Raw genomic sequence first — 110,530 nt, forward strand, 5'->3', positions numbered from 1 at the left:
CACCTGGCCCGCATGGAACTCCGCACCGCCCTCGACGTCTGGCTCCAGCGCATCCCCACCTTCACCCTCGCCGACCCCGACGCCGTCACCTGGGCGACGGGCCAGGTCCGCGGCCCCCGCACCCTCCCGCTCCGCATCACCTGACCCTCGCCCCTTCCCCTTGGCCGCCCCCGGCCCTCCGCATTCCGCCCCCCCTGGCCCTCCGCTTCTCGCCGCCCCTGGCCTTCTTCGCCGCCCCCGGCCACCGCCAGGGACGGCACGGCCGGTCAGCCCACTTCGGCCGTCACCAGGAACAGCAGGGCCGAGGCCAGGAAGGGGCGGGAGCGCAGGTCGTCGAACCACTCCTCGGCGCCGGGTTCGAGATATCCGGCGCCGACGGCCCTGACCAGGTTGCGGCGCAGGCCGAGGACCTGGTCGGCGGTGGCCAGGTCGCGGAAGACCGGCGCGACCGTCACCACCGACCGCACCGTGAGGCCCGCCTCCTCGCACAACCGGGCCAGGCTGCGGCCTAGCGTGCCGTGTCGGATCATCTCGGTGGAGATGAACCGGGCCAGCGTCCGGCCGACGTCCGGGCGTTGGGAGTCGATGAGCATGCCCTCCCAGTCGGGCTCGGCCATGACGATCCGCGCCCCGGGACGCGCCACCCGGCGGAACTCCGTCAGCACCCGCGCCGGGTCGTCCACGTGCTGCAGGACCCGGTCGGTACGGGCCCGGTCGATGCTCCCGTCCGCGACCGGCAGCTCGTGCACGTCTCCGGAACGCACCTCGACCTGGGGCCGTCCGGCCAGACGGGCGCCCGCCTCGGCGACCATCGCCGGGTTGCGGTCGAGGCCGATCACCCGTCCGGCGGGGGCGACGGCGTCGGCCATGGCCGCGAGGTCGGTCCCGGGGCCGCAGCCGAGGTCGAGCACGGTCTGCCCGGGCCGCAGGTCCAGCAGTTCGAGCACCTGCCGCTTGTAGCCCCTGCCGACGTCGGTGGAGGCGACGTGGTCGAGGTAGGCGATCGGGTCAGGACGGGAGGCGGGATCAATGTCGATCATGATCCCACCCAACCAGACGAGTTCGCAGATCCCAGGGACACCATGTGAAGGTTCCGCGCACCCGAACCCCGACCGCGCATTGCAGCCGGGGCAAGCGGCCCAGACGCGGGTGGAGGGCCCGGCCAGGCACAGGCGGACGGCCCGGCCGGGCGTGGGTGGAGAGGGGGTCAAGTACGGCGGAGGCGCCACAAGGAGGTGATCTCGGTGGCGCGGGCCGCGTGCAGGGGGTCGGTCTGGTCGGAGGCGCGTGGGTGTCGTGGTCGGGTGTGGAGCTGGTCCACGACCTGTAGGCCCGCGCTCGTGAAGGCGGACAGCAGGTCGGCACGGGTCCGTAATCCCAGCCGTTCGGCCAGGTCCGACAGGATCAGCCAGCCCTCGCCCTCCGGTGTCAGGTGCTCGCCGAGGCCGTCGAGGAAGCCGCGGAGCATGCGGCTCCCGGGGTCGTAGACCGCGTGGTCGAGGGGCGAGACGGGCTTGGCCGGGAGCCAGGGCGGGTTGCAGACGACGAGCGGCGCGCGTCCGGACGGGAAGAGGTCGGCGTCCAGGACGTGGACCCGCCCGGACAGCCCCAGCCGTCGCAGGTTGTCGCGGGCGCAGGCCACGGCGCGCGGGTCGCGGTCGGTGGCCACGACGCGCTCGACGCCTCTGCGGGCGAGGACCGCGGCGAGCACGCCCGTCCCGGTGCCGATGTCGAACGCCCCCGCGCGCGAGACCAGCGGGGCGGCGGCCACCAGGTCGACGTATTCGCCGCGCACCGGTGAGAAGACGCCGTAGTGGGGGTGGATGCGGTCGTTCAGGGCGGGCACCTCGACGCCGCGCCTGCGCCATTCGTACGCCCCGACGATGCCCAGCAGCTCGCGCAGCGAGACGACCGAAGCCTCCGTCGCGGGCCCGTAGACCTGCGCGCAGGCGTCCCGCACGTCAGGGGCGCGCCGCAGGGGCACGCTGTGGTCCGGGTCGAGCGGCACCAGCAACCGGCCCAGCGTGACGGCCCGCTGGGAGCGGGCCCGCCGGTACTGGTGGAAGTCCTGCGCAAGCGAAGACGCGAGCGCGGGCGCGGACGCGGGCGGGTGAGCGGACGCGAGAGCCGGTGGAGAGGCGAATCCAGGCGCCGGCGGGGACGCGGACGCGGGCGCCAGTGAGGGGACGGACGCAGAGCCCGGCGGGGAGCCCGACGGGCGCGAGGGTGAGGCGGCGGACGCGGGCGCCATTGGGGAGGCGGACGCGGGGGCCGAGGGGGCGGGTGAGGGAGCGTGGGAAGGGTGGGGTGAACGGGTGGGGTTGGGTGGGTGGCGGTCGGCGCGGCGGGCCATGGCGCGCAGCAGCCGGCGTGCGGCGTGGAAGTCTCCGCGCCACAGCAGCGCGGTGCCCTCGCAGGCCAGCCGGTACGCCGTGGCCGCGGCCAGGCGCTCGTCGGCGATCACCACGCGCGCGGGCGGCGGCGAGCCGTTCTCGGAACGCCAGCGGGCCGACCGGGCCTCGCCGTCTTCGGTCCAGCGGATCTCGAGCACTCAGGGCTCCTCATGATCGAACCAGTGATGGCCATGAGAAGCACTTCGACGCGGAGAGGGTCAGCCTGTGGCGGCCCCCCGCGAGGAAGTGCGCGCCGGGGCGTCGCCGAGAACCATGCCGGGCGGTGGGAACGACATGATCAACCTCCTCGCGGTGCTGGAAACGTCCTCATCCTAGCTTCACGGGCGGGCGTCGAGCGCTGTCAGGGTCCTCCTGACCGCGTTTCGAGGACAGATCCGGTCAGGCCGGAATACGGTGGGCCGTTGACGATCAGCCAACGCCCGCAAGCCCTACGGAGTCTCTCCCATGCGTACCGCAGCGGCAGTCCTCTCCTTCGTGCTCGCCCTCGCCCTTCTCCCCGTCCAACCGGTGACAGCCGCTGTCGCGGCCACCGCCGCGACCACCGCCGCCGCCCAGACCGCCGCCTCGGCGCTGCCGGGCGGCAAGTCCACCTTCGTCGTCTCGCAGGGCCATCTCCAGGCCGCCTCCCGGCAGAACTGGGTGCGCCTGGGCACCTACCGCTTCGCCGCGAACGGCACGGTGAGCGCCGCCCTGTACCTGTGGTGGCAACGTTTCCCCAAGGCCAGGCAGCGCACCGGCACCGTGCCCGACCCGAGCTGCACCACCAAGGCCGGCGGCGTCGCGTCGCGTCCGCGCGGCTGCGAGGTGCTCACCGCGGGCGGCTACACGGGCGGCCCGAGCGAGACCCGCACGGGGACGTACACGTTGGCGGGCAACGTGCTCACCATCCGGTGGAAGATCGCCCAGACCTGGACCGAGCAGTGGTACGTGCGCACCTCGCCCGACGGCAAGCTGGCCCGCCTCGACCTCAAGGGCAGCAGCCTGGCCACGCACGGCTACGGCTACGGCAGCAACGCCGCGATCGGCACCCGGCGCGCGATGAGCTCGGTGCGGGCCTTCCCCGGCTCGCTCAGGCAGGACCTGACGAGCTGGGCGAGCGGCACGCTGGTCAGGTCGGCGAACCAGCCGTTCGGCCACTCCTCCTTCCGCGCCTGCAAGTCGACCACCTCGTGCCTGACCTACCTGCAGCCGTCGTCGCGGGGGGCGTGCCAGAAGTCGGGCGGCTGCCCCAAGTACGGCGGCGGCACGCGGGCCAACGTCAGCTCGATCCAGTACTACCTGACGACGATCTCCAAGTCCGACCGCCGTGACACGCTGTGGCACTGGTGCACGTGCCTGGCGATGGAGCGCGGCGAGTTCTGCTACACGGGCAACTCCCACGTCAAGCCGCTGATGCAGATCATCGACGACACGGGGGCCTTCCGCGGCTGGGTCGGGGTGGAGGCGTCGTTCTCGACCGGTTCGCGGGCGACGGACATGCTGGCGGTGCTGCGCATCTCCGACTTCCGCTGACCGCCGGGTCAGGAGCCGGAGCGCAGGTCCTCGGCGGCCTCCTGATAGGCGCGGGCGGCCCGGTCGAAGTAGTCGTAGAGCACGTCGAGGTGCTCGGCCGGGTAGCCCGCGAGGATGTCGCCGATCTTCTGCCGCACGGGGGCCATGACCGCGTCGAGCTCGGCGGGCTTGCCGACCGGCTCGACGATCACCTTGCGGCGGTCGTCGGGGGCGGGGACACGGCGGACGTACCCGGCCTGCTCCAGCCGGTCGATCAGCCGGGTGGTCGGGCCAGTGGTCAGGCCGGTGCGGACGCCGAGCTCGCCGGGGGTCATCGGGCCGGCCAGTTCGAGGATGTTCAGGGCGTACAGGTCGGTGGCGCCCAGGCCGCAGGCTTTGGCGCCGGCGTGGCCGTGCAGCATGACCGCGCTCAGGTAGCGGCGGTAGCGCCGGCCGGCGTCGGACGGGTCGGGGGTGTTCGGCACGCGGTCCTCACTTCCTGTCCTCCTTCTTGGAGAAGATAAATCCCCCAAGAAGTAACTTCTTCTGCGAAGTTACCACGCGGGAGACGCGCAGGCGTCCCAGCGCGAGCAGGACGAGGGTCGTGAGCACCACGGCGGTGAGCAGGACGGCCAGGTTCAGCGGGGTGCGCAGGAAACCCAGCGCCACGATCAGCGTGGTCGCGCCGCCGGGCGGATGGGAGCTGTCGGTGGCCAGCATGCCCAGCGTCGTGCAGGACAGCGCGATGACGACGGCGAGCACCCGGCGCCCGTCGATGTGCCCCAGGTCGGGCGCGGTGCGCGTCAGCCCGGTGACGGTGAGCGCCAGGTAGCCGCCGGCGGCGCTGATGGCGTGCCCGGCGACGGTACGGCGCGGAGCGGCGGCCGGCGCCCCCGGCGCGGTGAGCACCAGGTAGATCGTCGGCCCCAGGGAGGGGAAGACGAACGGCTGGTGGGCCAGCCAGGCGACCAGGGCGGGCACGCTGATGCACACCGCGGCCCTCCAGGCGACCGCGCACGCCACGGCGACCCGCGCCCTGACCGCCCCCCGCTCCCGGACCCGGCCCCCGGCCGCTCCCTCCGCGCCTTCGGCCCCTTCCGCGGCGGCTCCGGCGCTCATCGGGGCAGCGCGCCACCGCGGGAGCGGTAGACGATGTACGGCCTGACCAGGTACGCGACGGGCGCGGCGAAGGCGTGGACGAGACGGCTGAACGGCCACAGCGCGAACAGGGCCAGGCCGAGCAGCGTGTGCGCCTGGAACACGAACGGCGCCGAGGCCATGGCGCCGACGTCCGGTTCCAGTTCGAGCAGGCTGCGGAACCACACCGACACGCCGAGCCGGTAGTCGTAGTGGCCGGACGGGCCGAGCAGGGTGGCGATCAGCCCGGCGAGCAGCACGGTGGCCAGCACCGGGTACAGGACGCGGTCGGAGCGGCCGGTGGCCCGCCGCACGGCCCGTACGCTCAGCCGCCGCCACAGCAGCACGCCGAGCCCGACCACGGTGGCCAGCCCGGCCAGCCCGCCGACGACCAGGGCGTTGAGCTGGTACATGGGCTCGGTCACGTGCACGGCCTCGGTGAACCGCTCGGGGACGAGCAGGCCGACGAGGTGACCGGCGATCACGAACAGCAGCCCGAAGTGGAACAGCGGCCCGCCCACCCGCAGCAGGCGGCTCTCGTGGAGCTGGCTGGAGCGGGTGGTCAGCCCGAACCGGTCGTAGCGGTAGCGCCAGACCGCCCCGGCGACGAACAACACCAGGACGACGTACGGCAGAACACCCCACAGGGCGATGTTGAGATGCCTCATCGGCGGACTCCTCCGGGAACCTCGGGCAGGGCGGTACGGCCGACGCGTTCGGCGGGCGGGCCGAGCGCCGTCCGCTCGTCCACGGTCCGGCGGTCGGCGGACGTGGCGCGGGGCAACGTCAGCCGCACGGCCTCCACGACGGCGGCGTAGCGGCTGCGGCGGGCGGTCAGGCCGGCGTGCAGCAGGTCGAGGCCGGGCCGGTGGTCGCGCAGCAGCCGGCCGCCGGGGCCGGGCACGCGGGCGGCGAACTCCAGCATCACCGGCAGGAAGTCGGGCAGCTCGCCGGTGCCGGGCCGCCAGCCGTGGGCGCGGTAGAGCGTCTTGAGCTCCAGCAGGGACTCGCCGCGCCGACGGGTGTCGCCGTCGCCGTAGTAGGTCATGTGGAGCGTGCGCCGGCCGCTGCGGTCGAACGTGGACACGTACGCGGCGCCGGCGTCGAGCGCGGGCAGGGCCGCCGCCTCGGCGCAGAAGCCGCGCAGGCGCTCGGCGGCGGCGCCGCCCGCCGCGCCGAGCGCGTCGCGGACCAGGCCGAGGCGGGCGGGCCAGTCCTCGCCCGGGTAGCTCAGGAGCAGGGACGCGGCCTGGTGGATCAGGCGGGAGCCGTGCCGGTTCACTCGCCCGCCTCGTCCCTGGACGGGAACAGGCCGTCGGGCGTGCCCTTGCCGTCCCAGTTGAGCAGGTTGACCCGGCCGCGCAGCCCGTCGTCCCTGGTGACCGGGGCGCTGTGGAAGCTCTCGGCGAGCATGCCGGGGCCGCCGGGGGCGTCGAGACTGCAGCCGGCGTCCCCGGCGTGGTCGGAGGTGACGTAGGCGGTGGGGATGACGTACCGCTCGTCGTACTTGGCCAGGGCGAGCAGGCGGTACATGCGTTCCAGGTCGGCGGCCGACAGGCCGGTCCCGGCGGCGATGCCGGGGTCCGGCTCGTCGCCGAGGTTGCGGGCCCGCATGTGCGCGCGCATGGCGGCCAGGCGGTGCAGCGCGGCCTCCACCGGGACCGGGTCGCCCGCGGTGAACAGCTCGGCGAGGTAGCCGACCGGGATGCGCAGCGAGTCGATGGCGCCGAACAGGTTGCCCACGTCCTCGCCGTCGTGCCCGGTCTCGGCCAGCGCGTCCACGATGGGCGACAGCGGCGGGACGTACCAGACCATGGGCATGGTGCGGTACTCCGGATGCAGGGGCAGCGCGATGCGGAACTCGGTGATGAGCCGGTACACGGGCGAGCGGCGGGCCGCCTCCAGCCAGTCGTGCGGGATGCCCGCCGCCTCGGCGGCGGCGACCACCTCGGGGTCGGCGGGGTCGAGGAAGCAGTCGAGCTGCGCCGGGTACAGGTCACGCTCGTCCGGGACGGCGGCGGCCGCGCCGATGCGGTCGGCGTCGTAGAGCATGACCCCGAGGTAGCGCAGGCGGCCGACGCACGTCTCGGAGCAGACCGTCGGCTCCCCCGCCTCGATGCGCGGGTAGCAGAACGTGCACTTCTCGGCCTTGCCGGTCTGGTGGTTGAAGTACACCTTCTTGTACGGGCAGCCGGACACGCACATGCGCCACCCCCGGCACCGGTCCTGGTCGACCAGGACGATGCCGTCCTCCATGCGCTTGTACATCGCCCCCGACGGGCAGGCGGCCACGCAGGAGGGGTTGAGGCAGTGCTCGCAGATGCGCGGCAGGTGGAACATGAACGCCCGCTCGTAGTCCAGGCGCACGGTGTCGCTCACCTTGCGCAGGACGACGTCGGCGGCGAGCTGTTCCGGGCCGCCGCCGAGGTCGTCGTCCCAGTTCGGACCCCAGGTGACGGCGGTCGGCCGCCCGTCGATCAGCGAGCGGGGCGGCGCGGTCGGCACGTCGTCCCCGAGCGGCGCGCTGGTGAGGTTGTCGTAGTCGTAGGTCCACGGCTCGTAGTAGTCGTCCAGGCCGGGGAACTCGGGGTTGGCGAAGAGGGTGGCCAGGCGGCGCAGCCGGCCGCCGGCGCGGGGCACCAGGCGGCCGTGGCGCAGCCGCCAGCCGCCCCGCCACCGCTCCTGGTCCTGCCAGCCCCGCGGGTAGCCCTGGCCGGGGCGGGTCTCGACGTTGTTGAACCAGACGTACTCGGTGCCGGGCCGGTTGGTCCACGTCTGCTTGCAGGTCACCGAGCAGGTGTGACAGCCGATGCATTTGTCCAGGTTCATCACCATGGCGATCTGGGCCATCGGTCGCATCAGTAACGCACCTCCTGATCCCGGCGGCGGATGACGGTCACCGCGTCGCGCTGGTTGCCGGTGGGGCCGTAGTAGTTGGGGGCGAAGGAGAGCTGGCCGTACCCGCCGATCAGGTGGGTCGGCTTGACCAGGAGCTTGGTGAGCGCGTTGTGCACGCCGCCGCGCCGGCCGGTGGCCTGCGACTTGGGCACGTTCACCAGCCGCTCCTGGACGTGGTACATGAACACGGTGCCGGGCGGCATGCGGTGGGACACGACGGCGCGGGCCACCACGACGCCGTTGACGTTGACGGCCTCGATCCAGTCGTTGTCGGCCACGCCGATCGCGGCGGCGTCCTCGACGCTGATCCAGATGACCGGGCCGCCCCTGGCCAGCGTCTGCATGAGCAGGTTCTCCTGGTACTCGGAGTGGATCGACCACTTGGAGTGCGGCGTGAGGTAGCGCACGTGCACCGCCTTGCCGCCGTCGGGGGCGGCCGGCAGGCTCTCCCCCAGCGCGTCGAGGTCGAGCGGCGGCCGGTAGACGGGCAGCTGCTCGCCCAGCTCGGCCATCCAGTCGTGGTCGAGGTAGAAGTGCTGGCGGCCGGTGAGCGTGTGCCAGGGTTTGCGGTGCTCGGTGTTGATGGTGAACGGCGCGTAGCGGCGGTCGTGCCCCTCCGCGCCCGACCACTCGAAGCTGGCCCCGGCGGGCACCGGCCGGTCCTGGGTGTCGGAGAACACCGTGCGGTGCCCGGCGACCGACGCGCCCAGCTCCGACAGCCCCGAGCCGGGCCCGCAGCGCTCGGCGAGCCGGTCGAAGCCCTCGGCGGCGATCCTGCCGTTGGTGGTGCCCGACAGCGCCAGGATCGCCTCGCACAGCTTGACGTCGCTGTCCAGCAGCGGACGGCCCTCGGCCGGGCCGCCGGCGACAGTGCCGCAGCGCGCGGCGAGCCAGGCCGACTCGGGGCCGGGCCGCACGGTGACGCCCTTGACGGTCATGCCCTGCCGCTCGGCCAGCGGGCCGAAGGCGGCCAGCTGGTCGGCGATCGCGGTGTAGTCCCGCTCGACCAGCGTCACCGCGGGCATGGTGCGGCCGGGTTCGGGCGTCGCGCCGCTCTCGCGCCAGTCGGGGACGCCGCCGCCGGGCTGGGCGATCTCGCCGGGCGTGTCGTGCTGGAGCGCGGTGGCCACCAGGTCGTGGGCGACGTCGAGGCGGCCGGCGGCCAGCTCGCTCAGCTTGCGGGCCAGCGAGTGGAAGATGTCGAAGTCGGTGCGGGCCCGCCAGGGCGGGTTGATCGCCGGGGTGAAGGCGTGCACGAACGGGTGCAGGTCGGTGCTGGACAGGTCGTGCTTCTCGTACCAGGTGGCGGCGGGCAGCACCAGGTCGGCGAAGAGCGTCGTGGAGGTCATCCGGAAGTCGAGGGCGAGCAGCAGGTCGAGCTTGCCGCGCGGCGCCTCCCGCCAGGTGACCTGCCGGGGCCGGTCGGGCGGCGGCGCCTCCTCGGCGGTGGCGTTGTCGGGTGCGCCCAGCAGGTGGCGCAGGAAGTACTCGTTGCCCTTGGCCGAGGAGCCGATCAGGTTGGCCCGCCAGACGGTGAGCACCCGCGGCCAGTTCTCCGGCGCGTCCGGGTCCTCGCAGGCGAACGCCAGCCGCCCGGACTCCACCTCGCCGGCGACCCAGCGGGCCGGGTCGGCGCCGCTGTCGTGGAGGCGGCGGCCCAGGTCGAGCGGGTTGGCGGCGAAGGTGGGGTAGCTCGGCATCCAGCCCAGCCGGGCCGACTGCGCCACCAGGTCGAGGGTGTGCCGCCCGGCGAACCGGCGGGGCCCGGCGGGGCTGGACAACGTTCCGGCCGAGAACCGTTCGTAGCGCCACTGGCCGGTGTGCAGGTACCAGTACGGCGTGCCGGCCATCTGGCGGGACGGGCGCACCCAGTCGGCCGCGGTGGACAGCTGCTGCCAGCCGGCCAGCGGCCGGACCTTCTCCTGGCCCACGTAATGGGCCCAGCCGCCGCCGTTGACGCCCTGGCAGCCGGTGAGCAGCAGCAGCGTCAGGAAGGAGCGGTAGATGGTGTCGGAGTGGAACCAGTGGTTGGTGCCCGCGCCCATCATGATCATGGCTCGGCCGCCGGTGCGCTCGGCGGTGGCGGCGAACTCCCGGGCGATCCTGATCGCCTGCGCGGCGGGGGTGGAGGTGATGCGTTCCTGCCAGGCGGGCGTGCCCGGGGCGTCGGGGTCGTCGTAGCCGGTGGGCCACTGGCCGGGCAGGCCGGGGCGGGCGACGCCGTACTGGGCCATGAGCAGGTCGAAGACGGTGGTGACGAGCCGGTCGCCGACCCGCCGGACCGGCACGCCCCTGCGGACGACGCCCGGCTCGTCGAAGCGCGGCAGGACCACCTCGGCGCCCTCGCAGCCGGGCGCGTGCAGGGTGAGCAGCGGGTCGAGGTCGCCGAGGTCGAGGTTCCAGCGTCCCTGCTCGGCGCTCCACCGGTCGCCCAGCGTGCCGTTGGGCGCGACCGGGCGGTCCGTCGCGGCATCGAGGATCATCGGCCGCCAGCGGGCCGCCTCCTCCTGGCCGCCCAGGTCCGCCGAGGTCAGGAACTTGCCGGGACGCAGGCCGCCGTCGTCGTGCTCCGCCAGGTGCACCAGGAAGGGCAGGTCGGTGAAGCGCTTGACGTAGCCGGTGAAGTGCGGGGCCTGCCGTTCCGCGAAGAACTCGCGCAGGATGACGTGCCCCATGGCGACGGCGAGCGCGCCGTCGGTGCCGGGATGGGGGTGCAGCCACTCGTCGGCGAACTTGGTGGCGTCGGAGTAGTCGGGCGAGACCACGATCACCTTCTGGCCCCGGTAGCGGGCCTCGGTGACCCAGTGGGCGTCGGGCGTGCGGGTGACCGGGACGTTGGACCCCCACAGCACGAGGTAGGCCGCGTCCCACCAGTCGCCCGACTCCGGCACGTCGGTCTGGTCGCCGAACACCTGCGGCGAGGCCACGGGCAGGTCGGCGTACCAGTCGTAGAAGGACAACATCGGCGCGCCGATCAGCGACATGAACCGGGCGCCCACCGCGTGCGAGGCCATCGACATGGCCGGGATCGGCGAGAACCCGGCGACCCGGTCGGGTCCGTACGTCATGAGCGTGTGGACGTGGGCCGCCGCGGCGATCTCCAGCGCCTCGTCCCACTCGATGCGGACCAGGCCGCCCTGGCCGCGCGCCGACTGGTAGCGGTGGCGTTTGCGGGGATCGGTGGTGATCTCGGCCCAGGCCGCGACCGGGTCGCCCAGGCGCGCCCTGGCCTCCCGGTACAGCTCCACCAGCACGCCGCGGGCGTGCGGGTAACGCACCCGGGTGGGCGAGTAGGTGTACCAGGAGAAGGCGGCGCCGCGGGGGCAGCCGCGCGGTTCGTACTCGGGACGGTCGGGGCCGACGCTGGGGTAGTCGGTCTGCTGGGTCTCCCAGGTGATCAGGCCGTCCTTGACGTAGACCTTCCAGGAGCACGAGCCGGTGCAGTTGACCCCGTGAGTGGAACGCACCACTTTGTCGTGCGCCCACCGGCGTCGGTACGGGGAGTCGTTGACCTTGTCCTCGCCGCGGTACACCGCCCGCCGGTCGGGCGTGGTGTCGGCGCGCAGCAGCAGGGTGCCCGCCGCCAGCAACCGTGCGGCCGCCGTGTCGGCGGCGCGTTCGGCTCGTGTCAGATGCATGCGTATTCCACCAGGCACGACGCATAACCCCCTTATGTGGAAATGAGGCTTTTTGGTTTCCCGTGCTGGTCCAGCCGGGATGCGTGCCTTGTCGCGCCCCCGGACACTGGCGAATCGACTGAAAGTGATGTGTGCAGTCAGACGACTGTTTCTAGCATGCGACAGTGTCCATATGGAATCTGTTAGTTCTCCGGGAAGGTTTCATCGCCCCCGAAAACACAATTAGGTCTATCGACCGAAATTTCGCGAAATAAGGTGAAATAGCGGCTGATGTCGGCGGATCAGGCGCTCAGGAGTCGGTCGCCTCGGTCAGCCGCCGCAACACGTGGACGAGCGTCCTGCGGTCGTCCGGGGCCAGCTTCTCCAGCGCCTGGCCGATGCGCTGCCGCCGCGCGGCGCGCAGCCGCTCCAGCACCTCCCGGCCGGCCGGGGTCGTGCTGATGCGGATCTCCCGGCGGCTGTGGGCGGCCGGGGCCCTGCTCAGCAGGCCGGCGGTGTCCAGGCGGTCGACGACCCGGCCGGCCGCCGACAGCGACATGTCCAGGCGGTCGGCCAGGGAGCGGAGGTTCATCGGGCCGTGCCGGTCGACCGCCAGCAACACCCGCAGCCGGGGCACCGACAGGTCACCCAGCGCGGCCATGGCGTCGAGCGTCGCCTCCACCAGCACCAGGGACGCCTCCTCGATGTGCCATGCCGAGTCGTCCATGCCCGCGCCTTCGAGCGATGTCGTGGAGCGGCCATGGAAAACCGAAGCCGCTGGTCCGACATTTTTCCACATAACGGGCCACCTATTCATCACTCCGCCGACGACCAAAAGGAAAGTCCTAGCAGGCGGCCCGCCCTCGACGCCCCCCCCCCTGCCGGTGCGAGCTCGGACGACGTCGCCGTCCGGCGGAGCGACGGTGTTCACTACCCATTACAGTGGATTTCATCTGAGGTTTTCAAATGGTGATGAATTGCAGCCCTCAGGGCCGCCGTCCCGGCTCGTCCACCACCGCGGTGCCGAGCTGGGCCGTCCAGGTGACCGGGGTGCCGGCGGGCACGTCGGCACCGCCTCCCGTCCACGTGAAGGTCCGGTCGGTCACGCTGACGCCGTACGTGCCCAGGAAGCGGTAGTCGCCGGGGCTGAGGATGAGGTCATAGCGGGCCCAGTCGCCGGTGTAGCTGAAGGCGACGCCGCGCCGCCCGCCGGCGTCGACCGCGTCGGGGGTGACCTGCACTCCCTCGATGGCCGACAGGGCGCGGAACAGCGCGGCCCGTACCCGCGGGGGCAGCGCCTGCTCGCCCATCAACTGGTAGATCGCCTGGAAGAGCCGCTCGTTCATGGGAGGCGGCGGATCACCGGCCGACTCATCGAGCGGGCGCAGGGCGGCGATGAGCCGGTCGGTCACGGTCCGCGGGGTGACGGGCTCCGCGGCCAGGTCGGCGGCGCCGATGCCCGGGTGGGTGTACTGGACGAGGAGCTTGCCCTTGTCGTCGTACCAGGCGATCTTCTTGCCGTCGACGCTCGTCCACACCTCCGAGGTGATCCGCCTGCTCGTGTCGACCCCGTACCCGCCGTAGGCGCCGGGGGCGGCGTCGAGCTCTTTGACGTAGAGCCATTGGTCGCCGCGGGCGCCCGGGCCTGGGGCGTCCTCCGCCGCACCGGCGGCCCATTCGCTCAGCTGTTGCACGCTCGCCACCGGCGTGGCGCCGGGCTCACGGATCGCGGCCCAGCCGAGGCCCGCCAGGACGGTCAGGACGGCCGCCGTCGCGAGCCGCCACACCGGACGCGCGGGGCGCGGGCGGGGCGTCGTGGTCCGCACCGGCGTCCGTACCGCGGTCAGCAGCCTGGCCCGGGCCGCGTCCTCCGCCTGCGGCGTCATCTCCGGGACGGGGCGGCGCACTCGCCTCACCGCGTTCAGGTCGTCCATCAGTTCTCCTCCTCCGCGGGAAGCACGGCCTTGATCTTCTTGCGCGCGCGATGCATGCGGGAGCGCGCCGTTCCCGCCGGGATGCCCAGGGCCTGCGCGGCCTCCTCCAGGCTCATGTCCTCCCACGCGACGAGCAGCAGGACGTCGCGGTCGCGGGGCGACAGCGCCGCCAGCGCCGCGAGCAGGCGGCGCTCCTCGCCCTGGGCCGCGACGCGCCGGGTGACGACGTCCCCGAGCGGCTCGGGCAGCGGCTCCGCCCCGGTACGGCTCAGCGCCCGCAGGAGCCGCTCCTCGTCGCGCCGGTGCCGGGCGATCAGCCTGGTGGCGATGCCGTACAGCCAGGGCCTGGCCAGGCGGGCGTCGGGATCGTAGGAGCCGCGGCGGCGGAAGGCGGCCAGGAACGTCTCCGCCACGATGTCGTCGGCGGCCTGCGTGCCGAGCCGGCGCGCGACGTAGAGGTGGATCTGCCGGGCGTGGCGGTCGAACAGCGCGGCGAACTGTTCGGGGTCGTCCCGGGAGCGGAGGATCACCTCCGCGTCGTCCTGCTCCGAGAGGTTCTGCAGGGTCACATCGTTCCTTCCACGAGGACGGCGGTCACCTCGCTGTCTCCCGCAGGCCGCATCATCGTTCACGGCGGGGGCGGGAAGGCCGCGGGGGCCGTCCGTGGAAGGTCAGGGGATGCGGGCCACGGCTCCGTAGTTGCCGGACGAGGCGGGGGCGTCCGCGCAGGTGAGGTCGCCGTCGGCGGGACGCCACTCGGGCACCCACACCAGGCCCGGCTCCAGCAGGTCGAGACCGTCCAGCAGGTCCGCGACCTCGGCGCGGGTGCGCACGTTGAGGCCGGGCAGCGTCATGGCGAGCATGCCGCGCACGGCCGGGGCCAGCTCCCCCGGCACGCCGTCGAAGGTGATGTGCAGCAGCCCGAGGAAGCTGCCCTCGGGGACGGCGTGACGCAGCCGCTTGACGACGGTACGGGCGCACTCGTCGTCGAGGCTGTGGGCCGACAGCAGCAGCACGGCGATCGGCCGGTCCCAGTCGAGGAACGTCTGCACCACCGGGTCGCCGAGCATCTCGTCCATCTCGCGCACGTCGCCGTCGACCACCCGCACCAGGTCGCAGAAGGGCTCGATGGTGGCCTGGGCCAGCGTCAGGGCCATCGGGTCGCTCTCGACGTACACGACGCGGACGTCCGGGCCGGGCGAGGTCAGGCGGGCCACCTCGTGCAGGCGGCTGCCGCCCGAAGGGCCGTTCGGCACCCCGCTCCCCACGATCATGAACTGGTCCACGCCTTCGACAGCGGCCAAATGACGGATCACCCGCGACAGGTATTCAAGAACGGCACGGGCCGCGGTGGTGGCGACGGGAGTTACTTGATCGAAATGGCGAACCAGGTCTCTGTCGGCGAGGAAGTTGTTCTTCCCGCCCGCGGCGGCGTCAAGTATCCGCGTGATCCTGGCGTGCGCCGTGCCAAGCCTGGCCAAGTTGCGGACAGCACGCTGGCGCATGAGCGTTGCCCCTTTCCCCTCGCCGCCACCCTCTTGCGGTAGGCGATCTTTGGACTTCACTCGTGACTCAGACCATATGTTCCAACAATTCCAGTTAATGACAATGGGGCAGACCGGTTATTTCGGGAAATGTTTGTTACCAGAACTTCCGGGCGAGATCATCAGGCCGCCGTCCGCGCGTAGGATCGGCGGATCGACGGGGAGGTGGCCGTGGCGGAGGAGCATGCCGCACCGCTGGCCGGGATGCGGGTCGTGGAGCTGTCCAGCTTCGTCGCCGCGCCGCTCGGCGGGATGACGCTGGCCCAGCTCGGGGCGGAGGTCGTCCGGGTCGATCCGGTCGGCGGCGGGCCCGACGCGCGGCGCTGGCCGCTCGCGCCGTCCGGCCGCAGCCTCTACTGGGCGGGGCTGAACAAGGGCAAGCGCTCGGTCACCGTCGACCTGCGGTCGGCCCGGGGGCGCGCGCTGGTGGCCGACCTGGCCGTCGCCGCGGGCACGGTGCTCACCAACGCGCCGCCCCGGGCCGGGCTGTCGTACGAGGAGCTGGCCGGGCGCCGTCCCGATCTGGTGTACGCGCGGCTGCTCGGCCACCGCGACGGCCGTCCCGCCGTGGACTACACGGTCAACGCCGAGCTGGGCCTGCCGTACGTGACCGGCCCCGCCGACCACGACGGCCCGGTGAACCACGTGCTGCCGGCCTGGGACGTCGCCTGCGGGCTGTACCTGGCCGTGGGCCTGCTCGCGGCCGACCGCCACCGGGCCGCGACCGGCCGGGGACGCCGCCTCGACGTGGCCCTGCACGACGTCGCCCTGGCGACCATGGGCAACCTGGGCCTCCTGGCCGAGGCCCAGCTCCGCGGCGCCGGCCGTCCGCGCGTCGGCAACGACCTCTACGGCGACTTCGGCCGCGACTTCGCCACCGCCGACGGGCGGCGGCTCATGGTCCTGGTGCTCACCGAACGCCACTGGCGCGACCTGGTCGCGGCCACCGGGCTGTCGCGCGTGGTGTCGGCGCTGGAGGAGGCGCTGCCCGCCGACTTCCGCTCCGAGTCCGACCGCTACGCCCACCGGGAGGCGCTGGGCGGGCTGCTCGCGCCGTGGTTCGCCGCGCGTACGGCGGACGAGGCCGAGGAGGCGCTGAAGGGCACGTCGGTGCTCCGGTCGCGGTACCGGACGCTGGAGGAGCTGGCCGCCGGCGGGGCGGCGGCGCTGCGCGCCGAGCCGCTGATGGCCCCGCTCGACCAGCCGGGCGTCGGCCCCCACCTGGCCCCGGGCGGCCCGCTGCTCATGGACGGCCGCCAGGTCCCGCCGTCGCCCGCGCCGGAGCTGGGCGAGCACACCGAGGAGGTGCTGGGCGAGCTCCTGTCCCTGTCCCCGGCACAGGTGGCCGGCCTGCGCGCGGAGGGCGTGGTCGACTGACGGCAGTTTGAACATGCCCGAAACAAGGGTTACGGGCATGAAATGAGAAGTCGCGGGAGCGCTCCCAACAGACTGGAATGGCCCGCCGAGCTGGACTTATCCAAACATGATGCAAGTTTCACACAAAAAGCGCCGAGCGGAACACCTTTCCTCCTAACTCTCCACCGGGTCTTGACATCGCAGGCAGGCTCTCTGCGGTCACTTTTCTCCTGAATCGTTCCACTAGATGCCTTATGGGCGATGAACTGGACTTTCAGGCGAACTCTACTGTTAGTCAGCATGCCCGCAAGTTCCGGTTGGTCCGTTATCAGGTATTACGGTGGTCGTCGCCGGGACAGGTGACATACTGCGTCGGGCGCTCCTGTCACCCTTCCATGACGCCCTACGAGGATCGGTAGTGAACCATCCCGACCCCCTGCTCGACGCCCCGCGCCCCTGGGCCGCCCACATCTGGTGGATCGCCCTGGCCGTCGGCGCGGCCGGCTTCGCCTTCGTCTGGCTGGCCACCCCGCACGCCCGCGAGATCGACGCCGCCTGGCAGCTCGCCGCCAAGCTGCTCGCCTTCGCCTGCCTGTGCTGCGCGATCGCGTTCTTCCCGTGGGTGTCGCAGCGCCTGCACTGGTTGTTGTACGTGCCGTTCGTGTTCCTGACCGGCTACCTCATCCCGAGGATCAGCTGGTTCTACTACGGCGACGGCGCGCGGGCCCGGGGCGACGACTTCTACACGCATCTGTACCTGCTGCTCTACCCGGGGATCGTGCTGACGGTCGCCGCCGCGTACCGGATCGGGGGCGGCTCGCCGGGCCGCTGCCTGAAGATCATGGCCAGCGGGGTGCTGATCGTGTTCTCGGGCTTCCTCGACGTGATGTGGCAGGTGGTCAACCCGGTCGAGATCCCCGACCGGATCGACGCCCCGCACATCAACCTGTTCACCGGCGGGCCGATCCCGTTCTGGGGGGCGGTCGTGTTCACGTTGGCGCACGTCCCGGTCGTCGCCGGGATCAACCTGCTGCCCCTGGACCGCTGGATCGGGCGCCTGACCGGGGCCGGCACCGACACGGACGCCACCCGGAGGAGGTGACCCCTTGCCGAACAGGCCGGCCGTCGACGTCTCCGTGGCGGCACCCGCGTACAACGAGGCGGACAACATCGCGGCGGCGGTGACGGAATGGCGGGAGTACCTGGAGCGCCACCCGGGGGTGGCCACGTGGGAGATCGTCGTGTGCGACGACGGCAGCTCCGACGCGACCGGGCGCATCCTGCGCGAGCTGCGGCAGGACTGCCCGCAGCTCGTCGTCGTCGCCTTCGCGCGCAACCGGGGCGCGGGGGCCGCCATCGCCGCGGCCGTCGCGCGCACCCGGCTGGACTGGGTGGTGCTGCTCGACTCCGACGGCCAGTTCCCGATCGCCAACCTCGACGCGTTCCTGGAGCGCATCGGGGACGGCGGCGGGCCCGCCTTCTCGGGGGCGCGGGTCAGGAAGGCCGACAGCCTGCCGTACCGGTGGGGGTCGGCGGCCAGCGGCGCGGTCAGCAACCTGCTGCACCGCACCCGCTACCGCGACTTCAACTCGATCTTCAAGGTGGTGCGCGGCCCGCTGTTCAGGGCGCTGCCGCTGGAGTCGGCGGGGATGAACTGCTCCACCGAGATCACCGCCCGGGTGGCCGAGCTGGGGCACGTGTGGGAGGAGCTGCCGATCGAGCACCGGGAGCGGGGCGGCGGCAGCCGGGGCTGGCGGTTCTGGCGGGGGGCCCGCGACCGGGCGCTGTTCGTCGGCTACCTCGGGCTGCGCCGCTGGTTGCTGCGCCGGGGCGTGCTGCGGGCGCCGCTCGCGCCGTTCCAGCAGGGCCGCTCCTCGCTGGAGGAGGTGCGATGAGGACGGTGTCGGTGGCCCTGTTCGGCGGCGGGCGCGGCGGCGCCGGCATCGCCCGCGCGCTGCTGCGCACCCCGGGGACGAGCCTGTCGCTGCTGGTCAACGGGTACGACAACGGCCTGTCCACGGGCGCGCTGCGCCGCTGGCTGCCGGGCATGCTGGGCCCGTCCGACTTCCGCAAGAACCTGCTGCTGCACCTCGACCCCGGCGACCCGCGCCACACGCTGCTGGAACGCCGGCTCCCGCCCGGCACCACCCCGGCCGGCCTGGACGAGCTGATCGACGACGTCGCCGCGGCGGGCCCGGCGGGGGCGGCGCGGGAGCTGCGGGTCGTCGCGGACCGCCTGGCCGCCCGGCCCGGCGGGCTCGACCTGGCCGACTGCGCGCTGGGCAACCTGGTGTTCGCCGGGGCGTACCTGCGGCTGGGCGAGGACTTCAACGCGGCCGTACGGGCCTGCGCAAGCACGTTCGGCTCGCCGGTGCGGCTGCTGAACGTGACCGGCGGCGAGAACGCGTTCCTCGTCGCGCTCAAGCAGGACGGCCGGGTGCTGGCCGACGAGGCCGACATCGTCGCGCCGCAGGACGGCGTGGCCATCACCGGGCTGTTCCTGCTGCCCGAGCCGCTGTCGGCGGCCGACCGGGCCGCGCTGGCGGGCCACCCGGCCGAGCGGGTGCGCGAGCTGCTGGCACGGCGGTCCGCCGAGGTCACGCCGAACCCGGAGGCGCTGCGGGCGCTGGGCGGGGCCGACCTGATCGTGTACGGCCCCGGCACCCCCCACTCCTCGCTGCTGCCCAGCTACCTGACCCCGGGCCTGGCCGAGGCCGTGTCCGGGAGCCGGGCCGCGGCCAGGGTGTTCGTCGTGAACGTCGGCGGCGACCACGACGTCCAGGGGCTGACGGCCACCGACCTGGTGGACCGCACGCTGGCCTACCTGGACGACCCGGGCAACGAGCGGGCCACGATCACGCACGTGCTCAGCGGCCGGGGCGCGGGCGCTCCCGCCGTGCCGGCCCGCGTGCTGAAGGGGGGTTCGTGGGCGGGGGCGCGCTGGATCAGCGCCGACCTGGAGGACCCGGCCCGGCCCGGCGCCCACCGCGGCCCGCGGACGGCCGAGGCGCTGCTCGCGGTGCTCGGCGAGGCGCCGCTGGCGCGGGCCGGGTGAGCCGGATGCTGCCCTGGACGGTCTGGCTGTGCGACCTCGACGGCACGCTGGTGGACTCGGCCCCGGCGCACGAGGCCGCCTTCCGCCACGCCCTGGCCGAGCACGCGCCCGGCGCGCTGGAGAGCTTCCGCTACGCCGACCACGCGGGTGCGAGCACCGCCGCGGTGGCCGCCCGGCTGACCGGCGACCCGGCGGCGGCCGGCCGGCTGGCGCGGCGGGCCGGGTCGCCTACCTGGTCACGGGCGGCAGCCAGGCCTCGGTGGAGCGGGTGCTGGCCGCGTGCCCGCTGCCGGTGCGCGACGTGCTGACCGCCGACGACGTGCCGGCGAGCAAGCCCGACGCGAGGTTCTACGCCGCGGCCTGCCGCCGCTGGGGCGTGCGCCCGGCCGCGGCCGTCGCGCTGGAGGACAGCGCGCACGGCGTGGCCTCGGCCGTCGGCGCCGGGCTGGCGACGCTGCACGTGCACACCGCCGACCCCGCGCCCGGCGCGGTCGCGGCCCCTGACCTGGACCACATCGTGTCCCTGCTGGAGAGGTGATCGGCGACGTGGATGAACGGCGGGTGTGCGCGGTGATCCCGGCCGCCGGACGCGGGACGCGGCTCGGCCACGACCTCCCGAAGATCATGATCAGCCTGGCCGACGGCGTCACCGTGTGGGACGTCCTGCACCGGCGGCTGCGCCCGGCGGCCGGGCACGTGCACGTCGTGGTGTCCCCGGCGGGCGCGGGCCCGTTCGGCGAGCTGGTGGCGGGGACGCCCGGGGTGTCGGTGAGCGTTCAGCAGCGGCCGACCGGGATGGGCGAGGCGATCTTCGGCGCGGCCGGGCACTGGGCCGGGTACGAGACGATCCTCGTGGTCTGGGGCGACCAGGCGAACCTGTCGGCGCGGACCGTGCGCCGGGTCGTCGCGGCCCATCCGGGCGAGGGGCTGACCCTGCCGCTGGTGCCGATGGACGACCCGTACGTGGAGTACGAGCTGGCCGGGAACGAGCTCGTGCGGGTGCGGCAGTCGCGCGAGGGCGAGGAGTGCCGGCCGGGCGGGCTCAGCGACATCGGGGTGTTCTGCCTGGCCACCGCGGGCCTGCCGGAGGCGTGGGAGCGGTACGCGGCGGGCGCGGCGCGCGGCGCGGCCACCGGCGAGGTGAACTTCCTGCCGTTCCTGGCGCATCTGTCGCGGGCCGAGGGCCGGCCGGTGACGGTCGTGCCGGTGACCGACCCGGCCGAGGCGCGCGGCGTCAACACCGCCGACGACCTGGAGTTCGCCCGGCGGGCGTACGCGCGGTGCAGGGGCTGAGGGGCCGCGCGGCGGGCCTGGTCCGGGGGCACCGGTGGGCGGCGGGCCCGACGCTGGTGAGCACGGCGGCCAGCGGCATCGCGGCGGCCACCACGCTGGTCGTCGCGCGCGGGGCGGGGGCGAGCGCGTTCGGCCGGTTCACGGTGGTGTTGTCGATCGCGCTGATCGTCACCGTGGTCATGCTGACGAGCCTGCACTACGTCGTGCTCCAGGAACTGCCGAGGGCCGCGCCGGGCGAGCGTCCGGCGCTGGTCACGACGGCGCTGGCGGCGACGCTGGCGATGAGCGCCGGGCTGGCCGCGCTGGGCCTGCTGGCTGCCCCGCTGCTCACGCGCGCACTGAACGTGGACGTCCCCGCGCTGGCCCACGGGCTGGCGCTGGCGGTGTCGATGACGGTCAACCAGCTCGCGGACGGGTTCCTGCGCGGGCTCGGCCGGTTCGCCCTGGTGGCCCGGCTCAAGCTGGCGGTCGCGGTCGCCTACCTGGGCGCCGCCTGCTTCTGCCTGCTGGTGCTGGGGATCAGGGACGCCGAGCCGTACCTGGTCGCGCTGATCGTGACGAACGCGGCGTTCGCGGTGGTGGCGACCGCGGGGGCCGGGGTGCGGCTCCGGGCGTTCTCGGCGCGGCTGGCCCGCTCGCTCTACCGGCACGGCGCGTACGTGACGGCCGTCGCCGCGCTGACCGGCCTGCTGTTCGGCGTGGACGTGCTCTACCTCAACCACTGGGCGGCCCCGGCCGACGTCGGCGTGTACGCGGTCTACAACGGCTTCCCCAAACGGCTGCTCGGCGTGGTGTTCACCGACGGCGTGCTGCTGGTGCTGCTGCCCGCGATGGCGACCGCCGACAAACCGGTGCTGATGCGGCGGATCGCCCGGCTGGCCCCGGCCGTGGCGGGGGTGACGGCGGTCTTCTCCTTCGCCGCGAGCACGGTGTTCTTCCTGCTGATGGGCGGCGGGTACCCGTACTCGACCGGGCTGATGACGCTGTCGGCGCTGGGCATCGGGGCGCACACGGCGTTCAACCTGTACTCGGTGGCGCTGTCCATGGACGGGGTGCGCGGCGCCCGCGTGCTGATCGGCTGCCTGCTCGCGAGTGCGCCGGTCGCGCTCGCCGTGCCGGCCTGGTGCGTCCGGTGGCACGGGGTGGCCGGCGGGCTGGCCGGGTTCGCGCTGGTCAACCTCCTCCTGCTGGCCGTCGTGGCCGTGACGGCCGCGCGCGTCTACCTCAAGGACCTGTCATGAGAATCGCCTGCGTCGTCAACCAGTTCCCGCCCAACGTCACGGCGGGGCTCGGCCGCTACGTCGAGCTGATCACCCCCTGGCTCGCCCGCGACCACGAGCTCACCGTCCACACGCTCAACGTCGGCGGCCTGCCCGTGGACGAGCGCGTGGACGGCGTCACCGTGCACCGGCCGCGCGTCCGGCTGCCCGGCGCCCGGCGGCGGCTCAACCGCACCCGCCGCGCCGAGTTCCTGCTGCTGGCCGCGCAGGTCGTGGTCAGCGACTGGCGGTACGTGCGGCGGCTGCGCCGCGGCGGGCGGCCGGACCTGGTCGCGGTGCACGACTCGACGAACTTCCTGGCCGTCCTGCTCTGCCACCACCTGCTGCGGCTGCCGGTGGTCCTGCACGTGCACACCACCGAGTACGGCGTGGCGGCGCAGCGCAGCATCCGCGACCCGCTGAACCTGTTCGCGGCGCTGGAACGCCGTCTGGCCCGGATCTCGCGGCGGGTGGTGGTGGCCACGCCCGAGGTGCGCGAGCAGCTTCTCGCCGCGGGGTGGCGGCGTACGCCCATCGACGTGGTGCCGCTCGGCGGCACGTACGAGCGGGTCGTCGCCGATCCGGCCTTCGACCGGGACGCGCTGCGGCGGGGCGCGGCGGCGCTGCGGCGGCGGCTGGGGCTGTCCGAGCGGGACAGGGTGCTGCTGTTCGTCGGCAGGATCGAACGCCAGAAGGGTGTCTACCAGCTGCTGGAGGCGATGCGCGCGGCGTCGGCCGCGGTGCCGGGGCTGCGGCTGCTGATCGTCGGCGAGGGGGACGACGTGGGCGTCCGGCGCATCGTGGCCGCGACCGGGCTGCGCGGGCGGGTGCTCACCTCGGGCCGGTTCGTCACGGGCCGCGAGCTGCTGGAGTACTACGAGCTGGCCGACGCCTGCGTCTTCCCCTCACTGTTCGAGCCGTTCGGGCTGGTCGCGACCGAGGCGATGGCGCTGGGACGGGCGACGGTCCTGGGCGACGGCTTCTCGCGGATCTTCCTCGGGGACGACCCGGCACGGCCCGCGGCGCGGTTCGTCCGGGCCGCCGAGCCGGCCGACATCGCGCGCGGGATCATCGACGTCATGACGGACGAGGCGCTGCGGCGGTCGCTGGGCGAGCGCGGCGAGCGGTTCGTCCGCGAGAGCCTGAGCTGGGAGCGCGCGGCGGCGGCGACGGCCGCGGTCTACCGGGCGGCGCTCAAGCCGCCCGCCTCCTGAGGGTCAGGCCGGGCCGCCCCGCAGGACGCGCAGGGAGCCGACGGCCAGGCCGGTGACCAGCACCACGTGGACGGCCAGGTGCACGGCCATGAAGTAGGCGGTGAAGGCCGGGCCGCGCTGCCGGTGGACGAACCGCAGCAGCTCCGGATCGGCCACCACGAACCACCCGACCAGCACGACGGGCACCGCGAACAGCGCCGGCGCGAACAGGCCGAGCGGCAGGCAGGCCAGCGCCAGCGCGCAGGCGAGGATCCCGGCCCGGCTGTTGGCGTTCTCCGGCTTGGCCGCGCCCCGCCTGGCCGTGGCCAGCGCGAGCGGGATGAGCGGCAGCGCCCGCCGCCACTGCTCCGACAGCACGGGCAGGAACCGGTGGCCCTCGTCGTGCCGGCCGGCGACGGCGTCGGTCAGCACGATCCGGGTGTGGACGGCCAGGCGGCTGCTGTACTCGACGTCCTCGCAGTCGCGCAGGCTCTCGTCGAGCCGGCCGGCCCGGGTCAGCGCCTCGCGGCGGATGGCGGCCAGGGCGAACACGACGCTGTTGACCTCGCCCAGGTGCCGGCGCCGCCAGTGGACCTGGTGCAGCAGCCGGTACCACTCGACCGGGCCGTCGTCGATCAGCGGCTCGGTGTCGTAGACGCCGTGCACGCAGCCGACGCCCGGATCGGCCTCCAGGATCGCGAGGGCGCCCGCGACCGCGTCGGGCCGCAGCGCCACGTCGCTGTCCAGGAAGAAGATCACCTCGCCGGTCGTGTGCTCGACGCCGGCGTTCCTGGCCGCCGACACGCCACGGTTGACGGGCAGGCGCACGACCCGGCAGCCCAGCTCCTCGGCGATGGCCGCCGAGCCGTCGGAGCCGGCGTCGTCGACGACCACGATCTCGTCGGGCAGGCGGGTCTGGACCAGCACCGACTCCAGGCACAGGCGCAGGGTCCTGGCCGCGTTGTAGCACGGCACGATCAGCGAGACCGTCGTCACGAGCGTTGCCCTCCGGCGAGTTCCCCGGTCGCGGTCACCACGGCCCGCGGCCCTGCTCCATGATCCCGCACGGACCCCCGCCTCAGCCAGTCAGGATCCCGCCGAGCACGTCGTCCAGGGTGACGACGCCGAGCACCCGCCCGGACTCGTCGGTGACGGCGGCGAGCTGGGCGCGGCGGGCGCGCATGACGGCCAGCACCTGGGCCAGGGTGGCGGTGGCGGGCACCTGCGGCAGGGCGCGCACAGGTAGCGGCTCGCGGGCGCCGTGGCCGTTCAGCGCGTCCAGGACGTGCAGGTAGCCGCGCAGCTCGGCGGGGTCGGCGCCGTGCACGGGGAAGCGGGAGTGGCCGTGGCGGCCGGCGTACCGTTGCAGGCCCGCGCTGTCGATGGTCTCGGGCACGCTGACGACCTCGCTCATCGGCACCATCACCGAGCCGACCGGGCGGGCGTGCAGGGCGAGGGTGGCGATCAGGCGGTCGCGTTCGTCCTGGCGGAGCAGGCGGTGGCGGCGCGACTCCTCGATGAGCACGGGCAGCTCGCCGGAGGTGTAGACCGTACGGACCTCCTCGGCGGACGGGACGCGCAGCAGCCGCAGCACCACCCCCGCCATGGCCTTGACCAGCGTCAGCACCGGCCGGGTCGCCCTGGCCAGCACGAACAGCGGCGGCACCAGCCACAGCGCGGCCACGTCGGGCGCCGACAGCGCCAGGTTCTTCGGCACCATCTCGCCGATGATCACGTGCGCGGCGACCACCAGCAGCAGGGCCAGCGCGAAGGCGATCGGATGGACCAGCCGCTCGGGCAGCCCCGCGCCGGCCAGCAGCGGCCCGACCGCCCCGGCCACCACCGGCTCCCCGGCCGCGCCGAGCACGAGCGAGGCCAGCGTCACGCCCAGCTGCGCCGCCGCCAGCATGGTGGGGACGGCGTTCATGGCGGCGAGCACGGCCTGCGCCCGCCGCGACCCCTCGCGCGCCCGCGGCTCGATCAGGGTGCGGCGGGCGGAGATGAGCGCGAACTCCGCGCCCACGAAGAAGCCGTTCACGGCCAGCAGCAGCACGATGACCAGCCCTTGGGCGAGGCTCACCGGCGCTCCCCCGCCCGGTCCGGGGCGGTCAGCGTGACCTGCTCGATCCGGCGTCCCCGCATGGTCTCCACCCGCAGGACCCACCCGCGCACCGCCACCTCGTCGCCCGGGTCCGGGATGCGGCCGAGCGCGGCCAGCACCAGCCCGGCGAGCGTCTCGTAGGGGCCCTGCGGCATGCGGAAGCCGGTGCGCTCCTCGACCTCGTCGGCGCGCAGCAGGGCCGGCAGGCCCACGGAGGCGCCCGGCGCGAGCAGCACGGGCGAGGGCTCGTCGGACTGCTCCTCGGGCAGGTCGTACTCGTCGGCGATGTCGCCGATCAGCTCCTCCACCAGGTCCTCGACGGTGACGACGCCGGCCAGGCCGCCGTACTCGTCGATCACGACGGCCATCTCGGCGCGGGCGGAGGCCAGGCGCTCCTGCACGACCTCCAGCCGCAGCGTCTCGGGCACCTGGAGGGCGGGCCTGGCGATCGCGGCCACCGGGGTCGTGTCGCGTTCGGACGGGGGCACCGCGCAGGCGCCGGGGACGCTGGCGATGCCGAGGATGTCGTCGCGTTCCGCGCCGCAGACCGGGATGCGCAGGTGGCGGCGGCTCCTGGCCAGCTTGAGGAACTCGGTGACGCTGGTGGTGCCGGGGACGGTCACGCAGTCGGTACGCGGTGTCATGGCCTCGGCCGCGGTCTTGCCGCCGAAGCGCAGCGCCCGCTGGAGCATGGCGGCGGTACTGGGCTGGAGCACGCCGGCCTCGGCCGACAGGCGCACCAGGAGGCCCAGTTCCTCGGGCGAGCGGGCGGAGGCCAGCTCCTCCTGCGGCTCGGCGCCGAGCCATCGGACGATCGCGTCGGCCACCGCGTTGCACAGCCGGATCAGCGGCCCGAACGCCGCCGAGAACGCCCGCTGCGGCGGCGTCGCCAGCCGGGCCACCGCGAGCGGCCTGGACAGGGCGGCGTTCTTGGGCACCAGCTCGCCCAGCACCATCTGCGCCACGGTGGACAGCGCGATCGCCAGCACCACCGGCACGACCGGGACGCCACCGAGCAGCGGGTCGAGCAGGTCGGCGATGGCCGGCTCGGCCACGACGCCGAGCAGCAGCGAGGTGACGGTGATGCCGAGCTGGGCGCCCGACAGGTGGAACGACAGCCGTTGCACCGCGGCCTCGACGCCCTGGGCGCCCCGGTCGCCGTCCTCGGCGAGCTGGCGGACCTGGCCGCGTTCGACGGTGACGAGGGAGAACTCGGCCGCGACGAAGATGCCGTTGGCCAGGATCAGGGCCAGGGCCGCGAGCAGGTAGACGGCGTCGAGGAGCACGTCAGCCCGGGCCCTCGGGTAACGCTCCGGGCAGGGCCGCGGGCGGGCGCGGAAGGTCCGCGGCGGGCCGTCGGCCGTACTCAGACTCCACGGGCGAAAGCTAGCATCCGGCTCGGGCGTGCGGAAGTCATGACGAACCGCCAGTGATCAGACGTTGCCCAGCACGCGCGTCACCTGGATCTCCAGCACCACCCTGGACGGGTTGGGCCGGGGCGGCTTGTAGCGGGCGGTGTACCGGCGTTCGGCGTCGGCGACCTGCTCGGGCTCGGTGCGCACCACGGCCCGCCCCTCCAGGGTGGACCAGCGGCGGCCGTCGACCTGGCACAGCGACACCGCGGCGCCGTCCGCGCCGATCAGCCGGGCCTTGTGGGAGGAGCCGGAGGTGATCACGCGGGCGGTCGCGGTGTCCAGGTCGAGGGTCGCGCCGACGGGCACGACGTGCGGCGGGCCGCCGTCGCGGGCGGTGGCGAGCGTGCACAGGTGCCGCTCCTGCCAGAACGCGGCGAACGCCTCGCCCAGCTCGGCCAGGTCCACGATCCTCCTCGGGCTGTCGGGCGCCTCGTCGGGCTTCCGGGCGAGCGACATCGTATATCGCCCGGTGAAGGGGGCGGCTCAGGAGGGCGGGCCCTGGCGGGCGTGCGAGGTGTAGATCCCGACCTCGTCGGGACGGATCAGGCCGTCCTGGATGGCGCAGATGAGCAGTTTCTCCTTGGTCGGCGCGGGCCGGCCGGCCGCCGCATACTTGACCCTGGCCCGGTCGATGTACTGGCGCACGGTGCGTTCCTTGATGCCCATGCGGGCCGCGACCGACGCCTTCGACATCGACTGGAACCAGAACAGCAGCGCCGCCCGCTCCTTGTCCGACAGCTGGGGACGGTGGGGGCCCTCGTCCGTGGCGATGGCCTGGGCCATGGGCAGCGTCACGGACGGCCGGTCGGCGGCCACCTCCATGATCGTCTCCAGGCAGGACTCCCGGGTGGCGCGCCCCTTGCCGATGAACGCCGACGCGCCCGCGTCCAGCACCGCCCGGACGATCTCGGGCTCCTCGTGCTCGGAGAAGACGATCACCCGCTGGCCGCCCGCGCACAGGCCGCCCACCCGGTCGGCGACCATCGTGCCGTTGAGGTTGAGGTCGAGCAGCAGCACGTCGGCGGCCACGCCGCGGACCGACTCGATCGTGGGCCCCTGGGCGACCAGCTCGACGCCGCTGCCCGGCCCGAACCAGGAGCGCACGCCGTCAACGACCACCTGGTGGTCCTCGACCAGGGCGACCGTCACGGGCGCTGCCAGATGCTGTTGACCCATACCTCCCCTCCCTGGCGCTGGTAGGTGACCACGACCCCGCTGGGCTCGCGCACCGGGGTGGGGCTGACCGGCAGGTCGTCGTTGTCGGCGACGACGGCCACGCTCACCATGGCCGACATCGCCGACACGGTGACCCTGGCCCGCGAGCGGGCGCCGTCCAGCGCCAGGACGGGCGCCCTGAGCAGATCCTCCCGCACGCCCTCGGGCAGCGCGGGCAGGTTCTCGCCGAACGGCGGCGCGGTCACCAGCACCTGGCGCCGCTCGGCCGCGTCGATGCGCTCGCGCAGCGCGGCCACCAGCGCGTCCGGGACGTCCTCGCGCTCGGTGATCAGGCGGCGCAGCCGCATGGCGCCGGCCGTGCAGTCCTCGCGGACGCGCGGGTCGCCGGGGTCGGCGCCGTCGGCCAGCTGCTGGAGCAGCGACTCGGCCACGTCCCTGATGGCGGCGTACCTGCGGATGCGGTCGGCGTGGATGCTCCTGGCCGACTCCCGCCAGGCGTCGTCGGCGGCGAGCCTGCGGGCCAGCAGCACGGCGTCCTCGGCGCGGGCGCGCAGCAGGGCGCAGCCGGCCGTGTAGCCGAGCTGCATGGTGACGCCGCCGACGATGACCACCAGGTACTTCGCGACCGAGACCCGGTCGAGCGCCCCGGCCACGGCCATCGCGGCCAGCATGACGGCGGCGTTGACGGCCAGGAAGGCGCCCAGCTCCGCCCGCCAGCGCGGCCGGTTCCAGGCCAGCATGACGCCCAGCCAGCCGACCGACCCCCATCCCCAGTCGCTGATGCCGAGCAGGTCCTGCGGGCGGCAGGCCACGATCACCGCGACGTCGGCGGCCAGCGCCGCGACCGCCAGGCCGAGGATGCGGTCGGGGCCGCGCGAGGTGCGCGCGAGCGACAGGCCCGCGATCACACCGACCGCCGTGTAGACGACCCAGGCGGCCGCGGCGAGCAGCGGCCAGCGGAAGGAGCTCCAGCCGGTGACGGTGACGGTGAGGTCGTAGCCGGTGTGCCAGAAGCCGGCGATGACGGCCGCGCCGAGCGCGGTGTAGCGGGCGTAGCGCTGGGCGACCTGCTCGATGTCGTCGGTCACGGCCGCCACCACATGCTCACCCGCGTGCCGGTGTCGCCGGAGGAGATCCGGGCGCCGCCGCCGCGCAGCTCGTTCATCGTGTCGAGGATCGAGCCGCGCACGCCGAACCGGTCGGGCGGCAGGCGGTCCTGGTCGAAGCCGTGGCCCTTGTCGGCGACCTCCACCCGGACCTCGCCGTCGTGCCCGCTGGAGACCAGGACGGCCTCGGCCACGCCGGCGTGCAGCGCGACGTTGGCCAGGGCCTCGGTGACGGCGCGGGCGAAGTGCTCGGCGACGTCGCCGGGGACGGTCTGCGGGATCAGGCGGCGGCGCACGTCCAGGCCGGGCACGCGGCCGGCCACCTCGTCGAGCAGGGCGTCCAGGGCGATGAGGGCGGTCTCGGGGCGTGGCCGGTCGCGCAGCTTCTCCAGCGCGGCCAGGTCGGTGCCCACCTGGGAGCGCAGGGTGGGCGACGGCTCGTCGTAGGTGCCGAGGCCGACCATGGTCAGGGTGTGCAGGGCGGTCTCGTGGATGCTGGCGACCTGGCGCAGCTCGTCCTCGCGGCGCAGGCGTTCGACCATGAGGGCGATCTCGGCCCGCGCGCTCTCGCGCAGGAACGCGTCGGCGGAGGCGGCCGAGCGGCGCAGCAGCGTCATCAGCATCACGATCGCCAGCAGCTGGACGAGGTGGATGCCCAGCGTGCCGGCCACGTCCTGGGACGGCGCCGCGAGCCGCACCCCCGCCAGGTACGCCCCCGCCACGGCCAGCCCGGCCGGCACGGCGATCCGGGGCCGCCAGGTCACCCCGATGACGACGATCGTCATGGTGACCAGCCCCGCGATCCAGCTCGACCCGGCGTCGAACGCCCGGACGGGCACGAGGTGGCGCTGGGCCAGGCAGGCCGCCACGGTGGTCGCCGCGTCACCGGCCACCAGCCAGTGCGGCAGCGGCTCCTCGCGGCGCAGCCGGCGCAGGTACAGCCCGGTCCACACCAGACCGGCCGCCAGCGCGGGCGCCAGCCAGGCGGCCGAGACCGGCGGGACCGCGCCGAGGCCGGCCGCGACCACCGACACCAGGCCGACGGCCCCGCGCGCGCCCGCGGCGGTACGCGCGACGGCCTTGTCGAGCTGCCGGGTCGCGGAGTCGTACCTCGTGTCGTGTCTCGGGTCGGGCCTCTTGCCGAGACCCGTGGAGCCGGGGAGAGCCATGTGCGATCCGCCCGCGAAGAGGGCACAGGACGGGTCTCACAATATCGACTTCGAACAGGCTTGTTCCCGTCATGACGGTCGGCTGTTTCCATGGCTCTTCCTCGGGGGGCCGGCGGCTCTCCGGTGCGCGTGCGCCGCCCTGCCTCACTGTGGGTCGCGCGGGCCCTGGGCGGCATGACGGCTGATCGGCCGTCGTGCCGCCACGACGGCCGATCAGCCGTCAGTCGCATTCCAGGCAAGAGGGATGTACTGGACGCGTGTCGTCGCGCGCGACGGGAGGGACGATCATGACTGTTTTCTCGATCTCGATTCTGCTCGGCTGCCTCTCGGTGATGGCGGTCCGCGGCCGCCGGGGGGACTGGCCGCCCGGCATGCCGGCGACGCGGCCCCGGCTGGTGACCGCGGGCGGCACGTACGACGGCTCGCACGGCCACCCCTCCGACGCCTACGTCGTCCAGGAGCGGCTGATCGCGCTGGCCGACGGGCAGGGCGGCACGGAGGTCGCGCACACGGCGGCCGCGCTGGCCCTGGGCGCCGTGGTCGCCGCCCGCCCGCAGCACTCCGCCCGGCGGGAGGAGGACATGGACGAGTGCGCCCAGTCCGCCCATCGGGCCGTGCGGCGGGCCGCGTTGCGCACGCCGTCCAGACCGGCGCTGGTCACGACGATGGACCTGCTGGTGCTCGTCCCCGGGGAGACGCCGTGCCTGCGGTTCGTCCACGTGGGCAACGGCGCGATCTGGCACTGCGCCAAGGGCGGCAAGCCGCGCCGGCTCACCACGTCGCACTCCTTCGACGACGGCCCGCTGCTGCGCGGGATCGGGCTGGCCTCCACGCTGAACCCCGAGGTCGGCACCGTGCCGCTGCGGCCGGGTGACCGCGTGGCGGTGGTCACCGACGGCGTGCTCAAGGCGCTGGGCGAGCACCGGCTGACCGAGCTGCTCGCCGTCGGCCCGTCCCCGGCCGCCTGCCTGGACCGGCTGTACGACGAGGTGGCCGCCGCGGCGCCCAAGGACGACGCCACGATGGTGGTCGCCGACTTCGTCACCGCCTGACCTCCGGCCGCCTGTGGAACGTGCCACCCGACACGAAGGCGGGGGCCGGGTGGCACGGGAGGCGCACCGGGGCGTCAGGCCAGGCGCTGGAAGAGGCCGTACACGAACAGCGCACGGCGGGGCGTGCCCTCGCAGGCGAAGTCGACCGCCCAGTGGTGCGGGGCCGATCCCTCGCCCTGGAAGCTCACCGGGAAGCTCGCGCCGACGTCGGCCACGACGCATCCCCACGGGGTCAGGTCGGCGGCCGACAGCCGCCGGTCGCCGCCGGGCCGCACGAACCACAGGTTCCACAGCTCGCCGCCGGGGCCGGTCAGCGCCTCGAACTCCAGCTCCGGCCAGGACGGCAGCCGCCAGCGGGCCACGTCGCAGGTCAGGCTGCCGAACGGGGTCGCGCCCGTGTACGCGGGCGGGCCGAGCGCCATCCGCAGCGCGGCCCGGCCCTTGGGCGCCACCGGGGAGTGGGCCAGCCGGGTCCAGTGGGTGTGCGCGGCGCGCAGCTCGGCGCGGGAGGCGTCCAGGTCGGCCAGCGCCTGTTCCACGCGTCGCGGGTTGAGGTCGCGCATGCGGTGCATCAGGGCCAGCTCGAACTGGCGTACGCCGAATCGCATGGCCCCCAGCCTGCCAGGCGTCGTGACCTGCGTATGCTCCCCGTCATGAACAAACGGGGGCAGATCACCCTCCGCGAGCTGCTCGCCTTCGACGAGGGCGGCGTCCTGCGGCTGCTGCTCGCGCCGTCGGGGCAGGACGTGCACGTGTCCGGGATGATCATCGGCGACGAGGGGCCCGCCCGCTCGTACGCCGGCCGGATCGTGCTCGCGGCCGGGCTGTTCCACTCCACCGGCGCGGCCACCGCCTCCATCCGCGAGGCGGCGCGGCGCGGCGCCGCGGCGGTGGTCGTGCGGGCGGGCGAGGACCTGGCCGACGACGCGCTCGACGCGGCCGAGCAGGTCGGCATCGCCCTGCTGGCCCGTGCCGAATGGGCCGACTGGGACGACGTGGCGACCCTGCTGCGCTCGGCCGCCGCCTACGGCGAGGCGGGACGCGGCGACCGGATGGCCGAGGCCACGGCGGGCGGCGGGCTGGCCGCGCTGGCGTCGGTGGTCGCCGAGTTCACCGGCGGCTCGATCACCATCGAGGACACCCAGTTCCGCGTGCTGGCGCACTCGGCCACCGGGCCGGAGGCCGACGAGCTGCGCCGCTCCACCATCCTGGGCGGCCGGGTGCCCGACTGGCGGGTGGACGAGCTGCGGCGCAGCGGCCTGCTGCGCACCCTGTGGTCCTCCGGCGAGGTGATCCACCGGCCCGCCGACGGCGACACCCCGGAGCGGCTGATCATCGCCATCCGGAGCGGGCGGGAGATGCTGGGCTCGATCTGGGCCGCCGCCGACGGCCGCCGCCTGTCGCCCAACGCGGCCAGCGCGCTGAGCCGGGCCGCGGAGGTGGCGGTGCCGTACCTGGTGCAGCACCGGCTGCGGGAGAGCGGCGCGCGGCTGCGCGAGGAGCACGCGCTGCGCGGGCTGCTGGGCGGCGAGGGCGACATGAGCACCCACGCCTGGACGCTGGGCCTGCCGCCCGACCTGCGCTGCGCCGTGGTGATCGCCGAGACCGGCCCCGACGCGGCGGGCGAGGGCGCGGCGGCCCGGGGCCCGGCCGGCGAGCGGGTGCTGGAGGTGCTCGCGCTGCACGCCGCCTCCTACCGGACCGGGGTGCGGGTGCTGCGGGAGACCGGGCGGGTGCTGGCCCTGGTGCCGGTGCGCGGCGGCGACGAGCGGGACGTGCTCGGGCTGGCCCGCGAGCTGGACGGGCTGGCCGCCTCGACGCCGGGCGCCGCCGCGGTGCTGGTGGGGGCGGGGTCGGTGGCCGCCTCGCCGCTGGTCGCGGCGGGCTCTCGGGAGGAGGCCGACCTGGTCGTACGGGTCCTGCGCGCCCGCGACGCGGGCCCCCGCCACGCCCTGGCGGCCGACCTCGGCCCCGCCCTGGACGTGCTGCGCGTCCTGGACGCCGTCCGCCCGGTGTGGGAACGCGGCAGCGGCCCGGTGTACGACCTGGTCCACGCCGACCTGGCGGCGGGCGGCGAGCTGGTGCGCTCGATCGCCGCCTACCTCGACGCCGCCGGGGACGTCGGCCGCGCCGCCCGCCGGCTGGTCCTGCACCCGAACACCCTGCGCTACCGGCTGCGCCGGGTCCGCGAGCGCTTCGGCGTCGACCTCGACGACCCCGACACCCGGCTGCTGCTCACCCTCGCCGTCCGCCTGGCCGCCTGACCTGGGGCTCCGGATTTTCCTTGGCCGGGTGGACAAAGCCGTAGGCGGGCTTTGTCCACCCGGCTGAAGACTTGGCCTGCGGTCATGGCCGAATCTCGTCTGGCCCCCTCCGAAACTCCCTCTTTCCCGATGCATCCAGGAGCCTTGGACGTGATCCAGAGCAGTGCCACGCTCGCGCCCGCCCCTGCCCGCGGCACCACCGCCGAACGCGCCGCCCACGTGCTGCGCCACGCCGTACGCGCCGGTGCGCTCGGCCCCGGCGAGCCGGTCGCCGGCTTCGTCGACACCGCCGGCGTGCGGGACTCGGTCAGGGCGTTGCACGAGGCGTTCGGCGAGGTTCCGGACGTGCTGCACACCTTCGCCGCCAAAGCCGCGTCCCTGATCCCCGTCCTGCGGCTGCTCGCCGCCTCGGGCATGGGGTGCGAGGTCGCCAGCCCCGGCGAGCTGCGGATCGCGCTGGACGCCGGGTTCGCGCCGGGCACGATCGTCTTCGACTCCCCCGCCAAGACCCGCGAGGAGCTGCGCCAGGCCCTCTCGCTGGGCATCGCGGTCAACGCCGACAGCCTGGACGAGCTGCGCCGCATCGACGAGCTGCGCGCGCCGGACTCCTCCTCGGTGCTGGGACTGCGGGTGAACCCGCAGGTCGGCACCGGCACGATCGGCGCGATGAGCACCGCGACCGCCACCTCCAAGTTCGGCGTCGCGCTGCGCGACCCGGGGGCCCGCGAGGCCGTCTTCCGCGCCTTCGCCGAACGGCCCTGGCTGACCCGGCTGCACGCGCACGTCGGCTCCCAGGGCTGCCCGCTGGAGCTGATCGCGGCGGGCATCGCCGAGACCTACCGGCTGGCCGAGGAGATCAACGCGACGCTCGGGGTCCGGCAGATCACCAGCATCGACATCGGCGGCGGCCTGCCGGTGAACTTCGACGGCGACGAGGTGGCCCCCACCTACGCCGACTACGTCGCCACGCTGCGCGCGGCCGTCCCCGGGCTGTTCGACGGCCGGTACGCGCTGGTCACCGAGTTCGGCCGGTCGCTGCTGGCCAAGAACGGCTTCGTCGCGGCGCTGGTGGAGTACACCAAGGACGCGGGCGGGCGGCGGGTGGCGATCACCCACGCGGGCGCGCAGGTCGCCACCCGCACGGTGCTCATGCCGGACGCCTGGCCGCTGCGGGTCGGCGCGTACGGCCCGGCGGGCGACCCCAAGGACGGCCCCCTGCTCGCCCAGGACGTCGCGGGCCCGTGCTGCTTCGCCGGTGACGTGGTCGCGCACGCCAGGGAGCTGCCGGAGCTGGCCGAGGGCGACATCGTCGTGCTGCACGACACCGGCGCCTACTACTTCTCCACCCCGTGGGCCTACAACAGCCTGCCCTATCCGGCGGTGCACGGCTTCACCGTCACGGCGGACGGCGACGTCCGGCTGAGCGAGGTGCGCCCGGCGCAGACCCTGGACGAGATCGCCGCGGCCAGCGGGCTGGCGCAGGCCGACGCGCTGACCGGCCTCCTGGCGGCCATCGCCTGACGCCCGCCGTCCCAACTATGGCGGTATGTCCTGGTTTGTGCGGATTGTTTTCGCGGGTGAGGGTATGTCTACCAGCGAGTATGGAGTTCTCGCTCCATTTCGGGGGAACCTTCCGGGCCGTTGCCCGGGAGGCGCGACAGGCGGCTCTCCGCCTTGAGGGCCGCCGGATCCGGGGGAACCCACATGCGCAAGACGCTCACCGGCCTGGGGATGGCATTCTGCTTGGCGCTGGCCCCGGCCGCCACCGCTGTGGCGGACACGCCCGTCGTCCAGAGCCAGGCGACGCCGAGCCCGCAACCGACCGAGACCAGATACGACGAGGGCGGCGGCAACGGCGGGCTGTGGGGCCTGCTGGGGCTGCTCGGACTGCTGGGACTCGCGGGCCTGCGCAAGGGCCGCAACCCGGTGGGGACGGCTGAGCACATGACCACCCGTCCCACAGGCACCACAGGTACCACCGGGACCACCGGCACCACGACAGGGACCACGACGGGGACCACCGCCAACCCCAGCCGTCCGCAGCGTCCGTAGGAAGGACGCGGGCGGTGCCCGGCGACGCTCCGGCGCGCCGGGCACCGCGCTGCCCGCCCCCCGGACGCAGCCGGTGCGGTGAGCCTCAGGCGGGGCAGGTGGCGATGACGGCGGTGGCGTCCAGTTCCGCCGAGAGCGTGGCCCGCGCCGGGAGCCCCGCGGCCACGGCGGCCCGGACGGTGGCCGCGGCCTGCCGTTCGCTGGTCTCCACCAGCAGGTGCCCGCCCGGCGCGAGCCAGCCGGACGCCCCCGCGATCACCCGCCGCACCACGTCGAGCCCGTCGCCGCCGCCGTCGAGCGCCGTCAGCGGCTCGTGCAGGCGGGCCTCGGGCGGCAGCAGGCCGACCGACTCGGTGGGCACGTAGGGCGGGCTGGCGATCAGGATGCCGACGCGGCCGCGTAGCGAGCCGGGGAGGGCGTCGTACAGGTCGCCCTGGTGGACGTGGCCGCCGGGCAGGTTGAGCCGGGCGCAGCGCACGGCGGCGGGGTCGAGGTCGGCCGCGTGCACCTCGGTCTCCTCCCCCAGCGCCGCCGCGACCGCGGCGCCCATCGCGCCCGAGCCGCAGCACAGGTCGAGGACGACGGGCGGACGGCCGGCCCGGCGGGCCAGCGCGACGGCCTGACGGATGAGGAACTCGGTGCGCGGACGCGGCACGAACACGCCGGGCTCGACGGCGATGCGCAGACCGCAGAACCGCGCCCAGCCCAGGACGTGCTCAAGAGGCAGACCGCCGGCCCGCCGCTCGACCATCGCGGCCAGCTCGGCGGGGGTACGGGCGGTGGAGACCAGCAACTCGGCCTCGTCCTCGGCGAAGACGCAGCCGGCGGCGCGCAGCCGGGCGACGACGGCGGACACGGGGATCGAAGAGGGGGACATGGGGAGCCTTTCGGGATGCCGATGGGCGCTCCCCGCGGTCACCCGACCCCGGCGGGCCGGACGAGTGCCGGAAGGGAGCCCCAGCCTGACGAAGCGGGAATGGGTCTCACCTCCTACGGACGATCTCGGCCAGAGAACCGTCACAGTACCAGAGCCGATCCGGCCCGACGCGGGCGGCCACCGGGGATCTCCCCCGGTCACGCGCCCGCCGCCATGCGGATGATCATGTAGTAAAATGTCCGGGAGCTCGGCCGCGGAGATCGTCCCGGCGAGCACGAGGCGGCCCGCGGGAGCCGCGCGAGAGATCCCGCCGATCACACGACACAGACGAAGCGCACACCACTACGGTGTGCGCTTTTTGTCGTGCCAGAAAGCCGGACCGCAGTGAGAGGAACCAGGCACGCATGCCGCACCACGACGACGACAACAAGATCAGCCTGCCCAGGCAGTTCGCCCGCACCCGGCGGTTCACCCTGGGCGCCCCCTCGGCCTTCACCGTCTCGGCGGACGGCTCAATCGTGCTGTTCCTGCGCAGCCGCGCCGGCGACGACCCGGTCACCTGCCTCTGGGCCCTGGACGCCGCCTCCGGCGAGGAGCGGCTGCTCGCCGACCCCGCCGCGCTGACCGGCGGCGGCACCCAGGGGATCGGCTCCTACGCCACGGACGACGCGGCCGGCCTGGCGGTGTTCACCCTGGCGGGCGCGCTGTGGGCGGTGGACGTCCCGACCGGCGCGGCCCGTACGCTCCCGGCGCTCGGCACGGCCCGCGACCCGCGGCCCGACCCGGCCGGGCGGCTGGTCGCCTACCTCTCCGGCGGCGCGCTGCGGGTGATCGGCGCGGACGGCGCCGGCGACCGCGCCGTGGCCGAGCCCGACGGGCCGGACGTGCGGTTCGGCGTCGCCGAGTACGCCGCGTCCGCCTCGATAGGCCGCTCCCGCGGCTACTGGTGGTCCCCCGACGGCGCCCGCCTGCTGACGGCCCGGGTGGACGAGGCCCGCGTCGCGCTCTGGCACGTGGGCGACCCCGCCGAGCCCGCGCGTCCGCCCCGGGCCGTGCGCTACCCGGCGGCCGGCACCGCCAACGCCGACGTCACCCTCTGGATCGCCGGGGTGGACGGCGGGGTGGACGGCGGGGTGGACGGCGGGGTGGACGGCGGGCGCGTCGAGGTCGCCTGGGACCGGGCCGCCTTCGAGTACGTGACGGCCGCCGGCTGGGACGCCCACGGCCCGTACCTCTCGGTGCAGAGCAGGGACCAGCGGACGGTCCGGGTGCTGGCCGCCGACCCGGACTCCGGCCGCACGCGGCTGCTGGCCGAGCAGCACGATCCGTACTGGGTGCAGCTCGTCCCGGGCACGCCCGCCCGTACGGGTTCCGGCCGCCTGGTCGCCCACGCCGACCTGGACGGCACGCGGCGGCTCACCGTCGGCGGCGTCCCGGTCACGCCGCCCGGCCTGCACCTGGAGGCGGTTCTCGGCGTGGACGGCGAGGGCGTGCTCTTCACCGCCTCCGACGACCCCGCGCAGACCCATCTGTGGCTGCACACCCCAGAGGCGGGCGCCCGCCGGCTCAGCGTCGCACCGGGGGTACACGGCGGCATCCGGCGCGCGGGCACCCTCGTCCACGTCATCCGCACCGCCGAACACCCCGGCGAGCGCGTCCGCGTGGAACGTGCGCCGGCCGGGGCGGCGTCCCCGTCGACGCGCGGCGGGGTCGAGGTGGCGTCGGTGGCGGAGCGGCCGGTGCTGGCGCTGCGCCGGCTGTCGCTCGTCACCACCGGCCGCGAACTGCGCAGCCACCTGCACCTGCCCTCCTGGCACCGTCCCGGCGACCCGGCGCTGCCGGTCCTGCTGGACCCGTACGCCGGGCCGGCCGGGCGCCGGGTCACCGACGAGCAGGCGGCGATGATGTTCGTCTCGCAGTGGTTCGCCGAGCAGGGCTTCGCCGTCCTGGTCACCGACGGGGCCGGCACGCCGGGCCGCGGCCCCGGCTGGGAGCGCGAGGTGCACGGCGACATGTTCGGCCCCGTGCTGGAGGACCAGGTGGCCGCCCTGCACGCGGTCGCCGCCCGGCACCCGGAGCTGGACCTGCGCCGGGTCGCGATGCGCGGCTGGTCGTTCGCGGGCACGCTGGCCGTCATGGCGGTGCTGCGCCGTCCCGACGTCTTCCACGCCGCCGTCGCCGGCGCCGGCACCAGCGAGCAGCGCCTGTACGACACCCACTGGCGGGAACGTTTCCTCGGCCACCCGGACCGCCACCCCGAACGCTACGACGCCTGCTCGACCCTGGTCGAGGCGCACACGCTGGCCCGGCCCCTGCAGCTCATCCACGGCCTGTCCGACGGCAACGTGTTCCCGGCGGGCACGCTGCGCCTGTCGTCCGCGCTGCTGGCCGCGGGACGCCCGCACGAGGTGCTGCCGCTGTCCGGCGCCTCCCACGCCCCCACCTCGGACGAGGACGTCTTCGAGGGCATGCTCCTCCTCCAGCTCGACTTCCTCCACCGCCACCTGAACCGGTAGCAGGCCCGGCCGTCCCCTCCCCTACGATGCCCACAAATCCAGAAATGGACGAGAAGGGCGACATGGGCGACCAATCTCGGCAGAACGGTCACGCCACGGGCAGGGGCGGGGCCGTCGCCCGTGCGATCACGGAGGTGTTCGCGCCGCAGTACGTCGCGGTCGCGATGCCACCGGTGACCGGCGCGGCCGGGCTCGGCGGGCCGGGACTGGCGTGGGGCCTGCTGGCGGCGGCGATGTGCGCGGGCGTCCCGGCGGCGGTGATCGCGGCCGGGGTCCGGCGCGGCCGTCTGGACTCGATCCATCTGGTCGAACGCGCCTCGCGCCGGGGCCCGATGCTGGTCGGTCTGGTCGCGGTGGTGGTTGGGCTGGCCGTGCTGGTGCTCGCGGGCGCGCCGCGGCTCGTGCTGGCGGGCACGGCGGTCGTGCTGGCCCACGTCCTGCCTCCGGTGCCCGTGGCGGTGTGCGGGACGGCCCTGGTCGTGGTGATCGCGTGGGCCCGGACCCGGGTCTCGCACCACACCGCGGCCCAGACCGTCGCCGGCGCCGTCACCGGTGGCGCGACCGCCGCCGCGACCCTGGCCGTCCTGCTGTAGCCGGCCGGAACCCGGGGACGGCGCGGACCGGCCGCGCCGCCCCCCAGCCCTTCGGTCACCGATCGCCCGCCTGCGTCAGGACGGGGTTCCGGTCCCGAGCAGGCCGGCGCCGAGACGGGTGACCTGGTGGATGACCATGTTGGCGTGCCGGGTGCTGGCGATCAGGCCGGCCCGGTGCAGCACCTGGGCATGGGCGCTGGCCGACGACAACGACGTGCCGGTACGGCGGGCCAGCTCGCTGGTGGTGCAGCCGGTGGTGGCGGCGACGCAGCGCAGGACGCGGGCCCGGTTCGCGCCGAGGAGGTCGGGCAGCGGGTCGCCGGGGCCCGGTTCCGGGGCGCGGCGCGGAGCCGGGAAGAGCAGCACGGGAGGCAACGTGGGATCGGCCAGCGCCACCGGGGTGAACCGGCAGAAGTAGGACGGGATCAGCGTCAGGCCGCGACCGCGGAGGTGGATCTCGTACCGGCCGGGGGCGTAGTCGATCTCCAGGACGGGCGCCCGCCAGCGGGTGCTCGGCGTGAGGGCGGAGAGCATGGCGTCCACGCCCTGGTCGGTGAGCAGGCGGGTGAGCCTGGCGCGTTCGCGGCCCAGCGCGCGTTCCATCGTGGCGCGGCAGGGGGCGAAGGTGACCTGGCAGTAGCGGCCCGCCAGGCGGGCCACGTGGCGGACGGCCCGCCGGTGCCCGCGGGCCAGGCCGTCGAGGCCGGCGGGCAGGGTGACGTGCCGGCGGAGCTGGTCGATCTCGTGCCGCACGCGGAGGGCCGGGGTGTCGGCCAGCGCCTCGACGCCGGTCGTCAGCCCCGACTGGGCCTCGTACGGGGTCAGGAAGTCCGGGAAGTAGGCCTTGATCGGCATCAGCGGGGCCAGCGTCTCGCGCACCGGCCGCAGCAGTCCCGATCCGGCCAGGTCGGCGCGCGCCCGCCGCCGCCAGGCCGCCATGTCGTCGCCCCCGCCGGGTCTCTGCAGCACGTGCAGGCTCATCGCCATCTCCCACAGCTCGTCGATGCGGGAGGCGATGCGCACCCGGGCCAGGTCCTCTCCGGTGAAGATGATCCTCAAGGTTCCCCTGGTCATGCCGGCATCGTCACCCGGCCGGCTGGCAGCACGATCATCATCGGATTGACGGCCTCCGACCTGCGTGTTCCGGCCCGGCCAGGAACAGGGTGACCCGCGGCGCCGATCCGGGCTGAACTTGGTCCCGGACCTGACCCGCATCTCATGGAGAGGATCACGCATGACCCGTCGTGTCTTCATCCCGCTCGGCGCCGCCGTGCTCGCGCTGGGCTGTCTCGGCGCGCCGTCCGGGGCCACCGCGCGCGCCGCGTCCTGCTGGGGCGGCCCCACGGTCACCATCCCGAACGGCAAGACGTACGCCACCAGGGTCTGCCCGACCTGGACGCAGACCCGCGTGCGGGAGATCCCCGCGCGCAACGGCGAGACGACCGGCTACCTGTTCCCCGGCGACAACTGGGTGGTCTGCCAGCGCAAGGGGGACGAGAACGACCAGCTCGGCGGCGGCCGCAACAACATCTGGCTCTACACCCAGGGCGACACCCAGGAGCACGAGTTCAACGGGTGGGGCTGGATCCCCGCGACGTCCGTCTCCTACGGCGGCGACTACCAGGCCATCCCCGGCGTGCCGTGGTGCACCGGCACCAACCCCAGATTCCCGTGAGAGGAACCGCTGTGAACCTTCGCTGCGCGCTCGCCGCCGGCGCCGTCCTGGTCGCGTCCCTGGCGTTCGCCCCGCCCGCCGAGGCGGGGCAGGCGTCCTGCTGGGGCGGTCCGACGGTGACGGACTACAAGGGCCGTACGTTCTCCACCAGCACCTGCCCGACCTGGATCCAGACCGCCGTGCTCGACCAGGCCGCGCTGCCCGGCGCCGAGACGACGGGGGTGCTGTTCCCGGGCGACAACTGGATGGTCTGCCAGCGCAGGAGCGGCGAGAACCCCGAGTACGGCGGCGGCCGGAACAACTACTGGCTCTACACCCAGGGCGACACCAGCAGGCTCCACGGCGGGTGGGGGTGGATCCCGGCGACCGCCGTCTCCTACGGCGGCGACTACCAGGCGATCCCCGGCGTGAAGCTCTGCCCGGCCGGCTTCTACGGCTGAGCCGGCGCCGCCCGAGCGCCCGCCCGTGCCCAGCACGGGCGGGGGCTCGCCGGGCGCGGGGTCATCGGCGGGCCGGGCGGATGACCAGGCGGCCGTAGGGGAGGTCGCCGGTCACCTGGACGTGCGGATGGCCGGGGCGGGGGCGGCCGGGGACCTTGCAGCTCACCCGCCCCCACTCGGACCGCACCCCGTCGGCGTTCGCGGTGGCGCCCGCGGGCAGGACGATCGTCGCGCTGCCGTAGGCCAGCAGCAGCTCGATGTCGATGCGCGCGTACGGCACGTGGGCCCGCGACAGGTCGAGCCGCACCTGGCCGTACCTGGAGTCGACGCACAGGCGGCGCGGGACCGCCCAGTCGCCGGTCCGGGTGACGGCGCCGCCGGTGGAGGTCAGCCGGACCACCTCGTCCGGCAGGTCGGCGACGATCGGCTCCAGCTCGCGGGCGGAGGTGGCGGTGAGCGCCAGTTCGAGCCGCTGCTCCAGCTCGTCGGGGTCGAGCCGGCCGTCCGCGTACGCCTGCTGGACCAGCTCGACCGCGCGCTCGCGGTCCGCGCCCGAGACGGTGCTCATCGGCTGACGGCCCTCTTGTACAGCCGCGTGGCCAGCGGCACGAACACGGCCAGGAGCAGCACGGACCACAGCAGCGACACCGGCACGGCGTGCCGCAGCGGCCAGGCGGCGGGCTGGGGCAGGGCGGCGCTGGTGTTGCCGAACAGCTCACGCGCGGCCTGGACGAGCGTGGAGACCGGATTCCACTCGGCGATCGGCCGCAGCGGGCCGGGCAGCCGCGTGCTGTCGGCGAACGCGTTGGACAGGAACACCAGCGGCAACGACGTGATGGTGGCGATGTTGTTGAACACCTCGGGCGTGCGCAGGGCCAGCGCGACCGTGGCCGTCACCCAGGAGAAGGCGTAGGAGAACAGCAGCAGCATCGCGAACCCGAGTGCCGCCTCCGCCGGCGAGCTGTGGACCCGCCAGCCGACCAGCAGGCCGACGAGCGCCATGGTGGCGATGCTGGTGACATTCATGATCACGTCGCTGACGGTCTGGCCGGTGAGCACCGCCGTGGGGGACATCGGCAGGGTGCGGAAGCGGTCGAAGATGCCCTTCTGCAGGTCCTGGGTGAGCGTGTAGCCGGTGATCTGCGCGCTGGTGACGATCGTCATGACGAAGATCCCGGGCAGCAGGTACTCGCCGTAGGACATGCCGGGCAGCTCGATCATGCTGCCGAAGACGTAGGTGAACAGCACCACGAACACGATGGGCAGCATGATCACGCCGCCCAGCAGGTCGGGGGCTCTGCGGATCTTGAGCGCGTTGCGCCTGGCGATGGTCAGGCCGTCGGCGGCGGCCAGCTGGAAGGCGTTCATCGGGCGGTCTCCCTGCTCTTCTCGTCGGCCTGGCGTCCGGTGAGGCTGAGGAACACGTCGTCGAGGGTGGGCCGGCGCAGCCCGGCGTCGCGTACGGCGATCCGCTCGGCGGCCAGGTGGCCGAGCGCCTGGGTCAGCGCGGCCGCGCCGCCGGTCACCGGGATCGTCATGCGCAGGGCGGCGGCGTCGATCCGCACCTCCCCCAGGGCCAGCGGCGCCAGGGCGCGGGCGGCGCTCTCCAGGCTCGCCGCGCTGGTCATCGAGAGCTGGATGCGGTCGCCGCCGACCTGGTCCTTCAGCTCCTCGGCCGTGCCGCGGGCGATCACCCGCCCGTGGTCGACCACCGCGATGCGGTCGGCGAGCCGGTCGGCCTCCTCCAGGTACTGGGTGGTCAGCAGGACGGTGGTGCCCTCCCGGACGAGCTCGGCGATGACGTCCCACAGGGCGATCCTGGCGCGGGGGTCGAGGCCGGTGGTGGGCTCGTCCAGGAACAGCACGGGCGGGTCGGCGACCAGCGCGCCGGCCAGGTCGAGGCGGCGCCGCATGCCGCCGGACCAGCCGCGCACCGGGCGGTCGGCGGCGTCGGCGAGGTCGAAGCGGTCCAGCAGCTCGCGGGCGCGCTCGCGGCTGCGCCGGGCGCCCAGGTGGTAGAGGCGGCCGACCATCTCCAGGTTCTCGGCGCCGGTGAGGTGGTCGTCCACGGCGGCGTACTGGCCGGACGCGCCGATGTGGGCACGCAGCCGGTGGGCGTCGCGGACGACGTCGAACCCGGCCACCGTGGCGTGGCCGGCGTCCGGTCGCAGGAGTGTGGTGAGGATCCTCACCGTGGTGGTCTTGCCGGCGCCGTTGGGGCCCAGCAGTCCTAACACCGTCCCCTCCGGGACGGTCAGGTCGACGCCGTCGAGGGCGGCCACGTCGCCGTACCTCTTGGTCAGCCCCTCGACCACGATCGCGTCTGGCATGTCGGTCTCCTCGGTCGTCAGGAACGGTGGATGTCGATGTCGCCGTGGGTGGTGTGGGCGTGGATCTCGACGGTCCGCGCCGCGTCGCCGGGGTCGTCGCCGGGGACGAGGGCGACGTTCACGGTGCCGTACCGGGAGCTGACGTCGAGCCAGGCGGAGGTGCCCTCGGGGACGCCGACGTCCAGGCCGCCGCCGGTGGTCTCCATGACGACCGTGCCGGACGCCACCTCGTGGATCTCCACACCGGCGTAGGCGGTCTTGGCGACGACGCCGGCCAGCGGGCGCTCCACGGTGATGTCGCCGTGGGCGCTGTTGAGCCGCAGCTCGCCGGTGACCTCGCCGAGGCGCACGTCGCCGTGGGCGGTCTTGACCGCGGCGGTGCCGTCGATCTCGCCGACGCGGATGTCGCCGTGGTTCGTGGTGATCTCGGCGTGCCCGCGGGCACGCGTGACGGAGACGGTGCCGTGGGTGCTCTTCAGGCGCAGCCGGCCGGCCTCCTCGACGCGGATGTCGCCGTACGTGGTGGTCGCCGTGACGTCGCCGAGCGGCCCGCGGCACGACAGGGCGCCGGACGTCCTGGCGTCGAGGCGGGAGCCGGCCGGCAGCTCGATCGTCACCTCCACCGAGCCCGTGCCGAGCAGCAGCGAACGCGCCCAGTCGGCGGGCGACTCGACCAGCTTGCCGAGCGAGAGCCCCCAGCCGAGCGCCGGCGCGCCCTGTTCCTTGTCGGCGCTCACCGTGAGCCTGCCGTCGGCGTAATGGACCTGGACGTGCCGGGCGGCCTGCACGTCGGCGTCGTTGTGCTCGTCGCTCGGGCGGACCTCGACCACGGTCTCGGCGCGGTCGCCCGCGACGACGCGGACGGCGGCGGTCGCCAGGTCGAGGACGGCGACGATGGGGCTGGACGTGTCGAAGGCCGGCATTCCGATCTCCCTGTCATCGGTCGTCATGGTCATCAGCGCACCCAGCCGCTGTAGCGGTTGCCGGTCTGCGGGGCCGGGCGCCGGGTGGCCCGGCGGGTGGCGTCGCCGGGGTCGAGCGCCGCGGAGACGGCGCGGACCAGCCAGGCATTGACGGACAGCCCGTCGCGCGCGGCCGCCTCCTCGATGCGCGGCTTGAGCGCCTCGGGCACTCGGAGTGAGATCCGGGACGTGCCGCCCTCGTCGGCCTCGGGGGCCGGTGGCGGGGCCGGCGGCGCGGGTGACCGGTCGCCCGGCCCGGCGCTCGCGGGCGGTTCGTCCGGTTCCGGGAACGAGTGGGCGGCGGGCGGTGACGTCACGACGAAGGCGGGGTCGCGCCCGCGCAGGCGCACCTCGACCGAGCCGGGCGCGAGGTCCTGGGTGATCTCGTCCGCGGCGGCCGACAGGGCCTCCAGCAGGGCGAGCCGGGCGGCCGACTCCAGAGTGGCGGCGAAGCGTTCGGCCAGCGCACGGGCCTCCTCGCCGCCCGTGCCGGCGGCGAGCATGAGCTCGCGCCGGAGTTGATCGACATACGGGGCAAGGTCCATGACGCCATCATGACACGTGAAGTGACGCCATCGCAATCCATAATGACGTCATCATGGCGTCATATGACGCCTCAGGCGGGCGGCCCGGACAGCGCGGTGACGACGCGGTGGCGCAGCAGCTCGTACTCCTCGCGGCACCGGCGCGGCGCGTCCGGGGGACGCTGCTGGAGCTGGGGATTCACGATGACCTCACCGGGGTGGAACTGGTCGGAGGTGAAGTCGATCTCAATGCCGCCGGGCAGCACGTTCCAGTAGTGGTGGCCGACCTTGACGCCGTCGGCGTGCACCTCGGCCAGGATCAGGTCTCCTCCGAGCAGGTCCTGGACCACCAGCGCGGTGATCCCGCACTGCCCCCTGGCCGGGTTGTCGGCCCGCCACTCCTCCCGCGCGGCGGTGTCGCAGGTGTCGGGCCCCCAGGCGGCACGCAACGTCGGCCGCAACAGTTCCAGTATCAGCATCCGGGGAGTGTCCCAGGCAGGACCGACAGTTCACGGGCCGTCCGGGGCGCGCGTCCCGCGCCGGGTTCCCGAAGGCCCTTCCCGCCCTGCGGCGCGAGCTGGACGCCGCCCCCTCCAGACGATCAGACCCTGATCACGCCAGGGTGTCGTCGAGGATCTTGTCGAGGAAGGCGTCCAGGTTGACCGTGGTCCTGGCGACGCGTTCGGCCACGCTCAGCGACTCGAACCGGACGCCCAGCTCGGTCTCCTTGCGCCCCCGGACGTACAGGGAGCAGGCCAGGTCGGCGCACATGTAGGCGCCCACCGTGTTGCCCTGCCGCCCCGCCGCGCCGACCCGGGGCGCGGTGAACAGCGCGACGCCGGTCCCGGCGTGCGGGGTCACGCAGACCGAGCAGAGCGTGCTCTTGGTGAAGCTCCTGCGCACCTCCTGGCCGAGCCGCAGCGCGACGCCGACCGGCGCGCCGCCGCGTTCGGCCACCAGGTACGCCCGCTCGGGCGCCCCCGGATCGCGCCAGCCCAGGAAGTCGAGGTCGGGCCAGGGCAGCTCGGGCAGCCCGCGCGGGACGGCGAGCCGGCGGGCCTCGCCCCTGGAGCAGTTGACGAAGGACGAGCGGATCTCGTTCTCGGTGACGGGGTTCATGACGTGCCTGCTTTCGAGGACGGGAGGAACAGGGCGGGCAGGAGGCAGAGCGCGACGGCGGCCAGCGCGACCCAGAAGGCGGGACGGTAGCCGCCGTGCTGGAGCAGCACGGCCACGCAGGCGGTGCCGGCCGCCGCGCCGACCTGCTGGCCGATGGCGTTGGCGGTGGTCGCGGCGGGCACCTTGGCCGGCGGCAGCGAGTGGTAGAGGGTGATCATGGTGGGCGAGACCGCGAGCGCGGCCCCCACCCCGCGGACGAACAGCGCCACCGGCAGCAGCGCCGTGCCCGCGCCGGGATCGGCCAGCGCGAACGGCAGCGTGCCGGCCGCCAGCAGGACCAGGCCCGTGACGACGATCCGGCGCGGGTTGCCGTGGAGGTCGATCAGCCGGCCGGCGGCCAGCACCGCGACGAGCATGCCGAGCCCCTGCGGCGCGAGCACCAGCCCGGCGCCGAGCGCGCCCGCCCCCTCGGCCGTCTGGACGAACAGCGGCACCAGGAACACGGCGGCGAACAGGGAGAAGTTGGCCAGGAAGGCCAGCGCGGCAGAGGCGGCGAAGGCCCGGTCGCGGAACAGGCCGGGCTCGACGATCCGCGGCCCGGAGGTGCGGGCGGCCCGCCACAGGCAGACGGCCAGCAGCAGCGCGCCGGCGGCCGCGGTCAGCGCGGCCACGGGCTCACCGGCACCGCTCAGCCCGTGCAGCAGCAGGGTCAGGCCGCCGCTCACACCGAGCAGGCCGGCCACGTCGAGGCGTTCGGCCGGGCCGCCGGGCCGGGCGGTGCGGACGTACAGAGCCGACAGGACGACGCCCGCCGCCACGAACGGGACGTTGACCAGGAACACCCACCGCCACGACAGCGTCTCCAGCAGCACGCCGCCGACGACCGGCCCGAGGACGGGCGCGAGCACGGCGGGCACGGCCATCAGCGCCATCATCCGGCCGAGCCGCTCGCGCCCGGCCAGCTCGACGACGATGATCCGGCTGAGCGGGAAGAGCATGCCCGCCCCGGCCCCCTGCGCGACGCGGAAGGCGACGAGGCTGCCGAGCGACCAGGCCGACCCGCACAGGATCGAGCCGGTCAGGAACACGGCGAGCGAGGCGGTCCAGGCCGTGCCGGCGCCGAACCGCTGGGCCGCCCACCCGGTCGCCGGGATGACCGCGGCCAGGGCGAGCAGGTAGGCGGTCGTCACCCATTGGGTGGCCGCCAGGTCGGTGGAGAACGCGCGGGCCAGGGTGTGCGTGGCGACGCCGACGATCGTGCCGTCGAGCAGCGCGGTGAACGCGCCCAGGGTGAGCACGCCGGCGACCGTCAGCAGCCGCCGGTCGAGGCCGGGCCGGGTCGCGGTCGTACCGGTCATGGGGAAACCTGCCAATGTCTCAGTGCGCTGTCGAGCGCGTCGATGATCGAGTCCCACGAGCTGCGGACGTCGCGGGCCGCCTGGAAGCCGCCGCGGGCCTCCAGGTTGGTGAAGCCGTGGAAGGTGCTGCGCAGCAGCCGGATGGCGTCGGTGTGGGCCGGCTCGGGCAGCCCGTACGCGGCCACGACCGCGTTGGTGGTGGTGAAGATGCGCTGGACGTCGGCGCACCCGGCGACGATCTCGGGGTCGAGCCGGAGCTGGGTGGCCTCGTACAGGCCCGGGTGGGCGAGCGCGAAGTCGCGGTAGGCGGCGGCGAAGGCGGCCAGCGCGTCCTTGCCCGCCTTGCCGGCCACCGCCGCGGTCAGGGCGTCGGCCTGGATGCGGGCGGCGCGCAGCGCCACCCGGACGCGCAGGTCCTGGAGGTTCCTGACGTGGGAGTAGAGGCTGGCGTCCGCGACGCCGAAGCGGCGCGCCAGGGCCGAGACCGTCAGGTTGTCGAACCCGGCCTCGTCGGCCAGCTCCCCGGCCGCCTCCGTCACGCGGTCCGCCGTCAGACCGGCCCGAGCCATCATGATCCACCTCCGCAGCAGGAAACCTAACCTTCCTAGGTTTTATCCTAGGGGTCCTAGGTTTCGCAAATCAGGAAAACTTGGGATCAGGTTGGACCGTGGCTGGAGCAGCCGTTCGTAACGTGGCGGACATGAGAGTGCTCGTCGATCTGAACCGCTGCCTGAGCTACGGCCAGTGCGTGTTCGCGGCGCCGGCGGTCTTCCGGTTCCACGGCGCCGAGTCCCTCGAGTACGACTACGCCCCGGCCGACGCGCTGCGCGAGCAGGTGCGCGAGGCCGCCGCGGCCTGCCCGGTGCAGGCGATCACCTGCTCGCCGGACGACCATGCGTAGCGCGGTGATCGTGGGCGCCTCGCTGGCCGGCCTGCGGGCCGCCGAGACGCTGCGGGCCGAGGGCTTCACCGGGGAGCTGACCCTGATCGGCGACGAGCCGTACGAGCCCTACGACCGGCCGCCGCTGTCCAAGCAGGTGCTGGCCGGACGGGCCGCGCCCGCGGACACCGCGCTCGTCACGGCGCGGGACCTGCGGGCGCGCCGGCTGCTCGGCGAGCCCGCCACCGGCCTGGACCTGCACACCCGGCAGGTACGTCTGGCCGGCGGGCGCGAGATCGGCTTCGACCGGGTGCTGATCGCCACCGGCACCCGCGCGCGCCCCTGGCCCGAGCCCGCCGAGGCGGCCCTGACCGGCGTGTTCACCCTGCGCGGACGCGACGACGCGGCGAGCCTGCGGGCCGCGCTCGCCGCCGGGCCGAGCCGGGTGCTGGTCATCGGCGGCGGGTTCACCGGCTCGGAGATCGCCTCCGTGTGCCGCGAGATGGGCCTGGCCGTGACGGTCGCGGAACGCGGCCCCGCCCCGCTGGCCGGGGCCCTGGGCGCGGCGGCCGGCAGCGTGGCCGCCCGGCTGCACCGCGAGCACGGCGTGGACCTGCGGGTGAACACCACGGTGATGGCGCTGGAGGGCGACGCCGAAGGCCGGCTGCGCGCGGCGCACCTGTCCGACGGCGACGTGCTGCCGGTCGAGGTCGCGGTGGTGGCGCTCGGGGCCGTCCGCAACACCGAGTGGCTGGCCGGGTCGGGCCTGGCGGCCGACGCGCGCGGGGTGGTGTGCGACGCCGCCTGCCGGGCCTTCGACGCCGACGCGATCGTCACCTCCGACGTGTTCGTGGCCGGCGACGTGGCGCGCTGGCCGCACCCGCACTACGACGGCCTGCTGCTGGCCGTGGAGCACTGGGACAACGCGGTGCGCCAGGCGGCCACCGCCGCGCACAACATGGTCGCCGACCGGCCGCGCCCGCACCGGGGGCTGCCGGCGTTCTGGTCCTACCAGTTCGGCGTCAGCATCAAGTCCGTCGGACTGCCGACGATCGCCGACGAGGTGGTGGTCACGCAGGGCTCGGTGGCCGAGCGCCGTTTCGTGGCCTGTTTCGGCCGCCAGGGCCGGTGCGTGGCGGCGGTCGCGGTGGACGCCCCGCGCTCGCTGCCCGCCTACGCCGGGCTCATCGAGGCGGCCGCGCCCTTCCCGCCCGACCTGCGGGCCGCCGACGGGCCGCGCACGCTGCTCCCGGTGCCCGCCGGCCTGGCCGTGGACGGCCAGTCCACGCACAGCCCGACGGCCGCGGTGACCGGACAGGGCCCGACCGCGCGCGAGGTGCCGCGCGAGCGCGACCCCCGCTCGCCGCTGACCGCGCCGCCGCTGGAATGAGAGCCGGAGGACGACCATGGCCCACCAGGTGACGCAGAGCCTGTTCGCGCAGGTCCTGGACGAGGCGAGCCGCCCTGACCCGTACCCGCTGTACGCCCGGCTGCGCGAGACGCCCGTCTCCCGCCAGGGGGACGACCTGTACGCCGTCAGCACGTACGCCGAGATCGTCTCGCTGCTGCACGACCCTCGGATCAGCTCCGACGAGCGCAAGAGCAGAAGCGGCTCCGGCTCGTTCGGCGCCTCCGGCAGGCTGATGGCCGGGCAGAACGCCCAGGACGGCCAGGAGTCGCGGAAACCGGCGTTCATCTTCCTCGACCCGCCCGACCACGACCGGCTGCGGCGGATCGTCATGCGGCACTTCACCCCTGAGCGCGTCAACCGGCTCGGGGAGCACGTGGTGTCGCTGGTGGCCGAGCTGCTCGACCGGCGCGCCGGCCAGGACTCCATGGACGTGGTAGACGACCTGGCCTACCCGCTGCCGGTCACGGTGATCTGCGACCTGCTCGGCGTGCCCAAGGAGGACGAGCCGCGCTTCCACGGCTGGGCCTCGGCGCTGGCCCGCACGCTGGACCCGCCCGAGGGGCTGTCGGCGGAGGAGGTGCGGCAGGCCGAGGCGGCCGCGCCGGAGCTGCGCGCGTACCTGGTGGAGCTGGCCGGCGAGCGGCACGCCCGCCCGTCGGACGACCTGCTGTCGGCGCTGCTCACCGACGGCGAGGCCGAGCGCATGGACGCCCCGGAGATCATCGCGACGATGGCCCTGCTGCTCATCGCCGGTCACGAGACCACCGTCAACCTGATCGCCAACGGCATGCTGACGTTCCTGCGCAACCCGGAGGCGCTGGCGCGGCTGCGCGCCGACCCGGGGCTGATCGTGCCGGCCGTCGAGGAGGTGCTGCGCTACGACCCGCCGGTGCAGTTCCGCACCCGCACGACGCTGGCCGACATCGAGATCGCCGGGGTCACCGTCCCCCAGGGCGCGGACGTGGCGCTGCTGCTGGCCTCGGGCAGCCGGGACCCGGCCCGTTTCCCCGGCGCCGACCGCTTCGACCCGGCGCGGCGGGACAACCAGCATCTGGGGTTCGGCGGGGGCGTCCACTACTGCGTGGGGGCGCCGCTGGCCCGGATCGAGGCGCGGGTCGCGCTGGGCGCGCTGGTGAGCAGGCTGGTCGGGCCGGAACTGGCCGCAGGCCCGCCGCCGTACCGGCACAGCGCGTCGCTGCGCGGGCCCGCGCACCTGCTGGTGGGCTTCGACCGCCTGCTCTGACCCCTGCCTGCTCTGAGGCCTGCCTGCTCTGAGGCCCGCCTGCTCTGAGGCCCGCCTGCTCTAGCGCCCGTCGAGGACGCGGGCCAGGGCGTCCAGGGTCTCCTGCCGGGTGCCCGGGGGCGGCGAGACGCGCAGCACCGGCTCCCGCAGGTCGAGCGGGGCGCGGGCGACCGGCGCGACGCCCACCAGCAGGCCCGCCCCGGCCGCCGCCGCGGCCGTCCTGGTGGGGTCCGCGCCGCCGGGCGGGCGCAGGGTGACGATGGCCGTCGGCTCGTCGTACGGCTCCACCACCCGCCAGCCGCCCCTGCCGTCGAGCGTGCGCCGGGCCGCCGCGCCCAGCTCGGCGAGGTGGGCGCGGACCGCGTCCGGCCCCAGCTCGTGGTGCTCCAGGACGGCGACGCCGAGGCCGATCCGCGCCGCCACCGCCGACTCGGCGCTCTCGTAGCGCGCGGCGCCGGGCAGCGGCCCGGTGCGCGGCGGGTCCTCCAGCCAGACGTGGCCGCCGAGCGCGGGGGCCGCCGCGTCCATGTCCTCGGTGAGACCGGGCACGATCAGGAAGCCGACGCCGCGCGGCCCGGCCAGCCACTTGCGGGAGGTGCCGACGTAGGCGGTGGCCCGCGCGCCGGTGACGTCGAGGTGGCCGAGCGACTGGCACACGTCCAGGACCAGGGGCACGCCGGCCTCCCGGCACAGGCGGCCGATCTCGCCGACCGGCTGCGCGGTGCCCCGGTGGGAGGGCAGGTGCGGCAGGGTGACCAGGTCCAGGCCGCGGCGCAGGGCGGCGGACAGGGCGTCGAGGTCGAGGCGGGCGTCGTCGTCGGCGGGCAGCTCGGCGAGGGTCCAGCCGCGCTCGGCGGCCAGGCGGCGCAGCAGCATGAGCGTGCTGCCGTACTCCGACCGGGTGAAGCCGACCCGGGCGCCCGGTGGCAGGCGCCAGCCGCCGAGCAGCGCCGCCATCGCGGCCGTGCCGCTCTCCAGGAAGGCGACGTCGGCCGCGGCCGCGCCGGTCAGGGCGGCCAGCGCGGCCCTGGGCGCGATCAGTCCCGGCACGGCGGCGTACCCGCCGAGCTCGCGCTCGCGCCGCAGGTGCTCGACCGTCGCGGCCAGTGCCCGGTCGCTGGGCACGTTGCAGCCGGCCGCGTCCAGGTGGCCGGACGGTGCGGCCGAGCGGGCGGCCCGCCAGCGTCCGGCGATCACGCCCCGGCCAGCAGCAGCCCGAAGTCGCCGTCGGGGTCGGTCCACGACCGCAGGACGGTGAACCCGGCCGCGGCCAGCTCCTCCCCCAGCGGCTCCAGCCGGAACTTGGCGCTGATCTCCGTCCGCATCTCCTCGCCCGCGGCGAAGTCGACGGTCAGGCCGAGCGCGCCGACCCGCACCCGCATGTCCCGGGTGGCCCGCAGGCGCATCTCGATCCACTCGTTGCGCTGGTCGTACAGGGCGACGTGCTCGAACGCCTCCGGCTCGAACCCGGCCGCCAGCTCCCGGTTGACCACGCGCAGGACGTTCCGGTTGAACGCGGCCGTCACCCCGGCGGCGTCGTCGTAGGCCGCGACCAGCCGCCCGGTGTCCTTCACCAGGTCGGCGCCGAGCAGGAACGTGTCGCCGGGCCGCAGGGTGGCGCGCAGTTCCTTCAGGAACACCTCGCGGGCGGCCGGTTCGAGGTTGCCGATCGTGCCGCCGAGGAAGGCCACCATGCGCCTGCCCGAGCGCGGCAGCAGCCGCAGGTGCCGCTCGAAGTCGGCGCACACCGCCCGCACCTCCAGCCCGGGGAAGCGCCCGCCCAGCCGGCGCGCCGCCGCCTCCAGGGTGACGGCGTCCACGTCCACCGGCGTGTACGCGCGCAGCGTGCCTGCGGCGGTGAGCGCGTCCAGCAGCAGCACGGTCTTCTCGCTCGTGCCCGAGCCCAGCTCGACCAGCGTGTCCGCGCCGGAGGCGGCGGCGATCCCGGCCGCCCGCGCGCGCAGGATCGTCAGCTCGCGGCGGGTCGGGTAGTACTCGGGCAACCGGGTGATGCGCGAGAACAGGTCGCTGCCCGCCTCGTCATAGAACCACTTGGGCGGCAGCCACTTGGGCGTGGCCGTCAGCCCGGTCCTGACGTCGTGTTCGAGCGCCTGGCGCAGGTAGCCGGGGTCAAGATGGTTGGTCACATGGACGGTCGGCTGGGTGACGGGCACGAGATCCTCCTTCGGAAGGTCACAACGGCTGGACGCGTACGTCGTCCGGCGTGGCGGTGAGCAGGCTGCGGTCGGGCGCCGCCTGCCAGCCGGGCCGGTCGTCGAGCGGCTCGCTGGCCACGTACACGCCGTCCTGGTCGGCGCGGAAGAACAGGGTGTCGCCCCAGACGGTCGCGGCGAGCGCCGTGCCGTCGCAGGCGAGCAGGTTCAGGCGGGCGGCGGGGTCCTTCTCCCCGGCGCGCACGACGACGTCGGCCAGCGCCGCGGCCAGGCCGAGACCGGCGCTGCCGCGGGCGAACACGGCGGCGGCCAGCCAGGCCGAGTCGCAGGGGCTCTCGGGCAGGTCGTCGGCCAGGTCCATGACCGCGTCGCGCTCGACCCGGCCGTTGTGGCTGAGCAACCAGCCGCCTCCGGCGAACGGCGCGGTGGCGCTCTCCTCCACCGGCATGCCGGTCGTGGCGCACCGCACGGCCGCGATCAGGCAGCCGGAACGGGCGATCTCGGCGAGCGCGGGCAGGTTGGCGTCGGCCCAGATGGGGATGGCGCGGCGGTAGCGCACCGGCTCCGGTCTGGCCGGGTCGTACCAGGCCATGCCGTAGCCGTCGGCGTTGACCGTGCCGTGGCGCTGCCGCCGGGGCGCGTACGACTGGGCGAGCAGGCCGTGCACCGGCTCGTGGATCAGCGCGGTCAGCGGGCGCGGGGCGCCGAGCCAGGCGGCGTGCCGGCACATCTAGGCCCGCTCGGCGTCGCGGGCGCAGCGGAAGCCGGTGAAGATCTGCCGCCGGACCGGGTAGTCCCAGTTGCGGAACGTCGTCCGCACCGCCGCCGGGTCGGCCGCCCACGAGCCGCCGCGCAGCACCCGGTACTCCTGCCCGAAGAAGACCTCGCTGTACTCCTTGTAGGGGAAGCTGCGGAACCCGGGATAGGGCTGGAACCACGACCCGGTCCACTCCCACACGTCGCCGACCATCTGCTCGGCCCCGTACGCGCTCGCCCCGGCGGGGTAGGCGCCCAGCGGGGCCGGCCGGGCCGCCCGGTGACCGAGGTTGGCGAGGTCGGGACGGGGGTCCTCGTCGCCCCACGGGTACTTGCGGGCCCGCCCGGCCTCCGGGTCCCAGCCGCACGCCTTCTCCCACTCGGCCTCGGTGGGCAGCCGCCGGCCCGCCCAGCGGGCGTAGGCGTCGGCCTCGTACCAGCTCACGTGCTGGACCGGCTCGTCCATCGGGACGGGCTCGGCGCGGCCGAAGCGGGTGCGCCACCAGGTGCCGCCCTCGCGGGTCCAGAACAGCGGCGCGCCGGCCCCGCTCTCCTGCCGCCAGCGCCAGCCGTCCGGGTGCCACCAGCGCGGATCGTCGTAGCCGCCGGACTCGACGAAGGCGGCGTAGGCGGCGTTGCCGACGGGCAGCCGGTCGATCCAGTAGGCGGGCAGGTCGACCCGGTGGGCGGGGCGCTCGTTGTCGTAGGCCCATGGCAGGGTGCCGGTGCCCATCTGGAAGGGGCCGGCGGGCACGTACACCTCGTCGGGGCCGGTGGCGCGGCCCGGCGGCAGGTCGCCGTCGCGGACCAGGCCGGGCTGCCGGGACAGCTGCCAGGTGGCCAGCATCGTCTCGTCGTGCTGGTGCTCGTGCTGGATGACCAGGCCGAACACGAACCCGTCGCGGTGCAGCGGTGCGGCGGCCTCCAGGTCGATCGCGTCCAGCACGTCGAGCACCCGGCCTCGTACGCCGCCGATGTACTTCCTGGCCTCGGCCGGGCCGAGGATCGGCAGGGTGGGACGGTCCTTGCGGGGGTGCTTGAAGGCGTCGTAGATGTCGTCGATCTCGGGGCGCAGCGGCGTGATGCCGGCGGCCTCGCGCAGCACCCACAACTCCTCGTAGTTGCCGACGTGCGCGAGGTCCCACACCAGCGGCGACATCAGCGGGGAGTGCTGGCGCAGCAGGAGGTCGTCCTCGGCCTCGGTGTAGGTCAGCGAACGGTCGCGCACCGCGGTCAGCTCGGCGGCGATGCGTTCCTTGATGTCGTTCATGCCCGTCCTTCTCCGCTCAGCCAGGCCGGCAGGCGCCGCACCGGGTCCGTCATCAGGTCCATCAGGTCGGCCGCCGGGGAGCGGCCCGCGCTCACGTACCGGGCGGCGAAGCCGGACACGCCGTCGACCAGATCGGCGGGCGCGCCGAGCCGGGGCAGCGCCTCGACGGCGGCACGGAAGGCCGCCTCGGCGGCGCGGGCGAGCCGCGGGTCGGTCAGGCCGCACCTGGCGGCCACCTCCGCCAGGCCCGCGACGGGCTCGGCGGCCGACAGGGCGGCGTCGGCGGCGCGGTCATCGGTGATCAGGGCGTGGGTGACGGCGACGCACACCGGCCAGTCGTCGGGGTGCTGGGCGTCGAGGTAGCGGATCTCCAGCCAGCCGCGCGGCCGGACCGGCGGGAACAGCGTGGTGGCGTGGTAGGCCAGGTCGTCGGGGGTGGGCGGGCGCTCGCCCGCGCCGTCGAGCCAGTCGCGGAAGGTCGAGCCGTCGCCGACGGTGCGGTAGCGGCGCTCGTCCTCGCGGACGAGCATGAGCCGGGCGTCGAGCAGGTACGCCGCCCAGGCCGCCGCCGGGTCGCCGGAGCCGGGGACGGGCGCGGTGCGGGTCGGGTCCAGGTTCTCCCAGACGGCCTGGCGGCCCGACATCCAGCCGCAGGGGCGTCCGCGGCTCAGCGGCGAGTTGCTGAAGGCCGCGATCAGGACGGGCCCGAGCAGCCTGGCGCGCTCCCACCGGACCGCCGGCCGCTCCCCCAGGTCCACGTTCACCTGGACGGACGCGGTCGAGCACATCATCAGCGGCCCGTACGGGCGGCCCAGGAACTCGGCCATGGCGTCGTAGCGCGGCTGGCGGAGCTGCCGCCGGGCCGGGCGCAGCGGGTCGAGCCCCACACCGCCCAGCACCAGCCCGGCCCGCCCGAGCGCGGCGCGTACGGCGGCCACGTCGGCGGCCAGCCGTCCGATGGCCTCGGCGGGCGGCCCGGCCGGGCCCGACAGCTCGATCTGGCCGCCCGGCTCGTACGTCACCCGGCTCCCGCCGGCCAGCGCAGGGACGACCCGCTCGACCCGGTCCATCGGCACCTGCCGCGCCGGGTCCGCCCGGTCGAAGACCAGGAACTCCAGCTCGGCCCCCACCCGGTCGCCCGGGGCGGGGGCGAAGCACCGGCGTGCGAACTCCTCCACCTCCGGCACGCCCCGGAGCGGCTCGCCGGCCGCTCCCGAGGCGCCGGACCCGCCGGCCGCCGGGCCGGTCATCGCGTGGCGCATGTGCTTACAGACCCGCGAGACCCGCCAGCGTTACACGGAAATCTGGGGATCTGCCGAGATTTGCCCTTTTTGCGGCTCCTGGGCCGTCACCCGTGACGGCGGCGGGCCCTGAAGGCGGACATCAGGCGGTCGCGCGTGCCGTCGGACAACTTGCGCTCCGGCGGGAGCTCGCGCAGGGCCCGGACGGTCTCGCGGAACTGGTCGAGCTGCCGTGCGCAGTCGGCGCAGGCCGCCGCGTGCGCCTCGAACCCCTCGCGTTCGGGCCGGTCAAGAGCGCCGTCAAGGTAGGCGGTGATGAGTTCCACCAGCTCGTCGCACGTGAACCGCTTCACGACGTTGACCGCCTCACCTCTGCACGTTGAACCGTTTAACCTATTCTGACCGCTTCACGGACTGGTAGTAGCCTTCGAGCCGGTCGCGGACCGTGGCTCTTGCCCGGTGCAGGAGGACCCGTTGGTTGGCGGCCGAGATCTCCAGGATCTCGCAAACCTCCTCGGACGTGCATCCCTCCAGGTCACGCAGGGTGATGACGATCCGCTGCCGGGGCGGCAGCCCGGCCAGCGCCGCGCCGATGAGACCGCGCGCCTCCGAGGCGAGCACCGCGCCCTCCGGCGTCGGGCCGTGCTCCTTCTGGGCCGGCTCGGCGGGCGGCTCGAACGCGCTCCACGGCAGCGTGCGGCTCTCGCGCAGGCCGCGCTTCTTGGCGGTGTTGACCAGGATGCGGTAGACCCACGTCTTGACCGAGGAGCGCCCCTCGAACGCGTCGATGGCGCCGATGACCGCCAGCCACGTGTCCTGCACGACCTCCTCGGCCGAGTCGTCGGTGGAGACGTAGGACCTGGCCGCCCGCAACATCCCCCGCGACCAGGTGTCGAGGAGCGCGGCGAACATCGACTCGTCCCCGGCCCGCAGCGCCGCGACGACGACGTCGTCCGGGGGCAGCCCACCGCCCGCGAAAGGCCCCACGATCGTTTCCTCCCGGTCGAGCGTCGGGGACATCATGACATCGGGCCGCGCGTCGTCCACGCCCGGCCTGCCGCCGGGCCCGTGCGGGACGTCATGCTCCAGGCTAGCCCTCGCCCCCTCGCACCTGAAGATCGCACACCGGTCCGCGCCCGCACGTCGTACGGCGGCACCGATGGGAACCTTCCCCGGCGGAGGCCGTCCAGCCGTGCGGGACCGGGATCGCCGCAGGTCAGTCGCGGTCGTAGTGGCAGACGGCCTCCAGCATGACGCCGTGCGGGTCGAGCCAGAACGCGGCGTGGTAGGGCGGCGGGTACTCGGGGAACTCCCTGGGCTCGTGCAGCACCTCCGAGCCGAGCTCCACCGCCCGCGCGTGCGCCTCGGCCACCGCGGACCGGCTGCGCAGCGCGAACGCCAGATGTTGCAGCCCGGTGCGGTGCCGCGAGTAGTCCCCGGCCTCCTGCGAGGGGTAGAGGAACAGGTACGTGCCCGGCTTGTCGTCCGCCGGCATGTAGCCGATCTCCTCCTCGCTGCTGAAGAACTCCTTGAAGCCGAGGTACGGCAGGAGGGCGTCGTAGTACTCCTTGGCCGCCCGCATGTCGGGGACGTTGATGCCGATATGACCGATCATGCAGGGAGTATCGCGGCCCCGGCGGGCGACGGCAACGTGTCGGTCCCGGCTGTTACGGTCGCGGGCATGGGAAGAGGAGTGCCGCCGTCCGGCGGTGAGAAGGAGAGCCTGCACGCCAGCCTCGACCGCCACCGCGACGTCATCGTCTGGAAGCTTCAGGGCCTGGGCGAGGAGCAGGTCAGGCGGCCGATGACACCGTCCGGCACGTCGCTGCTCGGCATCGTCAAACACCTGGCCGCCGTCGAGTACGGCTGGTTCTGCTCGACGTTCGGCCGCGAGAGCGAGCCGCTGTGGTTCGCCCCCGAGGACGACTTCGCGATCGGCGAACGGGAGACCACCGAGCAGATCGTCGCCTTCTACGGCCGGGCCCGCGCCGCCGCCGACAAGGTGATCTCCGACCTCCCCCTCGACGAGCCCGGCACCTCGTGGGCGGGCCGCCGGGTGACCCTGCGCTGGGTGCTCATCCACATGATCGAGGACACCGTGCGCCACGCGGGCCACATGGACATCCTGCGCGAGCTGATCGACGGCGCCACCGGCGACCATCCCGGCTGACCACCCCGCGCTCCGGTCACAGGGTGGTGGGCAGCACCGCACGTCCGCGCACGCCGGGGTCGGCCGCGAACAGGGCCCCCGCCTCCGGCTGCTCCCGGGCGTCCACCCCGAGCCTCGACGTGGTGACGAACAGCCGGTCGAGGCCGGGGCCGCCGAACGTGACCGCGGTGACCTTGCCGACCGGCAGCCCCACCACGGCGTCGAGCCGCCCGTCGGGGGTGTACCGGTGCACGGCGAACCCCTGCCAGAGCGCCACCCACACCCCGCCCTCGGCGTCGACCGTCAGCCCGTCGGGCGCGCCCCGACCGGGGTCGATCGTCACGAACGGCCTGCGCCCGGTGAGCCCGCCCGCCGGGTCGTGGTCGAGGACGTCCACCCGGCCGGTGGCGGTGTCGGCGTAGTAGGCCAGGCTGCCGTCGGGGCTGAAGTCGAGGCCGTTGGAGACGGTCACGCCGCTGATCACCGGGCTGAGCGCGCCGTCCGGTCCGGCCACGTAGAGTGAGCCGGCTCCGGGGGTCTCGTCGTAGGGCATGCTGCCGATGTAGAAGCGGCCCTCGGGGTCGCAGCCGCCGTCGTTCATGCGCACGCCGGGGTCGCTCCACGCCTGGCCGAGCGGGCGCAGCGGCGCGTCGAGGTCGTCGGAGTCGGCCAGCAGCAGCTCGCGTTCGCCGGCGACCACGTAACCGCCGGACACGCGCGGGCGCAGGGCCGCGGCGACCGCGCCGACGTGCCGCCGCCGCACGCCGCCGGAGTCGTCGAGGGCGAGCACGTCGCCGGCCAGCATGTCCACCCACCGCAGCCCGCCCCAGCGGGCGGACCACACGGGCCCCTCGCCGTGCTCGGCCACCGGCCCGGTCACGGGATACGCCTGCACGCTCATACCGGCCTCCTCGGCCCGATCCTAGCGGCGGACGCGATCATCGTTTCCCGCCCGCGGGCACGGGGGCCTCCAGCGGCTCCGGCGCGGCGCGGTGCCGTACCGGCTGGAGCTGCGCCACCAGGAGGGCGGCGAGCACGATGACGGCGCCGGCCACCTGCGCGAGCGTGAGCCGCTGGCCGAGCACCAGCCAGCCGAGCGCGGTGGCGACCACGGGGCTGAGCAGCCCGAGGAAGGTGACCTTGGTGGCCGACAGCTCGCGGATGCCCCGGAACCACAGGGTGTAGGCCAGGGCCGAGCCGATGATCGCGAGGTAGGCGTACCCGGCGAGGTTCTCGCCGGTCAGGTGGGCGGGCGGCGGCCCCTCGACCAGGAACGTCACCGGGGCGAGCAGCAGGCCGCCGGCCGTCAGCTGCCATCCGGTGGTGGCCAGCAGCGGCGCGGGCGACTTCCAGCGCTTGCTGAGCACGACCCCGACCGCCATCACCACCGCGCCGCCCAGGGCGGCGGCCACGCCCAGCAGGTCGAGCCGGGCGTCGGCGCGCAGCACCAGCAGGCTCACCCCGGCCACGCCCGCCGCCGCGGCGAGCGCGACGCGCCAGGTCAGCCGCTCCCCCAGCAACCCCGCCGACAACAACGCGACCAGCAGCGGCTGGATGGCCCCGACGGTGGCGGCCACCCCTCCGGGCAGCCGGTACGCGCCCACGAACAACAACGCGAAGAACAACCCGATGTTGAGCGCACCGAGCACCAGCGCACGCCACCACCAGTTCCCCTGGGGCAGCCGGCGGGTGATCGCGATCAGGATCAGCCCGGCCGGCAGCGCGCGGATCAACGCGGCCAGCAAGGGGCGGCCGGGCGGGAGCAGTTCGGTCGTGATCAGATAGGTGGTCCCCCAGATGGCGGGGGTGAGGGCGGTCAGCAGAACGGTTCCCGTTCGATTACTTAGCACTAAGACAAATTACCCGAACGCCGACGTTCCGGCCAGGTGATTTTCCTCACCGCTAAGAGACTTGTAGGCTGCGAGGGTGGCTGACCAGGTCGACTACATCCTCAGGCAGTGGCACGCGCAGCGCCCTGACCTGGACGTCTCTCCCATGGCGGTGATCGGGCGGCTGTCGCGGCTGTCCCGGCTGATCGAGGCCGAGCTGGGCCGTACGTTCGCCAGGCACGGGCTCGACCGGGCCTCGTTCGACGTGCTGGCCACGTTGCGGCGCAGCGAGCCGCCCCACCGCTTGACCCCCGCCGCCCTGATGCGCGCCTCCATGGTCACCTCCGGGGCGGTCACCCAGCGGCTCGACCGGCTGGAGTCGCGGGGGCTGGTGCGGCGTACGCCCAGCGACTCCGACGGGCGCGGCGTGCACGTGACGCTCACCGCCGAAGGGCTCGCGCTGATCGACCGCGCGCTGCCGGACCACCTGGCGACCGAGCAGCGGATGTTGTCGGCGCTCACCGGGCAGCGGCGCGACGAGCTGGCCGCCACCCTGCGCGACCTGCTCGAATCCCTCGGCGACAACACCCCCTGACGCGGGCCGCCTGTCCGGCTGCGGACCGAGCCGGCGGGCGGCCATGGGTCGCGCCGGTCATTCCGAGGCGCCGCCCGCCGATCGGGTGGCCAGGGCGAACAGCAGGGCGACGGCCGCCAGCGCCGCGCCGGTCGCGTACGTGAGGGCCGCACCCGACGGCAGCGTGAGCCCGCCGAGCAGCGTGCCCGCGCCGATCCCCGCGTAGATCGCCGAGGAGTTGAGCGAGACCACCAGCGGCGCCTCCACGGGCGCGGCGGCGATGAGCCGGTGCTGCTGCGGCGGCGTCTGGCACCAGCTGCTCGCACCCCACGCCAGGACCAGCACGCCGACCAGCACCGCCGTGCCGCCCACCGGGCCGCCCACCGGGCCGCCCACCGGGCCGCCCACCGGGCCGCCCACCGGGCCGTCCGCCGTGCCATCCGCCGGGCCGGCCGCCGCCGTCCAGGCGAGCAGGCCCAGGCTGACGGCCATGACCAGGTACGCGACCGGCAGCACCCGGTGCGCGCCCCACCGGTCGGTGGCGTACCCGGCGGCCAGGTTGCCGAGGACGGCGCCGAGCCCGTACAGGAACAACATGCCCGCCGTCCCCTCCACGCCGACGGCGCGCAGGGCGGGCACGCTGTAGGCGTACACCGTGTAGCTGCCGGCCATCCCGAGCACGGTGAGCGGCAGGATGGCCCTCACCGCCGGCCGCCTCAGCACGTCCAGCCTGGTGCGCAGCGGCACCCGCGGCGCGCCCGGCAGCACCGGCATGATCGAGTACACCCCGGCGGCGACCGCCAGGCAGGCCACGGCCACCGCCCCCAGCGCGTACCGCCAGCCGAGCCGTTCGCCGGCCAGGTCGCCGAGCGGCACGCCGAGCGCCGTCGCGACCGTCAGCCCGCCCACCACCACGGCCAGCGCCCGCGCCCGCAGCTCGGGCCGCACCAGGACGGCCGCCACCGCGCCCGCGCCCGGCGTGTACGCCGCCGCCCCGGCCGCCGCCAGCACCCGGCTGACCACCAGCACGGGGAACGACGGCGCCAGCGCCGACCCCAGGTTGGCCAGTCCGAGCACGACCAGCGCCGTCACCAGCAGGGCCCGCCGCGGGACCCGCGCGGCGACGGTGGCCAGAACGGGTGACGACACCGCGTACGCGACGGCGAACACCGTCACCGACTGCCCGGCCGCCGCCTCGGTGACCTGCAGCGACGCGGCCAGGTCCGGCAGGAACCCGGCCACCACGAACGCGTCCGTCCCCACGGCGAACGTCCCGAGCGCCAGCACCAGCGTCGGGGCCAGGCCCCGGGACTCCGTCTTATTCGGGACATTCAACATCCCGATTCTCCTTCCAAGTGTGCGCCCGGCGGGCGGGGTCGAGTTCAGCCGCGAAGGCGTTCGTAGTGGCGGCGCGCGCGGTCGGGGGCGTTCGCCGGAGCCGCGTCCATGAGGTCGGCGACCGTCTGGGCGGCCAGCTCGCGCCGCCAGGCCAGCTCGGCCCGGCGCATGGCCGCCGCGACCCCGCACGGGTGCGCGAACTCGCGGGCGGGCGCCTCGGCCCCCGCGCCGCGCTGCCGGATCTCGGTGCACCGGAACGCCTCGTCCGGGCCCTCGACGGCGGCGACGACGTCCATGAGCGTGATCCGGGCGGGCGGCCTGGCCAGCCTGAACCCGCCCTGCGCGCCCGGCACCGAGGTCAGGATGCCCGCGCGGACCAGCGCCTGGAGCCGCTTCTTGAGGTAGACGGGCGGCAGCTCGAACAGCGCCGCCAGCCGTCCGGTGGGCAGCGGGGCCTCGTCCTCCAGCCACGCCAGCACCAGGCAGCAGTGGAGCCCCCACTCGACGCCTTCACCCATGCGCATGAAAGGGGATACTACATGTCCCTTTCAGGTCAGCCGCGGCGGCCCTGCCTGCCACGGGGTCCGGCCCTGCCGCGCCGGGCGCGCGGCTCCGGTTCGGCGGCGCCGGCCGTCCAGTGGGCGGGGCGGGTCAGGGCGGCGGGCAGTTTCGTGGCGGGGGTGCCCTTGGCGGCGTTGACCTGGGCCTGGGTGAGGAAGACGCAGCCGGTGAGGTCGGCCCCGGACAGGTCGGCGCCCCGCAGGTCGGCGCCGATCAGGTCGGCCAGGCGCAGGTCGGCCCCGCGCAGGTTCGCGCCGATGAGGTAGGCGCCGCGCAGGTTGGCCGCGCGCAGGTCGGCGCCCTTGAGGTTGGCGCCGATCAGGTCGGCGCCGCGGTGCTCCCTGCCCCGCCGACCGGCCCTGACCAGCTCGCTCGTACGCAGCAGCAGCGTGTTGACCTCCGCCCGGCAGGCGGCCACGTCGAGCCGCTCCAGGACGCCGGGGCTCTCCCGGGTCAGGCGCTCGGTCGCCTCGTACGCCGCCCGCAGCTCGGGGGCGATCTCCGCGGCGGCGTCGAGGGTCAGCGCCTCGGCGAGGTACCACAGCAGCTCGTGGAGCTGCCGCATGACCGGGAACACGGCGAACATCTGCCCGGACGTCTCGGGCGCGGCGCGCCAGTCGCGGCCCTCGAAGGTGACCTGGGAGACCTTCTGCCCGGCGCCGAAGCAGTCGAAGACGGTGCAGCCGGGGAAGCCGCGCTGCCGGAGCTCGGCGTGGATGCCGCAGCGGAAGTCGTCGCGCAAGTTGACGCAGGGGCGGCCGGCGTCTTTGGCGACGGCGAAGTCGGCGGAGGCGGCGAACGGCAGGGCCACGCAGCACAGGCCGAAACAGCTCTCGCAGTCGGCCAGCAGGCCGAGCTCGCGCGGGGTCCTCTCGGGCAACGCTCTCCTTGTCACGACGGGGTGTGCCCAGGGTACCGGCGGGGTCAGGGCCGCACGTACGGCGTGGTCGTGGTCAGCGGGACGAACCCGAGCCCGAGCAGGATCGGCCGGCTCTGGCCGGAGGCGTCGACCTGGAGATAGTCGTAGCCACGCGCGGCGGCCCGCCGGGCCCGCCAGGCGACCAGCGCCCGGTAGAGCCCGCGCCCCCGCCACTCCGGCACGGTGCCGCCGCCCCACAACCCGGCGAAGCTCGTGCCCGGGGACAGGTCGAGCCGGGCCGCGCTGACCGCCCGCCCGCCGGCCACCGCGAGGACGGGGACGACGGTGTCGTCGGCCAGGCGGGCCAGCAGATGGTCGCGCAGCCGGCGGCCGCCGGTGCCGAAGGCCTGCTCGTGCACCTCGACCAGCGACCGCACGCCCGCCGCGTCGGTGACCGGCACCAGACTCACGCCGTCGGGCGGCGCCACCTCGGTGTCGAGGTCGGCGACCCGGGCGACCATCACGGTCTCGGCGGGTTCGGCGGCGAACCCGGCGGCCAGGAGCCGGTCGGCCAGGTCGGCCGGCCGGTCGTGGGCGTACAGCTTCCACTCGAAGCCCAGGCCGAGGTCGCCGAAGAAGCGCACCTGGCGGGCGACGGCCGCGTCGGCGCCCTCCTCGTCGAGGCCGGACCACAGGACGCCGTTCCACGCGTGCGCGGGGCCGACCTGGCGGACGACGTCGGCGTCCCGCTCGACCCTGACGTCCGGCCCGTCGGGGCGCGCCTCCCGCCGCATCTGCCGGTCGAACAGCGCCAGCACCTCGTCATGATCCATCCCGCCGGGCCTGGTCACTCGGCGCCCGGCCAGTCGTCGCCCCAGTCGACGTCCCGGGCCAGCCGGTACAGCTCGCCCTGCCGCTTGGAGACGACCACGTCGTGCACGCCCTCGTCGGCGGTGCACAGCCGCAGCGACACCAGGCCCTTGCGCTTCTGCGGGTGGCGCAGGACGCGTGCCGCCGCCCGCGGCCACTGCCCCCGCACGGCGGCCACGTAGGAGAACTTCTCGTCCTCGAAGCCGAGCGTGCCGGACTTGACGCGGCGGTGCAGGGTGGTGCGCGGCAGGCGTACGGAGAAGTGGCACCAGTCGCGGCCCGGCTGGATCGGGCAGGGGCCGTCGTGCGGGCAGGGGGCGACGACGGTCAGGCCGCACCCGGTCAGCGCCTCGCGGGCGGTGACGATGTTGGCGTAGCCGGCGGGGGTGCCGGGCTCGATGACGATCACCATCGTCGCGTCCGCGGCCAGCCAGCGCACGACGTCGGCGTGGCGCTGCGCGGGCAGCTCGTTGAGGGCGTACGACATGGTGACCAGGTCGGCGGCGGGCCGGTCGAGCCCCGGGTCGATCGAGGCGCGCCGCCAGGTGACGTCGCGTACGGGCGCGGTCCTGGCCAGCCGCCGGCCGAGCTCGATGATCTGGGGGTCGTGCTCGACGACGGTGACCCGCTCCAGCGAGGGCCAGACCGGCCCGGCCGCCCAGACCGCCGCGCCGGTGCCGCCGCCCACGTCGAGCTGGGTCCGCGGCGCGAAGCCGGGGGTCATCGCGGCGGCCATGCGCATGGCCGTGCCCGCGGCGGCGTACGTGGCGGGCATGCGGTAGGCGGCGTAGGCCGCGATGTCGGCCGGGGTGCGCAGGTGCGGCGCGGCGGCGGACGGGCCGGTGCGGTAGCGCTCGGTGAGCTGTTCCGTCGCGCGGGACAGGTCGTGCGGCGCGAAGCGGGCCAGGGCCGAGTCCAGGGCGGTCCTGAGCTCGTCGGGAAGCATGGTCATCGTGTGGTCCTGGCGGTCGGTCGGGGTCGGGGACGGGGCGGGCGACCGCTGCCAGGCGAGGAACGACGCCTCTGACCTGTCCGGCGATGTCGCGACGCAGCGTACCAAGCGGGCGGGCCGCGGCGGCATCGGAGCTCAGAGCTGCACCGGTGTTTCCAGAGTGCGGCCCGCGGCGGCATCGGAGCTCAGCCGGGGGCCGGGGGCCGGAACAGGCGCCAGAACGACTGGGCCGCGGCGGCGTCACGGCGGCCGCCGCACACCCAGTGCGTGATCACGCCGATGAGCGCCCCGGCCAAGAAGGCGGCGTGCACGTCGGCGGGCACGTCCGCGAACCCCGCCGGGCGGCTGCCCGCGGCGAAGCGGCCGGTCAGCTCCTCGGTGAGCCGCTCGCGCATCCGGGCGGCGAAGCGGGCGCTGCCCTGGCCGCCCAGCATGCGCTCGTACAGGGTGGCGTTGGCGGCCACGTGGTCGAACAGCTCCGCCAGCGGGGCCGGCGGCCGGTCGCGGGGGGCGTCGAGCGGACACAGGGCCGCCGCCCGCGCCACGGCGGTGACGGCGTCCTCCATGGCGTCGGTGACCAGCGCGTCGACGTCCGGATAGTGCAGGTAGATGGTGGCGCGGTTGACCTCGGCGTGCTGGGCCAGCGCCGACATGGTGATGCTGCCCAGCTCCTGCCGGGCGGCCAGCTCCAGCACGGCGGCCTTGAGACGGGCGCGCGTACGCCGCGCGCGCGGATCATCCGGGTTCACGCCGCCACTATACGACACCTGTTGACTAATCGACAGTTGTCGCATAGATTGCCGGTCATGCGAATCGAAGTCTGGGCGGACATGGTCTGCGGATGGGCCCACATCGGGAAGCGGCGGCTGGAGAAGGCCCTCGCCTCCTGGGCGGGTGAGCCGGTCGAGGTGGTCTGGCGGCCGTTCCAGATCGATCCGTCGGCGCCGGCCAAGGCCGAGCCGCTGGCGGAGGTGCTGAGCGACCCCATGGTCGAGGAGGCGCTCCAGGTCTGCTCGCCCGGCCTGTCCCCGGCCGAGAACCGGGTGCGGGTGGCCGGCCTCGCCGCCGACGAAGGGCTCGGGCAGCAGTGGGGCGCGGCCTGGCGGCCCAACACGCTGGAGGCGCACCGGCTGATCGCCGTGGCGTACGAGACGGGCGGCGCGGCGCTGCAGTCGGCCGTGGTCGAGCGGGTGTTGTCGGCACACTTCGTCGAGACCCTCGACATCGGCGACCCGGCCGTGTTGTCGGCGATCGCCGCCGACACCGGGGTGCCGTGGGACGGCTGGGGCGCCGACCTGGTGCGCGAGCTGCTGCTCACGGGCAAGGCCAAGGGCGTGCGCACGTCGCCGACCATCGTGGCGGGCGGCCGCGCCCTGGCCGGCGCCCAGCCGCCGGACGTGATCAGGGACTTCCTGGCCGACGCCGCCGGTCACCCGGTCCGGCGGCTGCCCGCCGAGGTGGAGCGCCTGCGCCACGCCGAGTCGCTGCTCGACCAGCGCGACCCGCTCGGCGCGCTCACGCTGCTGCGCCCGCTGCTCGACGAGCACGGCGCGGATCGCGGGGTGCGGCTGCTGGCGGCCCGCGCGTACTTCGCCTCGGCCCAGCTCGGCCGGGCGCGTACGGCCCTGGAGAGCCTGGTCGCCGAGGCGCCCGACGACTCCTACGCCCGCCACCTCCTCGGCCGTACCCTGCACCGCCAGGGCCACCCTGAGCAGGCCGCCCCCCACCTGACCCTGGCCGCGGTCATGACCCCCGACTACGCCTGACGCTGAGCCCGTGGCGAACGCGACCCGCTCCCGCACCCCCGCGGGAGTAGGTTGCGGGGATGAGGATCGCCTATGACCAGGCCGGGCCCGCGTCGGGCGACGCCGTCGTGCTGGTCCATGCCGGGGTGGCCGATCGGCGCATGTGGGAGCACCAGTTCGCGGCGCTGTCGCGGCGTCATCGGGTGATCCGCTACGACCGGCGCGGCCACGGCGGGTCCGGTGACGCCGAGGGCGAGGTGTGCCACCACGAAGACCTGCTGGAGCTGATGGACACGCTGGAGGTCGGGCGGGCGGCGCTGGTCGGCTGCTCGATGGGCGGCGCGTACGCCGTGGAGGTCGCCCTGGCCGCGCCCGGCCGGGTGGCGGCCCTGGCGTTGATCGGTTCCGGCCTGGCCGGCCACCGGTGGCCGGCGGAGATGCTGGCGCAGGCCCGCGAACGCGTGCACACCTCGGTGCCCGCCGACCGGCTGGCCCGCTACCGCGAGGGCGGGGCGACCGGCGTCGATCCGCGTGACGTGCGGGCGATGGCGGAGGCCCACACGGCCTGGCAGGTCGCCGGGCCAGGCCGGAGCCGCGACGCGCTGCCCGGCCCGGTGTGGGAGGCGGCGGTGGAGATGTGCGCCCTGGTGTTCCAGCGGTCCTGGACCGGGCCCAGGTCGTCGGAGCGGTTCCTGTCCCCGCCGGCCGTCGGGCGGCTGCGCGAGGTCGCCGCGCCCACGCTGGTGATCAACGGCTTGTCGGACGTGCCGGGCATCCAGGAGGTGTCGGACATCCTGACGGCGGGCATTCCGGGCGCGCGCCGCCTCGACCTGCCCGAGACCGGCCACCTGGCGCCCCTCGAACGCCCCGAAGAGGTGACGGCGGCGTTGACGTCGTTCCTCGCGGAGGTCTTCCCCCGCCCCTGACGCTCCCGCGACCAGCGACCGTTCAGCGGCCGTTCAGCGGCCGGGCTCCAGGCGGCCCCAGGTGCGGCCGGTACGGGCGGTGTCCTCGGCCAGGATCTCCCCGATGGCCGCGGCCAGCAGGTCGCGGTGGCGCGCGGGCAGGCCGGCGGCCAGCGTCTCCAGGCGGGCCGCCACCCCGTCGTGGGCGCGCACCGCGATCTCCGCGCCCGCCGGGGTCAGCTCGATCAGACAGGCGCGGCGGTCACGCGCGTCGCGCACCCGGGCCACCAGCCCGCGCTTCTCGGCGCGGTCGACGAGCCCGGTCAGGCTCGACTTCTCCAGACGCAGCGCCCGGGTCAGCCCGGTCATCCCGATGGGCCCGCCGACCAGCAGGCACAGGAGCTGGGCCTGCTGCGGGGTCAGGTCGTGCTCCCTGCTGACCTCGCCGTAGACCTGCTCGACCAGGTGCGCCAGGCGGACGAGCGCCTCGGTGAGGCTCAGACCCGGGGCTTCGGTGGCGACCATGCGACCAGTGTAATTGACAGTAGTTGGCGACACGAACTAAATTTACTTCGCGACACCAACAGTTCGCACAACCAACCAATGGGTGAGCCCCTCATGCCCGACTACGGTCACGACCTGCAGTTCAGCGCCAACCTCGTCCCGGCCGCCGGGCAGGCGGACGAGGTCGTGGCCCTCGCCCAGCTCGCCGAGCGCGCCGGGCTGGACCTGGTGACCTTCCAGGACCACCCCTACCAGCCCGCCCTCCTCGACACCTGGACGCTGCTCAGCTTCGTCGCCGCGCGCACCGAGCGCATCCGGCTGGCCGGCAACGTGCACCCGCTGCCGCTGCGCCCGCCGGCCGTGCTCGCCCAGGCGGCGGCCAGCCTCGACCTGCTCAGCCACGGCCGGTTCGAGCTGGCGCTCGGCGCGGGCGGCTACCGGGACGCCATCGAGGCCATGGGCGGCCCCCGGCACACCCCGTCCGAGGCCGTGGCCGCGCTGGAGGAGGGCATCGGGATCATCCGCGCGGTCTGGGACACCGGCACGCGCGGCGGCGTCCACCACCGCGGCGAGCACTACCGGGTGGACGGGCTCAAGCGCGGCCCGCGACCGGCCCACGACATCGGGATCTGGCTCGGGGCCTACAAGCCGCGCATGCTCCGGCTCACCGGGCGGCTGGCCGACGGCTGGCTGCCCTCGCTCCCCTGCTTCCAGGACGTCGCCGCCCTCGGCGAGGGCAACGCCGTCATCGACGAGGCCGCGCTGGAGGCCGGGCGGTCGCCGTCCGACGTGCGGCGGCTGCTCAACCTGGGCGGCCCGCTGCCCGCCGCGCAGCTCGCCGAGCTCGCGCTCGTCCACGGGGTGAGCGTCTTCATCCTCATGTCCGGCGATCCGCGGGAGATCGAGCGCTTCGCCGCCGAGACCGCCCCGGCCGTACGGGAGCTGGTCGCCGCCGGACGCGGGCACTCACCGGAACCGGAGCCCGCCACCGGAACGCGCGCCGCGATCCAGGTCTGGGACGAGGCCACCAGGCCCACCGCGCCCGACCCCGACCCCGGCCGCCGGTACACCCCGGCGGAGCAGGCCGCCGGGCAGCACCTCGTGGACGTGCACGACCACCTGCGCGCCGAGCTGGCCCAGCTCCGCGACCTCGTCGAGCAGGTGGCCGCGGGCACGATCGACGCGGGGGCGGCCCGTTCGCAGATCGCGACCATGACGATGCGGCAGAACAACTGGACGCTGGGGGCGTACTGCGAGTCGTACTGCAGGCTGGTCACCATGCACCACACCGGCGAGGACAGCATGGTCTTCCCGAAGCTGCGCCGCGCCGAACCGGGGCTCGCGCCCGTCCTGGACCGGCTGCAGGAGGAGCACGAGGCGATCCACAAGATCATCGAACGGGTGGACCGGACGCTGGTCGCCTTCGTCGGCGAGCCCGGCGGCCTGGGCGACCTGCGGGCCGCCGTCGACCTGCTCAGCGACGCGCTGCTGTCCCACCTGTCGTACGAGGAGCGGGAGCTGGTGCCGCCGCTGTCGAGGCACGGCTTCTGACGGCACGGCTTCCGGCAACGGGATGGCGGGGGGCCGGGAAGGCGTGCCGGCGGGCGGCGGCCACGACCGCGAGGGCGGCGACCGCCACCGGGAGGGCGGTCCACGGCAGCGCGCCCGCCCCCGCGCCCTCCAGCACCAGCCCTCCGGCGAGCGACCCGGCCGCGATGCCCGCGTTGTAGACGGTGGTCTGCATCGACGTGGCCACGTCGGCGTTCTCCGGGCCCGAGGCCGTGACCAGCGCGGTCTGCAGCAGCGTCGGCGCTCCCCCGAACGCCGCGCCCCACAACGCGACCGCGCCCAGCAGCACCCCGGCGGACCCGGCGTACAGGCCGAGGGCCGTCATGGACGCGGCCACCGCGGCCAGCACCGCGAGCAGGGTCGCCCGCGGGCGCCGGTCGATCACCGCGCCGACCACCCAGATGCCCGCCACCGTGGCCACGCCGAACACCAGCAGCACGGTCCCCGGCCGGTCGAACCCCGCCCGCTCCGCGAACAGCGCCAGGTACGTGTACATCGCCTGGTGCCCCAGCAGCACCAGCGCCGTCACCGACAACACGGTCCTGACGCCAGGGACGACCGCGACCCGCCGCAACGGCACCCGCCGTGCCGCCGGCTCGCCGGGGAAGGGCGGCACCTTCCACAGGACCCAGCCCACCAGAATCACCGCCACCGCCGACAGCGACCCGAACGCCGCCCGCCATCCGACGGCCGCCGCGAGCTGCGTCCCCGCCGGGATGCCGGCGCACAGCGCCACCGTGATCCCGGCCGAGACGATCGCGATGGCCCTCCCGCGGCGCTCGGCGGGGACCATGCGGGCGGCGTACCCGACGAGCATGGCCCACAGGACGCCGCCCATCGCCCCCGCGCCCACCCGCGCCGCGAACGTCACCGCGTACGACGACGACACCGCCGTGACCGCGTTGAGCAGCGCGAACCCGAGCAGCGCGGCCACCAGCACCTGCCGCCTGGGCAGTCCGCGCAGCAACGCGGTCAGCGGGATCGCGGCCAGGAAGGAGGCGACCGCGTAGGCGGTCACCAGGAACCCGGCCGTTCCCTCCGGCACGCCGAGGGCGACGGCGAGCTGCGGCAGCAGGCCCGCCGGGAGGAGTTCGGTCATGACGGCCGTGAACGCCGCCGTGAACAGCGCGAGCAGCCCCGCCCACGGGAGTTTCGCAGGAGACATGCCGCCTATGCTGAAACCTTCACATCAGTGTGAAGGCAAATCTCCCGAGGAAAGCATGAAGATCGGACAGTTGTCCCAGCGTACGGGCGTGCCGACGCGCATGCTCCGCTACTACGAGGAGCAGGACCTGCTGCACCCCGACCGCGCCGTCAACGGCTACCGGGACTATCCCGAGTCCGCGGTGTACCGGGTCCAGCAGATCCGCGGCCTGCTCGACTCCGGGCTCACCACGGAGATCATCCGCCGTATCCTGCCGTTCCTGACCAGGCCGGACGAGATCCACCTGCATCCGGAGTGCCTGACGCCCGAACTGGCCGAGCTGCTGCGGGCGGAGGCGGGCCGCATCCAGCAGCGCATCGACTGCCTGGCCCGCAACCGGGACGCCATCCACGCCTACCTGGTCGCCGTACGGTCCGCCGCCGACGGGGGCGTCCCCTCGGCCTGATCGTTCCGCTGGAATCCGGCCTGCTGGAACTCGGTCTGCTGGAATGAGGGCATGGAGACCTTGGCCGACCTTCTCTCGGACGCGGCGGCGGGCCGCCCGCCCGCCCCCGACGGCAGCGTGACCGTCCTCCCCCAGCCGTCGGAGCGCGACGCGGGGATCATCGCCTTCACCGCCCACACGGTGGTCTTCGCCGACGTCGACCCGGCTCGGGTGCACGCGCTGCTGCCCGCCGGCGACCTGTCGGCACCGCTCATGCCGGCGTTCCTGACGGCGATGGAGGCCGCGACCGGCAGGCGGACCGGCAACCTCGACCTGCTCGCGCTGGCCGCCCCCGCCCCCGGGCCGCCCCCGCTCCCGCTGGCGGAGCTCACCGCCGGCGACCATCCGCGCGTCGTCCGGGCCCGCCGCTACCGGGACGCCGTGCGCGTGTGGGTCACCGGCGACGGCGCCGGCCTGGTCACGCTGGGCCGCGGCGTGGCGGGCCGCTGGGAGGCGGCCGTCGAGGTGGAGCCCGAGCACCGCGGGCGCGGGCTCGGCAGGGCGCTGGCCGCGGCGGCCAGGCACCTGACGCCCGGCCCGCTGTGGGCGCAGATCGCGCCGGGCAACGCGGCGAGCGTACGGGCCTTCCTCGCCGCCGGCTATCTGCCGATGGGGGCCGAGGTGCTGTTCGTTCCGGAGAACCGATGATCCGCAGGCGTCCTGCGTCCGGGGTCCGCCCGTCGGCGGGGCTCCGGAACGGGGCGCGGAAGGCCCGTGTGCCCTTGCCAGGCCGGGGTGGCGGGTGTCCGGGAGTTTGCTGGTAGGGGGCCCGCTGTTGGGGGAAACCGGGTGTGGCGCTGCGGAGGGCGTCCAAGATCGCTACGTATAGTGATGGCCGATGTCACTTCGTGATTACAGGGGGAGCTCATGAGAGGTAACCTCATCGCCGCCGGCGGTGCACTGCTCGTCGCGGCCGCGGTGTTCAGCATGGCCGGCGTGGCCGCCGCGGACGCCTGGTCCGACGAGAGGCACTGGCACCCGGACAACTGCAGCCTCGGAACGAACGACGACTCCACGTACCACCACGTCACGAAGTACGGCCGGTTCGCCGGCACCCGTGACGCCGACGCCTGCAAGGGCGGCGAGCACGGGCACGACTCCGACGACGACTGGGGTTGGAAGCACGACCACGGCCGCCACAACTGGCCGGGCAGCGGCAACGGCAACTGGATCGGTCACGGCTACGGCCCCGGCGCGGGCGTGGGGGTCGGCGGCTAGGGCCGACGTCCTCACCCACCTCGATCCCGGCGCCCCCGCGGAGCGCCGGGATCGACGCACGCCCCCGCCCTACCACTCGGAGCGCTGATATCTTCTGCCGTAAAGAGTTCCGGGGCAGAGGAGAGTCGTACCGTGGTCGTCTTCGCCGGGCAGGGGGACGCGCGCCGTTCGATGGCGTTGCTGTGGCGGACCGAGGAGCCGGGCGAGTCGCGTCCCGGCCCCAAGCCGGGCCTGAGCGTGGACCTGATCGTCGACGCCGCCATCGCCGTCGCCGATGCCGAGGGCATGGCCGCGCTGTCCATGCGCAAGGTCGGCGAACGGCTGGGCCGCACCGGCATGGCCCTCTACACCTACGTCCCCAGCAAGGGCGAGCTGGTGGACCTCATGTACGACAAGGCCCTGGGCGAGCTGCCCACCGCCTACGACCTGGCCGGCGGCTGGCGGCCGGCGGTCACCGCGTGGGCCGGGCACCTGTGGGAGTTCTACCAGCGCCACCCCTGGGTGCTCCAGGTGTCGCAGGCCAGGCCGGTGCTGGGCCCCAACGAGTTCGCGCTGCTGGAGAGCCTGGTCGCGATCCTGCGCGAGACCGGCCTGCGCCCGCCCGCGCTGCGCGGCGTGGTGTCGCTGCTGTTCGACTTCGTCCGCGGCGCGGCCCGGACGGTCGCCGAGTCCCGGCAGGCCCCGTCGGCCACCGGCGTGTCGGACGAGGAGTGGTGGCACACCCGTTCCCACCTGCTGGAGGAGGTCGCGCCGGGCTTCGCGGCCCGCTTCCCCATGGTGGCCTGGGTCGAGAGCGAGGCCCATGTCCCCGGCGAGGGCGAGCCATACCTGGAGCACCAGGTAAACGAGGCGTTCACGGTCGGGCTCACCGTGCTGCTCGACGGCGTGCAGGCCGCCGTCGAGCGGACTGATCCGCACGCCGGGCCGGTCAGCGCCCCTTGAGGAAGGACGCCCAGGCTTCCAGGCCCGGCTCGGGGTCGGCGCGGCCCACGCCGAGGCGGAACCGGTCGTCCGGCGTGGGCGTGAGCTCCGAGCGGTAGACGCCCGCGGGGAGCAGCAGCACGCCGGCCCGTTCGACCAGCTCGGCGCAGAACGCCTCGACGCCGTCCGGGCCCAGATAGCGGGGGAACGTGACGCAGCCGCCGTCCGGCGCCCGCCACTCGAACAGGTCGCCGAACTCGCCGAAGAACGCCTCGAAGCGCGGCAGGTTGGCGGCGATGATCCCGCGGTTGCGCTCCAGGATGCGGTCCCGTGCCCTGATCGCGATGCGGGCGAGGATCTCGCTGGGCGCGGAGTTGCAGATGGTCGTGTAGTGCTTGGCGCGTTCGAGGCGGGCGCGCAGCTCGCGGTCGCGGCAGGCGATCCAGCCGATGCGCAGGCCGGGCATGCCGAGGGACTTGGAGGTGACGTTCAGCGAGAGCGCCGCCGGCGACAGGTCGGCGGCCTGCGGCAGCGTACGGGCGGGGTCGAGCTCCAGGCCGCGGTAGACCTCGTCGCTGAACAGGTGGATGCCGCGCTCCTCGCACAGCGCGGCCAGCCGGGCGAGGTCGGCCGCGCCGATGACCTTGCCCGTCGGGTTGTTGGGGAAGTTGACCGAAACCACGCGGGTGTTCGGCCGGATCGCGGCCTCCACGGCGTCCAGGTCGAGCGCCCAGTCGCGGGCGGGGTCGAGCGCGACGCCGGTGACCTCGCACAACGCCATCGGCACCGTCTCGGCGGACTGGTAGCAGGGCGTGACCACCACGGCGTGGTCGCCGGGGCCGAGCAGCACCTGCATGGCCAGGTACAGGGCTTCCTGGGCGCCCGCGAAGACGAGCACGTCGTCCGCGCCGACGTGCTCGTAGGTGTCCGCGACCGCCTGGCGCAGCCCCGGGTCGCCGAAGGTCTCGGTGTAGCCGAGGGAGAGCGTCTCCCAGGCGTGCCTGTCGTCGTCGCCGGCCAGGGCGAGCAGCTCGGCCATGGTCATGGTCTGCGCGTCGGAGGCGGCCAGGTGGTGGCGGGCGGTGAACTCCCAGCGGGAGAAGTAGACCTCCAGCCGGAAGTCGGGAAGCGGGGTCACGGTCGGCTCCTCCTGAGCTCGGCGAGCAGGGCGTAGAGGGTGGAGCGGGAAGTTCGCAACGCCCCCGCGACGACGGACGGCGCCCGCCGGACGGTGAAGATCCCGGCCTGGTCCAGCTCGGCCAGCACGGCGAGGCGGTCCTCGCGGGTCAGCCGCTCCACCGGCCGGCCGTGCTCGCGGACGTAGGCGCCGACGATCTGCTGCACGCGCTCGGTCCAGTCCTGCTCGAACAGCGCCTCGGGACGGGGCACCGACGGCGCGGCGAACGCGGCCAGCAGCGCCGCGGCCTGCTCCAAGGGGGTGCGGTCGAGGTTCACGCAGAGCACGGCGGACGGCTCGCCGCCGGAGTCGCGCAGCACGGCGCTCACCGACGACAGCCGCCGCCCGTCGGCCAGCAGCTTCTCGTAGGGGCCGTAGACGCCGTTGGGCGAGGGGTCGAGCCGGTCGAGCTCGCCGAGCAGCGACGGGGCGCCGGGGCCGCGCCCGGACATCGGGTTCCACACGCCCAGGACCTGGTCGCCGCGGACGTCGTGCAGGACCACCTCGGCGTACGGGGCCAGCAGCGCGGCCACCGCCTCGCACACCGGCGACCACAGCCGCACGCGGTCATCCGTCTCCGTCACGCCCCGGATGCTATGTCCAGTCCGGACACTTTGTCCAGCCAGGTCCGGCCTGCACCCCTACGGCCATCGGGCCGCCGGTCGGGCGTGCGCACCTACCGTGACCGGGGTCGGCGGTCAGGCGTGCGCGCCCACGGTGACCGGGCCGAGGGTCAGGCGTGGCCTGCCCTCCAGGATCTCCCCCACCCGCTCCACCTGCTCGTCGAGCTCGCCGCGCTGGGCGGCGGTCAGGCCGGACAGCAGTTCGACCGTGACGTCGATCCGGCCGCCGGAGCGCCGCTGGTGCCAGACCCCGCGCACCTCGCCGTCCACGAGCAGCACGGGGAAGTTGCCCGCCTGCCCGCCGGACAACGCCCGCTGCCAGGCCGGGCCCGGATAGAGCAGCTCACGCGGCCGGCCCGCGATCAGGTAGGCGTCGAAGTACGGCAGCAGGCGCACGCCGCGCGGCGGCCCGTCCGGCACCGCCGCGTCCCCCGCCAGCACCCGGGCCGCACGCCCGTCGAACGACACCTCCTCGGTCTCCACTTCCGCGAACGCCTCCGCCGCCCACCGCGCCGGCGCCCCGACCCACTGGGCGAACTGCGCCGGGGTCGCCGGCCCGTACGCGGCCAGGTAGGCCCTGACCAGGCCGGCCCGCCCGTCCGGCGGCACGGGAGCGTCCGGCGCGGCGCGGTAGGTGACCTTGCGCCCTCTGACCGGCCCGAACACGAACGCGCCGCGGTGCGCCGCCGTGGCCATCGCCTGCCGCCAGCGCGGCCACATGCCCTGGAACGCGGGCATGACCAGGTCGCCCGCCCACGGCCCGGTGGCCGCGACGACCGCGTCGCTCAGCTCGTCGATCGTCATGTCGGCCCCGGACAACACGTCGCGGACGGCCTGGACGACCTGCTCGGTCTGCTCCGCCGTCAGCCGGACGCCCTCGGCCCCGCCGGGCCCCGCGGGCAGCGACGACAGGGCGCCCAGCCACATGGGCAGGTCGCCCGCCGGCAGCAGGTGCACGGTTCCGCGCGGCCCGTGCGTCTTGACCAGGGTCCCCTCGTCCCACAACGCCTCGCGCACGTGGGCGCGGGTGACACCGTCGAACCGCAGGCCGATCGAGAGCTCGGCCGCGGACATGACCTGGGCCTGCGCCCCGCACATGGCGGCCACGACGGCGGCCTGGTCCTTGTCGGCGGCGGGGGCGGCCAGGTGCGCCCGCTCCAGACGCCGCGCGCTGACCTGCGGCCACGACAGTTCGATCACGAATTCCTCCTCGGTGCGGTCCCCTTCACCGTAGAAGGACAAGCGGAAAAGTTCGTTCCGCAGCACGACTCCGCCGAGAACGCCGCGCTGGTCATCGACCGGACGGCCAGGAAGCTCGTCCCCGTCGCGGCCGGCCCCGACCTGACCTGCCTGATCACCTACGCCGTCACCGCCGGCAAACCCTTCACTGCCTGGTCGCTTCCCACCTCGCGGGGAGGCCATGGGCGTGCGAGTGGCGTCGGGTCGGCGCCCTGCGGCAGTCGCGCGAGCTCTGCCGAGGCGCACGAGCGCCCGCCCAGGACGGCGCACAGATGCGCGGCCCAGTCCTGCGGCGCGGCGGACATGAGGCGTGCCACGTGCCGCACGTCGACGAGGTGACCCGAGCGGTGTCGAGGCTGGTCAGCTGAGGTCGCCGGCCTTGCCGAGCAGGTAGCGCTGCTCGACCTGGTTCGCGGTCAGGTCGGCGGCCCGGCGGTAGAGCGCGGCTGCCCGCGTGGTGTCGCCGGTCATCTGGAGCAGGTGGGCGCGGACCGCGTGCTCCCGCTGCCGGGTGAGCGGGTGCCGGTCCAGGTGGTGGCGGCGGTCGAGGTCGTCCAGGAGCGCCAGGCCGCGGGCCGGTCCGTAGGCGTGGGCCACCGCCACCACCCGGCTGAGCTGGACCGGCGCGGTGGGGGTGAGCCGTTCGAGCCACATGTACAGCACGGCGATCTGGACCCAGTCGGTCCGGTCGGGTGCGGAGGCCGCGGAGTGCACGGCGGCGATCGCGGCCTGGAGCTGATAGGGGCCCGTCCGGTCGCGGTTCCAGACGCCGTCGATGAGAGCGATGCCCTCGTCGATCAGGTCGTGGTCCCACCGGGTGCGGTCCTGCTCGTCCAGAGGCACCAGGTCACCGCCGTCCGTACGGGCGGCGCGCCTGGACTCGGTGAGCAGCATCAGCGCCAGCAGGCCGGTCACCTCGGCGTCGTCGCCGAGCGTGGCGAAGGCCACGGCGGCGGCGGCCGAGTGCGCGATGCCGTGCCAGGACATCCGCGCGACCGGCCCCTCGGGGGTCCCGGCCGGAAAACCCTGCTCGGGGTCCATGGTGAAGATCCCGGCCGCCACCAGCCCGGCGCCGAAGACGCCCACCAGGATCGGCAGCGCCCGCCGCCCGATCCCTTCGGTGAGCGTGCGCCTGACGCCGACGGCCAGCGCCAGCGCCCCCGTCCCCGCGAGGACGAAGGTGAGGATCTGGATCCACCCCAGGTCGCCGGTGGACAGCTGGCTGATGGGGTGCCGGGTGATGTCGAAGCCCGCGCGGGTGAGCATCTGCGTGGTCGCCGAGGCGAAGAAGATCGGCCCGGCCAGCGCCCCGGCCAGCAGCAGGCGTCGGGACGTCCGGGCGGTTCCATGGACGGGAACGTCGGCGGCAGTGGCGGTCATGACGTACTTCCTTCCTTGTCGGTGGGTTCTCGCTCGCTACCTCGGACCCGGGTCGGGACTTTTGACGCCGGTCGAGTGTGATTCACGTCACAGCGAGGTCGTGTCAAAGCCCGGCAGGCGGCTCCGAGGTACCGGCGAAACAACCACAGAGGAGGACAACATGATCGAGATCCAGCAGCCCAGCCCCGAGCTGAAGGCCCTGGACCGGCTGGTCGGCACCTGGAAGGTCACCGGCGGCGCGGAGGGGACCGTGCGCTACGAGTGGCTGCCCGGACGGTTCTTCCTCGTCCAGCACGTCGAGCTCACCCAGTTCGGCGAGCCGGTCACCGGCATGGAGATCATCGGCAACCTGCGTCCGTTCGGTGAGCCGACCGGGACGGACGTGGTGTCCCGGTACTACGACTCGGCGGGCAACACCTTCGACTACGTCTACGAGCCGGCGGGCGACAGGCTGACCATCTGGGCCGGGGCCAAGGGCGGCCCGGCCTACTACGAGGGCGTCTTCGACGCCGACGGCACCACGCTCACCGGCGAGTGGGTCTACCCCGGCGGCGGCGGGTACGCCTCCACCTCGACGCGCGTCTGATCGAGAAGGGTCCCGCGGCGAGCCGTCCTGAACGGCTCGCCGCCCCCCGCCCCGGGATGAGCTGCTGTGGCGTCAGGGAATCCGGCATGCTTCCTGATGACGGGAACCGGTCGGCCGCGAGCGGGCAAGTGGGGGTGTCCCGTCCGTGAGCCGAGAGGCCAGAGCATGTCAGATACGAGCCCCGCCGATTCCGCCGTCCTCGCGCGGTCCCGGCAGGAGCCCGAGGTGTTCGCGGAGATCTTCCGCAGGCACGCGCCTGAGATCAAGAGATTCGTCGTCCGCCGCCTCGGGCCCGACGTCGCCGAGGACGTGGTGGCGGAGACGTTTCTCGCCGCCTTCCGCCAGCGTGGCCGTTACGACCCGGCCAGGCACAACGCCCTGCCCTGGTTGTACGGCATCGCGACCAACCTCATCGGCCGCCACAAGCGCACCGAGGCCAGGCAGCTGAAGCTGCTGGCCCGCACCGGTGTGGACCCGGTCACCGAACCCTTCACCTCGCGCAGCGACGAGCGGCTGAGCGCTCAGGCCGTGCGGCAGCGCCTGGCGGGCGCGCTCGCCGCGCTGCCCGCCGGGCACCGCGACGTGCTGCTCCTGGTGACCTGGGGCGGCCTCAGCTACCCCGAAGCCGCCGAGGCGCTCGGCATCCGCGTCGGAACGGTCCGCTCCCGCGTCAACCGGGCCCGCGCGAAGATCCGTCAGGAACTGGGCGGGACCGACCCCACAGCACTCGTCATCGAGGAGGTTCGCCATGGATGAGCTGGCTCAGCTCAACGACTTCCGCTCCGAGGTCCCCGTGCAGGAGGACCTGCGGGCCGAGGCGGAGCGGCTGATGGCCGGCATGTCGGCCCCGGCACCCTCCGGCCTGCGCCGCCTCGCACTGCGCGCCGCGCTGGCGGGGGGGCTGGCGGCCGCGGTGGGGGCGGCGGTGTTCGTCGTCCAGAGCCCGCCCGTCCCGGCACCAGCCCCGCCGATGATCCGCACGGTCGCGGCCGTGGAGGTGCTGTCGCGGGCGGCCGAACGCGTCGGCAGCCGTCCGGAGCTGCATCCCGGGCCCGGCCAGTTCCTCGTCTACGAGTCGCGCAGCATGGACACCTCCGAAGGGGACGGGGGGATCTGGCTGTCGCGCTCCAAGCGCACGATCTGGCTGCCGGTCGAGGGCAGCGCGGTCGAGGGCGTCCTGCAGGAGGAGATTCTGGCGCCGCTGCCGTACCCTGGGCACCCGCTCCCATCTGCCGCACGGGCGGAGCAGGCGCTGGTGGGCAAGCCCGGCCGTCCGGAGCGGGCGGCCGACTTCGACGACCGGGCCGAGTTCCTGCGCAACGACTACGCCTACGTCAGCAAGCTGCCGACCGACACCGAGGGCATGCGCAGGCACCTCTACACGCAGGTGCCCGACGACGGGCTGCAGGACTACCAGGCGTGGAACCGGGTCGGCGGGTTGCTCGACGAGTCCTACCTGCCCGCCGCGCAGCGGGCCGCGCTCTTCCGCGCGGCGGCCACGATCCCCGGGGTGGTGACGGTGAAGAAGGCTCGGGACGCCGCTGGGCGCACGGGCACAGCCGCGGCGATGGTCTCGCCCAACGGGGTCAGGGAGGAGTACATCTTCGACCCCGAGACCTATGACTACCTCGGCCGCCGGGGGGTGGTCGTGGACGCGAAGCTGGCCAACGCACCGGTGGGGAGCGTGGTGTCGTCGAGCGCGCAACTGAAGGTCAGCGTCGCCGACCGCCCCCCGAGTGTGGAGTAGACGGCGAGGAAGAACATGAGACCGATCATGAAGCTCGCCACCGCCGTGACAGCGCTCTCGGCGGGCATGGTGAGCACGACCGCGCAGGCGTCGGAGCCGCTCGGCACCACCCGCCGGGCGGCCGGCGGCGCGGCTTGCTCAGCCCGCTGCGGCGGGCGGCTGCTTCAGCCGATCGGGCATGTCCAGGCCGGTGACCTTGCGAAACTCCTCGCACGCGCCGACGGGGTCACCGGCATGGGCACGGCGCAGCAGCTCGACGACCTCGTCCATGACGCCCTGGGCGTCCTCGGGCAGTCGCCGCCCGGCGACGAACGCCTCGGCCAGGGGCACGACCGCCTCCCGGAACAGGGTCCCGCCGCCCAGCACGTACCCGAGTACCGTGAGGCTCTGGACGTGATCGGGCAGGTGGACGTCCGGGTGCAGCGCGGCCAGTTCCTGGCGCAGGCGCGCCGCCTCCCGCGCGGGCGGCACGGCTTGGCCCCACCGCCCGGCCAGCACCAATCCGCGAACGTGGTTGTGCAGCGAGGTGGCCAGGTTGGGCAGGTAGGCGTCCCGGCTCAGGGCGGCCAGCTCCCGGTACAGGCTGACGGCTGCCGCGGAGACGCGCAGGCCGTCGGCCGCCTGCCCGGTCTCCTTCAGCCGGTTCGCGTGGTTGAGCAATGAAGTGGCCAGGATGGGCAGGTAGGCGTCCCGGTTCAGCGCGGCCAGCTCCTGGGACAGGCCGACGGCCCCTTCCGAGACCCGCAGGGCGTCTGCCCGCCGCCCCGTCTCGGCCAGCAGCACGGCGTTATTGATCAATGACAGCGCCAGGCCCGGCAAGTGGGCGTCCCGGTTCAGCGCGACCAGCTCCCGGAACAGGCTGACCGCCTCGTGCGAGAGGGGCGCCGCCTCCGTCCCCCGCCCCTTCCCGGCCAGCAGCATGGCGTGGTTGTCCACCGACATCGCCAGGTCGGGCAGGAAGGCGTCCCGGTTCCGCGCGGCCAGCTCCCGGCGCAGGCCGAGGGCCTCGTCCGAGACGAGCAGGGCGTCGTCCCGCCGGCCCATCTCCGCCAGGCGGAGAGCGTGGTTGCTCAACGACATCGCCAGGTCGGGCAGATGGGCGTCCCGGTCCAGCGCGACCAGCTCGCGGCGCAGGCGGACGGCCTCGTCCGAGAGGGGCGCCGCCTCGGCCCGCCGTCCCATCTCGGCCGACAGCTGGGCGTGGTTGCTCACCGACTGCGCCAGTCTGGGCAGGAGGGCGTCCCGGTCCTGCGCGGCCAGCTCCCGGTACAGGGTGAGGGCCTCGTGCGAGATCTGCAGGGAGTCGTCCCGCCGCCCGATCTCCACCAGCCGAACGGCGTGGTTGCTCAACGAGGTGGCCAGATCGGGCAGGTAGGCGTCCCGGTTCCACTCGGCCAGCGCCCGTCGCAGGGTGACGGCCAGCTCCGAGACGGCCGCCGCCTCCTCCCGGTCCCCGATGTCCGCGAGCCGGGGAGCGTGGTTGCTCAACGACTTCGCCAACGCGGGCAGGTAGGCATCCTGGTCCAGCGTGGCGAGCCGATACCAGAGCTGGACGGCCTGATGGCCTTCAGCCACGGCGCGGGCGTGCAACCCCGCGAAGGTGAGGCGGAAGGCCAGGTCATCGTGGATCCGGGCACGGGCGGCCGGATCGGAAGTGGCGGCCAGCCGAGCCTCGGCCAGCCGGGAGGCCACCGCGGCCACCCCGACGTCGAGGTCGACCTGCCGTTGTGCGGGGAACGTCGACTCGATGGCCTCCAGCAGCCTCGTATCGATGTCGTCCAGGCCGGCCAGCGCGACCAACGCGGCGCCGCCGGCCTGCACAGCCAGGTGCGGGGCCTCGGCCAGCAGCGGATACACCTGCTGCCGTGCCACGTGGGGCCAGCGGCGAGCGGCCTCGATCAACGTGATCAGCCCATGACGCGCCCACGCAGGCGCCTTGCCGGCCGATCCGTCACCGGTGTCGGTGAGGCCCGCCAGCAGCCGGGCGGGCGCCTTCTCGGCCCACGGGTCAGCGGGGAAGTCGCAGGCGTGGCCGGGCGTGGACAGGGCGAGGAAGTCCTCACCCAGCCGGTCGGGGTACAGGGGCTCCAGCACCGTGCCGCCGGCCCGAGCCACCGATGCCGCCTGCCCCGGCACGGGCCCGGGGCCGGGAGCCGCGGCGGGCGGGTAGCACAGCGCGTGGTCCTTGAGCAGTTGCCCGGCCGCCTGCGTGGATTCGATCTCGGCGCGGGTCAGGGCGGCCCTGCCGTCCTCGTAGCCGAGCCGGCCGGTGAGAGTGGCGGTGTAGACGATCTGCCCCATCGCGTCCGGCGAGGTCGCCAACGGTTTCTCCCGGCGCGGGGACGCCATCGCCTCCCAATGATCCCGCTCGCGCGCCAGCAGGAACTCCGACACCTGTGCCGGATCGGCGGGAGCGGCCTGGCCGCGGTCGTGGGCCAGCACCGCGGCCAGGGCGGCCATGTGCACGGTCAGCACCAGCCGATAGGCCTCATGCCGTTCCAGTCCGGGCGGCGCGGGCACCGCCTCCGCGCCGGGCACCTGCAGCAGCTCGGCGAACCGGTCACGGGCCGCGGCGAACAGCGTCCCGCGGCTGATGCCTGCCTCCTGCTCCAGCGGCTCCAGCGCCGTCCTGCTGGGCGTCAGGCGCAGGTCGCGCTGGATGCGGCCGTTCAGGCTGTCCCACCAGGTGCCCGCCGGGCGGGCCAGCAACAGCACCCGCACCGGCATCCGGCCGGGCAGGCGGGTGTCGCGCAGCAGGGTGAGCAGGTCGGCGGTGTCCCACCGTTCGGCATAGTCCACCACCACCAGCACCCCGGCCGCCCCGTCGAAGGCGGGCACCTCGAAGTCCTCGGCGGTGGAGCGGTCACGCCGATGGTGGGCGGCGAGCACCACCCAGCCCCGCCGCCGCCACCGCTGCGCCACGTGACCGGCCAGCCGGGTCTTGCCCTGCCCGCCCGGCCCATGGATCAACCGGACAGCCACGTCCTGCCGGGGGTCTGCGTCCCGCCAGCGTGCCAGCTCGGCCAGGAGGGCCTGGCGGCCGGTGAAGTCGACGAGCGCGTGCGAGGCCCGCAGCAGCTCACTGGGCTGCGCCCGCGCCTCGGCCCCCGCCGGTGGCGGCTCCGGAGCGGGCCGAACCGCCCACCGGTACGGCTCCGCGCCCCCGTACACGATCAGGTCGCCGGCGGCCTGGTAGATCCGGGCCAGCCCGGCGCCGTGGGCCTCCTGGATCACCCGCCCTGATCCGCCCGCCCCGCTCATCGTTTGTCGATGTCGCGGCCGGCCTGATACACCTGCCCCCGCCCGGTGGCCTTCGCCCGCTGCCGCACGGAGCGCGCCTCGTCGCCCGCGTCACCGGCCGCGGTCCGCTCCGGCGGCGTGTCGTTGATGTCGCGGCCGGCCTGATGCACCCGACCGTCTCCCATGGCCGTGGCCCTCTGCTCCACCCCGTCGCCGCCGCTGCGCCGCTCCGCGATCAGCCCGTACACCGCCAGCCCCAACCCGGCCACCGCGACGAACAACCCGATCACGCTGGCCAGCCTGTCCGCCTCCTCCAGGCCCACTTTCGAGAAGTAGACGCCCAGCCCTGCCAAGGCCGCCACCGCGACCGCAGCCCCGCCCCGCACCAGTACACGTCCGCGCATATCCGGCATCATCGGGCAGCCAACAAGATCACACAACGCGAATGCGTCGACACGTACCCGTCCCGGGCGAAGTACGCGCGGCCCAGGAGCTCGAAGTGGTGCGCCACCGCGGCTCCCATGACAGTCATCCTTCAGAGAGATCCGATCACCTGGAGGACAAATCGCGATTTTCGGCGCACGAAGAGCTGTAAAGACTTGATTGATCGGATGAAACGTGACCTCGGCGTGATCGTCTTCACCTGAGGGCTTGGCCACAATGAGGCCATCCCCCGACTGGAGGCCCTTGTGCGCCATGGCAAGCCCTGGCGGCTGCTCCTCGCGGCATCTCTCGCCGCGACCGGACTGACCGCTCTCACCCCCGCCTCCGCCCAGGCGGCCGGCACCGTCTTCCACGTCTCCCCCGACGGCGACGACGGCGCCGCCGGCACCGAGGCGGCGCCGTTCCGTACGATCGAGCGCGCCCAGCGCGCCGTGCGCGCGGCCCTGCCCACCGCACCGGAGCCGCCCCGGGTACGGGTCCGCGGCGGCGTCTACCACCTCGCCGAGCCCCTCACCTTCACCCCCGCCGACTCCGGGGCCGTCTACGAGGCGGCCGCCGGCGAGCAGGTCGTGCTCAGCGGCGGACGCAGGCTGACCCCCGCCTGGACCCCGTACCAGGGCGCGACCCTGATGGCCGACATCGGCGCGGGCCTCGACTTCGACGAGCTCTTCCTCGACGGCACCCGGCAGGTCCTGGCCCGCTACCCGAACGTCGATCCCAAGGAGGCCGTGCTCGACGGGTACGCCGCCGACGCGATCTCGCCCGAACGGGTGGCCCGCTGGAAGAACCCCACGACCGCGCTGGTCCGCGGGCTGCACCAGGGCGAATGGGGCGGGAATTCGTTCAGGGTGACCGGCGTCGGGGCCGGCGGCGCCCCGATCCTGAAGTGGGTCGGCGACAACAACCGGGGCGACGGCCTGCATCCGCAGAAGCGCATGGTCGAGAACGTCCTGGAGGAGCTGGACGCCCCCGGCGAGTGGTTCTACGACAAGGACGCCGGCCGCCTCTACCTCCAGCCGCCCGCGGGCCTCGACCCGGCCAAGGCCCGCGTCGAGACCGCCGAGCGGGAGGAGCTCGTGCGGGTCGTCGGCGACTCGCCCTCCGCGCCGGTGCGCGACCTCACCTTCACCGGGTTCACCTTCACCCAGACCCACCGCACGCTGTTCAGCCGCCCGTACGAGAAACTGCAGCTCGGCGACTGGGCCATCGTCCGCGCCGGCGCGGTCTACCTGCGGAACACCCAGCGGATCACCATCCGCGACGCCCGGTTCGACCAGGTCGGCGGCAACGCCGTCTTCATGGACGGGTACGCCGACGGCAACGTCGTCTCCGGCGGCGAGTTCCGCGGGTCAGGGGCCAGCGACGTCGCGGTCATCGGCTCGCCGGCAGCCGTCCGCGAGCCCTCCACCTGGGACGACATGCGGCGCACGATCACCGACACCACGCCGGGCCCGAAGACCGAGGACTACCCGCGCGACATCACCATCAGCGGCAACCACATGACCCGCAACGGCCGGTTCGAGAAGCAGAGCTCGGGCGTGCAGATCTCGATGAGCCGCCGGGTGACAGTGTCCGGCAACACCGTGCACGACGGCCCGCGCGCCTGCGTCGACATCAACGACGGCACCTGGGGCGGCCACGTCATCGAGGACAACGACATCTTCGACTGCGTGAAGGAGACCTCCGACCACGGGCCGATCAACAGCTGGGGCCGCGACCGCTTCTGGCCGCTGACCGCCGACGACGCCCAGAAGAAGGCGTACGCCAAGCTCGACGCGATGGAGACGACGAAGATCCGGCACAACCGGATCCGGCACTCCTCCCACTGGGACGTCGACCTCGACGACGGCTCCTCCAACTACGAGGTCACCGGGAACCTGCTGCTCAACGGCGGGGTGAAGCTGCGTGAGGGCTTCTTCAGGACCGTGCGCGGCAACATCTTCGTCAACGGCGGCGGCCACTTCCACGTCTCCTACGCCGGCAACGGCGACGTCGTCGAGAAGAACATCTTCGTCACCGACGACCCGTACGACTTCATCCAGAGCGACCCGTCCACCTCCGGGACCGTCTACGACGACAACCTGTTCTGGAACAACGGCAGGCCGGTCGCCGACATCACCGCCGCCTGGCGGGCCCGCGGGCTGGACACCCGCTCGGTGGTCGCCGACCCGCTGTTCGAGGGGCAGAGCCCGTACGCCGACCCGGCCAAGCTCGACTACACGCTCAAGGCCGGCTCCCCCGCCCTCGCGCTGGGCTTCCAGCCGTTCCCGATGACCGGGTTCGGCAAGCCCGGCGCGCCCACGCCGCCGCCGCTCACCTGGCGCGAGCCCGAGACCGGCATGACGATCGGCAACCTGGCCGAGCCGCTCATGGGCGCGACGGCCACCGAGATCCACAGCGACGAGGTGAAGTCCTCGGTCGGGCTCACCGACTACGACGGCCTGTTCCTGGCCGCCGTCCCGGCCGGGTCCCACGCCCACGGGCAGGGGCTGCGCACCGGCGACGTGATCAGGGAGATCGCCGGGACCAAGGTCACCGGCCGCGACAGCTTCTGGCAGGTCTACAACCGCACGCCCGCCGGGCGTCCGGTGCCGCTGAAGGTCTGGCGCGCGCAGGCGCTGACCGAGCTGAGCCTGACCAAGGCGTACGGCGTGGAGACCATCGACAACGTCTCCGGCGTCACCTACACCGGCCAGGGCTGGGACTGGAAGAACGACCGGCGCGGCGGCGGCGGCTCGACCCTCGACGACCTGCACGCCACCCAGGCCGACGGCGACTCCTTCGAGCTGGCCTTCCACGGCACCGGCGTGGAGTACATCGCCCAGGTCAACTCCGACGAGGGCAAGGTCGACCTCTACCTGGACGGCAAGCTCGACGCCACCGTCGACAACAGCAACCCGACCCGGGAGTACCAGAAGGTCGTCTACACCAGGACCGGGCTGGCGCCGGGCCCGCACACGCTCAAGGGCGTCAAGAAGGACGGCTCGTACTTCATCGTGGACGGCTTCAAGATCCACTCGGCCCCGCCGAGCGAGGACGGCGAGCCTCCGGTGACGACCGCGTCCGGCGTGCCCGCCGGCTGGTCGGACGGGCCCGTTGAGGTGGTCCTGACCGCCGCCGACGCGGGCTCCGGCGTGGCGCGCACGGAGTACCGGCTCGGTGACGGCCCCTGGCAGCCCTACACCTCCCCCGTCCGGGTGGACCGTGAAGGGGAGAGCGTGCTGGCCTTCCGCAGCGCCGACCGGGCGGGCAACGTCGAGGAGCCGAAGTCGGTCACCGTACGGATCGACGCGACGGCCCCCACCCTGACCGTCACGCCGGACCCCGCCCGGCTGTGGCCGCCGAACCGCAGGCTGGTGCCGGTGCAGGTCGCGCTGAAGGCGTCCGACGCCGGGCCCGTCAGCGTCACCCTGGTCTCGATCACCAGCTCCCAGGGCGACGCCCGGGGCGACGTGCGCGAGGCCGCCACCGGCACCGCCGACACCTCCTTCGCCCTGCGCGCCGAACGGGACGGCGGCCAGGACCGGGTCTACACGATCACGTACCGGGCGGTGGACCGCGCGGGCAACGCCACCGAGACCCGCGCCCAGGTCACCGTGGGACGCGCCGGATAGGTCGCGGACAGACCGGCTTCTTCGAGCCGGTCTGTCCGACTTCTGCAGTCATGCGCATGGCGGGCTTCCTGTCAGGGCAGGACCCCGCCATGACGTCTGCGCGAGGCTTCGGCGGCGGGTCCGGGATATTCCGCCGCAAACCGGTAGAACAGATCGCCACCGAGCACGAGGGTGAGCTCAACCGCGTGCTCGGGCTCTGGCAGCTCACCGCGATCGGGGTGGGCGGCATCATCGGCGCCGGCATCTTCGCGCTGGCCGGCGCCGTCGCCAACCAGACCGCCGGGCCCGCCGTCGTGATCTCCTTCCTGATCGCCGGCATCGCCAGCGCCGCCGCCGCGTTCTCCTACGCGGAGTTCACCGGCATGATCCCGAAGGCCGGATCGGCGTACACGTACGGGTACGCGGTGCTCGGCGAGATCGTCGGCTGGTTCATCGGCTGGGACCTGCTGCTGGAGTACACCGCCATCGTCGCCGTCGTGGCGATCGGCATCTCCGGCTACTTCGGCTTCCTCCTCGGCCAGTTCGGCATCGACCTGCCCGCCTGGATGCTCGGCGCGCCGGGCACCGGGCCCGGACACGTCGTGGACCTGTTCGCGGGGATCCTGTGCCTGTTCATCGCGTTCCTGCTCAACCTCGGGATGCGGTCGGCCGCCCGGTTCGAGACGTTCGTCGTCGCGATCAAGGTCGCGGTGGTGCTGCTGGTGATCGTGGTCGGCTTCTTCTACATCAAGACCGCCAACTACACGCCGTTCTTCCCCTACGGGTTCGGCGGGGCGGTGACCGGCGCGGCCACCGTGTTCTTCGCCGTCTTCGGCTACGACGCCATGAGCACGGCGGCCGAGGAGTCGAAGGACGCCCAGCGGCACATGCCCAAGGCCATCCTCTACTCCTTGGCCATCTCGATGGTCCTGTACGTGCTGGCCTGCCTCGTGCTCACCGGCATGCAGAACTACCAGGACATCGACCCCGAGAGCGGCTTCTCCTCCGCGTTCGCCTCCGTCGGGCTGTCCGGGCTGGCCAGCGTCATCGCGGTCGGCGCCATCGTCGGCATCCTGACCGTCATGTTCACGTTCATGCTGGGCGTCACCCGCGTGTGGTTCGCGATGAGCCGGGACGGGCTGCTGCCCTCCTGGTTCGCCAAGCTCCACCCCGTACGGCACGTGCCGACCAGGGTGACCTGGATCGTCGGCGTCGGCTCCGCGCTCATCGCCGGGTTCCTGCCGATCAGGGAGGCGGCTGAGCTGACCAACATCGGCATCCTGCTGGCCTTCGTGGTGGTCTGCGCGGCGGTGATCGTGCTCCGCTACCGGCGTCCCGACCTGCCGCGCAGCTTCCGCATGCCGGGCATGCCGGTGGTGCCGGCGATCGGGGTGCTCTTCTCCCTCTGGCTGATCACGTTCCTGGAGCCGCTGACCTGGCTCAGGTTCGTCGTGTGGTTCCTGATCGGGCTGGTGATCTACTTCGCCTACGGGCGCCGCCACTCGGCGCTGAACCGCCGCGACTGACGGCCGGCGGCGGGGTCAGTTCGTGTCCTGGTAGACCTTGGGGCCGATCGCCTTGTACGCCGCCTTGGAGGCGTCCTTGAGCCACGGCCGGGTGCTGGTGGAGTTGGCGCGGTTGGTGTAGACGGCCATGGTGTGCAGCAGGTAGCGGTGGGTGTACCCGACCCATCCCCAGGTCTGGGCCCGGCTCCAGCTCGTCGAGTGGCACAGCCCTGAGCCGGGGCCCTTCTGGGGGCAGACGATCCCCCAGGCGTCGGCGTAGGCGTCGTCGAGCCGCGCGTACGCGGTGTCGGCCCGGCCGTCGTTCTTCAGCGGCACGACCCACACCGAGACCATGATGCGCTTGTTCCCGGGGGCTCCGGGGTTCACGTACGAGCCCTTGACCATCTTGGAGCAGCGTGCCTTGCGCAGGACCGAGCGGACGTTGGCCGCGTGGTAGGCGTCCGGGCACTTGTCCACGCCGCTCGACCGGAGGGTGTAGCGCACGCCCTTGGCCGTGGTGAAGGAGCTGGGCAGCAGGGCGCTCGGCGTGAGCGGGGTCGGGTCGGTGTCCTGGCGGTCGAGGTCGCCCGGGTCGAACGGCTCCTCGGTGGGCGGTTCGAGCGTGGGCGTCTCGGTGGGCGTCTCGGTGGGCGTGTCCGTGGGCTGTGCGCTGGGCCATGGGGTGGCCGGGGACAGCGACGGCGTGGGGGCGACGGCGTCCGGCGAGCCGGACGCGGCCGTCAGCCTGCTGTCACCGCGCTCCGGGCCGAGATCCTTCACCACCGAGACCACGAACACCGCGGCCGCCACGACGAGCACCATGCCGACCACTCCCACGCCGGCCCCCAGGGCGACCTTCATCCCCGTGCTGAGGCCCGCACCGGACGGAGGGGGCCCCACGGGCCCGGGAAAAGGCGGCCTCGAAGGCCCCTGAGGTGGTGGCGGTGGCAGGAGTGAGGGTGACGGCGGTGGCGAGAGCGGCGCCCCCTGCGGTGGTGAGGGTGATGGCGGTGGCAGGAGCGGCGGCCCCTGCAGTGGTGACGGTGGTGGTTGTGACGGCGGCGGCAGGAGCGGCGGCCCCTGCGGTGGCAGAAGTGAGGGTGACGGTGGCAGCAGAGAAGGTGACGGTGGTGGGGATGACGGTGATGGCACCAGTGGCGGCGACGGCGGAGGTGGCGGTGGCGGTGGCAGGAGTGGGGATGGTGGGAGCGCTGCCTGGCTGGGCGTGGTCGTGGCCGACGTGGCGGCCTGCCGCAGTTCCTCGGCCCACCGTTCCGGACGCGGCCGCTCGTCCGCGGGCCCGTGCAGCGCCGCCGCCGCGAGGTCGGCCGCCGCCGGAGCGACGGCGGCCAGCCGGCCGGGGTCCGTGGAGGTCCGGTCGCGGGCCAGGAGCCGGACGGCCAGCAACGCGAACCCGTATGCGTCGCCCTGTGTGGTGCCCTCGGGCCCGTCGGCGGGGATCTCCCGGCCGGACGCCTCCACCTGGGGTAACGCCGCCGCCCCGGCGAGCCGCATCGCGTCGCAGCCGATGAGGAAGCACTCCGGGGAGCCTTCCGTGGCGAACAGCAGGCGCTCGGGCGACAGGTCGCCGACGACGATGTCCATCGTGTGCAGGCGGGCGAGCGTGTCGGCCAGGTCGGCCAGCAGCAGCAGGCGATCGCGATCGCCGACCCGCCGGCCGATCCCGCCGACGTGGGCGCCGTCACGGGCGTGGTCGTGGGCGCCGTCACGGGCGTCGTCGTTGAGCAGGAGCTCCATCGTGGCCGGTCGGCGCTCGGTTCCCGCAGGCGTCCGCAGGTCGAAGGAGAACCGGTGGGGCACCGACCGCATGAGGAAGCCGCGGACCGCGCCGCCGGACACGACGATCTCGGCGGGCCAGGCGGCCTTGTCGCACAACCAGGCCGCGTCCCATCCGGGGAGCCGGCCGATCAGCCCGGCCATCTCGGTGAGGACGCCCGCGTCGATGCCGGGCAGGACGGCGGGGTCGTACTCCTTGTACGCAACCTCGAACTGGCCGTTGATCCGGCGGCCGGGCACCTCGTGGACCGTGCCCCGGCCACCCTGCCCGAGAAGCCGGCCGAGGACGAGGTCCGCCCGCTCGGTGCCGTTCGTCGGGCCGTTCGTCGGGTCGCTCATCGGGCCGCGTCCCTCGGCCACAGGGCCAGCAGCGTGCGGTCGCCGTCGAACGCCTCCCCGGAGAAGTCGAGCAGGTGCGCCAGCCACAGCGGGGACGGCGGAGCGGCCAGGTGCTCGGCGAACAGCGCGCCGACCCGGCCGTCCCCGTCGCCCAGCGGATCACCGAAGCCGTCGGTGCCCACCAGCAGGACCTGGCCGGGCGTCAGCGTCCCGGACCACCGCTCGGGCCGCTCGGGCACCCCCGGCAACACGGCCACCCATGCGGAGGCCACAACGGAGGCCGAAGCGACGACCGCGGCAGAGGCCGATGCAGACGCCGATGCAGAGGCCGCGGCGGGGGCCGATGCAGACGCCGTGGCGGGAACAGAAGCGGCGGCCGAAGCGGGGGCCGCGGCGTCGTCCGGCTTCGGGTCGAACAGCGGGAGGAACCGGGGCCCGGCCAGGTCGAGCGTCCAGGCGCCCGAGTCGCCGACGCGGGCCAGCGAGACCTCGACCCCACGCGCCCCGGCCTCGACCGTGCCGATCACGAGCGTGGTGGCCAGCAGTTCCTCGACCTCCGCCGCGCCGGGCTCGCGCCCCAGCATCGCCGCGGCCTGCCGGTGCAGCGTCCCGGCCGCGTGCCGGAGGGCCGCGACGAGGTCGGGCGCCGGACTGCCCTCGTCGAGCTGGGCATGGACGGCCCACACCGCCGCGCGGCACGCCTCCGAGGCCCCGACCGTCGAGGCGGAGGCGCCGGACAGCCCGTCGGCCACGGCGAACACCACGATGCCGGTCCCCTCGTGGAGCACGGCGCAGCTGGCGTCCTGGCGGGGACGGCGGTGGTGGCGGTGCCGTTCGCCCCGGACCGAGGCCGACCGCAGCGTCACGTGCGGAGCCGACCACCCGTCGCACTCGGCGTCGGGGCACGTGCCTCCCTGCGGGCGCGGCGGCGCCGGCTCGAACTCCGGGCGCGCCGGCTCGATCTCCAGGCCGGGCGCGTCGAGCACGACCCGCTCCCAGGCGCGGATCCGGTCTGCCTGCTCCGGTGCGTGCCGCACGTGCACTCCCCGCCCTTCGAGCCCGCCCTTTTTCGGAGGATATCAGCGTCCATTTGCTGAAGATCAAGGATTTGTGGACCCGGATGTGCCGGTGCCTCCGGCATACCGTGGCGTTATGGAAATTTGTGAGCTGTTCGCCTGACCACCCTGGGTGACAACTTTAAGCAAGCCCCAGCCGAAGGGCTCCTTCGATCCCCACACCCCCGGGGACATGTGAGAGGAGTCACCCAGAGTGAACAGCACGTTCAAGTCGGGCACGATCGCCGTATTAGCGGCGGCGGCCCTTACCGCCTCGATGACAGGCGCCGCCGGCGCCGCCTCGAAGGCGCACTTATCCACCGCGGCGACCACCGTCGCCAGGACCGAACCCCCGGCGTTCGCGCCGGCGGACCCCAAATCGCGCGACCGCGCGAAAGTGAACGCCGACGCGGCACTCGCCGCCGGCGCCGAACGCCTGCACAAGGGCTCCGGCGACGCCTTCACTCTCTCGTCCAACGTCGCCGGAACCTACGGCCTGCAATATCTGACCTACGAACGCACCTACAAGGGCCTGCCCGTCTACGGCGGCGAGGTCGTCGTGGGCACCGACCGGGCCGGCCAGGTGATCCAGCAGGTGGTCACCGGCCAGACCGCGAAGATCAAGGTCGGCACCGAGCCCTCGGTCACGGGCCGGCAGGCGGCGGCCACCGCCGGAGCCCTCCTGCCGCAGGTGGACGAGGTGACCACGGCGAAGCTGGTCGTGCACGCCACCAGCGCCACGCCCAAGCTGGCCTGGCGGGTCCAGGTCGCCGGGCGGACGGCCACCGGCAGGCCCAGCGTCCTCGACGTGTTCGTGGACGCGCGCTCCGGCTCGCTGATCGACAAGTTCGACAAGGTGCACGAGGGCACCGGCCGCGGCTTCTACAACGGCACGGTGACGATCGACACCAGCGGCTCCGCCGGCTCGTACCGGATGGTGGACACCACCAGGCCGGGCCTGCAGTGCGGCGGCCAGAACGGGTCGGCCTACACCAAGAGCAGCGACTCCTGGGGCAACGGCTCGGGCACCGACCTGGAGACGGCCTGCGTGGACGCGCTGTACGCCGCCCAGATGGAATGGAACATGCTGCGCGACTGGCTGGGCCGCAACGGCCACAGCGGGACGGGCCGCTCGTTCCCCATCCGGGTCGGGCTGAACGACGTCAACGCGTTCTGGAACGGTTCGTACACCACCTTCGGTCACAACCAGGCCGGCAACCAGCAGGCCACCCCGATGGACGTCGTCGGCCACGAGTTCGGCCACTCCGTCTTCACCAACACCCCCGGCGGCGACAACGGCAACAACGAGGTCGGCGGCCTGAACGAGTCCACGGGCGACATCTTCGGCGCGCTGACCGAGGCCTACGCCAACAACCCGAACGACCCGCCGGACTACCAGGTGGGCGAAGAGGTCAACCTCGTCGGGAACGGCCCGATCCGGTACATGTACAACCCGTCCCAGGTCGGCGACCCCAACTGCTACAGCACCGCGATCCCCACCACCGAGGTGCACGCGGCGGCCGGGCCCCAGAACCACTGGTTCTACCTGCTGGCCGAGGGCAACAACCCCGGCGGCGGCAAGCCGAGCAGCCCGATCTGCCAGGGCGGACCGTCCTCGGTGACCGGCATCGGCATCCAGAAGGCCGGCAAGATCTTCATGGGCACGCTGCAGGCCAAGACGCAGCCGTGGACCCACGCCAAGGCGCGGGTGGCCTCGCTCAACGCCGCCAAGGCGCTGTTCCCGAACAGCTGCGTGGAGTTCAACGCGGTCAAGTCCGCCTGGGACGCCGTGAGCGTCCGGGGCACCAGCGACCCGACCTGCGTGGCCAACCCGGACACCTTCTCGCTGCAGGTGAGCCCCGGCTCCGGCGCGGCCGACCCGGGCGGCGCGGCCGCCACGACCCTGAGCACGGTGACGACCGGCGGCAACGCCCAGCAGATCCAGCTCAGGACGGGGACGCTCCCGGCGGGCGTGACCGCCCAGTTCAACCCGGCCACCATCCAGTCGGGCCAGTCCTCCACGCTGACCCTCAACGTGGCGGCGAGCGCGGCTCCCGGGACGTACACCGTGCAGGTGATCGCCCAGGGCACGGCCCAGACGCAGACGCAGAACTACACGCTCACCGTCAACCGGCCGATCCCCGACCAGTTCTCGCTGACGCTCAGCCCCACGTCGGGGTCCGTGGACGCGGGCGGCAGCACCGCCTCGACGCTGACCACCACGACCACGAGCGGCAACGCCCAGCAGATCCAGCTCAGGACGGGGACGCTCCCGGCGGGCGTGACCGCGCAGTTCAACCCGGCCACCATCCAGTCTGGCCAGTCGTCGGCGCTGACGCTCGCGACGGCGTCCTCCGTGCCGGCCGGGACGTACACCGTGCAGGTGATCGCCCAGGGCACGGCACAGACGCAGACGCAGAACTACACCCTGACCGTCTCCCGGCCCGGTGACCCGGACGCGTTCTCCGTCCGGCTCGACCCGGAGGCGGGCACCGCGACGGCCGGGGGCACCGTGGCCACCACGGTGAACACGGCGACGACCGGCGGGCAGCCCCAGCAGGTCACGCTGTCGGCCACCAAGCTGCCGAACGGCGTCACCGTGGCCTTCGACCCGGCCACGATCCAGTCGGGCCAGTCGTCCAGGCTGACCTTCACGGTGGCCTCGACGGCGAAGAACGGCACGTACCCGATCACGGTGACGGCCACCGGCACGGCGCAGACGCAGACGGCGAGCTACGCGCTCACGGTCACCGGCGGCACGCCGGCGGGCGACTTCACCGTCGCCGCCGACCCGTCGTCGGCCACCGTCACGGCGGGCGCGACGGCGACCACCACGCTGAACACGCAGGTCACCACCGGCCGGCCGATCCCGCTCACGCTGGCGGCCGACGGCGTGCCGCCGGGCGCGACCGTGACCTTCAGCCCGTCGTCCATCAACTCGGGTGAGTCGTCCACGGTGACGGTGACCACGTCGTCGAGCACGCCGGCGCAGACGTACACGATCACTCTCAACGCGAACGGCGCCGCCAGCCACGGCACGTCGTTCTCGCTGACGGTGAACGGTGGCGGCGGCGGTGACACCTGGCAGGAATGGCACGCCTACAACGCCGGCGACGAGGTCACCTACCAGGGTGTCCGCTATCGCTGCGTGATCGCCCACACCTCTCAGCCGGACTGGACGCCCGACGTCGTACCGGCTCTGTGGCAGCGGATCGGATGACGGTCCGCCCAGTGCCCCACGTACCCGGGGGGTGACTGAGGGCCGGAGCGGAGGGGGTCCCACCGGACCCCCTCCGTTCTGGTTTCCGGACGCTCCGGCATGGTTTGATCATGTTCGTGGCCCTTCAGTAGGGTGGGCGCCCCGGTCGCCTGTTCTGGGTGGGAGTGCCCGTGCGCCGTTACCGCTTCGGCCTGGTCGCGATGCCCGTCGCGGTGGCCTACGTGGCCCTCGTCGCCGGCCTCGGGGTCTTCGCGCTGGTCACCGGCGAGGTGTCCCCGCTCTGGTTCGCCGTCGTCCGCTCGGGGGTGTCCGGTCCGGCCGCCTCCCCAGGGATCGTGCTGCTGCTGGTGCTGGTCGGCGCGGTGCAGGGCTGGGTCTACTGGCAGGTGCTGCGCGGGCGCCGGCGCGACGCGCGGCCGAGCCCCGACCGCCGGATCGCCCTGTTGCGCGCCGTCCTGTACGCCGGCATCGCCCTCTCCCTGCCGCCCTTCTCCCTCCTGTACTCCTGGGACGAGCCGGTCGGCACCGGGGCGCTGGTCACCCTGCTGCTGGTCCAGGGGGCGATGGTCTGGCTGTTCTCCGTCGCGGTGGGGGGCGCCCTTCCTGCCTGGGCGCGGATCCTCATGCTCGTCCTGGGAACGGCGGACGTGGTCGCCGGCCTCGGTCTCACCCTCTCGCAGGCCCTGCTGTTCAAGCCCGGCATGATCTTCTTCGACATCGCCCTGCTCGGGGGCGTGCCGGGGGTGGCGTGGCTGGCGCTGCTGCTGACGGCTCAGGCCCAGGATCCGCGCTGGAGCCGCGCGACCGTGGCGATGGGCGTTCTGTCGCTGGTCACGTCGTTCGTCCGGCCGACGTCGTTCGCGTCCTCTGACGCCACGCCGCTGGAGGTGCTGAGCTTCTGGCTGCTCCTCGCGCTCGGCATCGTCGGCCTGGGGTGGCAGGCACGCTCGGCGCACGAGCTCGCCGGGCCGCCCGCGTCGCCGTTCGGGCCCCGGCGTCCGCCCGCGCGGATCCCGGCCCGGCCGTGGTGGCCGGTCGCATCGGCGGTGGTGCTGCCGCTGGTCCCGGCGGCCGTCAACCTTGCGAGCGGGATGCCGTTCTGGATCGGACCGCGGGGCGCGGTCGAGCAGGTGGTCGCCGGGGGCGCCGTCAGCGTGCCGGCGGCGCTGGCGTGGCTGGGGCTCGACCTGCTCGCGGGGGTGGGCGGGGTCGCGCTGGTCGTGCTGGTGGCCGTCCTGCGCGGCACCGTCCGCCTGGTGCGGGCGACGGTGGCGGCGCTGGTGGTGCTGGCCGCCGTGGGCGTGGTCAGCGCGCTGACCGCCGCGCCGCCCGGGCCGTCCTCGGGCGACCTGGGGCTGTATCCCGACGGCCTGTTCGCCACCGGGCCGGCGGACGAGCCCTCCTTCGGGCTCTCGCCGCTGTGGTTCAGCGCCGCCTTCCTCGCCTCCGCCGTCGTCCTGACGCTGCTTGTCGTACGGACCGACTCCCGGCCATAACTTTCACCGCGTTCCCTGCGTCGAACACCACATGAGACGCTTCACCACCGCCACGCTCGTGGCCGGGCTGCTGCTGGCGGGCGGGGCCGCGCCGGCGCTGGCCGGCGAGTCCGCCCCGGTCCGTCGCTGCTCGGCCGCCCAGCTCCAGATACGCCTGGGCACGATCGACGCCGGCGCGGGCAACAGGAACGCGCCGCTGGTGTTCACCAACGGCTCACGCACCGCCTGCACCCTGTACGGCCACCCCGGGCTGATCATGATCGACAAGCAGGGCGACACCCTCCGCACCCGCGTCCGCCGCGCCGCCGGCCCCAAGCACCGGGTGACGGTCCGACCGGGCGGCAGCGCCCGCACCACCCTGCACTGGACGGTCGTCGAGACCGGCGCCGAGACCGCCTGCCCGAGCCCCGCCCGCCTGCTGGTCATCCCGCCGGACGAGCGGTCGTACCTCGACGTGCCCTTCGACGCCGGCCAGGTGTGCGACGGCGGACGGCTCGACGTCACCCTGCTGGCCTGACGACCTCGCGGGGGCGGGTCAGCGCAGCAGCACGTTGACGACGACCGTGAGCACGGCCGACAGCAGCAGCGAGATCAGGATCATCGCCAGACAGCCCGGCCAGCCGCCCAGCGGTCGCACGTCCCAGTTCCCGAACCTCATCCCCGGCCCCTACCCGGGGCGGCCGGGGTCGTACCCGGGCCGGGGCAGAGGTCAGAGGCCGGCGACGAAGTCGAGGGCGACCGCCCAGGCGCGTTCGGCGGCCGGGGCGTCGTAGTCGGGCAGGCCGGGGTCGGTGAACAGGTGGCCGACCCCCGGGTAGCGGAAGACCTCGACGTCGGCCCCCGCCCGGCGCATCTGGAGGTACCAGGCGTTGAGCCAGTCGACCGGCTCGTAGAAGTCGGGGTCGGCGACGTGCAGCTGCACCGGCAGGTCGTCGGCGGCGGCGCTCTCGGCCATGTCGGAGGTGCCGTGCATGAGCAGCAGGCCCTGGGAACGCTCGTCGCCCAGCGCGAGGTTCTGGGCGATGGCCGCGCCGAGGGAGAAGCCCGCGTAGACCAGGCCGTCGCCGGACAGCGGGGCCGCCGCCGTGATGGCCCGCTTCAGCAGCTCCTCGCTGCCGATCTCCTCCTTGATCGCGATGCCCTCCTCGGGCGTGTCGACGACGCGGCCGTCGTAGAGGTCGGGGACGTGCACCTCGTGCCCCGCCCCCCGGAGCCTGTCGGCGGCCTGGTGGACGGCGGGCCGCAGGCCGTACATCGAGTGCAGGAGGAGAATCCGCGCCATACGCGCAGCTTAGCGGCCGTGGGCGAGTGCGCCCGGCCCGGCCGCGGCGGGTCAGCCGTCCTGGGCGGGCAGGTCGTGGGCGGTGAACATGTCGATCAGCAGACGGACGGGCAGCCCGGCCTCGGTCGGGTAGCGGAACTGCCGGTCGAGGTCGAGGCTGTAGCGGTTGCGGCGGCCGATCCGCTCGCGGGTCAGGTAGCCGGCCTGGTAGAGGTCGGAGACGATGTTCTGGACGGTGCGTTCGGTGACGCCGATGCGGGTGGCGATGTCGCGCAGCCGCACGTCGGGGTCACGGGCGATCTCCACCAGCACGCGGGCGTGATGGGTCAGGAACGTCCACGTCGCCGGATGGTCTTCAGGGTCGGGCACAGCCTCTGACGCTTTCTGCCTGGACGTCCCGGATCCGCGGGGCGGGACGAAAATGCTTACATGAAGATCCTATGACGAAACCTCTTTCCTGTAACCCTCTTCGCCCCTAACCTTGGGTCGTGGGGCGGACCTGACGCCGTCCCGACCGGCCAGGCCCACTTGGGGAACAACAGATGTCCGTCACCCAGACGCACCTTGCCGCCACGTCGAGCGCCACCACCAGGCCGCCATGTCAGTGCTCGACATGAGCTGCCGGCCGGTTCCGGCCGGCGTGCTGGTCACGGTTTCCGGTGAGCTCGACGCCACCAACGCCGATCGCCTGGAGTCCGCCATTCGCGACGCCCATCGCCCCGGCCGCTCCCTGGTCCTCGACCTGGGCGAGCTGACCTTCATGGACAGCAGCGGCCTGCACGTGCTGCTGCGGGCGCACGACGACGTCCGCGACGCGGGCGGGAGTCTGCGCCTGGCCGCCGTACGGGACATCCCGGCCCGCATCCTGGAGATCACCGGGGTGTGGGACAGGCTGCACATCCACGCCGGTGTGGAGGAAGCCGTCGGAGCGGCCGCGGACGCCATGTCTGATCGGCTGCCGGATGATGTGGAGCGGTTGTGATGCACCTGGCCAGCAGCTACCTGCCGGGAATCACCGTGATCACGGTGGCCGGCGAGGTGGACGCCACCGCCTCCGGCCACCTGGAGACCTACCTCGACCAGGTGCGCCGCAGTCTGGACGAGCACCTGATCATCGACGCGCACCGGCTGACGTTCCTCGACAGCTCCGGGCTGTCCGTCCTGCTCGCGGCCGCCACGCTGGCCCGCGCGCACGGCGTCGACGTGCACCTGGCCGGTCTCCAAGCCACGGTGGCCCGGCTGCTGGAGATCACCGGCACCGTCGAGCTCGTGACGATCCACGACCGCGTCTCCCAGGCCGTCACCGCGGTGGAGGCGCTCCGGGACGCCGGGCCCGAGGAGCCCGGTGAGCCCGCCGAGCCTTCCGAGGCCGTCTGACCTTCGCGTGGCCGCCGGTCGTCATCGACGGCCGCCGAACTCCCAGTCGTGCACCTCGATCCCGGCGTACCGGTCGGCGGTGAGGACCGCGCGGGCCGCGTCCGCGTCCGGCGCCCGGACCAGCAGCGCGGTGCCGACCCAGGTGGCGCCGTCGTCGGACAGCAGCGGCCCGTACGCGATCAGCTCGTCGCCGTCGGCCGGCGGGACGAGGTCGGCGGGCTGCCCGGAGCCGAGGCCCAGCACCAGGTACCGGTTGCCGCCCTGCCGGCCGCCGGGGAACTCCCACATGGTGCGCCCCAGCACGTTGCGCCAGCGGCGGAGCAGCACGTCGCGGTAGACCCCAGCCTGGTAGTTGGGCTCGTCGAAGGCGAACGCCCGCGCGGCGGCGGGGTCGGGCAGGTCGACGATGTGCACGCTGCCGGTGGCCGCGTCGGTGTCGCGGTCGAGGGTCGGGCCGCGGGCGATCAGTTCCGCTTCGTACCGGTCCATGTAGGACCAGTGTGCTTCCCCCAACTCCTTGCGCAGGGGGCCCGATCCGGGACGGTCACGGTGGTGGCAGAAGAACTCCATGCCGAGAGTACCTACCACGTGACCTCCTCCCGGTCACAACCGGCGCACGGCCCGGCGGCTCAGCCCAGCATCTGCTCGACGAGGTCGGCGGCGCGGGTGGTGCCACCCTCGGCCCGCGCCTCCGCCTGCAGGCGCGTCAGGCGGCGGGCCACCTCCGGGTCGCCGGTCAGCTCGGCCAGCGCGGCGCGCAGGGCCTCGGCCGTGGCGTCGGGGGTGTCGATGCGGCGGGCCACGCCCAGCTCCACGAGCCGGTCGGCGTTGGCGAACTGCTCGGCCCCCTGCGGGACGGCGATCATCGGCACGCCCGCCAGCAGCCCCTCGCAGCAGCCGCCCATGCCCGCGTGGGTGACGAACGCGTCGGCCTGGTCGAGGATCGCCCGCTGCGGCACCCACGGGTGCACCTCGACGTTGGACGGGATCTCGCCCAGCTCCCCCACGTCGGTGTACTTGCCGATCTGCAGCACGACGTGCCAGCCGGGCAGGTCGCCGAAGGCCGCCAGGCACCGGCGGTAGAACTCCGGCTGACGGGTGTAGGCCGACCCCAGGGAGATCAGCAGGACGTTCTCGGCGTCGCCGGGACGGCTCCAGCCGCCCTGCCCGCGCAGGTCGTGACAGGGGCCGACGAAGGTCACGGTGGCGGTGTCGACCTGGTCGGCGTGCGGCTGCATCGCCCGCGGGATCAGGGCCAGCGCGCGGGGCGGATGGCCGGAGAAGGCGTCGACGTCGGTGGTGGTGGCGCCGGATCCGGCGAGCCAGCCGGCGAACCTGGCCCGGTAGGCGTCGGCTCCCGGCAACTGCCACAGCTGCGCCGCCACCTCCTCCTGGTAGCCCTTCCAGGCCACGAACGTCGGCGACAGCTGCAGCAGGGGACGGCCCTGCGCCTCGGCCAGGGCCCGCGCGGCGTAGGCGCCGATGTAGTACAGGTAGAGGTCGGCGGGGTCGTGGTCGTAGGCGGCGCGCAGTTGCGGGAGCGCCTGGACGGCGTCGTCCAGGAAGAGGCCCATCGCCGCGATGGGGTCGTCGGGCCAGTCGTTGTCGGCGACCGGCAGCGTCGAGGAGCACGGGACCAGCTCGGCGCCGGTGCCCGTGACCAGGTCGCCGACCGCCGGGTCGTTGGCGTACGTCACCCGGTGGCCGCGGGCCACCAGCTCGCGGACGACCTCCAGGCTGGGCAGGACGTGGCTGACGGCGGGGATGCCGACCATGGCGATGTGGGCGCGGCGGCGGGACATGGGCGAATCACTCATTTCGGGTTCTGCGCGGCGGGACGGGTGCTGGACGGCGGGTCAGGCGCGGCGCGCGCCCGGGGCGGCGGCCTCCAGGTCGGCGACGCTGCCCGACATGATCGTGCGCACGTGTTCGGTGATGTGCTCGGCGGGCCAGTCCCACCAGGCCACCGCGAGCAGGCGGGCGACGTCGTCGGCCGGGTAGCGGATGCGGATGAGGCGGGCCGGGTTGCCGCCGACGATGCCGTAGTCGGGCACGTCGGAGGTGACCACGGAGCCGGCGCCGATGATCGCGCCGTGCCCGATGCGCACGCCGGGCAGCACCGTCGCGCCGTGGCCGAACCAGACGTCGTTGCCGACGACGGTGTCACCGCGGTTCGGCAGGCCGGTGAGCAGGTCGAAGTGGTCGGACCACGAGCCGCCCATGGTGGGGAAGGGGAAGGTCGAGGGGCCGTCCATGCGGTGGTTGGCGCCGTTCATGATGAACCGCACCCCGGCGCCCAGGGCGCAGAACCTGCCGATGACCAGCTTCTCCGGGCCGTAGTGGTAGAGCACGTTGCGGGTCTCGAACGCGGTCGGGTCGTCGGGGTCGTCGTAGTAGGAGAACTCCCCCACCTCGATCAGCGGGGACTTGACCAGCGGTCGCAGCAGCACCACCCGTGGCTGGGCGGGCATCGGGTGCAGGACGGTGGGGTCGGCGGGGACGCGGGCGTTCATGGATCTCTTCCTTCCGCCACTGCTAATGCGACAACTTGTACATTAAGATGGTGGCATGCCGACGTCCGCCTCGCAAACGGGAAAGGCAACGATGACGCCCGAGAGCCCGTCGCCCGGCCCGCGCCGCCGTCCTGGTGGCCGTACCGGTCGCATCCGCGCGCAGGTTCTCGACGCGGTCCGCGCCGAGCTCGGGGAGCACGGCTTCGACGGCCTGACCCTCGACGCCGTCGCGGCCCGCGCGGGCGTGCACCGCGCGACGGTCTACCGGCGCTGGCGGGACGTCGGCGGCCTGCTCGCCGACGTCCTGGAGGCGACGGGCGACGACGACTGGGAGCCCCGGGACACCGGCTCCCTGCTGGGCGACCTGGCGGCGCTCAACCACGAGAACCAGGCGGCCATGACCGCGCAGCCGTCGATCGCCGCGGCCCTGATCGCCGCCTCGTTCCGCTCGGAGGAGGCCGCCCGCGGCTTGCGGCGGCTCTGGGAGGACCGGTACACCCGCTGCGAGGTCATCGTCAGGCGGGCGGTCGAGCGGGGCGAGCTGCCGGCCGGCACGGACGCGCGGCGACTGCTCGTCGCCGCGACCGCGCCGCTCTACCACCACCTGGTGCTCCTCCGCACGCCCCCCGACCCGGACCTGCCGGACCAGGCGGCGCGGACGGCCGCGCTCGCCGCCGCGGCCGGCGCCTTCGCCCCTCCGCCGGAACAGTGAGCCCGGGTCGCGGTCAGGACGAGCCGGGCCGTGCGGGGTGAAGGTGCGGGCGAGGGTTCAGGCGTGGGCGGCGGGCTTGCCGGCGGGCTGGAACCTGAAGGAGACGGCCTCCATGAGGGCCTGGTGCTTGGTGTTCTGGAACGCGGCGATCTTCCAGCCGCCGTCCGCCTGCCGGACCATCGTGTAGGTCTGGATCTTGTGCAGCTTGCCGGGCTTGCCCTTGTAGGTGTCGCCTCGGGTGACGACGAGGGCGGCGTCGGGGCCGGCGGGGCGGATGCCGACGGTCTCACTGGCCAGCCTGGTGCCCTTGACGAAGCTGTCGAACAGCACCTGGTGGGCGTCGCCGATCTCCCGGGCGCCGGTGTAGAGGGTGCCGACGTACGTGATGTAGGTGGCGTCCTCGGTGAACAGGTCGCCGTACGCGCCGCCGTCGGCCCGGTTCCAGGCGTCGGCGAGACGGTCGAGCACGGAGGTGATGGCGGCGGCGTCGGCGGCGGTGAGGGTGTTGCTCATGGGCGTGGCCTTCCCCAGATAGCTTCTCGAAAGCATTTGCTTCTTAGAAGATTTATCTTCTCTAAAGAAGAGATTAGAAGAGGGGTCGGCCACTGTCAACTCTCGGGAGCGTCCCCGGCGCGAGAGGCCGTGCCGGGGAGCTCGGGATCGGGAAGGCGCGAGGTCAGGGGCGGGAGAGCGCCGGGACGGCCGCGCGGCCGGTGCGGGCCGACTCCTGCGCGGCCAGCGCGAAGGCCAGGACCTCCCGGCCCTGCTCGCCGGTGAGCGTCGGCGGGGTGCCGTTGAGCAGGGCGTCCACGAAGTGGCGGCCCGACCGGACGAAGCTCGTCTCCCAGCCGGTCGGCATGTCGTCGTAGCCGGTGGTGACGCCGTCGCGGTGCAGGACGACCGGGGCGACGTCCAGCATGCGGCCATGGCCGCGGGTGATCCAGATGACGCCGCGGGTGCCGGTGATCTCCACCCGGTCGTCCTGGGCGTAGTGCACGGTGTCGAGCTTGAGCTCCGGCGAGTGGACGACCTCCAGTGCGCCGACGGCGCCGTCGGGATGCGTCCAGCTCACCATGGACGGCGCGTCGATCAGGCCGTCGTAGCTGCTGCCGACGAAGGCGTGGACGCGGTCGGCCATGCCCAGGAAGTGCCAGGCGATGGCGAACTTGTGGTGCCCGTCGTCGAACACCAGCGGGCCGCCGCCGCACTGCTCGGGATCGACCCGCCAGGCGCTGGCCGCGGCGGGCACCTCCCAGGCGGTGGGGCTCCAGCCGGGGTTGGACTTGAGCCGGATGCTGCGCACGTCGCCGATCTCGCCGGCCTCGACGAGCTGCTTGGCCCGCTGGACGGGCGGGTAGAAGACGAAGTTCTCGAACACCTTGAAGACGACGTCGCGCTCGGCGGCGCGGGTGATCATCGCGTCGGCGTCGGCCAGGTTCGTCGCCATCGGCTTCTGCAGCGAGACGTGCTTGCCCGCGTCCATCGCGTCGAGCGTCACCTGGGCGTGCAGGTGGTGGGGGACGAGGATCTCCACCATGTCGACGTCGTCGCGGGCGAGCAGTTCGCGGTAGTCGGCGTGCCGGTCGCGCTCGGCCACGCCCCAGGCCGCCCCGCGGGTGTCGCGGTTGCCGGCGACGGGGTCGCAGACGGCCGTGATCACCGCCTCGGGATGTTCCAGGTACGCCTGCGCGTGCAGGTCGGAGATGCGGCCGCAGCCGATGATGCCTACGCGGATCACTGGGACTCCTGAATCTCTTTCTAGCCCTTGACCGCCCCGGCCGTGAGGCCGGCGATGAAGTGCTTCTGGAAGGCGATGAAGATGGCGATGGTGGGAAGGCTGGCGAGCACGGCCATGGCCGCCTGCACGCCGTAGGCGATGGAGAACTGGCCCTGCTGCTGGAGGATGCCGACCATCACGGTCCGCATGGTGTCGGAGCGGGTGAAGACCAGCGGGTAGAGGAAGTCGTTCCAGATGAAGGTGAACTGGAGCGTGGCCAGGGCCGCCAGCGCGGGCCGGGTCATCGGCAGCACGATGGAGGCCAGGATGCGCGGCTCGCCGGCGCCGTCGACCAGGCCGGCCGCCCGCAGTTCCATCGGCAGGCTGCGGAAGAAGTTGCGCATGACGAGCGTGCAGAGGGAGATGCCGTAGCCGGAGTGGACGACGATCATCGGCCAGAGCGTGTCGTACATGCCGGTCGCGTTGAACCCCTGGAACAGCGGGATCAGCAGGATCTGCGGCGGCACGAACAGCCCGGCCAGCAGGAAGAACCCGACGAGCTCGCCGAAACGGGGCCGCAACATCGCGATCGCGTACCCGGCCAGCGTGCCGAGCGCGACCGAGATCGCCGTCGCCGGGACCGTCACCAGGACCGAGTTGAGCAGGTAGCGCCCGGTGCCGCCGACGGCGAACGCCTGCAGGTAGTTGTCCAGGCTGAGGCTGCCGCTGGGGGCCCACAGGCCGTTGGCGGCGATGTCGGCGTCGGACTTCAGCGAGGTGTACAGCACGCCCAGGCAGGGGACGAGGAACACCACCGCGAAGCCCAGCAGGGCCGCGGCCAGCGGGGCCTTCGACGAACGTCTCCCCGCGGCGGCCGGGGCGGCCGGGATCGCGCCGCGGGTGGCCAGGGCGGTCTCAGGCATGCCGGTCCCTCCAGGCATTCCAGGCGAAGAACAATCCGATGATCACGATCGAGACGACGAACAGCACGATCGACACCGCGCTGCCGTAGCCGAAGTCGTAGGTCTTGAACGACACCCGGTAGGCGAGCACGGCCAGCGTCTCGGTCTGCCGGAACGGTCCACCGCCGGTCATGACGTAGACGATGTCGAAGCTCTTGAGCGCGTTGATCAGGCTCAGCGAGATGACCACGACGGACGAGGGCCGCAGGGCGGGCAGCACGACCGCGCGCAGCCGCTGCCAGGCGCCGGCGCCGTCCATGTGCGCCGCCTCGGTCAGGTCGCGGGAGACCGCGGTGAGCCCGGCCAGGAAGATGACCATGGCCAGCGTCACCTGCTGCCAGCCCCAGGCGACCATCACCGCCCACAGGGCCGTGTCCGGGTCCGCCAGCCAGGCGTGTGCCAGTGACCCGAGCCCGACGGCGTCGAGCAGGAGGTTGAGCAGGCCGTCCTCGGGCCGGTAGATCCAGAACCAGACCTGGCCGACCACCACGAGGGACAGCGCGAGCGGCAGGAAGAAGAACGACTTGATCAGCTTGGCGAACCGCGTGACGCGGTTGAGCGCCAGCGCCAGCGCCAGGCCGACGACGGTGGGCACCAGCACGCCCGCCACCGTCCAGATCAGCGTGTTCGCCAGCGCTCGCGCGAAGCTCGGGTCCGCGGCCATGCGGCGGAACTGGGCCAGCCCGACGAAGTCGCCGCCACCGACCGCCTTCCAGTCGGTGAAGCCGTGCGCGAAGGAGTACAGCGCCGGCCACACGACGGCGATGCCGTACGCGAGGAGCGGTGCGGCGAGGAATCCCCAGGCCCACCAGGTCCGCCGGATCGTCATCCGCGCGTACCTCCTTTCTGTCGAATCTTGTGAATGTCTCGGGCGGGTGGCCCCGGGCGCTCGGCGACGGCCCGGGGCCGCCGGTCAGGAGCCGGCGAACACGCCTTCGGCGGTGCTCTGGGCCTCCTGCAGCGCGGAGGCGGCGTCGGCGGGGTTGTTGACGAACTGCGCGAGCGCGTTGAGCCCGGCGTCGGACATCTCCGGGGTGGTCGCCAGGTCGTAGTTGAAGGCGAACACGGGAGCCTCGCCGACCACCTTGGCGGCCTTGTGCATGATCTCGTTCTGCTTGCTCAGGTCGGCCTTGGGGTTGGGCGCCAGCGCGCCCTGGGTGAGCGCGACGGCCTGCTGCGCCTCGGGCGCGGCCATGCAGGCGAGCACCTTCTCGGCCCCGGCCCTGCTCGCGGCGCCGGCCGAGATCGCGAACCCGTCCACCGGGCCGAGCGCGGCCTGCGGCACGCCGGGGGTGATCTCGGGGAAGGGGAAGAAGTCGTACCCTTCGCCCGCCTTGACCTGGTTGCCGTCCCAGTAGCCGCTGATCCAGGTGCCCATGAGGGTCATCGCGGCCTTGCCGGAGGAGACCATGTCGCCGGCGTCGGGCCAGTCGTAGCCGTTGGGGTTGTCGTTGAAGTAGCCCTTGTCGAAGAGCTGCTTCCACCGGTCGAACGCCTGGGTCACCTGCGGGTCGGTGTACTTGGCCTTGCCCGCCATGAGCTGGGCCCGGTAGTCGGGGCCGGCCGTGCGCAGCAGCAGGTAGTCGAACCAGAACTGGGCGGGCCAGCGGTTCTTGGAGCCCAGCGCGAACGGCGTGATCCCGGCGGCCTTGAGCTTGCCGGCGGCGGCCATCAGGTCGTCCCAGGTCTTGGGCATCTCGGTGATGCCGGCCTTGGCCATGGCCTTGGGGTTGTAGAACATGCCGACGTAGTGGTAGTCCAGCGGCAGCAGGTACTTCTTCCCGCCGTAGGTCGCCGCGGCCTTGGTCAGCGTCTCGGGGATGGCCTGGTCGAGGCCCGATTTGGCCCACATGTCGTCGAGCGGCGCCAGGCGCTGCTGGTCGACGAGGTACTGGGTCTTGGCGCCCGCCCAGTACGACAGCAGGTCGGGCGGGTTGCTGCCGGCGAGCTGCACCAGGATGGCGTCCTTGAACGCCTCCTGCTCGGCCGGGCTGTTCTTGATCTTCTCCCCGGACTGCTTCTGGCAGATCGACAGCACCTGGGCCATCGCCTTGCTGCCGCCCTCGTCGCTGAAGTAGTGGACCATGCTGACCTCGCCCTTGGCCGGGGAAGCGGAGCCCCCCGACCCGGCGTCCGACCCGCAGGCGGCGGCGAAGAGCGCCGCGGCCGAGGCCGCCGCCGCCAATTTGACCACGCGCCGCCGAGCGGCAACGCTGTTGTTCGTCATCCGTGGATCTCCGTGGGTGATGGTGGGTGGGCGTCGAACTTCGCGGGGACACGCCCGCCCACTTGCTGGGTGATTCGGAACGCGGCGACCGTGACCATCCGGCCGAGGTCGCCGATCCTCGCGAGGGTGACCCGCGAGGCGGGCCCGGAGATCCCGATGGAGGCCAGCGGGACGCCGTGCAGGTCGAAGATGGGGGCCGCCACGCATCTGACGTCGAGGTTGAGCTCCTCGTCGTCGATCGCGTAGCCGCGGCGGCAGACCTGCGCCAGGTCGGCGGCCAGGCTGTCGATCCCCGTGTGCGTGCGCATCGTGTAGGCGGTGAACGGGTCGGGCAGCAGCTCGGCCAGCTCTTCGGGGGTGGCGGTGCAGTACAGGGCCTTGCCGGTGGAGGAGGCGTAGATGATCGGCTGGGCGCCGATCTCGGTCTCGACCGTGATGCGGCCGCCGCGCTGCCGCTCCTGGGCGACGTACACGCCGCCGCCGCGCGTCCTGCGGGCCAGGTGCACGGCCTCGCCGGTGGCGGCGGACAGCTCGCGCATGATCGGTCCGGCGCCGGCGACGAGGTCCACGCCGCGCAGCACCTGGCCGGCCAGGGAGATCATCCGCGTCGAGACCCGGAAGATCTTGGTGGCCGGGTCCTGCTCGACGTAGCCGCGGTCCTCCAGGACGCGCAGCAGCCGGTGGACGTTGCCCTTGTCGGCGTTGACCTCGCGGGCCAGCGCGGTGACGCCGAGCCCTTCGGGGCGGCGGGCGAGCCCTTCGAGGAGGTCCAGCCCGGTGAGCAGGGCGCCCGCCGCGCGGGAGGCGGGCAGCGAGTCGGTGGTCGAGTCAGCCATGGGCGTAGTCAACCCGCCTTGTTGTGCGTACGTCAACTCCGTTGTTCCTTGCGCCGTCACATCGTCCTCCTCTCGTGACCTGGGCGGATGCTCTAGCAGACATCGAAGTCGGCGCCTTCGTGGGCCTGCAGCACGTGGTCGTGGTGCAGGCGCCGCCAGCCGCGCGCGGGCGGGGCCGGCGGGGTCCACTCCTCCCGCCTGCGTGCCAGCTCGACCGGGTCGACCAGGAGCGTCAGCTCGCCCGCCGCGGCGTCGAGCCGGATCAGGTCGCCGTCGCGTACCAGCGCGAGCGGGCCGCCGACCGCGGCCTCCGGGGACACGTGCAGGACGACCGTCCCGTACGCGGTGCCGCTCATCCGGGTGTCGGAGACCCGCACCATGTCGCGCACGCCGCTCCTGGCCAGCTTCGCCGGGATCGGCAGCGACCCGGCCTCGGGCATGCCGCCGCCGACCGGTCCCGCGTTGCGCAGCACCAGCACCGAGCCGGGCGTGACAGGCAGATCGGGGTCGTCGATCCGGCGGGCCACGTCCTCGGGCGACTCGAAGACGACGGCGGGACCCTCGTGCCGCAGCAGCTCGGACGTGGCCGCCGCCACCTTGATCACCGCGCCGTCGGGCGCGAGGTTGCCGCGCAGCACCGCCAGCGCGCCGGTGGGCCCGAGCGGGTCCGCGAGGGTGCGGATGGTGGTCTGCCAGCCCGCGGGCGGGGCGACGTCCGCCAGCCGGTCGCGCAGCGTGCCGCCCTCGATCACCGGCACGTCCAGGTCGAGCAGCGGTTCCAGCTCCTTCATCAGCACCGGCACGCCGCCGGCGCGATGCAGGTCCTCCATGTAACCGACGCCGGACGGCTTGCAGTCGACCAGCAGCGGCACCCGTCCGGCGATGGCCGCCACGTCGTCGAGCCCGAACGGCACGCCCGCCCGCC

111 protein-coding genes (1 of these 111 cut by a window edge) are annotated in these 110,530 nt (G+C 73.9%); 41 read left to right on the forward strand and 70 right to left on the reverse strand.

Features of this window, described 5'->3' with window-relative positions; translation table 11 throughout:
* Positions 1-266: 266 nt before the first annotated feature.
* On the reverse strand, positions 267-1,040 hold the full coding sequence (locus ABZ459_RS38355) for a methyltransferase domain-containing protein (RefSeq protein WP_357981308.1): 774 nt from the start codon (positions 1,038-1,040) through the stop codon (positions 267-269).
* A gap of 167 nt (positions 1,041-1,207) precedes the next feature.
* Positions 1,208-2,551, reverse strand: coding sequence for a class I SAM-dependent methyltransferase (locus tag ABZ459_RS38360; RefSeq protein ID WP_357981311.1), 1,344 nt, complete (start codon positions 2,549-2,551; stop codon positions 1,208-1,210).
* A gap of 307 nt (positions 2,552-2,858) precedes the next feature.
* On the opposite strand from ABZ459_RS38360, the gene ABZ459_RS38365 reads away from it, so the two are divergent.
* Positions 2,859-3,926, forward strand: a complete 1,068-nt coding sequence (locus tag ABZ459_RS38365; RefSeq protein WP_357981314.1) for a hypothetical protein — start codon at positions 2,859-2,861, stop codon at positions 3,924-3,926.
* An 8-nt stretch (positions 3,927-3,934) separates the two neighbouring features.
* Here the strand turns inward: ABZ459_RS38365 and ABZ459_RS38370 are convergent, their stop codons facing one another.
* From ABZ459_RS38370 to ABZ459_RS38415, 10 genes are all read right to left on the reverse strand, one after another.
* A complete protein-coding gene (locus ABZ459_RS38370) occupies positions 3,935-4,390 on the reverse strand; it encodes a MarR family transcriptional regulator (RefSeq protein WP_352354937.1) in 456 nt (151 codons plus the stop codon).
* 7 nt (positions 4,391-4,397) lie between these two features.
* Positions 4,398-5,024, reverse strand: a complete 627-nt coding sequence (locus tag ABZ459_RS38375; RefSeq protein ID WP_357981317.1) for an HPP family protein — start codon at positions 5,022-5,024, stop codon at positions 4,398-4,400.
* On the reverse strand, positions 5,021-5,710 hold the full coding sequence (narI, locus tag ABZ459_RS38380; protein ID WP_357981320.1) for a respiratory nitrate reductase subunit gamma: 690 nt from the start codon (positions 5,708-5,710) through the stop codon (positions 5,021-5,023). Before narI ends, ABZ459_RS38375 begins: the two co-directional genes overlap by 4 nt.
* Positions 5,707-6,324 carry a nitrate reductase molybdenum cofactor assembly chaperone gene (gene narJ, locus ABZ459_RS38385; RefSeq protein ID WP_357981323.1) on the reverse strand — a complete coding sequence of 206 codons (618 nt, stop codon included), beginning with the start codon at positions 6,322-6,324 and terminating at the stop codon, positions 5,707-5,709. The genes narI and narJ overlap by 4 nt, the downstream gene beginning before the upstream one ends.
* Positions 6,321-7,901, reverse strand: coding sequence for a nitrate reductase subunit beta (narH, locus tag ABZ459_RS38390; RefSeq protein WP_357981326.1), 1,581 nt, complete (start codon positions 7,899-7,901; stop codon positions 6,321-6,323). The genes narJ and narH overlap by 4 nt, the downstream gene beginning before the upstream one ends.
* The gene (locus ABZ459_RS38395; RefSeq protein ID WP_357981329.1) at positions 7,901-11,578 is read right to left on the reverse strand and encodes a nitrate reductase subunit alpha; all 3,678 of its coding nucleotides are present in this window, start codon (positions 11,576-11,578) and stop codon (positions 7,901-7,903) included. Before ABZ459_RS38395 ends, narH begins: the two co-directional genes overlap by 1 nt.
* Positions 11,579-11,867: 289 nt before the next feature.
* On the reverse strand, positions 11,868-12,284 hold the full coding sequence (locus ABZ459_RS38400) for a MarR family transcriptional regulator (protein WP_357981332.1): 417 nt from the start codon (positions 12,282-12,284) through the stop codon (positions 11,868-11,870).
* Positions 12,285-12,543: 259 nt separating this feature from the next.
* Positions 12,544-13,491, reverse strand: coding sequence for a CU044_5270 family protein (locus ABZ459_RS38405; RefSeq protein ID WP_357981335.1), 948 nt, complete (start codon positions 13,489-13,491; stop codon positions 12,544-12,546).
* Positions 13,491-14,060 (reverse strand): RNA polymerase sigma factor, encoded by a 570-nt coding sequence (locus ABZ459_RS38410; RefSeq protein WP_357981338.1) that lies wholly within the window; start codon positions 14,058-14,060, stop codon positions 13,491-13,493. The genes ABZ459_RS38405 and ABZ459_RS38410 overlap by 1 nt, the downstream gene beginning before the upstream one ends.
* 102 nt (positions 14,061-14,162) lie before the next feature.
* Entirely contained in the window at positions 14,163-14,996 is an 834-nt protein-coding gene (locus ABZ459_RS38415; RefSeq protein ID WP_357981341.1) for an SAM-dependent methyltransferase, read from the reverse strand.
* Between the two features lie 210 nt (positions 14,997-15,206).
* On the opposite strand from ABZ459_RS38415, the gene ABZ459_RS38420 reads away from it, so the two are divergent.
* From ABZ459_RS38420 to ABZ459_RS38460, 9 genes are all read left to right on the forward strand, one after another.
* Positions 15,207-16,412, forward strand: coding sequence for a CoA transferase (locus ABZ459_RS38420; protein WP_357981344.1), 1,206 nt, complete (start codon positions 15,207-15,209; stop codon positions 16,410-16,412).
* 397 nt (positions 16,413-16,809) lie between these two features.
* Positions 16,810-17,493 (forward strand): hypothetical protein, encoded by a 684-nt coding sequence (locus ABZ459_RS38425; RefSeq protein WP_357981347.1) that lies wholly within the window; start codon positions 16,810-16,812, stop codon positions 17,491-17,493.
* A 4-nt stretch (positions 17,494-17,497) separates the two neighbouring features.
* A complete protein-coding gene (locus tag ABZ459_RS38430) occupies positions 17,498-18,286 on the forward strand; it encodes a glycosyltransferase family 2 protein (RefSeq protein WP_357981350.1) in 789 nt (262 codons plus the stop codon).
* A complete protein-coding gene (locus ABZ459_RS38435) occupies positions 18,283-19,446 on the forward strand; it encodes a 2-phospho-L-lactate transferase CofD family protein (protein WP_357981352.1) in 1,164 nt (387 codons plus the stop codon). Before ABZ459_RS38430 ends, ABZ459_RS38435 begins: the two co-directional genes overlap by 4 nt.
* Before the next feature lie 5 nt (positions 19,447-19,451).
* On the forward strand, positions 19,452-19,754 hold the full coding sequence (locus ABZ459_RS38440) for an HAD hydrolase-like protein (protein ID WP_357981355.1): 303 nt from the start codon (positions 19,452-19,454) through the stop codon (positions 19,752-19,754).
* Positions 19,706-19,984 carry an HAD-IA family hydrolase gene (locus tag ABZ459_RS38445; protein WP_357981358.1) on the forward strand — a complete coding sequence of 93 codons (279 nt, stop codon included), beginning with the start codon at positions 19,706-19,708 and terminating at the stop codon, positions 19,982-19,984. Before ABZ459_RS38440 ends, ABZ459_RS38445 begins: the two co-directional genes overlap by 49 nt.
* An 8-nt stretch (positions 19,985-19,992) precedes the next feature.
* On the forward strand, positions 19,993-20,739 hold the full coding sequence (locus tag ABZ459_RS38450) for an NTP transferase domain-containing protein (RefSeq protein WP_357981361.1): 747 nt from the start codon (positions 19,993-19,995) through the stop codon (positions 20,737-20,739).
* A complete protein-coding gene (locus ABZ459_RS38455) occupies positions 20,727-21,980 on the forward strand; it encodes a hypothetical protein (protein ID WP_357981364.1) in 1,254 nt (417 codons plus the stop codon). The genes ABZ459_RS38450 and ABZ459_RS38455 overlap by 13 nt, the downstream gene beginning before the upstream one ends.
* Positions 21,977-23,212, forward strand: a complete 1,236-nt coding sequence (locus ABZ459_RS38460) for a glycosyltransferase family 4 protein (protein WP_357981367.1) — start codon at positions 21,977-21,979, stop codon at positions 23,210-23,212. Before ABZ459_RS38455 ends, ABZ459_RS38460 begins: the two co-directional genes overlap by 4 nt.
* Positions 23,213-23,215: 3 nt before the next feature.
* Here ABZ459_RS38460 and ABZ459_RS38465 read toward each other — a convergent pair whose 3' ends face one another.
* The 7 genes from ABZ459_RS38465 to ABZ459_RS38495 all read right to left on the reverse strand — a co-directional run bounded on the left by ABZ459_RS38465 (position 23,216) and on the right by ABZ459_RS38495 (position 30,158).
* A complete protein-coding gene (locus ABZ459_RS38465; RefSeq protein ID WP_357981370.1) occupies positions 23,216-24,187 on the reverse strand; it encodes a glycosyltransferase family 2 protein in 972 nt (323 codons plus the stop codon).
* Positions 24,188-24,269: 82 nt separating this feature from the next.
* Positions 24,270-25,271 (reverse strand): hemolysin family protein, encoded by a 1,002-nt coding sequence (locus ABZ459_RS38470; RefSeq protein ID WP_357981373.1) that lies wholly within the window; start codon positions 25,269-25,271, stop codon positions 24,270-24,272.
* Positions 25,268-26,578 (reverse strand): hemolysin family protein, encoded by a 1,311-nt coding sequence (locus ABZ459_RS38475; protein WP_357981376.1) that lies wholly within the window; start codon positions 26,576-26,578, stop codon positions 25,268-25,270. The genes ABZ459_RS38470 and ABZ459_RS38475 overlap by 4 nt, the downstream gene beginning before the upstream one ends.
* 147 nt (positions 26,579-26,725) lie before the next feature.
* Complete coding sequence (locus ABZ459_RS38480; RefSeq protein WP_357981379.1) at positions 26,726-27,163, reverse strand: pyridoxamine 5'-phosphate oxidase family protein; 438 nt, start codon at positions 27,161-27,163, stop codon at positions 26,726-26,728.
* A 27-nt stretch (positions 27,164-27,190) separates the two neighbouring features.
* Positions 27,191-27,883: a sigma factor-like helix-turn-helix DNA-binding protein gene (locus tag ABZ459_RS38485; protein WP_352354967.1), complete on the reverse strand. Its 693-nt coding sequence runs from the start codon at positions 27,881-27,883 to the stop codon at positions 27,191-27,193.
* Positions 27,853-28,971 carry a hypothetical protein gene (locus ABZ459_RS38490; protein WP_357981382.1) on the reverse strand — a complete coding sequence of 373 codons (1,119 nt, stop codon included), beginning with the start codon at positions 28,969-28,971 and terminating at the stop codon, positions 27,853-27,855. Before ABZ459_RS38490 ends, ABZ459_RS38485 begins: the two co-directional genes overlap by 31 nt.
* Positions 28,968-30,158 (reverse strand): hypothetical protein, encoded by a 1,191-nt coding sequence (locus ABZ459_RS38495; RefSeq protein ID WP_357981385.1) that lies wholly within the window; start codon positions 30,156-30,158, stop codon positions 28,968-28,970. Before ABZ459_RS38495 ends, ABZ459_RS38490 begins: the two co-directional genes overlap by 4 nt.
* Positions 30,159-30,445: 287 nt before the next feature.
* Between ABZ459_RS38495 and ABZ459_RS38500 the strand changes: the two genes are divergently transcribed.
* Complete coding sequence (locus ABZ459_RS38500; RefSeq protein WP_357981388.1) at positions 30,446-31,210, forward strand: SpoIIE family protein phosphatase; 765 nt, start codon at positions 30,446-30,448, stop codon at positions 31,208-31,210.
* Positions 31,211-31,284: 74 nt separating this feature from the next.
* Here the strand turns inward: ABZ459_RS38500 and ABZ459_RS38505 are convergent, their stop codons facing one another.
* The gene (locus ABZ459_RS38505) at positions 31,285-31,818 is read right to left on the reverse strand and encodes a hypothetical protein (protein ID WP_357981391.1); all 534 of its coding nucleotides are present in this window, start codon (positions 31,816-31,818) and stop codon (positions 31,285-31,287) included.
* Positions 31,819-31,863: 45 nt separating this feature from the next.
* Here ABZ459_RS38505 and ABZ459_RS38510 point away from each other — a divergent pair, with 45 nt between their 5' ends.
* The 3 genes from ABZ459_RS38510 to ABZ459_RS38520 all read left to right on the forward strand — a co-directional run bounded on the left by ABZ459_RS38510 (position 31,864) and on the right by ABZ459_RS38520 (position 35,526).
* Positions 31,864-33,474: a helix-turn-helix domain-containing protein gene (locus tag ABZ459_RS38510; protein ID WP_357981394.1), complete on the forward strand. Its 1,611-nt coding sequence runs from the start codon at positions 31,864-31,866 to the stop codon at positions 33,472-33,474.
* Between the two features lie 150 nt (positions 33,475-33,624).
* Entirely contained in the window at positions 33,625-34,995 is a 1,371-nt protein-coding gene (locus tag ABZ459_RS38515; RefSeq protein WP_357981397.1) for a diaminopimelate decarboxylase, read from the forward strand.
* Positions 34,996-35,178: 183 nt separating this feature from the next.
* Positions 35,179-35,526, forward strand: a complete 348-nt coding sequence (locus tag ABZ459_RS38520) for a WGxxGxxG family protein (protein ID WP_357981400.1) — start codon at positions 35,179-35,181, stop codon at positions 35,524-35,526.
* A gap of 85 nt (positions 35,527-35,611) precedes the next feature.
* Here the strand turns inward: ABZ459_RS38520 and ABZ459_RS38525 are convergent, their stop codons facing one another.
* On the reverse strand, positions 35,612-36,403 hold the full coding sequence (locus tag ABZ459_RS38525) for a putative protein N(5)-glutamine methyltransferase (protein WP_357981403.1): 792 nt from the start codon (positions 36,401-36,403) through the stop codon (positions 35,612-35,614).
* A 404-nt stretch (positions 36,404-36,807) separates the two neighbouring features.
* Between ABZ459_RS38525 and ABZ459_RS38530 the strand changes: the two genes are divergently transcribed.
* Both ABZ459_RS38530 and ABZ459_RS38535 read left to right on the forward strand, forming a co-directional pair.
* Positions 36,808-38,919, forward strand: a complete 2,112-nt coding sequence (locus ABZ459_RS38530) for a prolyl oligopeptidase family serine peptidase (protein WP_357981406.1) — start codon at positions 36,808-36,810, stop codon at positions 38,917-38,919.
* A gap of 62 nt (positions 38,920-38,981) precedes the next feature.
* Positions 38,982-39,512 carry a hypothetical protein gene (locus tag ABZ459_RS38535; RefSeq protein ID WP_357981409.1) on the forward strand — a complete coding sequence of 177 codons (531 nt, stop codon included), beginning with the start codon at positions 38,982-38,984 and terminating at the stop codon, positions 39,510-39,512.
* 75 nt (positions 39,513-39,587) lie between these two features.
* Here ABZ459_RS38535 and ABZ459_RS38540 read toward each other — a convergent pair whose 3' ends face one another.
* Entirely contained in the window at positions 39,588-40,586 is a 999-nt protein-coding gene (locus ABZ459_RS38540; protein WP_357981412.1) for a helix-turn-helix domain-containing protein, read from the reverse strand.
* 160 nt (positions 40,587-40,746) lie between these two features.
* On the opposite strand from ABZ459_RS38540, the gene ABZ459_RS38545 reads away from it, so the two are divergent.
* Both ABZ459_RS38545 and ABZ459_RS38550 read left to right on the forward strand, forming a co-directional pair.
* Positions 40,747-41,187, forward strand: coding sequence for a hypothetical protein (locus ABZ459_RS38545; protein WP_357981415.1), 441 nt, complete (start codon positions 40,747-40,749; stop codon positions 41,185-41,187).
* 11 nt (positions 41,188-41,198) lie between these two features.
* Positions 41,199-41,627 carry a hypothetical protein gene (locus ABZ459_RS38550; RefSeq protein WP_357981418.1) on the forward strand — a complete coding sequence of 143 codons (429 nt, stop codon included), beginning with the start codon at positions 41,199-41,201 and terminating at the stop codon, positions 41,625-41,627.
* A 61-nt stretch (positions 41,628-41,688) separates the two neighbouring features.
* Here the strand turns inward: ABZ459_RS38550 and ABZ459_RS38555 are convergent, their stop codons facing one another.
* The 9 genes from ABZ459_RS38555 to ABZ459_RS38595 all read right to left on the reverse strand — a co-directional run bounded on the left by ABZ459_RS38555 (position 41,689) and on the right by ABZ459_RS38595 (position 48,489).
* Positions 41,689-42,195 carry a DUF1707 domain-containing protein gene (locus ABZ459_RS38555; protein ID WP_357981421.1) on the reverse strand — a complete coding sequence of 169 codons (507 nt, stop codon included), beginning with the start codon at positions 42,193-42,195 and terminating at the stop codon, positions 41,689-41,691.
* On the reverse strand, positions 42,192-42,995 hold the full coding sequence (locus ABZ459_RS38560) for an ABC transporter permease (protein ID WP_357981424.1): 804 nt from the start codon (positions 42,993-42,995) through the stop codon (positions 42,192-42,194). Before ABZ459_RS38560 ends, ABZ459_RS38555 begins: the two co-directional genes overlap by 4 nt.
* The gene (locus tag ABZ459_RS38565; RefSeq protein WP_357981428.1) at positions 42,992-43,957 is read right to left on the reverse strand and encodes an ATP-binding cassette domain-containing protein; all 966 of its coding nucleotides are present in this window, start codon (positions 43,955-43,957) and stop codon (positions 42,992-42,994) included. The genes ABZ459_RS38560 and ABZ459_RS38565 overlap by 4 nt, the downstream gene beginning before the upstream one ends.
* Before the next feature lie 17 nt (positions 43,958-43,974).
* Positions 43,975-44,907: a DUF4097 family beta strand repeat-containing protein gene (locus tag ABZ459_RS38570; RefSeq protein WP_357981431.1), complete on the reverse strand. Its 933-nt coding sequence runs from the start codon at positions 44,905-44,907 to the stop codon at positions 43,975-43,977.
* A 5-nt stretch (positions 44,908-44,912) separates the two neighbouring features.
* The gene (locus tag ABZ459_RS38575) at positions 44,913-45,464 is read right to left on the reverse strand and encodes a toxin-antitoxin system HicB family antitoxin (protein ID WP_357981434.1); all 552 of its coding nucleotides are present in this window, start codon (positions 45,462-45,464) and stop codon (positions 44,913-44,915) included.
* Between the two features lie 71 nt (positions 45,465-45,535).
* Positions 45,536-45,922, reverse strand: coding sequence for a hypothetical protein (locus tag ABZ459_RS38580; RefSeq protein WP_357981437.1), 387 nt, complete (start codon positions 45,920-45,922; stop codon positions 45,536-45,538).
* 133 nt (positions 45,923-46,055) lie between these two features.
* On the reverse strand, positions 46,056-46,562 hold the full coding sequence (locus ABZ459_RS38585; protein WP_357981440.1) for an FBP domain-containing protein: 507 nt from the start codon (positions 46,560-46,562) through the stop codon (positions 46,056-46,058).
* Positions 46,559-47,920, reverse strand: coding sequence for a DHA2 family efflux MFS transporter permease subunit (locus ABZ459_RS38590; protein ID WP_357981443.1), 1,362 nt, complete (start codon positions 47,918-47,920; stop codon positions 46,559-46,561). The genes ABZ459_RS38585 and ABZ459_RS38590 overlap by 4 nt, the downstream gene beginning before the upstream one ends.
* Positions 47,917-48,489, reverse strand: a complete 573-nt coding sequence (locus ABZ459_RS38595; protein WP_357981746.1) for a TetR/AcrR family transcriptional regulator — start codon at positions 48,487-48,489, stop codon at positions 47,917-47,919. The genes ABZ459_RS38590 and ABZ459_RS38595 overlap by 4 nt, the downstream gene beginning before the upstream one ends.
* 131 nt (positions 48,490-48,620) lie before the next feature.
* On the opposite strand from ABZ459_RS38595, the gene ABZ459_RS38600 reads away from it, so the two are divergent.
* Genes ABZ459_RS38600 through ABZ459_RS38610 form a run of 3 tightly spaced genes read left to right on the forward strand, consistent with a single transcriptional unit; the run spans position 48,621 to position 51,454 of the window.
* Positions 48,621-48,821, forward strand: a complete 201-nt coding sequence (locus tag ABZ459_RS38600; protein ID WP_352355003.1) for a ferredoxin — start codon at positions 48,621-48,623, stop codon at positions 48,819-48,821.
* On the forward strand, positions 48,814-50,190 hold the full coding sequence (locus ABZ459_RS38605) for an FAD-dependent oxidoreductase (RefSeq protein WP_357981446.1): 1,377 nt from the start codon (positions 48,814-48,816) through the stop codon (positions 50,188-50,190). Before ABZ459_RS38600 ends, ABZ459_RS38605 begins: the two co-directional genes overlap by 8 nt.
* A 16-nt stretch (positions 50,191-50,206) precedes the next feature.
* A complete protein-coding gene (locus ABZ459_RS38610; protein WP_357981449.1) occupies positions 50,207-51,454 on the forward strand; it encodes a cytochrome P450 in 1,248 nt (415 codons plus the stop codon).
* A 60-nt stretch (positions 51,455-51,514) separates the two neighbouring features.
* Here the strand turns inward: ABZ459_RS38610 and egtE are convergent, their stop codons facing one another.
* The 8 genes from egtE to ABZ459_RS38650 form a co-directional block, all read right to left on the reverse strand.
* Positions 51,515-52,651: an ergothioneine biosynthesis PLP-dependent enzyme EgtE gene (gene egtE / locus ABZ459_RS38615; protein WP_357981452.1), complete on the reverse strand. Its 1,137-nt coding sequence runs from the start codon at positions 52,649-52,651 to the stop codon at positions 51,515-51,517.
* On the reverse strand, positions 52,648-53,628 hold the full coding sequence (gene egtD, locus ABZ459_RS38620) for an L-histidine N(alpha)-methyltransferase (RefSeq protein WP_357981455.1): 981 nt from the start codon (positions 53,626-53,628) through the stop codon (positions 52,648-52,650). The genes egtE and egtD overlap by 4 nt, the downstream gene beginning before the upstream one ends.
* 19 nt (positions 53,629-53,647) lie before the next feature.
* Positions 53,648-54,358, reverse strand: a complete 711-nt coding sequence (gene egtC / locus ABZ459_RS38625) for an ergothioneine biosynthesis protein EgtC (RefSeq protein ID WP_357981458.1) — start codon at positions 54,356-54,358, stop codon at positions 53,648-53,650.
* Positions 54,359-55,654: an ergothioneine biosynthesis protein EgtB gene (gene egtB, locus ABZ459_RS38630; RefSeq protein WP_357981461.1), complete on the reverse strand. Its 1,296-nt coding sequence runs from the start codon at positions 55,652-55,654 to the stop codon at positions 54,359-54,361.
* Entirely contained in the window at positions 55,651-56,916 is a 1,266-nt protein-coding gene (egtA, locus tag ABZ459_RS38635) for an ergothioneine biosynthesis glutamate--cysteine ligase EgtA (protein ID WP_357981464.1), read from the reverse strand. The genes egtB and egtA overlap by 4 nt, the downstream gene beginning before the upstream one ends.
* An 86-nt stretch (positions 56,917-57,002) precedes the next feature.
* Positions 57,003-57,248, reverse strand: a complete 246-nt coding sequence (locus ABZ459_RS38640; RefSeq protein ID WP_357981467.1) for a zf-HC2 domain-containing protein — start codon at positions 57,246-57,248, stop codon at positions 57,003-57,005.
* 40 nt (positions 57,249-57,288) lie between these two features.
* Positions 57,289-57,882, reverse strand: a complete 594-nt coding sequence (locus ABZ459_RS38645) for a sigma-70 family RNA polymerase sigma factor (protein WP_357981470.1) — start codon at positions 57,880-57,882, stop codon at positions 57,289-57,291.
* Positions 57,883-58,111: 229 nt separating this feature from the next.
* Positions 58,112-58,510, reverse strand: a complete 399-nt coding sequence (locus ABZ459_RS38650; protein ID WP_357981472.1) for a VOC family protein — start codon at positions 58,508-58,510, stop codon at positions 58,112-58,114.
* 66 nt (positions 58,511-58,576) lie between these two features.
* Between ABZ459_RS38650 and ABZ459_RS38655 the strand changes: the two genes are divergently transcribed.
* Complete coding sequence (locus ABZ459_RS38655; RefSeq protein WP_357981475.1) at positions 58,577-59,065, forward strand: DinB family protein; 489 nt, start codon at positions 58,577-58,579, stop codon at positions 59,063-59,065.
* 16 nt (positions 59,066-59,081) lie between these two features.
* Here ABZ459_RS38655 and ABZ459_RS38660 read toward each other — a convergent pair whose 3' ends face one another.
* Both ABZ459_RS38660 and ABZ459_RS38665 read right to left on the reverse strand, forming a co-directional pair.
* Positions 59,082-59,945 (reverse strand): SMP-30/gluconolactonase/LRE family protein, encoded by an 864-nt coding sequence (locus ABZ459_RS38660; RefSeq protein WP_357981478.1) that lies wholly within the window; start codon positions 59,943-59,945, stop codon positions 59,082-59,084.
* A 37-nt stretch (positions 59,946-59,982) separates the two neighbouring features.
* Entirely contained in the window at positions 59,983-60,894 is a 912-nt protein-coding gene (locus tag ABZ459_RS38665; protein WP_357981480.1) for an EamA family transporter, read from the reverse strand.
* A 76-nt stretch (positions 60,895-60,970) separates the two neighbouring features.
* Here ABZ459_RS38665 and ABZ459_RS38670 point away from each other — a divergent pair, with 76 nt between their 5' ends.
* Positions 60,971-61,468, forward strand: coding sequence for a MarR family transcriptional regulator (locus ABZ459_RS38670; RefSeq protein ID WP_357981483.1), 498 nt, complete (start codon positions 60,971-60,973; stop codon positions 61,466-61,468).
* Between the two features lie 57 nt (positions 61,469-61,525).
* Here ABZ459_RS38670 and ABZ459_RS38675 read toward each other — a convergent pair whose 3' ends face one another.
* The 6 genes from ABZ459_RS38675 to ABZ459_RS38700 all read right to left on the reverse strand — a co-directional run bounded on the left by ABZ459_RS38675 (position 61,526) and on the right by ABZ459_RS38700 (position 66,776).
* On the reverse strand, positions 61,526-62,785 hold the full coding sequence (locus ABZ459_RS38675) for an MFS transporter (RefSeq protein ID WP_357981485.1): 1,260 nt from the start codon (positions 62,783-62,785) through the stop codon (positions 61,526-61,528).
* A 44-nt stretch (positions 62,786-62,829) separates the two neighbouring features.
* Complete coding sequence (locus ABZ459_RS38680) at positions 62,830-63,309, reverse strand: Rrf2 family transcriptional regulator (protein WP_357981488.1); 480 nt, start codon at positions 63,307-63,309, stop codon at positions 62,830-62,832.
* A 29-nt stretch (positions 63,310-63,338) separates the two neighbouring features.
* Positions 63,339-64,226, reverse strand: coding sequence for a pentapeptide repeat-containing protein (locus ABZ459_RS38685; protein ID WP_357981491.1), 888 nt, complete (start codon positions 64,224-64,226; stop codon positions 63,339-63,341).
* Positions 64,227-64,270: 44 nt separating this feature from the next.
* A complete protein-coding gene (locus ABZ459_RS38690) occupies positions 64,271-65,038 on the reverse strand; it encodes a GNAT family N-acetyltransferase (protein WP_357981493.1) in 768 nt (255 codons plus the stop codon).
* 14 nt (positions 65,039-65,052) lie between these two features.
* Complete coding sequence (locus ABZ459_RS38695; protein WP_357981495.1) at positions 65,053-66,027, reverse strand: small ribosomal subunit Rsm22 family protein; 975 nt, start codon at positions 66,025-66,027, stop codon at positions 65,053-65,055.
* A 185-nt stretch (positions 66,028-66,212) separates the two neighbouring features.
* Positions 66,213-66,776, reverse strand: a complete 564-nt coding sequence (locus ABZ459_RS38700; protein ID WP_357981497.1) for a TetR/AcrR family transcriptional regulator — start codon at positions 66,774-66,776, stop codon at positions 66,213-66,215.
* A 57-nt stretch (positions 66,777-66,833) separates the two neighbouring features.
* Here ABZ459_RS38700 and ABZ459_RS38705 point away from each other — a divergent pair, with 57 nt between their 5' ends.
* On the forward strand, positions 66,834-67,793 hold the full coding sequence (locus ABZ459_RS38705; protein ID WP_357981501.1) for a DsbA family protein: 960 nt from the start codon (positions 66,834-66,836) through the stop codon (positions 67,791-67,793).
* 59 nt (positions 67,794-67,852) lie between these two features.
* Positions 67,853-68,698 (forward strand): alpha/beta fold hydrolase, encoded by an 846-nt coding sequence (locus ABZ459_RS38710; RefSeq protein WP_357981504.1) that lies wholly within the window; start codon positions 67,853-67,855, stop codon positions 68,696-68,698.
* Between the two features lie 33 nt (positions 68,699-68,731).
* Here the strand turns inward: ABZ459_RS38710 and ABZ459_RS38715 are convergent, their stop codons facing one another.
* Positions 68,732-69,202, reverse strand: a complete 471-nt coding sequence (locus tag ABZ459_RS38715) for a MarR family transcriptional regulator (protein ID WP_357981507.1) — start codon at positions 69,200-69,202, stop codon at positions 68,732-68,734.
* A 78-nt stretch (positions 69,203-69,280) separates the two neighbouring features.
* On the opposite strand from ABZ459_RS38715, the gene ABZ459_RS38720 reads away from it, so the two are divergent.
* Positions 69,281-70,732 (forward strand): LLM class flavin-dependent oxidoreductase, encoded by a 1,452-nt coding sequence (locus tag ABZ459_RS38720; RefSeq protein ID WP_357981510.1) that lies wholly within the window; start codon positions 69,281-69,283, stop codon positions 70,730-70,732.
* Here ABZ459_RS38720 and ABZ459_RS38725 read toward each other — a convergent pair.
* Positions 70,656-71,915, reverse strand: coding sequence for an MFS transporter (locus tag ABZ459_RS38725; protein WP_357981513.1), 1,260 nt, complete (start codon positions 71,913-71,915; stop codon positions 70,656-70,658). The genes ABZ459_RS38720 and ABZ459_RS38725 overlap by 77 nt on opposite strands.
* 55 nt (positions 71,916-71,970) lie before the next feature.
* Here ABZ459_RS38725 and ABZ459_RS38730 point away from each other — a divergent pair, with 55 nt between their 5' ends.
* From ABZ459_RS38730 to ABZ459_RS38745, 4 genes are all read left to right on the forward strand, one after another.
* On the forward strand, positions 71,971-72,360 hold the full coding sequence (locus tag ABZ459_RS38730) for a MerR family transcriptional regulator (protein ID WP_357981516.1): 390 nt from the start codon (positions 71,971-71,973) through the stop codon (positions 72,358-72,360).
* 51 nt (positions 72,361-72,411) lie between these two features.
* Entirely contained in the window at positions 72,412-73,047 is a 636-nt protein-coding gene (locus tag ABZ459_RS38735) for a GNAT family N-acetyltransferase (protein ID WP_357981519.1), read from the forward strand.
* Between the two features lie 219 nt (positions 73,048-73,266).
* Positions 73,267-73,617 (forward strand): hypothetical protein, encoded by a 351-nt coding sequence (locus ABZ459_RS38740; RefSeq protein WP_357981522.1) that lies wholly within the window; start codon positions 73,267-73,269, stop codon positions 73,615-73,617.
* Between the two features lie 132 nt (positions 73,618-73,749).
* Positions 73,750-74,559: a TetR/AcrR family transcriptional regulator C-terminal domain-containing protein gene (locus tag ABZ459_RS38745; protein WP_357981525.1), complete on the forward strand. Its 810-nt coding sequence runs from the start codon at positions 73,750-73,752 to the stop codon at positions 74,557-74,559.
* On the opposite strand, the gene ABZ459_RS38750 is transcribed toward ABZ459_RS38745, so the two are convergent.
* From ABZ459_RS38750 to ABZ459_RS38765, 4 genes are all read right to left on the reverse strand, one after another.
* The gene (locus ABZ459_RS38750; protein ID WP_357981528.1) at positions 74,546-75,676 is read right to left on the reverse strand and encodes a pyridoxal phosphate-dependent aminotransferase; all 1,131 of its coding nucleotides are present in this window, start codon (positions 75,674-75,676) and stop codon (positions 74,546-74,548) included. The two genes, ABZ459_RS38745 and ABZ459_RS38750, sit on opposite strands and share 14 nt — an antisense overlap.
* Entirely contained in the window at positions 75,673-76,299 is a 627-nt protein-coding gene (locus tag ABZ459_RS38755; protein ID WP_357981531.1) for a PAS domain-containing protein, read from the reverse strand. Before ABZ459_RS38755 ends, ABZ459_RS38750 begins: the two co-directional genes overlap by 4 nt.
* Positions 76,300-76,413: 114 nt before the next feature.
* Positions 76,414-77,538 carry a winged helix DNA-binding domain-containing protein gene (locus ABZ459_RS38760; protein WP_357981534.1) on the reverse strand — a complete coding sequence of 375 codons (1,125 nt, stop codon included), beginning with the start codon at positions 77,536-77,538 and terminating at the stop codon, positions 76,414-76,416.
* 399 nt (positions 77,539-77,937) lie between these two features.
* Entirely contained in the window at positions 77,938-78,957 is a 1,020-nt protein-coding gene (locus tag ABZ459_RS38765; RefSeq protein WP_357981537.1) for a DUF998 domain-containing protein, read from the reverse strand.
* Between the two features lie 160 nt (positions 78,958-79,117).
* On the opposite strand from ABZ459_RS38765, the gene ABZ459_RS38770 reads away from it, so the two are divergent.
* From ABZ459_RS38770 to ABZ459_RS38780, 3 genes are all read left to right on the forward strand, one after another.
* On the forward strand, positions 79,118-79,543 hold the full coding sequence (locus tag ABZ459_RS38770) for a hypothetical protein (RefSeq protein ID WP_357981540.1): 426 nt from the start codon (positions 79,118-79,120) through the stop codon (positions 79,541-79,543).
* A 165-nt stretch (positions 79,544-79,708) separates the two neighbouring features.
* Positions 79,709-80,299 (forward strand): RNA polymerase sigma factor, encoded by a 591-nt coding sequence (locus ABZ459_RS38775; protein ID WP_357981543.1) that lies wholly within the window; start codon positions 79,709-79,711, stop codon positions 80,297-80,299.
* Positions 80,292-81,290: a CU044_5270 family protein gene (locus ABZ459_RS38780; protein ID WP_357981546.1), complete on the forward strand. Its 999-nt coding sequence runs from the start codon at positions 80,292-80,294 to the stop codon at positions 81,288-81,290. Before ABZ459_RS38775 ends, ABZ459_RS38780 begins: the two co-directional genes overlap by 8 nt.
* A gap of 138 nt (positions 81,291-81,428) precedes the next feature.
* On the opposite strand, the gene ABZ459_RS38785 is transcribed toward ABZ459_RS38780, so the two are convergent.
* Together ABZ459_RS38785 and ABZ459_RS38790 are read right to left on the reverse strand one after the other, a co-directional pair.
* Positions 81,429-84,551, reverse strand: coding sequence for a hypothetical protein (locus tag ABZ459_RS38785; RefSeq protein WP_357981549.1), 3,123 nt, complete (start codon positions 84,549-84,551; stop codon positions 81,429-81,431).
* The gene (locus ABZ459_RS38790; protein ID WP_357981552.1) at positions 84,548-84,934 is read right to left on the reverse strand and encodes a hypothetical protein; all 387 of its coding nucleotides are present in this window, start codon (positions 84,932-84,934) and stop codon (positions 84,548-84,550) included. The genes ABZ459_RS38785 and ABZ459_RS38790 overlap by 4 nt, the downstream gene beginning before the upstream one ends.
* A 285-nt stretch (positions 84,935-85,219) precedes the next feature.
* Between ABZ459_RS38790 and ABZ459_RS38795 the strand changes: the two genes are divergently transcribed.
* Together ABZ459_RS38795 and ABZ459_RS38800 are read left to right on the forward strand one after the other, a co-directional pair.
* On the forward strand, positions 85,220-88,588 hold the full coding sequence (locus tag ABZ459_RS38795) for a PDZ domain-containing protein (protein WP_357981555.1): 3,369 nt from the start codon (positions 85,220-85,222) through the stop codon (positions 88,586-88,588).
* 89 nt (positions 88,589-88,677) lie between these two features.
* On the forward strand, positions 88,678-90,093 hold the full coding sequence (locus ABZ459_RS38800) for an amino acid permease (protein ID WP_357981558.1): 1,416 nt from the start codon (positions 88,678-88,680) through the stop codon (positions 90,091-90,093).
* Between the two features lie 15 nt (positions 90,094-90,108).
* On the opposite strand, the gene ABZ459_RS38805 is transcribed toward ABZ459_RS38800, so the two are convergent.
* A complete protein-coding gene (locus ABZ459_RS38805) occupies positions 90,109-92,208 on the reverse strand; it encodes a hypothetical protein (RefSeq protein ID WP_357981561.1) in 2,100 nt (699 codons plus the stop codon).
* Complete coding sequence (locus tag ABZ459_RS38810; protein WP_357981564.1) at positions 92,205-93,245, reverse strand: protein phosphatase 2C domain-containing protein; 1,041 nt, start codon at positions 93,243-93,245, stop codon at positions 92,205-92,207. Before ABZ459_RS38810 ends, ABZ459_RS38805 begins: the two co-directional genes overlap by 4 nt.
* Before the next feature lie 232 nt (positions 93,246-93,477).
* Here ABZ459_RS38810 and ABZ459_RS38815 point away from each other — a divergent pair, with 232 nt between their 5' ends.
* From ABZ459_RS38815 to ABZ459_RS38825, 3 genes are all read left to right on the forward strand, one after another.
* On the forward strand, positions 93,478-96,483 hold the full coding sequence (locus ABZ459_RS38815) for a M4 family metallopeptidase (RefSeq protein ID WP_357981567.1): 3,006 nt from the start codon (positions 93,478-93,480) through the stop codon (positions 96,481-96,483).
* A 170-nt stretch (positions 96,484-96,653) separates the two neighbouring features.
* On the forward strand, positions 96,654-97,979 hold the full coding sequence (locus ABZ459_RS38820; protein WP_357981570.1) for a hypothetical protein: 1,326 nt from the start codon (positions 96,654-96,656) through the stop codon (positions 97,977-97,979).
* 31 nt (positions 97,980-98,010) lie between these two features.
* On the forward strand, positions 98,011-98,496 hold the full coding sequence (locus tag ABZ459_RS38825) for a DUF4232 domain-containing protein (RefSeq protein ID WP_357981573.1): 486 nt from the start codon (positions 98,011-98,013) through the stop codon (positions 98,494-98,496).
* An 18-nt stretch (positions 98,497-98,514) separates the two neighbouring features.
* Here ABZ459_RS38825 and ABZ459_RS38830 read toward each other — a convergent pair whose 3' ends face one another.
* Genes ABZ459_RS38830 through ABZ459_RS38840 form a run of 3 tightly spaced genes read right to left on the reverse strand, consistent with a single transcriptional unit; the run spans position 98,515 to position 99,630 of the window.
* Complete coding sequence (locus ABZ459_RS38830) at positions 98,515-98,637, reverse strand: hypothetical protein (RefSeq protein WP_357981576.1); 123 nt, start codon at positions 98,635-98,637, stop codon at positions 98,515-98,517.
* 51 nt (positions 98,638-98,688) lie between these two features.
* Positions 98,689-99,261, reverse strand: coding sequence for a dienelactone hydrolase family protein (locus ABZ459_RS38835; RefSeq protein WP_357981579.1), 573 nt, complete (start codon positions 99,259-99,261; stop codon positions 98,689-98,691).
* A gap of 51 nt (positions 99,262-99,312) precedes the next feature.
* Complete coding sequence (locus ABZ459_RS38840; RefSeq protein ID WP_357981582.1) at positions 99,313-99,630, reverse strand: helix-turn-helix domain-containing protein; 318 nt, start codon at positions 99,628-99,630, stop codon at positions 99,313-99,315.
* 229 nt (positions 99,631-99,859) lie between these two features.
* On the opposite strand from ABZ459_RS38840, the gene ABZ459_RS38845 reads away from it, so the two are divergent.
* Together ABZ459_RS38845 and ABZ459_RS38850 are read left to right on the forward strand one after the other, a co-directional pair.
* Positions 99,860-100,243: an STAS domain-containing protein gene (locus ABZ459_RS38845; RefSeq protein WP_357981585.1), complete on the forward strand. Its 384-nt coding sequence runs from the start codon at positions 99,860-99,862 to the stop codon at positions 100,241-100,243.
* On the forward strand, positions 100,243-100,638 hold the full coding sequence (locus ABZ459_RS38850; RefSeq protein ID WP_357981588.1) for an STAS domain-containing protein: 396 nt from the start codon (positions 100,243-100,245) through the stop codon (positions 100,636-100,638). Before ABZ459_RS38845 ends, ABZ459_RS38850 begins: the two co-directional genes overlap by 1 nt.
* A 21-nt stretch (positions 100,639-100,659) precedes the next feature.
* Here the strand turns inward: ABZ459_RS38850 and ABZ459_RS38855 are convergent, their stop codons facing one another.
* From ABZ459_RS38855 to ABZ459_RS38865, 3 genes are read right to left on the reverse strand one after another with little or no spacing between them, the layout of a single operon-like run.
* Complete coding sequence (locus ABZ459_RS38855) at positions 100,660-101,226, reverse strand: YciI family protein (protein WP_357981591.1); 567 nt, start codon at positions 101,224-101,226, stop codon at positions 100,660-100,662.
* Positions 101,227-101,267: 41 nt separating this feature from the next.
* Entirely contained in the window at positions 101,268-102,455 is a 1,188-nt protein-coding gene (locus ABZ459_RS38860) for a macrolide family glycosyltransferase (protein WP_357981594.1), read from the reverse strand.
* A 39-nt stretch (positions 102,456-102,494) separates the two neighbouring features.
* Positions 102,495-103,151 (reverse strand): CatB-related O-acetyltransferase, encoded by a 657-nt coding sequence (locus ABZ459_RS38865; RefSeq protein WP_357981597.1) that lies wholly within the window; start codon positions 103,149-103,151, stop codon positions 102,495-102,497.
* 91 nt (positions 103,152-103,242) lie between these two features.
* On the opposite strand from ABZ459_RS38865, the gene ABZ459_RS38870 reads away from it, so the two are divergent.
* Positions 103,243-103,863 carry a TetR/AcrR family transcriptional regulator gene (locus ABZ459_RS38870; protein WP_357981600.1) on the forward strand — a complete coding sequence of 207 codons (621 nt, stop codon included), beginning with the start codon at positions 103,243-103,245 and terminating at the stop codon, positions 103,861-103,863.
* 57 nt (positions 103,864-103,920) lie between these two features.
* Here ABZ459_RS38870 and ABZ459_RS38875 read toward each other — a convergent pair whose 3' ends face one another.
* The 7 genes from ABZ459_RS38875 to ABZ459_RS38905 form a co-directional block, all read right to left on the reverse strand.
* The gene (locus ABZ459_RS38875; protein WP_357981604.1) at positions 103,921-104,376 is read right to left on the reverse strand and encodes an SgcJ/EcaC family oxidoreductase; all 456 of its coding nucleotides are present in this window, start codon (positions 104,374-104,376) and stop codon (positions 103,921-103,923) included.
* A 163-nt stretch (positions 104,377-104,539) separates the two neighbouring features.
* Positions 104,540-105,601 (reverse strand): Gfo/Idh/MocA family oxidoreductase, encoded by a 1,062-nt coding sequence (locus tag ABZ459_RS38880; protein ID WP_357981607.1) that lies wholly within the window; start codon positions 105,599-105,601, stop codon positions 104,540-104,542.
* Positions 105,602-105,621: 20 nt separating this feature from the next.
* Entirely contained in the window at positions 105,622-106,503 is an 882-nt protein-coding gene (locus tag ABZ459_RS38885) for a carbohydrate ABC transporter permease (RefSeq protein WP_357981610.1), read from the reverse strand.
* A complete protein-coding gene (locus ABZ459_RS38890; protein ID WP_357981613.1) occupies positions 106,496-107,371 on the reverse strand; it encodes a sugar ABC transporter permease in 876 nt (291 codons plus the stop codon). The genes ABZ459_RS38885 and ABZ459_RS38890 overlap by 8 nt, the downstream gene beginning before the upstream one ends.
* Positions 107,372-107,455: 84 nt before the next feature.
* Positions 107,456-108,769, reverse strand: coding sequence for an extracellular solute-binding protein (locus ABZ459_RS38895; RefSeq protein ID WP_357981616.1), 1,314 nt, complete (start codon positions 108,767-108,769; stop codon positions 107,456-107,458).
* Positions 108,766-109,605, reverse strand: coding sequence for an IclR family transcriptional regulator (locus ABZ459_RS38900; protein WP_357981619.1), 840 nt, complete (start codon positions 109,603-109,605; stop codon positions 108,766-108,768). Before ABZ459_RS38900 ends, ABZ459_RS38895 begins: the two co-directional genes overlap by 4 nt.
* A 92-nt stretch (positions 109,606-109,697) precedes the next feature.
* On the reverse strand, positions 109,698-110,530 hold the 3' end of the coding sequence (locus ABZ459_RS38905; protein ID WP_357981622.1) for a dihydroxy-acid dehydratase. Its footprint extends 856 nt past the window's final position; only the last 833 of its 1,689 coding nucleotides appear in the window; its start codon lies off the right edge, out of view — the gene reads right to left on this strand; it ends in the stop codon at positions 109,698-109,700.

The organism is Nonomuraea sp. NPDC005692 (assembly GCF_040631115.1).
In the GTDB taxonomy this organism is placed as follows: domain Bacteria; phylum Actinomycetota; class Actinomycetes; order Streptosporangiales; family Streptosporangiaceae; genus Nonomuraea.

Bases quoted from the DNA above. Each gene is read 5' to 3' on its own strand.
- ABZ459_RS38355 (WP_357981308.1), bottom strand. From the start codon at position 1,040: ATGATCGACATTGATCCCGCCTCCCGTCCTGACCCGATCGCCTACCTC.
- ABZ459_RS38365 (WP_357981314.1), top strand. From the start codon at position 2,859: ATGCGTACCGCAGCGGCAGTCCTCTCCTTCGTGCTCGCCCTCGCCCTT.
- ABZ459_RS38375 (WP_357981317.1), bottom strand. From the start codon at position 5,024: ATGAGCGCCGGAGCCGCCGCGGAAGGGGCCGAAGGCGCGGAGGGAGCG.
- narI (WP_357981320.1), bottom strand. From the start codon at position 5,710: ATGAGGCATCTCAACATCGCCCTGTGGGGTGTTCTGCCGTACGTCGTC.
- narH (WP_357981326.1), bottom strand. From the start codon at position 7,901: ATGCGACCGATGGCCCAGATCGCCATGGTGATGAACCTGGACAAATGC.
- ABZ459_RS38395 (WP_357981329.1), bottom strand. From the start codon at position 11,578: ATGCATCTGACACGAGCCGAACGCGCCGCCGACACGGCGGCCGCACGG.
- ABZ459_RS38400 (WP_357981332.1), bottom strand. From the start codon at position 12,284: ATGGACGACTCGGCATGGCACATCGAGGAGGCGTCCCTGGTGCTGGTG.
- ABZ459_RS38405 (WP_357981335.1), bottom strand. From the start codon at position 13,491: ATGGACGACCTGAACGCGGTGAGGCGAGTGCGCCGCCCCGTCCCGGAG.
- ABZ459_RS38415 (WP_357981341.1), bottom strand. From the start codon at position 14,996: ATGCGCCAGCGTGCTGTCCGCAACTTGGCCAGGCTTGGCACGGCGCAC.
- ABZ459_RS38435 (WP_357981352.1), top strand. From the start codon at position 18,283: ATGAGGACGGTGTCGGTGGCCCTGTTCGGCGGCGGGCGCGGCGGCGCC.
- ABZ459_RS38440 (WP_357981355.1), top strand. From the start codon at position 19,452: ATGCTGCCCTGGACGGTCTGGCTGTGCGACCTCGACGGCACGCTGGTG.
- ABZ459_RS38460 (WP_357981367.1), top strand. From the start codon at position 21,977: ATGAGAATCGCCTGCGTCGTCAACCAGTTCCCGCCCAACGTCACGGCG.
- ABZ459_RS38480 (WP_357981379.1), bottom strand. From the start codon at position 27,163: ATGTCGCTCGCCCGGAAGCCCGACGAGGCGCCCGACAGCCCGAGGAGG.
- ABZ459_RS38485 (WP_352354967.1), bottom strand. From the start codon at position 27,883: ATGGGTCAACAGCATCTGGCAGCGCCCGTGACGGTCGCCCTGGTCGAG.
- ABZ459_RS38495 (WP_357981385.1), bottom strand. From the start codon at position 30,158: ATGGCTCTCCCCGGCTCCACGGGTCTCGGCAAGAGGCCCGACCCGAGA.
- ABZ459_RS38500 (WP_357981388.1), top strand. From the start codon at position 30,446: ATGACTGTTTTCTCGATCTCGATTCTGCTCGGCTGCCTCTCGGTGATG.
- ABZ459_RS38505 (WP_357981391.1), bottom strand. From the start codon at position 31,818: ATGCGATTCGGCGTACGCCAGTTCGAGCTGGCCCTGATGCACCGCATG.
- ABZ459_RS38510 (WP_357981394.1), top strand. From the start codon at position 31,864: ATGAACAAACGGGGGCAGATCACCCTCCGCGAGCTGCTCGCCTTCGAC.
- ABZ459_RS38520 (WP_357981400.1), top strand. From the start codon at position 35,179: ATGCGCAAGACGCTCACCGGCCTGGGGATGGCATTCTGCTTGGCGCTG.
- ABZ459_RS38525 (WP_357981403.1), bottom strand. From the start codon at position 36,403: ATGTCCCCCTCTTCGATCCCCGTGTCCGCCGTCGTCGCCCGGCTGCGC.
- ABZ459_RS38530 (WP_357981406.1), top strand. From the start codon at position 36,808: ATGCCGCACCACGACGACGACAACAAGATCAGCCTGCCCAGGCAGTTC.
- ABZ459_RS38535 (WP_357981409.1), top strand. From the start codon at position 38,982: ATGGGCGACCAATCTCGGCAGAACGGTCACGCCACGGGCAGGGGCGGG.
- ABZ459_RS38540 (WP_357981412.1), bottom strand. From the start codon at position 40,586: ATGACCAGGGGAACCTTGAGGATCATCTTCACCGGAGAGGACCTGGCC.
- ABZ459_RS38545 (WP_357981415.1), top strand. From the start codon at position 40,747: ATGACCCGTCGTGTCTTCATCCCGCTCGGCGCCGCCGTGCTCGCGCTG.
- ABZ459_RS38555 (WP_357981421.1), bottom strand. From the start codon at position 42,195: ATGAGCACCGTCTCGGGCGCGGACCGCGAGCGCGCGGTCGAGCTGGTC.
- ABZ459_RS38560 (WP_357981424.1), bottom strand. From the start codon at position 42,995: ATGAACGCCTTCCAGCTGGCCGCCGCCGACGGCCTGACCATCGCCAGG.
- ABZ459_RS38565 (WP_357981428.1), bottom strand. From the start codon at position 43,957: ATGCCAGACGCGATCGTGGTCGAGGGGCTGACCAAGAGGTACGGCGAC.
- ABZ459_RS38570 (WP_357981431.1), bottom strand. From the start codon at position 44,907: ATGACGACCGATGACAGGGAGATCGGAATGCCGGCCTTCGACACGTCC.
- ABZ459_RS38575 (WP_357981434.1), bottom strand. From the start codon at position 45,464: ATGGACCTTGCCCCGTATGTCGATCAACTCCGGCGCGAGCTCATGCTC.
- ABZ459_RS38580 (WP_357981437.1), bottom strand. From the start codon at position 45,922: ATGCTGATACTGGAACTGTTGCGGCCGACGTTGCGTGCCGCCTGGGGG.
- ABZ459_RS38585 (WP_357981440.1), bottom strand. From the start codon at position 46,562: ATGAACCCCGTCACCGAGAACGAGATCCGCTCGTCCTTCGTCAACTGC.
- ABZ459_RS38590 (WP_357981443.1), bottom strand. From the start codon at position 47,920: ATGACCGGTACGACCGCGACCCGGCCCGGCCTCGACCGGCGGCTGCTG.
- ABZ459_RS38595 (WP_357981746.1), bottom strand. From the start codon at position 48,489: ATGGCTCGGGCCGGTCTGACGGCGGACCGCGTGACGGAGGCGGCCGGG.
- ABZ459_RS38600 (WP_352355003.1), top strand. From the start codon at position 48,621: ATGAGAGTGCTCGTCGATCTGAACCGCTGCCTGAGCTACGGCCAGTGC.
- ABZ459_RS38605 (WP_357981446.1), top strand. From the start codon at position 48,814: ATGCGTAGCGCGGTGATCGTGGGCGCCTCGCTGGCCGGCCTGCGGGCC.
- ABZ459_RS38610 (WP_357981449.1), top strand. From the start codon at position 50,207: ATGGCCCACCAGGTGACGCAGAGCCTGTTCGCGCAGGTCCTGGACGAG.
- egtC (WP_357981458.1), bottom strand. From the start codon at position 54,358: ATGTGCCGGCACGCCGCCTGGCTCGGCGCCCCGCGCCCGCTGACCGCG.
- egtB (WP_357981461.1), bottom strand. From the start codon at position 55,654: ATGAACGACATCAAGGAACGCATCGCCGCCGAGCTGACCGCGGTGCGC.
- egtA (WP_357981464.1), bottom strand. From the start codon at position 56,916: ATGCGCCACGCGATGACCGGCCCGGCGGCCGGCGGGTCCGGCGCCTCG.
- ABZ459_RS38650 (WP_357981472.1), bottom strand. From the start codon at position 58,510: ATGATCGGTCATATCGGCATCAACGTCCCCGACATGCGGGCGGCCAAG.
- ABZ459_RS38655 (WP_357981475.1), top strand. From the start codon at position 58,577: ATGGGAAGAGGAGTGCCGCCGTCCGGCGGTGAGAAGGAGAGCCTGCAC.
- ABZ459_RS38660 (WP_357981478.1), bottom strand. From the start codon at position 59,945: ATGAGCGTGCAGGCGTATCCCGTGACCGGGCCGGTGGCCGAGCACGGC.
- ABZ459_RS38675 (WP_357981485.1), bottom strand. From the start codon at position 62,785: ATGTTGAATGTCCCGAATAAGACGGAGTCCCGGGGCCTGGCCCCGACG.
- ABZ459_RS38680 (WP_357981488.1), bottom strand. From the start codon at position 63,309: ATGCGCATGGGTGAAGGCGTCGAGTGGGGGCTCCACTGCTGCCTGGTG.
- ABZ459_RS38690 (WP_357981493.1), bottom strand. From the start codon at position 65,038: ATGGATCATGACGAGGTGCTGGCGCTGTTCGACCGGCAGATGCGGCGG.
- ABZ459_RS38695 (WP_357981495.1), bottom strand. From the start codon at position 66,027: ATGACCATGCTTCCCGACGAGCTCAGGACCGCCCTGGACTCGGCCCTG.
- ABZ459_RS38705 (WP_357981501.1), top strand. From the start codon at position 66,834: ATGCGAATCGAAGTCTGGGCGGACATGGTCTGCGGATGGGCCCACATC.
- ABZ459_RS38710 (WP_357981504.1), top strand. From the start codon at position 67,853: ATGAGGATCGCCTATGACCAGGCCGGGCCCGCGTCGGGCGACGCCGTC.
- ABZ459_RS38715 (WP_357981507.1), bottom strand. From the start codon at position 69,202: ATGGTCGCCACCGAAGCCCCGGGTCTGAGCCTCACCGAGGCGCTCGTC.
- ABZ459_RS38720 (WP_357981510.1), top strand. From the start codon at position 69,281: ATGGGTGAGCCCCTCATGCCCGACTACGGTCACGACCTGCAGTTCAGC.
- ABZ459_RS38725 (WP_357981513.1), bottom strand. From the start codon at position 71,915: ATGTCTCCTGCGAAACTCCCGTGGGCGGGGCTGCTCGCGCTGTTCACG.
- ABZ459_RS38730 (WP_357981516.1), top strand. From the start codon at position 71,971: ATGAAGATCGGACAGTTGTCCCAGCGTACGGGCGTGCCGACGCGCATG.
- ABZ459_RS38735 (WP_357981519.1), top strand. From the start codon at position 72,412: ATGGAGACCTTGGCCGACCTTCTCTCGGACGCGGCGGCGGGCCGCCCG.
- ABZ459_RS38740 (WP_357981522.1), top strand. From the start codon at position 73,267: ATGAGAGGTAACCTCATCGCCGCCGGCGGTGCACTGCTCGTCGCGGCC.
- ABZ459_RS38765 (WP_357981537.1), bottom strand. From the start codon at position 78,957: ATGACCGCCACTGCCGCCGACGTTCCCGTCCATGGAACCGCCCGGACG.
- ABZ459_RS38770 (WP_357981540.1), top strand. From the start codon at position 79,118: ATGATCGAGATCCAGCAGCCCAGCCCCGAGCTGAAGGCCCTGGACCGG.
- ABZ459_RS38775 (WP_357981543.1), top strand. From the start codon at position 79,709: ATGTCAGATACGAGCCCCGCCGATTCCGCCGTCCTCGCGCGGTCCCGG.
- ABZ459_RS38780 (WP_357981546.1), top strand. From the start codon at position 80,292: ATGGATGAGCTGGCTCAGCTCAACGACTTCCGCTCCGAGGTCCCCGTG.
- ABZ459_RS38785 (WP_357981549.1), bottom strand. From the start codon at position 84,551: ATGAGCGGGGCGGGCGGATCAGGGCGGGTGATCCAGGAGGCCCACGGC.
- ABZ459_RS38790 (WP_357981552.1), bottom strand. From the start codon at position 84,934: ATGCGCGGACGTGTACTGGTGCGGGGCGGGGCTGCGGTCGCGGTGGCG.
- ABZ459_RS38800 (WP_357981558.1), top strand. From the start codon at position 88,678: ATGACGTCTGCGCGAGGCTTCGGCGGCGGGTCCGGGATATTCCGCCGC.
- ABZ459_RS38805 (WP_357981561.1), bottom strand. From the start codon at position 92,208: ATGAGCGACCCGACGAACGGCCCGACGAACGGCACCGAGCGGGCGGAC.
- ABZ459_RS38825 (WP_357981573.1), top strand. From the start codon at position 98,011: ATGAGACGCTTCACCACCGCCACGCTCGTGGCCGGGCTGCTGCTGGCG.
- ABZ459_RS38830 (WP_357981576.1), bottom strand. From the start codon at position 98,637: ATGAGGTTCGGGAACTGGGACGTGCGACCGCTGGGCGGCTGGCCGGGC.
- ABZ459_RS38835 (WP_357981579.1), bottom strand. From the start codon at position 99,261: ATGGCGCGGATTCTCCTCCTGCACTCGATGTACGGCCTGCGGCCCGCC.
- ABZ459_RS38845 (WP_357981585.1), top strand. From the start codon at position 99,860: ATGTCAGTGCTCGACATGAGCTGCCGGCCGGTTCCGGCCGGCGTGCTG.
- ABZ459_RS38850 (WP_357981588.1), top strand. From the start codon at position 100,243: ATGCACCTGGCCAGCAGCTACCTGCCGGGAATCACCGTGATCACGGTG.
- ABZ459_RS38860 (WP_357981594.1), bottom strand. From the start codon at position 102,455: ATGAGTGATTCGCCCATGTCCCGCCGCCGCGCCCACATCGCCATGGTC.
- ABZ459_RS38865 (WP_357981597.1), bottom strand. From the start codon at position 103,151: ATGAACGCCCGCGTCCCCGCCGACCCCACCGTCCTGCACCCGATGCCC.
- ABZ459_RS38870 (WP_357981600.1), top strand. From the start codon at position 103,243: ATGACGCCCGAGAGCCCGTCGCCCGGCCCGCGCCGCCGTCCTGGTGGC.
- ABZ459_RS38875 (WP_357981604.1), bottom strand. From the start codon at position 104,376: ATGAGCAACACCCTCACCGCCGCCGACGCCGCCGCCATCACCTCCGTG.
- ABZ459_RS38885 (WP_357981610.1), bottom strand. From the start codon at position 106,503: ATGCCTGAGACCGCCCTGGCCACCCGCGGCGCGATCCCGGCCGCCCCG.
- ABZ459_RS38890 (WP_357981613.1), bottom strand. From the start codon at position 107,371: ATGACGATCCGGCGGACCTGGTGGGCCTGGGGATTCCTCGCCGCACCG.
- ABZ459_RS38895 (WP_357981616.1), bottom strand. From the start codon at position 108,769: ATGACGAACAACAGCGTTGCCGCTCGGCGGCGCGTGGTCAAATTGGCG.
- ABZ459_RS38900 (WP_357981619.1), bottom strand. From the start codon at position 109,605: ATGGCTGACTCGACCACCGACTCGCTGCCCGCCTCCCGCGCGGCGGGC.